Source organism: Achromobacter sp. UMC46, assembly GCF_014170335.1.
Classification (GTDB): domain Bacteria; phylum Pseudomonadota; class Gammaproteobacteria; order Burkholderiales; family Burkholderiaceae_B; genus Achromobacter.
Genome location: NZ_LZZS01000023.1, coordinates 1 through 96,035, shown reverse-complemented (window position 1 = coordinate 96,035; position 96,035 = coordinate 1). Strand labels below are relative to the sequence as shown.

The window sequence follows — 96,035 nt, the reverse complement described above, 5'->3', positions numbered from 1 at the left end:
TTTGCTGGGCCAGTTCCTGCAGGTCGTCAGGCAGGGTCAAGTCGGGTGCGCCCCGTTGCAGTTCGCGCAGCGCCTGGACGGCTTCGTCCTGCTGGTCGTCCTGCACCAGCGTGCGGATGTGGGCCACGCGCGCCTCGATGTCCTGTTCGGTGAACGCCACGACTTCGGCGCAGCAAGGCGAGGCCGCCGCGACCGAAGTCGTGGCGTTCACCGAACAGGACATCGAGGCGCGCGTGGCCCACATCCGCACGCTGGTGCAGGACGACCAGCAGGACGAAGCCGTCCAGGCGCTGCGCGAACTGCAACGGGGCGCACCCGACTTGACCCTGCCTGACGACCTGCAGGAACTGGCCCAGCAAAACCCGGCCTGATCCCCCCGCCTCCCGCCAGTCGGCCCCGCGCCGACGGCGGTGTGGCGCGCAAGACGCACGCAAATAATTGGTCAAAAAAAGGGATGGCTTCTTGCTAACATAGCCGCCATGAGTCCGAGCTTCCACCACCGCAATCTTCCCCACCTGCTGCTTTACGCGCGCGAAACCCTGATGGCGCATTTCCGTCCCGTGCTGCATGCGGCGGGCGTCACCGAACAACAATGGCGGGTGTTGCGCACCCTGAGCGAAATCGGCTCGATGGAACCCAACCAGATCGCCCGCAGTTGCCAGATCCTCAGCCCCAGCCTGACCCGCATGCTGGCCGGCATGGAAGAGCAAGGCCTGATCAAGCGCGTGCGCTCCAGCGCCGACCAGCGGCGCCAGGAAATATCGCTGACCCCCAAAAGCAACAAGCTCATCGACCGCATGCGCCCGCAGGTGGATGCGAAGTATCAAGAGATCGAAAGCAAGATCGGCAAGGAATTGCTGGAACGCCTGTACCGCGATGTCGACGCGATGGTCGACCTGATCAAGCGCGACGCGCCGGCATCGCGCGAACCCGGCGAACCGTGATTCAGTCCGGCACCGGGAAGATCGCATTGATCTGCCCCGTGCCGGAACTGGTGAAGTAATCGGTGACGACTTCCACTGGCTTGTCGTAGCCCTCCCACCCCAGCAGCCCCAGCAGCATGGCCGTGTCGTGCATGCCGCCTTCGCCCACGCAACGTTCGGCGTACTCGGGCAGCATTGCACAGAACGTCTTCCAGTCCCCCTGACGCCACAGCTCGACCACACGCAGATCCACCTGACGATAGAACTCGCGGCTGATCTGATGCATGGCGGCCTCCGGACTGCCGTTGTCGTTGAAGCGGTGCGACAGCGACCCGCTGGCCAGCACGGCGACGCGACTGTCGCTGGCCTCGATGGCCTGGCGCAGCGCGGCGCCGAAACGACGGCTGTCATCCAGCGCATGCCAAGCGCACCAGGCGGCCACCGACACCACGCTGAAGCGGCCGTCGCCGTTCATGTAGCGCATCGGCACCAGCGTGCCGTATTCAAGTTCCAAGCTATCGATCTCGTGCGACCGCGTGCCCACACCCGCCGCATTGGCGGACTCGGCGATGCGCCGCCCCAACTCGGAATTGCCGCGGTACGCGTAGTCCATGTCCTTGATGAAATGCGGCAGTTCATTGCTGGTGTAGCGCCCCTTGAAGCGCCCGTTGGCGTTCACGTGATAGCCGCCGTTGACCAGCCAATGCACGTCCAGCACCACGATCGTGTCCACCTCCAGGTCACGGCAACGCTGGCCGATGATGCGATGCCCTTCGATGGCGGCCTCGCGGCAGCCATGGTGCTTGCCGGGAAGTTCCGACAGGTACATCGACGGCACATGCGTCACCTTGGCCGCCAGTGCTAGCTTGCCCATGATGGTTGTCTCCTGGTTCCTTGAGGCTCAGACGCCCCATTTAGGGATGTGGTGGCTGCCCATCGACACGCACACGTTCTTGATTTCGGCGAACACCTCATAGCTGTATTCGCCGCCTTCCCGCCCCGTGCCCGATTCCTTGGTGCCGCCGAACGGCTGGCGCAGGTCGCGCACGTTCTGGCTGTTGATGAACACCATGCCCGCTTCGATCCCGCGCGCCAGACGGTGCGCGCGGCCGATATCGCTTGTCCAGACATAAGAGGCCAGCCCGTACTTCACGTCGTTCGCCAGCGCCAGGCCCTCGGCCTCGTCCTTGAACGGGATCAGGCAGGCCACCGGGCCGAAAATCTCTTCCTGCGCGCAACGCATGCGGTTGTCGACGTCGGCCAGCACGGTCGGGCGCACGAAATTGCCGCCGGCCAGATGCGCAGGCAAGCCCGCCGGCTTGCCTGCGCCGCCGGCCAGGATGCGCGCGCCCTCCTGTTCGGCCAACTGGATGTAGCCCGTCACCTTGTCCCAGTGCTGGCGCGTGATCATCGCGCCCACATGCGTGGCCTCGTCGCCCGGGTCGCCCACCGCCAGCCGATCGGCGCGCGCCGCGAACTTGCGCACGAAATCGTCGTAGATGCCTTGCTGGACGAAGATGCGCGAGCCCGCCGTGCAGCGCTCTCCATTCAATGAAAAGATGGTGAACAACGCGGCATCGAGCGCACGCTCCACATCCGCGTCCTCGAAGATCAAGACCGGCGATTTGCCGCCCAGCTCCATCGAGAACTTCTTGATGCCGCCCGCGCTGGCCAGGATCTTCTTGCCGGTCACCGTGCCCCCCGTGAACGAGATGGCGCGCACGCCCGGGTGGCGCACCAGCGCGTCGCCCGCTGTCGCGCCGTAGCCCTGCACCACGTTCAGCACGCCCGCCGGAATGCCGGCCTCAAGCGCCAGCCTGCCCAGCTGGTCGGCCGTCAACGGCGACAGTTCCGACATCTTCAGCACCGCGGTATTGCCCAGCGCCAGGCACGGCGCCGTCTTCCAGGTGGCGGTCATGAACGGCACGTTCCACGGCGACACCAGCGCGCACACGCCGACCGGCTGGTACAGCGTGTAATTCAGCATCTGATCGTCCACCGGATAGGTGTGGCCGTTCATGCGCGTGCAGACCTCGGCGAAGAAATTGAAATTCTCCGAGGCGCGCGGGATCAGCTGCTTGCGGGTCTGCGAGATCGGCAGGCCGGTATCCCGGGTTTCCAGGTCGGCCAACTGCGGCACGTTCTGGTCGATCAGTTCGCCCAGGCGGCGCATCAGGCGGGCCCGCTCCTTGGCGGGCGTACCTGCCCACTTGGGAAAGGCCTCAGCCGCGGCCGACACGGCGGCGTCGATCTCGGCCGGGCCGCCCGCGGCGACTTCTTCAATGGCGTCGCCGGTGGCCGGGTTATAGGTGACGAAGCGATCCGGGCTATCGACCTGCTTGCCATTGATCCAATGTTTGATGCTCACGCGCGCTCCTCGTGCATGGCCAAGGCGTGAAAATCCGCCTTGGCTATTTAATTAACACGTTAACATTATGCCGACAGAGCAACGCTGTCAACGGCGGGAAATCCCGGTCCGCCCGGCCCCGCCAGACGCGCGTCGCGCGTTGCCGCGCACCGGCTTTTTCACTATGATAATTAACATGCTAACGATATGCCGAGCGAGACGACATGCCCCACATCTGGATTGAGTACTCCGGCAACCTGACGCTGGACACGCGTGCGCTGATGCACACCGTGCAGCACGCCGCCGTCGGCGACGGCAGCCTGTTCCCGCTGGCGGGCGCACGCACGCGGGCGCTGCGCGTGGACGATTGCCTGATTGTCGATGGCCATCCGGACAATGCCTTTGTCCACGTCGTCCTGCGCATCGGACACGGGCGCAGTGATGCGCAAAAAGCCGCACTGGGCGAACGTGTCTTTCAGGCCCTGACGGCCGCGCTGGCGCCGCATATGGCCGTGCGTCCGCTGGGCATCTCGATGCAGATCGACGAAGCCGACGCCGTGCTGAACTACAAGGTGAACAACTACCGCGACTACCTGGCCGCACGCGCGGCCGACGCCGCCGCCGCATTGGCCGCGCCCCCACGCACCGTGGTCGGCGCCGCGCTGAACACGCGCCAATCGCTGGAAGCGTTGAACGGCGCCATGGACGCGCCGCCGTACAAGGCACCGCCCAACGCCCCGGTGCTCTATATCAAGCCCGCCAACACGTATGCGCAGGATGGCGACGTCATCACGCTGCCGGCCGACGTCGCCGAGGTGGAAGTGGGCGCCTGCCTGGGCGTGGTGTTCTCTCGCCGCGCCTCGCGGGTCAACGAGGCTGACGCGCTGAACTACGTGGCGGGCTACCGCGTCGTGGCCGACCTTTCCGTGCCGCATGCCAGCTATTTCCGGCCCGCCCTCAAGCAGAAATGCCGCGACGGCTTCTGCCCCGTCGGCCGCGATCTGGCGCCCGCCGCCGCCGTCGCCGACCCCGACGCGCTGGATATCGAGGTCCATGTCGATGGCGTGTTGGCGCAACGTGCCAGCACAGCCGACCTGGTCCGCCCGGTCGCACGGCTGATCGCGGACGTCACCCAGTTCATGAGCTTCGAGGCAGGCGACATGCTGCTGGTCGGCGCGCCCTACGACCCGCCGCGCCTTGGCGCCGGCCAGCGCTATGACATCCGCATCCACCAGGTCGGCACGCTGGGCAACCGCCTGGCCGCCTCCACCGATTGAGGAAGCCCCCATGAAACACGCACGCATCATCTACGAGGGCGCCACCCATGCGGCGACCGAAGCGGGGCCGGGCCAGGTTCGTCTGGCGGACGGCCGCATTCTGGCCGAAGACGCCGTGGCCTGGCTGCCCCCCATCGCCCCCCGCACCACATTCACGCTGGCCATCAACTATGCGGACCATGCCCGCGAACTGGCCTTCAAGGCACCCGACGAGCCGCTGGGTTTCCTGAAGGCGGCCAACACGTTCGTCGGACACCGCGCGCAGACCATGCGCCCCGCCGACGTGGCCTTCATGCACTATGAATGCGAACTGGCCGTCGTCATCGGCAAGACTGCCAGCCGCGTCAAGCGTGGCCAGGCCAACGACTATGTCGCGGGCTACACCGTCGCCAACGACTACGCGCTGCGCGACTACCTGGAAAACTGGTATCGACCCAACCTGCGCGTGAAGAGCCGCGACACCTGCACGCCGCTGGGCCCCTGGCTGGTGGACCGCGACGACGTGCCCGACCCGATGAACCTGAACCTGCGCACCACCGTCAACGGCGTCGAGACCCAGCGCGGCAACACGCGCGACATGGTGTTCGACGTGCCCGCGCTGATCGAATACTTCAGCAGCTTCATGACGCTGTCGCCCGGCGACCTGATCCTGACCGGCACGCCCGACGGCATCGTGAACGTCGTGCCCGGCGACGAAGTCGTGACCGAAATCGAAGGCGTGGGACGGCTCGTCAACACCCTCATCCCTTTTCCCCACCTGATCCCCACCTGATCCCCATTGGATTCCCGATGCTAGACATTCAGACCGTACGCGCCATTGCCGCTCGCCTGCACGACGCGGAACGCACCCGCGTGCAGATCCGCCAGATCTCGCTGGAACACCCCGATATCGGCATCGCCGACGCCTATGCCATCCAGCGCGCGTGGATGGACCTGAAACTGGCGGAAGGCCGCGTCAAGCGCGGACACAAGATCGGCCTGACGTCCCGCGCCATGCAGCAGGCGTCCCAGATCGACGAACCCGACTTCGGCATGCTGCTGGACGACATGTTCTTCGAGGACGGCAGCGACATCCCGGCCGGCCGCTTCATCCTGCCGCGCCTGGAAGTCGAACTGGCCTTCGTGCTGGGCAAGCGCCTGCAGGGCCCCGATGTGACGCTGTTCCAGGTCTATGACGCCGTCGACTACGTGATCCCCGCGCTGGAGATCATCGACGCGCGCTCGCACGGCATCGACCCCGGCACCCAGCGCCCGCGCAAGGTGTTCGACACCATCGCGGACAACGCCGCCAACGCCGGCGTGGTGATGGGCGGACGCCCCGTGAAGATCGGCGACATGGACTTGCGCTGGATCGGCGCCATCCTGTCGCGCAACGCCGTCATCGAAGAAACCGGCGTCGCCGCGGGCGTCTTGAATCACCCCGCCAATGGCGTAGTATGGCTGGCTAACAAGCTGGCCGCCCACGATGTCGCGCTGGAGGCCGGAGAGATCATCCTGTCGGGTTCCTTCACCCGGCCGGTAGCCGCCCGGCCCGGCGACACGTTCAATGTCGATTACGGCGTGCTGGGTTCCGTCAACTGTCATTTCATCTAACACGGCATGCAGTCCATGGACATCCTCGCGAATACCTTCAAACAAGCCTTGCGCGACCGCCAGCCCCAGATCGGCCTGTGGGCCGGATTGGCCAGCGCGTACACCTCGGAAATCGTTGCAGGCGCCGGCTTCGACTGGCTGCTGATCGACGGCGAACACGCCCCCAACACGCTGCAGACGATGCTGTCGCAGCTGCAATCGGTGGCTGCCTACCCGGTAGCCACTGTGGTGCGTCCGGCCTGGAACGATCCGGTGCAGATCAAGCAGATACTGGACACGGGTGCGCAAAGCCTGCTGGTGCCCATGATCCAGTCCGCGCAAGAAGCGGCGGCCGCCGTGGCCGCCGTACGCTACCCGCCGGCCGGCATCCGGGGCGTAGGCAGCGCGCTGGCGCGCTCGTCGCGCTGGAACCGCATCCCCGACTACCTGGAACGCGCCAACGACCAGATGTGCGTGCTGGTGCAGATCGAAACGCCGCGCGGCATCGACGCGCTGGACGAGATCCTGGCGGTGGACGGCGTGGACGGCGCCTTCATCGGCCCCGCCGACCTCTCGGCCGGCATGGGCTATCTGGGCCAACCGGACCATCCGGAAGTGCTGAAGACCATCGACGACGCCATCACGCGCATCGTGCGCGCCGGCAAAGCCGCAGGCATCCTGCACAGCGGCGTGGCGCAGGCCAAGCACTATCTGGCGCTGGGTGCGACCTTCGTGGCCGTGGGCGTTGACGCCGTGCTGCTTGCGCGAGCGGCGGAAAGGCTGGCGGGAGAGTTCAAAGACGTGAAGACGGTGGCGGCGGGCAAAGGCCCGTACTAAGCCGGCCTTCGGAGAGGCCCCGAGGGCTTACGCGCCCTCGGGGTCCGGCACGCCGATCAGCGCATTGCGCTTGGCGAATTCCGCCAGCTCCAGCACCGACTCCATCCCCAGCTTCTGCAGCAAGCGCGTCTTGTAGGTGCTGACCGTCTTGTTGCTAAGCAAGAGCAGCTCGCCGATTTCCTTGTTCGACCGGCCCTGCGCCAGATATTGCAGCACCACCATCTCGCGGTCGGACAAGCGCCTGACCATGTCCGAGTCCGACAGGCGTCCATGCTCCGACGCCACCGCCATCGACGGAAACACGCTATAGCCCGCCATCACGGCCTTGATGGCGTTGACCAGCTTGTTCAGGTCTTCGTCCTTGCTGATGAATCCCTTGGCCCCCGCTTGCATGCAACGGTGGCAGAACGCTTCCGACGACTGGGAAGTCAGCACCAGCACATGGCAGTCGGGGTTGATGGCCAGCATGCGCGAAATGACGCTCAGGCCGTCTAGCTTGGGGATCCCGATATCCAGAATCACCACGTCGGGAGACAAATCACGCAAGGCCTGCACGGCATCGATGCCGTTGCCGACCTCGCCAACGACATTAAAGCCGTTCGTCTCAAGCAGCATGCGCACCGCGAGCCGTACCAGGGGATGGTCATCGACAATCAGAATTGTGTTCATGGCCGGCTACCGCACTTCCTTTCAGTAAGCATCCGCAGTCGCGCCCCAGGCCACAACCTGCCAGCGCCACAAAACGGGATTTTCCAATTCTAGTCGCAGAGCCTGTTCCGGCAAAAACACAATGCCGTCGTCGGGCGGATTAGGAAATTTCCTACAAATGACTGCTACGGATCCTATTTTCGCTATTCGCCACGGTTCTTACACTGATTTCAGCTAAAAGACAGCGGCAAAAAAAAGGCTAATGTGGCGGCAATTCAGAGCATCACCGCGCCACATGATCGCTGTCCTGAAGGCTGAAACCCCTCCTACATGGACACCGTGATGAAACTCAATAAACTGGCCCTGCTCCTCGCAACGATCGCTCTGGGCGCCGCTTCCTCGGCAAGCTTTGCCGCCAATGATGGCGGTGATATCACCTTCAAGGGTTCAATCATCGAAGCCCCTTGCTCGATCGCTGCCGAAAGCGCGAACCAGACCGTGCAAATGGACAAGGTCACCAGCTCCGTGCTGAAGAACGGCGGCAAATCCTCCCCGAAGGCCTTCCAGATCCGCCTGACCGACTGCGATCTGACCGACGCGAAAAAGACCGTCACCGCCACGTTCAAGGGCCAAACCTCGATCCCGCAGCCTGACTTGCTGGCCTTCACCACGGGCGTCGCCTCCGGCGCCAGCCTGGCCATCGCGGATGCCCGCGGCAACCTGATCAAGGCAAATACCGCGTCGCTGGCCACGAAGCTGATCAGCAGCGACAACGTGCTGCAATTCCAGGCCTATCTGCAAGGCGACATGGACGGCCAAACCGGCGCCACCATCGTCCCGGGCGAATTCACCACGTCCGCGACTTTCGCCCTGACCTACCAGTAATTCTCTACTGATCGAACTGCCCGAAGCGCGCGGCGTCTGCGCGCTTCGGGCACCTTTTCGGAAGATCTTTGGGGAACGGTGGATGCGTCGATTCAAGTCTGCTTCACACCCTGGCCCGCTGATTCTACTCATCGCCCTGAACGCCTGCATCGCAGACACGGCAGGTGCGCATGCACTGACAGCGAAGGTCAGCATGAACGGTGCCATTGTGACATCGGCGTGCTCCCTCCGGGTGGAATCCAAGGATCAAACCGTCAACATGGCGCCTGCCGCCATCAGCGGCCTGATCAATGGCGAGGCCACCCTGCAACAGCCATTCAAAGTCCAGCTGCTCAATTGCAGCCCCCAGCGAACCGATTCCGACACCCCCGGCAACAGTGCGTTCACGCTGATGTTCGAAGGCACCGGCGACCGCCAAGGGTTCCTGGCCCGAGGTTCGGCCAAAGGCATTGCGATTCGAATCAAAGACAGCCGCGGCAAACAAGTCGTGCCCGGCGTCCCCATGCAACAGCTCCTGCCGTCATCCGGCGACTTGGCGTTGAACTACGCGCTTAGCTTGACTGGCACCGGCGCCGCGCTCGAAGCGGGCGATTACCAGATCACCATCCGGCTCCGGATGAACTACTTCTGAGCCGCCACATTGTTGTTGAAACGCTAAAGGAAGCCGTTCAAGTGACTCGCCTCAGGGTGCTGAACATAGTTGTTTTGATGCTGGTTGCTTGCGCCGCTGAAGCTGCTGAGGAGCTTGAATTCAACACGGACGTCCTGGACATCAAGGACAGGCAGAACTTCGACTTGAGTGTCTTCTCGCGGGCGAACTACATCATGCCCGGCACGTACAGCCTGACGCTTCACGTCAATCAGAATCAACTGAACGACAACGATGTCGCGTTCCTGCCGCCCGACGGCGACCCCAAGGGCAGCGCGGCCTGCCTGTCTCCGGACGTCGTGGCCCAACTTGGGCTGCGCGCAAGCGCGGAGCGGGGGCTGACGTGGTGGAACGACGGCGAATGCCTGGATACGGGCAGCGTCGCCGGCATGACGGTACGCGCCGATCTCGGCACCTCGGGGCTGTACGTGGTCATCCCGCAAGCGGAACTCGAATACACCGCGCCCAACTGGGATCCACCATCGCGCTGGGACGAAGGCGTCTCGGGCGTATTGCTGGACTACAACCTGAATGCGCTTTCAACGCGACGCGCTCGCGGCGAAGGCAACTCCACCCATCTTAACGGCTTTGGCACGCTGGGCATGAACCTGGGCGCCTGGCGCATGCGTGCAGACTGGCAGGCGCAAGCCGACCGCACCACGGGGCAATCGCGCCGCCAGAATTTCGACTGGAGCCGCTTCTATGCCATGCGGGCCATCCCTTCGATGCGTTCAAGCCTGGTCGTAGGCGAAGACTATCTGAACTCGAACCTGTTCGGCAGCTTCCGCTACACGGGCGCCAGCCTGACCAGCGACGACAGCATGCTGCCGCCGAACCTGCGTGGCTACGCGCCCGAAATTTCGGGCGTGGCCCGCAGCAACGCCCGCGTCGTCGTGCGGCAGCTGGGCCGCGTGCTCTACGACACGCAGGTGCCGCCGGGCCCTTTCCGCATCCAGGACTTGAACGACGCGGTCAGCGGCAAGCTGGACGTGCGCGTGGAAGAACAAGACGGCACCACCCAGCAGTTCCAGGTCGATACGGCCAATATCCCCTACCTGACCCGCCCGGGCACGGTGCGGTTTCAATTTGCGGGGGGCAAGCCTTCCGAATGGAACCACCGCATGAACGGGCCGGCTTTCGGCTCCGGCGAATTCTCGTGGGGCATCAGCAACGGCTGGTCGCTGTACGGCGGCGGCTTGGGCGCGAAGGACTATGCCGCGGTGGCGGTCGGCGTCGGCCGGGACCTGATGGCGTTCGGCGCGCTTTCCGTCGATGTCACGCAATCGCGCGCGGTGTTGCCGGGACGCCGCATTCTTTCCGGGAAGTCCTACCGCGCAAGCTACTCAAAGCGCTTCGAGGAATTCGACAGCCAGGTCACGTTCGCCGGCTACCGGTTTTCGCAACGCGACTTCATGAGCATGAACGAGTTCATCGACGCCCGCCAAGGCGGCACGCCGGTGAATCAAAGCAAGGCCATGTATACCGCCACGGTCAGCAAGCAGTTCCGGGGCGCCAATACCAGCGTCTATGCCAACTACAACCACCAGACCTACTGGAATAGCCGGTCAAGCGACCGCTACAGCCTGTCGGCATCCCGGTACTTCGACCTGGGCAGCCTGAAGAACCTGAGCGTGTCGGTCACCGGCTACCAGACCAAATCGGACGGCGCGTCGGATCGCGGCGCGTACCTGTCGCTGAGCATACCGTTGGGCAACAGCGCATCCGTCAGCTACAGCGCGTCGGTGGACCGCAGCAATACCACGCACAGCGTGAACTACTACGACCGCCTGGACGAGCGCAACAACTACATGATCAGCGCAGGCGCGGGCGGCGGCGGCGCAAAGGCCAGCGGCTACCTGACGCACGAAGGTCCGCTGGCGCAGGTCGTGGCCAGCGTCAGCCATGAATCCGGCGCCTACAGTTCTGGCGGCCTGTCCATGCAAGGCGGCGCCACCCTGACCGCCAAGGGCGCGGCGCTGCACCGGACAACCGTCCCGGGCGGCACCCGTCTGATGATCGACACCAACGGCGTCGCCGGCGTGCCGGTGCGCGGCTACGGCATGACGACGACATCGAACCTGCTCGGCACCGCCGTGATCACCGACGTCAATAGCTACTACCGCAACCAGGCCAGCATCGATCTCGACGCGCTTGCCGATGATGTCGAAGCGACGCAATCGGTGGTGCAGGCGACGCTGACCGAAGGCGCCATCGGCTATCGCTCGCTGGACTTGATTTCCGGCGAAAAAGCCATGACGACGATCCAGCTGAGCGACGGCGCCCATCCTCCGTTTGGTGTCACCGTGCGCAACAGCAGGAACCAGGCCACGGGCATCGTCGGCGACGACGGGTCCACCTACCTGAGCGGCATGAAGCCCGGCGAAACCATGACCCTGCAATGGAACGGCAAGCCGCAATGCTCGTTCGACATCCCCAAGGCAGATGCCGCCGCCGGACCGCCGGCACGGTTCGTCTGCCGCCCAACGCCGTAAAACCTGGCGTTCGAACCCACCCTAAACGAAACACACGACACCCAATGAGTCCCCGCACACCATGAATCGTCTTATCTTGAAGAATTTCGCATACGCCGCCCTGCTCTGCCTGTTCGCGTCGCAGCCTGCCTTGGCGGCCGTGTCCCTGGACCGGACGCGCATCGTATTTTCCGGCCAGGACAAATCCGTCAGCCTGAATATCAGCAACCAGAACGAACAACTGCCCTATCTGGCGCAAGCGTGGATCGAGAACGACAAGGACGAAAAGATCACCGGTCCGCTGGTCGTGCTTCCCCCGCTGCAGCGGCTTGAGCCCAGCGCCAGAAGCCAGGTGAAGATCCAGGCGTTGCCGGCCGCCAATCAATTGCCTCAAGACCGGGAAACCCTCTTCTATTTCAACCTGCGCGAAGTCCCGCCCCGCAGCGATCAGGCCAACAGCTTGCAGATCGCGCTGCAGACGCGCGTCAAGCTTTTCTACCGGCCCCAGGCGTTGAGCATCCCGTCCGGCTCGTCGACGGCCCCCTGGCAAGAGCGCATCCGCCTGATGCGCCAGGGAGACCAGTACACCGTGGACAACCCCACCCCTTACTACGTGACGCTGATCGACGCCGCCAAGAGCGCGGGCGGTTCATCGATCGCGAACTTTGAACCGCTGATGATCCCGCCGCACTCCCAAGCGCCCCTGAACATCGACGCTGGCAGCCTGGGCAACACCCCCGTGCTGACCTACATCAACGACTATGGCGGCCGGCCCAAGCTGGAGTTCCGTTGCTCCGGGCAGGAGTGCACCGCCAAGCAGATCAGCAACTGATCGCGCCCCTAACGCTGCCAGGCCATCCCATGACCACAGACTCCCGCCGCAAAAAGCGTGTCCGCGCCGGCGTGTACGCCGCGCTGATCTGCGCCGCCGCCGCCTTCCCAGGTGCAGCCGCCGCCACGGATTTCGGCGACACCGACGACTTCACCGCCCAATTCCATGTCATAGGCTCCCTCCTGGAAAGCGCGTGCCATCTGGACATGAGTTCGTCCTACCAGGAGGTCAGGCTTGGTGAAGTCGGCACCGCGGACCTGCCGCAGCCGGGAGACCAAGGCGTTCCCGTTGCGGTGGAGTTGACGCTGCGCGGCTGTGTCCGAACCCAGGGCGGCAGGCGCGAGGCAAACGGCGGGGCGCTGGCCTGGAGCGGGGCAGAGCCGGTGGTCGGCGTCACATTCCGGGCACAGGCGGATCCCGACACACCCGAACTGGTCAGTGTGCGCGGCGCAAGCGGCTTCGGCCTGCGTTTGAGCGACGCCCATCGGCGGCGCATTACGCCGGGCCAGCAGACACGCGCCTGGTTCGTGGCGCCTGGGGATGCGGTTCTGACCTACTACGTCACGCCGGAACGCACTTCCGCTCCGCTGCGACCCGGGCGCTTTCAAGCCTATATCAATCTGTTCCTGACTTATGACTAAGCGCCTGCTTCATTGGCCCGCGTCTCTGCGGCTGGCCGGTTTGGCTGCCGCCTTGGCGTTTGCCGCACCCGTGCCGGCCCAGACCCGCATATCCATCACGGGAAAGATCTTCGCGCCGATTCCCTGCGTCATCAGCGGCAATCAAGGCAGCCTGATCAACGTGGCGTTTGGCGAGGTCCTGACCACACGGGTCGACGGCGTCTACCTGACCAAGAATGTCCCCTACGGCCTGGATTGCCGCAATGCTTCCACGAATTCATTGCGCATGCAGATCATCGGCAACGTGGCCGGCTTCGGAGAGGGGCTGCTGGGTATCCCTTCCAATCCCCATCTGGCCATCGCCTTGAAAAACGGCAATACGCCCATCGCCCTGAAAAAATGGTTCGACTTCGACAGCAACCTGCCTCCGGCATTGAAGGCGGTATTGATGAAAGGCCCCGGAGGCGACATCGAGGCCGGCCACTTCAGCGTCGGAGCCACCCTTGTGGTGGAGTATCGATGACCCCATCCCGCAACCGGCACCTGTTCACCGCGCTAACGCTGCTTGCCCTGCTGGCGGCTTGCCCGTTGCCGGCCGCCGCCGAAGAGAACATGCGATTCACCGGAACCCTCATCACGCCGGGATGCACCGTCAGCGACAAGGGCGGGCGCATCAACGTGACGTTCAAGACCAATATCGGCATTGAAAAGATCGATGGCGAGAACTACCGGCAAACCGTTCCTTATCAGATCGAATGCCCGGGCAGCGCTCCGTGGCGGATGAAGATGACCCTTGTCGCGACCGAAACGAAATTCGCGCCCCCCGCCGTGCAGACGTCCATCGATGACCTGGGCATTCAGATACGGCTGAACGGCAAGACGTTCAAGCCGAATGAACCCACGCAGATCGAGATGACTGACCGGAACAGCCCTCCCACTCTGGAGGCGGTGCCCGTGAAGAGAAAGGGATCGCGCTTGCCTGAAGACAAATTCGAGGCCACGGCGCTGCTGATCGCCGAACTTTACTAGGAGCCACGAATGCGGATCATCACAATGGCGGCGGCTTTCCTGACGGCACTGGCCGCGATGGCGGCAGACACGGCGTCAGCCCAATCCCCGGGGCCGGGCAACATGTCTTTTTCGGGACGGCTGGTGGCCGAACCTTGCATGTTGGACCCGGCGGACAGGACGCGAGAACTGGATTTCCGCGGCGTCGCAACCAGCCAAATCTATGCGAGCGGCCGCAGCGCCAGCCGCCCGATCACGCTGCATCTGCAGAATTGCGATATCACCGAAGGCCGGACCCGGATCAAGGTGACCTTGATCGGGAACCCCAGCCCCCTCTTGCCCGGGCATCTGAACCTGAACGCCGGCGGCGCCACCGGCGTGGCGATCGGCTTGGAAACCAAGGGCGGCATCGCGCTCCCTTTGAATCAGGCCACTGCCGTCGGGACGCTATCGTCGGGCGCCAACGATATCGTCATCAATGCGTTCTTGCGAGGTGAACCCGATGCGCTGAGCCACAGGACGATCAACCAAGGCGACATCAACGCCACCGTCACGTTCGCGTTCAGCTATGACTGATCGGCAGGCCCGCGTTCGGGAGGCGCTCAATGAAGAACCTTAGCGTACTGGTTTTGGAAGATCATCCGTTTCAGCGGCTGATGGTGGTCACGGCCTTGAGGTCCGCGATTGCGGGCAGGATCTACGAAGCCTCGGAAGGCGGCGAAGCCTTGGCCGTGCTCAAGGCGTGCGGTGGCGTGGATATCGCTATCTGCGACTTGCAGATGGCAGGCAAGGACGGGCTGGAGTTTCTGCGGGAAGCCGGCAACGCCCGGCTGGTGCATTCCGTCATTCTCAACAGCGCGCTGGATCCGGCGCTGTGCCAGGCTTCCGCGGCCATGATCGAATGCCTGGGCCTGGCGTTCCTGGGCGAACTTGCCAGGCCGTTGGATGTCAGCGGTCTGGCCGCTTTGCTGGCGAAGTTCCAGCGCAGCCGTCGGCGTGCGGATTCCGCCCTGGTCGAGCCGCCTCCCGTGAACGAGGTGCGGCAAGGTTTGGATCGAGGGGAATTCAAGGCGTACTACCAACCCAAGGTCAGCATCAATGGCGAATCGCTGGTGGAAGCCGAGGTCCTGGCGCGCTGGCATCACCCGCAGCACGGCGTGCTTTCCCCCGCGCACTTCCTTCCCGCGATGCAGACCCACGGCCTGATGGAGACGCTGTTCTGGCGCATGCTGGATCAGGGGCTGGAACTGCAGGAACAGCAGAAGCGAACCCATCCTCCCGCCTCGCTGGCCTTCAACCTGCACCCGTCGCAGCTGGCCTCGCCGCATTTGACGGACGGCATCGACCGCGCATTGGCCCGGCGCGAGCTATCCGCGAGCGACATTACCCTGGAAATCACTGAAGACGGCCTGGAGAGCACGCCCGCAGCCATTCTCGAAAACCTGGTGCGGTTGCGCGTCATGGGTTGCGGCCTGGCCATGGACGACTTCGGCGCCGGCTATTCGTCCCTGGATCGCCTCTGCGCCTTTCCTTTCAGCCAGATCAAGCTGGACGCCAGCTTCGTGCGCCGGCTGAAAATCCAGCCGCGCACTGCCGCGGTCATCCGCGGCGTCGCCAGCATGGCCGAAGCCTTGGGGTTGGCCATGGTCGTGGAAGGCGTGGAAACGCTGGAACAGCGCAAACAACTGCAGCAGCTGGGATGCAAGATCGCCCAAGGCTATCTGTATGCCCGCCCGATGGACCAGACACAATTCCTGGGATATTGCCAGACCCATCGCCCCGGCACGTTGCACTAGGCCCAGCCGACGTTGAAAAGAGCCTGGCACAGGCCGCTAGCTACGCTGACTGTCCCGCAGCCTGAGCAACGCTTGCTCCAATTGCCGCAACGACGATTGCAGGCGTTCGACGGCAGACGCCAACGCCCCGTCATCGGCCCGTCCTGCGCCGCATGCGCGTTCGAGCTCGCTACACGCCTGAACCACGCCTTCAGCACGGATCACGTTCGCCGCCCCCTTGATCCGGTGAGCGATTTCCGCCATCTGGCCCGTACGCCCCGTCGAGGCATATGCCTCCAGCCGTTGCGCGTCTTCTCGGTTGGCCCGCAACAACTCGTCGAGCAGCAGCCACTGCTGATCGAAATTGCCGCCCGATACCTCTTGCAAGGGCCCCAAGTCGAACAAGGGCGCGTCGCCCCCGGCCTCAAGGGGATCACGGCTTTCCGGGGCGATGCCGGCAAGGCGCGCCGCCAGTGCGTCCAGACCGACGGGTTTGATCAGGCATTCGTCCATGCCCGCCTGGACGCAGCGCGCGATCTCATCTGGCTGGGCGTCCGCCGTCACGCCGATGATCAGGGCACGGACTTCGCCGCGTTCCTGTTCGCCCTGCCTGATGGCCCTTGCCAGTTCCGCGCCGCTCATGCCCGGCATGCGGAAATCGGTGAAAACCACATCGAAAGGATGCGTCGCGCATCGGGCAAGCGCCGCCATCCCGTCCGGCGCCTCTTGCACCTCGTGGCCCAGAAAAGCCAACTGCTGCATCAAGATGCGCCGGCTGACGGCATGGTCGTCCACCACCAGGATCTGCAAGACGCGTTGGCTTCCCGGCAGCGGCTGGGCCGGCTTTGCCGCCGCGACGGGATCGAGGATCTGCAAGCGCAACTCCGCCGAAACCGTGGTGCCGCGCCCCGGGACGCTGGACAGGGTCAACCGTCCGCCCATCATTTCGCATAAAGAACGGCTGATGACGAGGCCCAGCCCCGTCCCCCCCGCGCCCCGGTCGCCGCCGTCGACCTGGACGAACGGCCGGAACAGGCGCTGCTGGTCTTCCTCGGAGATCCCAACTCCGGTGTCCTCGACCGCGACGCTCACTTGCAGGACCGACGTTTCCGACTCCACCGCCTGCACGCGGACCCTGACAAAACCCGTGTCCGTGTAGTTGATCGCATTGCCAATCAGGTTGGACAGGATCTGCTTGAACCGCAACGCGTCCATCAGCACGTCGGCCTGCGCCTCGGCATCGATCTCCAACAGCAAGCTAAGGCCCTTCTGGCGGGCAAGCCCTTCAAATACCCGCGCAACGGATTCCACCTGCTCGCGCAGATTTGCGCGGCCGGGCGTCAGGCTCAGGCGTCCGGATTCGATCCGGACGATATCCAGGATGTCGCCGATCAACGCGAGCAGGCTTTGCGCCGAGGCGAAGGCGATCTCGATGCTGTGGCGGTCGATGGGCTTGGTGTCGGCGCGCTTGAGCGCCAGCTCCAGCGTGCCGATGATGGCGTTCATCGGCGTGCGTATCTCATGGCTCATCGTCGCCAGGAAGGTCGTCTTGGCGCGGCTGGCCGCCAGCGCCTGGTCCTTTGCGGCTTCGATCTCCTGGATCAGGTTGCGATGCTCGGTAATGTCGATCCAGCCGCAGATCACGCCCCCATTCACGCCGGCGGAATCCTGGAAAGGCTGAATCCAGTGCTGCATCCAGATCTCTTTGCCATGCAGCCGCACGGCATGCACGCCCGTGGCGCTTCGGCCGGTCTTCAACGCCTCCAGGTAGCTGGCGTGAAAACGTTCGGCGGCTTCGAACGTGTCGCTGGGCATCTCCAGCGCCGTCTTGCCCAGTACATCTTCGGACTCCAGCCCGACGCTGTCGAGATAGCTGCGGTTGAATGCCAGCATGCGCCCTGCGGTGTCGCGCACATAAATCGGCGGCGGCATGCTGTCCATCAGCGTCCTGACGAACTGCAGCTGGTCTTTCAGCAGCTTCTTGGCGTGATCCTTGGCGCGGACGGTGCGCCTGAGCGAGACCGCCCATGCCAATGCGATCAGCAAGAGCAAGGCGGCGGCCGCGACGACCTCGGCGATGATGACGGCATAGTCGCGCCAGGTCTCGCCCGCCATCGCCGGTATCGCCTTCCAGCGATTGTTGAACGCGCTGATCTGATAAGGCGTCAGCACGGCAAGCGTCTTGTCCAGGATCGACTGCAGTTCCGGGTCGCTGCGGCGCACGGCGAAGCTGATGCCGACGGGAGCGATGTCCAGCATATCGCTCACGACCAGGCGGTCGCCGAACAAGCGGCCGTTGTAGTAGCGCGCTGACGGCAACGCCATGACGGCCGTGTCCGCATCGTTGATGTCGACCTTGTGCAAGGCATCCAACGAGGAGCCGACGCTGGAGATGGCCGCCTGGGGATAGCGTTGGCGAATGAATTCGGTTGCGAAATGCCCTTCGGCAATGGCGATGCTGCGCGGATTCGCCGGCGCGCCCGTGTCGCGCGCCCCGCCCCGCATGACCAGCACGAGCGGATCCAGGGAGATGGGTTTGGTGAACCGCAGGGACTTTTCGCGCTCGGCCGTGACGGTCATGATGCCGACGTCGGCGCCAGTTTGCTGGATCAGGTCGATCTGGGCGGGAAAACTGCCCCGGCGGCTGACCACATCGAACGTCAGTCCGGTCTGGAAGGACACCATCTCCAGCAAGTCCGACGCCAGGCCCGAGAAATGCCCGTTGACGTTGAAGAATGCGATCGGCGCCAGATCGTCGTTGATGACCAGGCGCAAGCGGGGATGCAGCGCGATCCAGCGCAATTCGTCCGGCGTGAAGGGAATGTTCCGGGTATCGGGGATAAAGCCGCTGCCCGCCCAACTGCGGGTGATCTCCGGCAACGCGCCGCCGATCGCCGCGATGGCCTCGTCGATGATCTGCCGCAAGCGCGTGTCGGAAGCGTTCAGCGCGTAGCGGTACTGCGTCGACATGCCCGTGAAACGGTCGAACTGGACATAGCCGTGGAACGCTCCATTGATCCGGTGGTAGGCCGTCAGCACCCCGCCAAGGTAGGCGTCGCTGTGGCCGAAGCCCAATGCCGCGATGGCCTGATCGTCCGTGCCGTACTCCACCACCTTGGCATCAGGATAGCGCCTGGAGGCTTCGGCGGCCGTTGCGCCACCCGCGACGGCAACTGTGATCCCGCGCAGATCCGGCCGAAATTTCCGGGTTTCGCTGGTACGGCGGAACAATGCGATCTTGTCGGTCACATAGGGCAAGCTGGGCACCAGGCCGGTCGCGGCGGCGGGATCCAGGTCGCCGGCGAGCAGGTCGATCTTCTTGTCAGCCAGAGCGGCCAGCGCAGCCTTGTCGTCCCGGAAAGCCACCAGGCGCACGCTCAAGCCCAGCAGTTGCGCAACCAGCGAGGTCACGTCGGCGTTGATACCCTTGTACGTGCCGTCGCGATAGACCATTTCGAATGGCGCCTGCGCCTTGTCGACGACGCCCAGCACCAGCTCGCGCTTTTCGCGCAGCCAAACCCAGTCGCTTTCGGAAATTGCAGGCGCGGCATGCTGCCAATGTTCCTGGCTTTGCAACGTCAGCAGAAAGGGGGCTGACGGCTCGACGGCCTTTGCCGGCGACAAGGCGGCCGCGAGCCATAGCAGGCTCGCGGCGAGGAGCCGCCGCAAGGCCCAGTCCCGGATGACAAACGACCTCATGGGCAATCCCGTCCGTGGAATTGCGGTGCGCAAGGCGAAGGCGCCGCCGTCCCCGTGCCCGCTTACGAGCGTCCGCCCAGACTGCCGCCGCCGTCCACGCCGAGCACTTGGCCGGTGATAAAGCCGGCATCGTCCGACAGCAGGAAGGCGATGGCGGCGGCGACTTCGGCCGGCGTGCCCAGGCGTTTCATGGGCACCGAGGCCAGCGCGCGCTTTTCACCGTCGCTGCCCGCCGGACGCGTGGCGCGGAACATTTCGGTTTCGATCGGGCCAGGCGCGACCGCGTTGGCGGTGACGCCGTATTCGGCCAGTTCCAGCGCCCAGGTGCGGGTGCAGCCGACCAGCGCGTTCTTGGCGGCCGAATAGGCCGTGCGGTCCAGGCCGCCATAGATGGCGCGGCTGACCACGTTGACGATGCGGCCGGCGCGGCGCACTTTCATGGATTCGACGAAAGCCTGCGTCACCTGCACCGCGACCCGCACGTTCAAGTCCAGCACGTTATAGAGCGTGGCCAGATCGATTTCGCCCAGCGGCTGGGGCGACGCGATGCCCACGTTGTTGACCACGGCGTCCACGGGGAATTTGTCGCGGATTTCGCGCAGGACCTCTTCCGTGCGCCCGGCGTCGGCCAGGTCACAGGCGTAGAGGTAGCCCGGGAAGTCCACATCCGTCGTGTTGCGGGCGATGCCGACCACATGACAACCCATGTCGGACAGCCGCTGCGTGAGCGCCCAGCCTATGCCTTTCGTGGCGCCCGTGATGAGCACGCATTTGTCCTTCATGGGTGGAAACCTCGTAGTCTGTGTTCTGGGTCAAAAACGGGCGCTTGAGCGCCCGGTTTTTGTAAGTAGACACCATCCGGCGTCGGCTGTCTTGTAAATTGCGTAGCAATTCTTGCACGCCGGACACTCCGGAACGGACCCCGCCTGGCGATGCCGGACGGGAGGGGAATCAGTGCTTTCAGGCGTCCCGGGTGACAGGGACGCGAGGCGCCAGGGCGCAGAGGAGCTCGTAGCCGATGGTGCCGGCGGCCTGGGCCACTTCGTCGACCGAGGGGCCCTCTTCGCCCCAGAGCGTCACGGGCGCACCGACGCCGGCCGCCGGGATGGGGTCCAGGTCGACGATCAGCATGTCCATGGAGACGCGGCCGACCAATTGGGTACGGATGCCCGCCACGACGACCGGCGTGCCGGTCGCAGCATGGCGCGGGTAGCCGTCGGCATAGCCGCAGGCGACGATGCCGACGCGCATGGCGCGTTCGGCGCGGAAGATGGCGCCGTAGCCGACCGAGTCGCCCGCCTTGAGCTCTTGCACCGCGATGATCTCGGAAGCGAGCGACATGGCCGGCTTCAGGCCGAACGTGGCGGCGTCGGCATCGGCGAACGGCGAGGCGCCATACAGGCAGATGCCGGGGCGCACCCAATGCGTCTGCGTGGGCGAACCGATGGCGATGTCGGCGAAACGCAGCGTGGCCGCCGAGTTGCAGACGCTGATCGTGCCCGGCATCTTATGCGTCACCGAATTAAATACCGCCAATTGCTCGTTCACGCCCTGGGGGCCGTCGGCGCAGGCGAAGTGCGTCATCTTGCCGATCGAGCCCACCGTGCCCTGCTGCTGCAGCAGCAAGGCGCGTTCGTGCGCGGCGGGATAGGCGGCCGGGCTGAAGCCCAGGCGGTTCATGCCGCTGTTCAGCTTCAGCATGATGTCCACGCGGCGGGCGAAGCGGGCGCGGGCCAGCATGTCCAGCTGTTCGCGGTTGTGGACCGTGATGCTGAGGTGGTAGCGGTCGACCAGATCGAGATCCGACGGGTTGAAGAAGCCTTCAAGCAGCAGGATCGGGCCGCCCCAGCCGGCCTCGCGGCAGCGCACGGCTTCGTCCAGGTCCAGCATCGCCAAGCCCTGCGCCTTGGAAAACCCCGTTACCGCTTGTTCGATGCCGTGCCCGTAGGCGTTGGCCTTGATGACGGCCCAGATGGAAGGCGGCAGGCCGGAAGCGGCTGCGGCGGTCTGTTCAAGGTGGCGGCGCACGGCGGCAAGATTGTGCGCAAGGGCGGAAACGGAGACAGTGGCGGAAATTGGGCGCGGCATGATGTGAGATCCTGTGGCGCTTAAGTCTAACTGATCGCCGACCCCGCCGGGACGGCAGCGTGCCTTCACGAAACGACTACTCTAAAATGATGCGGACAGGGTCCCCGGGGACCCGACCCGAGCTGCTAATCATGTCTATCGATCACTACGAGAACTTTCCCGTCGCCTCGGTGCTGCTGCCGCGCCGGCTGCGTGGCGCCGTGACCGATATCTACCGGTTCGCCCGCGCCGCGGACGATATCGCCGATGAAGGCAGCGCCACCGACAGCGAGCGCCTGGCCCAGCTGGCGGCGTTCCGCACCGAGCTGCATCGCATCGGCGCGGAGCCTGGCGCCACGCCTCCGCCCGGCCTGCCGCCGCTGGCCGACATCTTCACGCCGCTGGCCCGGACCATCGCCCGGCACCAGTTGCCGATCACGCCGTTCTACGACCTGTTGTCCGCCTTCGAGCAGGACATCACCGTCAAACGCTACGAGGACTACGCCGCGCTGGCCGACTACTGCGCGCGCTCGGCCAACCCCGTCGGCCGGCTGATGCTGCATCTGTTCGACGCCACCACCCCGCAGGACACGGCAGAGAGCGACGCGATCTGCTCGGGCCTGCAGTTGGTGAACTTCTGGCAGGATGTGCGGGTGGATTGGCACAAGCACCGCGTCTATCTGCCGCAGGAAGACCTGCGCCGCCACGGCGTCACCGAAGACGACCTGGCCGCCTGCCGCCTGACCCCCGCCTGGCGCGAACTGATGGCCTTCCAGGTCGAACGCACGCGGGCGCTGCTACACTTCGGCGCTCCGCTGGCACGCCGCCTGCCGGGCCGCATCGGCCTGGAGCTGCGTCTGGTGGTGCAAGGCGGGCTGCGCGTGCTGGAGCGTATCGAGGCGAGCAGCTACGATGTATTCATGAATCGCCCCGAATTGGGCGCCAAAGACTGGGCCATCATGCTGTGGCGCTCTATCAAGTAACAGGCCCTGCCTATCTATGACCCCTGACGAATATTGCCAGGAGAAAGCCGCCAAGAGCGGTTCCAGCTTCTACTACTCTTTCCTGTTCCTGCCGCCCGAACGCCGCCGCGCGATCACCGCGCTGTATGCGTACTGCCGCGAAGTGGACGACGTGGTCGACGAATGCACCGACCCGTCGCTGGCCCGCGTCAAGCTGGCCTGGTGGCGCACGCAGGTCGACCAGATGTTCGACGGCAAGCCGGACCACCCCGTGACGCGGGCGCTGCAGCCGCATCTGGAAAGCTGTTCGATCACCCGCGAGCGCCTGCTGGCCGTCGTCGACGGCATGGAAATGGACCTGGACCAGACCCGCTACCTGGATTGGCCGGGCCTGCGCAAATACTGCTGGCATGCCGCCGGCGTGGTGGGCGAACTGTCCGCCGGCGTCTTCGGCTACAGCGATCCCAAGACGCTGGTCTATGCCGAAAAGCTGGGCCTGGCGTTCCAGATGACCAACATCATCCGGGACGTGGGCGACGACGCGCGCCGCGGCCGCATCTACATCCCGGTCAACGAGATGCAGCAGTTCGAGGTCAAGGCTTCGGACATCCTGAACGGCGAATACTCGGAGCGTTTCAGCGCCCTGATGAAGTTCCAGGCTGACCGCGCCCGCGAGCTCTACCGCGAAGCGATGCGCAATCTGCCTGAAACCGACCGCCGCTCGCAGCGCCCCGGGCTGATGATGGCCGCGATCTACCACGCGTTGCTCGACGAGATCGAGCGCGACAACTGGCAGGTGCTGCACCAGCGCATTTCGCTGACGCCGGTGCGCAAGCTGTGGCTGGCATGGAAGACCTGGGTAGGCGGCGGACGCGGACTGGTCCGCCGGTTGGCACGGTGAAGGCGGCGGTAATCGGCGCCGGTTGGGCGGGGCTGGCGGCAAGCGTCGCCCTGCGTGAAGCCGGCGCCAAGGTCACCGTATTCGAAGCTGGCCACACGCCCGGCGGCCGCGCCCGCCGCGTGTTCCACGGCGATTTCGACGCACCGCTGGACAACGGCCAGCATCTGCTGTCGGGCGCCTACAAGCACACCCTGGCGCTGATGCGCCGGATGGGCCGCAACCCCGATGCCCTGCTGATGCGCAGGCCGTTGCGCCTGGCCTCCCTGGACGGCCGTTTCCGCCTGTCGGCCCCGCACCTGCCCGCCCCGCTGCACATGGCGATCGCGATCCTGCGCGCACGCGGCCTGTCGTGGGCCGACCGCTTCGCGACCTTGCGCCTGATGCGTGGCCTGAAAACCATGTCCTGGATGCCGCCGCGCGACTGGACGGTGCTGCATCTGCTGCACTACCACGCGCAGTCCGACGCGCTGATCCGCCAGGTCTGGGAACCCCTTTGCCTGGCGGCGCTGAACACGCCGGCCGCCTCGGCCAGCGCGGCGCTGTTTGCCCGCGTGCTGCGCGACAGCCTGGCCGGCACCCGCGAAGACAGCGACCTGCTGCTGCCCTGCACCGACTTGTCCGCCCTGTGGCCCGATGCCGCGGCGCGCCAGGTCACGATGCGCTACGGCAGTACCGTGCGCCAGCTGGACCCGTCCGGCGACGGCATCGTCGTCAATCAGGAACGTTTCGACGCCGCCGTGCTGGCGGTGCCGCCCGCATTCGCGGCGCGCTTGCTGGACGCGCCCTTGCGGCAGGCCGGCGCCACGGGGCTGCTCGATGCCCTGAAGGCATTCACCTACCTGCCCATCGCGACGCTGAACCTGCGGCTGGCGGAGCCGTGGCGCCTGCCCGAACCCATGATGATGCTGCGCGAGGAAGCCGCGCGCGGCCACGTCGGGCAATGGCTGTTCGACCGCGCGCAATTGGCGGGCGACACCAAGGCGGGCGAACTGGCCGTGGTGGCCAGCGCCGCCACCAGCATCGCGGAACGCAACCGCCATCAGGTGGTGGAGGCGTTGATCGACCAGGTGGCCGAACAGGCCGCTCGCCATCCCGCGCGCTTGCCCGCCATGCCGGAAGTGACCGCGTCCGAACTGCTGATTGAAAAGCGCGCCACCTTCGCGGCGGTGCCGGGGCTGACGCGCCCGTTGAATTCCACCCCCTGGCCCACGCTGGCGCTGGCCGGCGACTGGACCGACACGGGCTACCCTGGCGTATTGGAAGGCGCGGTGCAAAGCGGCCTGCAGGCCGCTCGCGTGCTGAATCCCCGCGCGGACCTGGACGCAGGCGCCTAGCGCAGCAGATGCGCCGTGGCGATGCCCGCGGCCGTCAGCACCAACGACCCCGCCAGGCTAAGGCCCGCGTAGCCCAACGCGCTGGCGTAGGCGCCGCGTTCAAGCATGCCCACGGTTTCGGCCGAGAAGGTCGAAAACGTGGTCAGGCCGCCCATGAAGCCCGTGATGACGCCCAGGCGCACCCAGGCCGGCCATTCGGGGTGCCCCGCCACCATCGCCAGCGCCAGCCCCACCAGATAGCCGCCCGCAAGATTCACGGCGAACGTGCCCCAAGGCCAGGATTCGACATTCAGCCACAGGCTGACCAGCCAGCGGGTCCAGGCGCCCAGGATGGCACCCAGGCCCACGGCCAGGAAATTCAGGGGGATCAGGGTCTGGTAGGCGGACATGGTCGAGGGGCGGGGTACTGAGGCACGCGGTACTGAGGGACGCGGTACTACGGGGCGCGGTGCTGTTTGAGCCGCAGGGAAAAGATCAGCAGCAGTATGCCAAAGAACACGGCATAGATGCCGATGACCCACACCAGCGCCAAGGCGCCTGCGCCGGGCTGCACGACCAGCATGGCGCCGAACAGGATCGAGACCACGCCGGACAGGCCCAGCAGCCATTCATTGCGGATTTCCTTGCGGAAACGGATGGCCGCGATGACCTGGAACACACCGGCCGCAAGCGCCCAGAACGCGATGATGTAGAGCAGCAGCAAGGCGGTCAGCCCGGGCCACAGAAAGGTCACGATGCCGGCGGCCACGCCCAGCAGGCCAACGATGATCAGCGCCCACAGCGGTTTGCCGTTGTCGCGGATGCGCACGCCCGCGATCAGGGCCAGCACGCCGTCGACCAGCGCGAACGCGCCCCAGACCAGCACCAGCGCCGACAAGGTGATGGCCGGCATGAACAAGGCCATCAATCCGAACAGGATGGCGACGACGCCGCGCAAGGCGACCCACCCCCAATGACGACCAATATCCCCCCATTGCGGTTCCAGCATGACGCACCTCCGGTGTTGGTAACGGGTGGCCCATCTTATCGCCGCTGTACCGTCGGCGCCACGCCTCTGGAATCGGAACCCAGGCCATGCGTCGAAACGGATTGAAATTTCCATCTTCGCCAATCAAGGTGTTTTATAAGAGTAATTCTCATTAAATGTTAGAATCCGCCCCTTCAAATCGAATCCCGCATGGACAGTCAACCCGCTCCGCGGCGCCGGGCCTATTGGCTCAAGACGCTGCATCAATGGCACTGGATCAGCTCGGCGCTATGCCTGCTGGGGATGCTGCTGTTCGCCGTCACCGGCTTGACGCTGAACAACGCGTCGCATATCGAATCCAAAGCCGTGGTGACCAGCCGGCAGGCGCAACTGCCCGAGCCCGTGCTGAAGCAGTTGTCCGCGCCCCCTGGCCAGAAGAAGGCCCCCTTGCCCGCCCCCGTGGCGCAATGGCTGGACGAATCGCTGGATGCCGCCACCGCCGGCAAGACCGCCGAATGGTCAGCCGACGAGGTGTATTTGTCGTTGCCGCGCGCCGGCGGCGACGCCTGGCTGTCCATCGACCTTGCCAGCGGCGACGTGGAATACGAACGCACCGACCGCGGCTGGATCTCGTACCTGAACGATTTGCACAAAGGCCGCAACACCGGCCTGGCCTGGAGCTGGTTCCTGGACATTTTCGCCGTCGCCTGTCTGGTCTTTTCGCTGACCGGGCTGGTGCTGCTGAAGATGCACGCCGGCAACCGCAGCGCGACCTGGCCCATGGTGGGGCTGGGCGTCGTGATCCCGGTGGTCCTGGCCCTGCTCTTCATCCATTGATTCCATCGATCCGCCCCTGGAGAATTCCATGCGCAAACTGCTCTTGCCGGCCCTGTTGGCCGGCCTGATCGCCCGAACGGCCAACGCCGCCGACATCGGCTTGAACATCGAGGTGCCGCGCCTGGACGTGGCCGAGTACCACCGCCCCTACGTGGCGATCTGGATCGAAAACCCCGACCAGAGCGTCGCCACCGACCTGGCCGTCTGGTACGACGTGGCCAAGAAGAACAACGAAGGCACCGAGTGGTTGAAGGACATGCGCCAATGGTGGCGCCGCAGCGGCCGCAACCAGCAGTTCCCGGTGGACGGCGTCAGCGGCGCGACCAAGCCCGTAGGCAAGCATGCGTTGAGCTTCGACGCGGCCAGCAAGCCCTTGTCCAGCCTCAAGCCCGGCCAGTATGCCGTGGTGGTTGAAGCCGCCCGTGAAGTCGGCGGCCGCGAACTGCTGCGCATTCCTTTCCAGTGGCCGCCGCAGAAAGCCGAGCAATTGACGGTGCGCGGCGAACACGAACTGGGCGCCATCGCGCTCGACCTCAAACCCTGATGCCCATCGAATCGCCTTTAAGGAGCGCAACCATGAAATACGCCGCCAAACTGGCCGCCACCCTGGCGCTGTGCCTGCCCTTTGCCTCGCACGCGCATGACATCTGGATCGTGCCGTCCTCCACCGTGCTGTCGGGCACCGACAGCTGGATCACGGTCGACGCGGCCGTGGGCAACGACAAGTTCTATTTCAACCACGCGCCGCTGCGCCTGGACGGCCTGGCCGTCGTCGCGCCGGACGGCAGTGCCGCCGAAGCCGAAAATCTGAACCGCGGCAAGCTGCGCAGCACCTTCGACCTGCAGTTGAAGCAAAGCGGCACCTACCGCGTGGCGGTCGTCAATGACGGCGTGTTCGCCCGCTGGAAGGAAGACGGCAAGAACAAGCGCTACTTTGGCAAGGTGGAAGGCATGGCCCAGGCCGTGCCCGCCAACGCCCAAGAGCTGGAAGTCTCGCAAAGCCTGGGCCGCGTCGAAACCTTCGTGACCGCGGGCAAGCCGACCGCCGTCAAGCCGGTGGGCCGTGGCCTGGAGCTGGCGCCCGTCACGCACCCGAACGACCTGTTCACTGGCGAAGAAGCCACCTTCCAGATGCTTCTGGACGGCAAGCCCGCCGCGGAACTGGAAGTGAACGTGGTGCCCGGCGGCAGCCGCTATCGCGACAAAGTCGGCGAAATCAAGCTGAAGACGGACAAGGACGGCAAGTTCTCGGTGAAATGGGCGCAACCCGGCCTGTACTGGATCGAAGCCGGCATGGAAGACGCCAAGGTGACGGTGCCGCAAGCCAAGAAGCGCCGCTTGTCGTACGCCGGCACGGTTGAAGTGCTGCAGCCTTAAACGGCGGCAGGCGCGTGGCCTCCACTCCTTCCTATGCGCCGCGCGGCGCGGCGGCCCCTGCCGTCCGCGTCGCCTACGGCGCCATGCCGGCCGCGCTGGCGGCGCCGGCTGCACTGGCAGGCAGCACCATGGGCACCACCTGGTCGGCGCGCCTGGCGCTGCCCGCCGGTTGCAGCGACCAGGCGGCGCGGCTGGCGATCCAGGCCGCGCTGGACGAAGTCGTGGCCCAGATGAGCACATGGGAAGCGGATTCCGACATCAGCCTGTTCAACCAGGCCGACCCCGGCTGGCGAGACGTGCCCGACGCGTTCTTCCATGTGCTGCGCCACGCGATGGCGCTGGCGGAAGACACCGCCGGAGCCTATGACCCGACGGTGGGCCCGCTGGTGAACACCTGGGGCTTCGGTCCGCATCAACGCGCCTTTGAACCGCCCTCGCCCGCCGCCATCGATGCGGCGCGCCTGCGTTGCGGCTGGCGGCGCGTGGCGCTGGACGCCACCCGGCAGGCCGCCTATCAGCCGGGCGGCGCGTATCTGGACTTGTCGTCCATCGCCAAGGGCTACGGCGTGGACCGCGCCGCGATGGCGCTGGACGCGCTGGGCATCACGCAATACCTGGTGGAAGTCGGCGGCGAACTGCGCGCGCGCGGCAAACGGCCCGACGGCCAGCTTTGGCGCGTGGCTGTCGAAGTGCCGGACGCCAGCGACGACCACGCGCTGGCCTTGCCGCTGGAAGACGCAAGCATCGCCACGTCTGGCGACTACCGCCGCCACGCCGGCAGCGGCGACGTGCGCTACGCCCACACCATCGACCCGCGCACCGGCCGGCCCGTGCGCAACAACGTGGCTTCGGTTTCCGTGCTGCACCCCCTCTGCATGCAGGCTGACGCGTTGGCCACGGTGTTGACGGTGCTGGGCGAGGCGGACGGTCTGGCCTATGCCCGTCGGCATGACCTGGCGGCCCTTTTCATCCTGCGCGACGCCGGCGCCTATCGCGTCATCGCCACCCCGGCGTTCCAGGCGCGGACATCGCCCCGCTGACCCCATGAGCCTGACCCGGTTGATCGCTGCGGCATGCGTGGTGGGGCTTTGGCTGTTGCTCTGCCTGTGGGCATGGCGCCGCGCCCGGCGGCACGAGGCGCAGCAGGCGCAGGCCCTGCACGCCCTGAACGCGCCCACGCCCGAAGACACGCTGCTGGTCGCCTTCGCGACCCAGACCGGCTACGCCGAAGCGCTGGCCGGACAGACCGCCGACTCCTTGCGCGCCGGCGGCCTGACCGTGCGCGTTGCGGCGCTGGACCAGCTGGACCTGACGCGCTTGTCCGCCTATCGCCGCATCCTGTTCGTGGCCAGCACCTACGGCGAAGGCGACCCGCCCGATGCCGCCGCAGCCTTTGCCGGCCAGATGCAGGCCAGGTCCGTCACTGCCGCCTCCCCCAGCGCCACCACTCGCACAGCGCCGGCGCTGGCCGGCACGCAGTACGCGGTGCTGGCGCTGGGCGACAGCGAATACGCCCGGTTCTGCGGATTCGGCCACCGGCTTGACGACTGGCTGCATGCGCAAGGCGCGACGCCGCTGTTCGATCTTGTCGAAGTGGACAATGGCGACCCGGCCGCGCTGCGCCATTGGCAGCATCACCTGGGCCTGCTGGCCGGCCGCAGCGACCTGCCTGACTGGCAGGCGCCCGTGTACGACACCTGGCGCCTGGCGGACCGCCACTTGATGAACCCCCAGAGCCAGGGCGGCCCTTGCTATCTGCTGACCCTGACCCCGCCTGCGGGCGATATGCCGCAATGGGCGGCGGGCGACATCGCCGAGATCGGGCCCCGGCACGAACGCGGCGGCCCCGTGCAGGCGCACCGGGAATACTCCATTGCGTCCTTGCCGCAAGACGGCGCGATCCAGTTGCTGGTGCGGCAGATGCGCGGCGCCGACGGCGGGTTGGGACTGGGCAGCGGGTGGCTGACCCATATCGCCCAGGCGGGCGACGATATCGAACTGCGCGTGCGCGCAAACCGCAATTTCCACGTGCCGGAAGACGGACGGCCGTTGATCCTGGTGGGCAACGGCACCGGGCTGGCTGGCCTGCGCGCCCTGATCAAAGCCCGGCGCGCCGCCGGCCACCGGCGCAATTGGCTGGTGTTCGGCGAACGCAACGCCGCGCACGACAGCTTCTGCCAGGAGGATATCGACGCCTGGCGGCAGGACGGCACGCTGGAACGCGTGGACGCCGTCTATTCGCGCGACCAGCCCCAGCGCCGGTACGTGCAGCACCTGTTGCGCGAACAGGCCGGCGCGGTGCGGTCCTGGGTGGACGCGGGCGCCGCGATCTATGTCTGCGGCAGCCTGCAAGGCATGGCAGGCGGCGTGGATGCCGCCCTGCAAGACATCCTGGGCGACGACCGGCTGCAAGCCATGCAGCACGGCGGCCGCTACCGCCGCGATGTCTACTGACAGCCCTTACTGCAGCTTGATTTGCGCGCGGTCGATCACCGTCTTCCAGCGGTCGCGTTCGCTGCGGATCTGCTCAGAAAATTCCGCCGGCGTGTTGCCCAGCGGGAACGCGCCCGTCTCTTCCATCTTCGCCGCGGTCGCCGGATCGCGCACGGCCTGGGCAAACGCCTGGGCCAGCTTGTCGCGCACGTCGGCCGGCATTCCGGCCGGCCCCACGACGCCGTACCAGGCGGTCACGTCGTAGTCCTTGTAGCCTTGTTCGGCGAACGTCGGCACGTCGGGCAGGCGCGGGTTGCGTTCGGTGCCCGTGATGGCCAGCGCACGCAGGTGGCCGCTTTTCAGGTATGGCAACGACGACGGGAAGTTGTCGAAGATCACTGGAACCACGCCGCCCACGGTATCGGTCAGCGCGGGCGCCGAGCCCCGGTACGAAATGCTGTTCATCTTGCCGCCGATGATCTGCAGGAACCAGATCATACCCAGGTCGTTCACGCCGCCCGCGCCCGCGTTGGCGTAGCCGTCCTTGTTCGGATTGGCGCGCACGTGGGTCACGAAATCGGCCAGCGTCTGCGCGGAGAACTTGGGATTCACGCTAAGGATATTGGGGCTGGTGACCAGGTTGCTGATGGGCGTGAAGTCCTTCACGGGGTCGTAGGCCAGGTTCGGGAACAGGTGCGGCGCGGTGCCGTGCGTGCTGACGGTGGCCAGGCCCACCGTGTAGCCGTCCGGCTTGGCGCGCGCCGTGGCCGCCATGCCGATGGTGCCCGACGCGCCGGTGCGGTTTTCCACGACGATCTGCTGGCCCAGGATCTCGCCCGCCTTCGCCGCCGCCACGCGGCCGACGATATCGGTGGGGCCGCCGGCCGGGAACGGCACGATCAGCGTGATGGGATGGTCGGGAAAAGCGGCGTGGGCGGCGGGCAGCGCGGCGGCAAGCAGCAGGGCCGCGCAAGTCTTCTGCAACATCATGATGGGGGAGTCTCCTGAAGGATAGTTGCTGTTGTTATTCGGTTTCTTGGCTGCGCGCGGCGGTTTCCCGCCGCAGTATCTTCCCGGGGCGCGCCATGCCATCGGCCGCCGGAAACACCGGCTGGCCGTTGACCAGCACGTGTTCGACGCCGGCGGAGGCCAACGTGGGGAATTCCCAGGTGGCGCGGTCCAAGACCGTGTCCGCATCGAACACCGTGATGTCCGCCCACGCCCCCACGCTGAGCTGGCCGCGCCCGGCCAGGCCGAACACGCGCGCCGGCAGCGCCGTCATCTTGGCGACCGCGGCTTCCAGGGTCAGCAGCTCGGCCTCGCGCACATAGCGACCCAACACGCGCGTGAAGCTGCCCCACAGGCGCGGATGCGGATGCGCGTCATTGGGCAGGCCGTCGGACCCCACCATGCAGCAGTCGTGCAGGAAGATGCGCCGCACTTCGGCCTCGTCCATGGCGAAATAGATGGCGCCCGCCGGGCACAGCCTTTGGGCCGCGGTCGTCTTGTCGCAACCCCAGCGCGCGGCGATGTCGGCCAGCGATTCGCCGCTGCACTCGGGGTGCGGCGTGGACCAGGTGATGCGGATATCGTCGATAGTCTCGGCGCGCTCCGGGATCAGGATGGTGGAGCTGCCCGGATAGGGATAGATGTCCAGCGCCACGTCCACGCCCTCGGCGCGCGCGCGGTCGATGTTGGCCAGCGTGGCGCGGCTTTTGCCCCAGTTGCGCGGCATCATGCACTTGTGGTGCGACAGCACGGTAGCGCAGCCCGTATTGCGGCCCACGGCCAGCACTTCGTCGACGGCGGCCTCGACCTCGTCGCCTTCATTGCGGATATGGCTGGTGTGCAGCGCGCCGTGCGCCGCCGCCACGGTGGCCAGCCCCTCCAGTTCGGCGGATTCCGCCACGCCGCCCGGCTGGTACGCCAGGCCGGTGCTGAACCCCACGGCGCCCGCGGCCAGCGCGTCGGCCAGCATCCGCTGCATGGCCGCCTGCTCGTCCGCGGTGGGCGCGGCCGCCGGGTCGCGCATGGCGGCCAGGCGCAGGTTCGCATGGCCCACCAGCGCCGCCACATTGATCATCGGGCATTGCGCGCGCACTTCGTCGAAGTACGCCCGCATGTCGGTGAACAACGGCGTTTCACCCAGCAAGGCCAAGGCCGCGGCGGTGTTGCCCGGCAATGGCGCGGGCGCGCCGCTGACGCCGCAATTGCCGACCACGACGGACGTGATGCCCTGGCTGGTCTTCCATTCCAGGCCCGGCTTTTCGACGAACATCAGGTCGTCGTGGCCATGCACGTCGATAAAGCCCGGCGCCACGATCTTGCCGCGGGCGTCCAACCGGCGGGCGGCGGCCGCGCCGGACAAGTCGCCGATGGCCGCGATGCGTTCGCCCGCCACGCCGACGTCGGCGCGCCGCCGGGGCGCGCCCAGGCCGTCGATGACCCAGCCGCCTTCAATGATCAGATCCAATGTTTCCTGCCGCATGATCGTCCCGCCTGGATGAAGCCCCTAGTATCGTTCGCGCGATCAATCTGGAAAAATTGTTTTTATTGATCCATCTATCGTCGTTTGAAATGAATCGCCTGCCCAAGCACGTCACCCTGAAGCACCTGACCGCCTTCGTGGCGGTGGCGCAGGAATCCAGCTTCACCCATGCGGCCAAGCGGCTGTTCCAGACGCAATCGTCGGTGACCAGCCTGGTGCGCCAACTAGAGGATGCGTTGGCCACGCAGCTATTCGCGCGCACCAGCCGGCGCGTGCTGCTGACCGCCGCGGGCGAAGAATTCCTGCCCCGCGTGATGCGGCTGCTGGCGGATTTCGACGGCGTGATCGAAGACGTGGTGCGCTACGGGGCGCTTGAGCGCGGGCGCGTGGGCGTGGCCGCCGCGCCATCGGCCATCACGCAGATCATCGCGCCGGCTGCGGCCGGTTTTTCGGCCCAGTATCCCGCCGTGCGCCTGTACCTGAGCGACGACAATTCCGGCCGCATCCAGCGCAAGGTCGCCACGCGCGAGGTGGATTTCGGGCTGACCAGCCGCTGGGCCGACGCGCCGGGGCTGCGCTTCGACCCCGTGCTGGAAGACCGGTTCGGCGTGCTGTACCGCGCCGACGACGACAGCCTGCGGCCGGCACGCGACGGCACCATGCGCTGGTCGGACCTGGCGCAACGCAAGCTGGTGGGCGTGGTGGACGAAACGGGGATCATGGCGCTGCTGCGCGCCCGCGCGGACTTGCCCATCGAGGCGGGCGCGCCATTCTATGAAGCGTCCAGCACCACGTCGCAGGCCGCCTTGGTGAAAGCCGGGCTGGGCGTGGCGCTGCTGCCGGCCCTGGCCGCCGAACGCGTGCTGGAGCCGGGGCTGGCCTACGCGCTGCTGGCGCGGCCGACCGTCGTGCGCACGGTCTGCATCATCCGGCACAAGGAGTATCCGCTTAGCCCGGCCGCGCAGGCGCTGATCCGCGCCATTCACGACTACCTGGCGGATGCGCCGCTGCCGGCCGGCTGCAAGCGCGTGCCGGCCGGAAAAAAAGCGGCGGCCTAGCCGGCGCGCAGTTTCACGTCCAGCGCCGCCAGGCCCGTCGCGAACACGCCCTGGCCCACGGCTTTCGCCACATCGGCGAGCGGCGCGCCTTCCACGCGGAAGTCGGCCCACCATTCGACCAGGGTATGGCCGCTTTCCGTGATCGGGCGCAGGGAAACGCCCGCGACATAGTCGCGCATCGGCAGATCCGTCTCGATGATCGAATAGCGCAGCGCGGTGCCGGGATCATCCAGCATCAGCAACTGTTCGCGCACGAAGCCCGACGGCGCAAGCGTCAGATACCGCACGCTGCCCACCGCGTCATGGCGGCCGCCGTCTTCCAGCCGGCTCTGCGCCACGCCGGGATGCCAGCCCGCCAGTCCGTCGAAATCGCGGAACAGCGGCCAGACTTTATCCAGCGGCGCATGGATGATGGCACTGATGTGGACGGTATGCGGCATGGGACCCTCTTAGAAAGTCAGGTTTTTGAACTCACGCGTCGCTGCGGTCAGCGCTTGTTCAGTAGGCAGGCGCTCCATCGAGCTGGCGCCGTAGAAACCATGGCAATGCTTGCAGGCGCGCAACACGTGCGCGGCGTCGTCTGGCGTGGCGATGGGGCCGCCATGGCACAGCACAATGATATCCGGACGCACGGCCAGCGCCGCTTCGGCGATGCGGTCGATGGCGGCCACGCAGCCGTCCAGCGTCTGCGCGGTCTCGGCGCCGATGGCGCCGCCCGTCGTCAGGCCCATATGCGCGACGATGATGTCCGCGCCGGCATTCGCCATCGCCACCGCGTCGCCTTCGTTGAAAACGTAGGGCGTGGTCAGCATGCCTTTGTCGTGCGCCAGGCGGATCATGTCCACTTCCAGCGCGTAGCCCATGCCGGTCTCTTCCAGGTTGGCGCGGAAGGTGCCGTCGATCAGGCCCACCGTCGGGAAGTTCTGCACGCCAGAAAAGCCCTGGCGCTTCAGGTCGTCCAGGAACACGTCGAAGTCGCAGAACGGATCGGTGCCGTTCACGCCAGCCAAGACCGGGGTCTTCTTCACCACGGGCAGCACTTCGCGGCCCATGTCGACCACGATCTCGTTGGCGTTGCCATAGGCCAGCAGACCCGCCAGCGAGCCCCGGCCCGCCATGCGGTAGCGGCCCGAGTTATAGATCACGATCAGGTCAATGCCGCCCGCCTCTTCGCATTTGGCAGACAAGCCCGTGCCCGCGCCGCCGCCCACGATGGGCGTGCGTGCGCGCACCATGGCGCGAAACTTGTCCAGCAATTCGTTGCGTTCGAAACGGGGCATGGCGGCAATCCTTAATGGGTAGCGATTTCAAGAAAATGGTCGACCGCCGTCTGCGCGAACAGCGGGTCGTTGATGTGGCAGGGCACGCGCACCAGCCGGCGCTGCGGCGTCTGCACCACGTTGGCATCCAGCGCGGCGAACAGGGCTGCGTCGGCCTCGGGGTCCCAGAATGCCTGGCCCGGCGCGTCCAGCGCGGACACGCCGCCCTCGGGGATCAGGAAGCGGACCGGCCCGTCGCATTGGTTCAGCTTGGCGGCGATCCATTCGCCTTGGGCGGCGTTCTCTTCGACGGTGGTGCGCATCAGCGTCACCTGCGGATTGTGGGGATAGAACTTGCGGCCCTGATAGCGTTCGGGAATGGTCTCCATTCCGCCGAAATTCACCATATCCAGCGCGCCGCAGGACCCCACATAGGGTGCGCGAGTGCGGGCCACGGCGCCAAAGCGGTCCTCGGTGCAGGCCAGTACGCCGCCGAACAGGAAATCGCACACTTCGGTGGTGGTCAGGTCCAGCACGCCGCCCAGCAAATGGCTGTCCAGCAGCTTTTCCATCGACTGCCCGCCCGTTCCCGTGGCGTGGAACACCAGGCAGTCGTATCGGGATTCCAGCAGCGGCGTCACCTGCTGCACGCAGGCGGTGGTCACGCCGAACATCGTGATGCCCACGGCGGGCCGCCCGTCGTCTTCGATGGCGACGCCCGCCTGGCGGAATGCGCCGCCGATCGCGCCGGCGGCATTGGCCAGCACGCGGCGGGAAATGCGGTTCAGCCCGGCGACGTCGGTCACCGAATACATCATGGCGATGTCCGAGGGACCGACATAAGGCGCGACATTGCCGGAGGCCATCGTCGACACCATCAGCTTGGGCGTGCCGATGGGCAGCGCGCGCATGGCCGGCGTGATCAACGCCGTGCCGCCGGAACCGCCCAGGCCCAGCAAGGCGCCGATGGCGCGGTTGCCGGCCGCATAGCGTTCAAAGGCCAGCGCCATGGCGGCGATCGCCGTGCCGCGGTCGCCGGTGAATACCGCTTGCGGGCCGCCGGGATGGCTGCGGGCCACTTCCTGCGCCTGTACCTGCGCGGCGCTGGCGGCGCCTGACGTGGACACGTCCACCGATACCACGTCCAGGCCCTCGCGCTTGAGCAGATCTACCACGTATTCCGCTTCGTGGCCCTTGGTGTCGTAGGTGGCGGCGACAAACACCCGCCGGTTCGATTGCGTCATGGCTCCTCCGCGGGCGGCTACACTCGGTGCGCGCCTCGATATGTGAGGCCGCAAGGCCTGTAGAATCAAGAAATGAGACGAAAGAATCATACTGAGACACCTGTCTCACGTCAAACCTCCCGCTCCGCCAAGCCCCCTGCCCCCGCAGGCGGCACTGCGCGGTTGATCGCACCCGCCAGCCGGCAGGCCGCCGCCAGTGGAGAACCGCCGCACGGACCGCGCGCCCGCATGCGCAAGACGCTGCTGGACGCCGCGCAGCACTTGATGGCGCAGGGGATCATTCCGTCCGTCGCCGAGCTGGCCGAACACGCCCAGGTCTCGCGGGCCACCGCCTACCGCTACTTCCCCAGCCAAAGCGCGCTGATCGCCGCCGTGGTGGATGAAAGCCTGGGGCCCATCCTGGCCTGGAACTCCATGTCGACCGACGCCGCCACGCGCGTCGACGAACTGCTGCGCTTCGCCTTTCCCCGGCTGGAGGCCCACGAAGCCCCGTTACGCGCGGCCATCATGGTGTCGCTGCAGCAGCATGCCGAAGCCAGCGCAGGCAAAGCCGGCCTTGAGCCGCGTCTGGTGCGCGGGCATCGCGTCGACATCCTGAAGCGCGCCATCGCGCCGTTGGCCTCGGACCTGACGCCGGCGCAGCAAGACCGCGTCGCGCAGGCGCTGTCGCTGGTGTATGGATCCGAGGTGTTCCTGGTATTGAAGGACATCTGGAAATTGGAGCTGCCGGAGATCACGGACGTGGTGCGCTGGACGGCGCAGGCGATCATCCGGCAAGCCCAGGCCGACGCGGACGACAAACCCTAGCGCCCGCCCATCCCTGCAGAGATGGCTTGCGCGGCGCAGCGCAGCGGGTCCAGGCATTGCTCCACCATCTGGTCCACCGAACGCACGCCCTGGATCCAGACCACGTTCACGCAGCCGTAGACACGCCCTGACGGCGCCACGATCGGCACGGCCAGCGCCTCCAGCCTGTCGTTCTGATCGCGGCGCGGCTTGTCGTAGTCACCGCCAAAGCGCTGATCCCGTAACCCGTATCCCAGCCGACGGGTGCGCTCCAGCATCGCGGCCACCGCACGGCTGTCATGGGCCAGCGCATCGCCCTCGCGGCGGCTGCGGCGCAATGCCGCCAGCACCGATTCGCGCTCTTTTTCCGCGCAAAAAGCCAAATACGCCCGCCCCACCGCCGAGTGGAGCATGTTGATCCGGAACCCGATGTTGTCGCGCCGGATCGTGAAGTAGGACTGGTTGCGATTGGTCTCGCGGACGATCATGGCGCTTGCGCGCCGCACCGCCAAGTCCGACGGCCACAGGACTTCGGCTTGCAGGCGGTCGAGCGCCGGCGCGGCGCACTGGCCCAGCCGGTCCAGCGCCTGGGACTGGCGGCCGCGCGCGTCGGGCGCCCCCGCCGGACAGAAGTAGTCGTCGGCGAGACGCCGCCAAATGAGGCCCCGCGACTGCAATGTGGCGAGGATGCGCAGCAAGGTGGCCTTGGCGAAGCCGGTGCTGACATGCAGTTCATGCAGGCTTGCGCCCTGCGTGGCGCGCACCTCGTCAAGCACGGCCAGGCCACGCGCCAACGCATCGATCGTCTTGACTTTCGGGGCCCACCGGCTCATTGCGCATCCTTATTCCTGCATATTTCCGGATTTCACCTAGTGAAACTCTAGCAGATCGCGCTTGAGTCGCCCAGCACCGCGAAATATCGTTGCAGCCATGGAAAGCCGCAACGGCGGACACATCGGGACAAGGGGCGGGAATGAGCGGACACGCTGTACGCAATGTGCTGTGGATCATGTGCGACCAGCTGCGATGGGACTATCTTTCCTGCTATGGTCACCCGCGGCTGCACACGCCCAACATCGATCGGCTGGCCGCCGAAGGCATGCGCTTCACGAACGCGTTCGTGCAGGGACCGGTCTGCGGGCCTTCGCGCATGTCCTACTACACCGGCCGCTACGTCACCAGCCACGGCGCCGTCTGGAACTTCGTGCCGATGCCGGTCAGCCAATTGACGTTGGGCGACCATCTGCGGCCGCGCGGCGTGCGTGTCGCGGTGGCGGGCAAGACCCATGTCGAGGCGGACATCGCCGGCCTGCGGCGGCTGGGCGTCGACCTGGACAGCCCCGCAGCCCGCCTGGCCATGCAGGGCGGCTTCGAACCCTACGACCGGGACGACGGCATCTGGCCGCCGGGCTTCGCCGACGACTCGCACCAGTACACCGCCTATCTGCGCCAGCGCGGCTACGACGGTCCCAACCCCTGGCACGACCATGCCAATTCCGCCCGAGGATCCGCCGGCGAGATTCTGTCCGGCTGGCAGATGCGATCGGCCGGGCTGCCGGCACGCGTCCGCGAAGAAGATTCCGAAACGCCTTACATGACCCGGCGCGCCATCGCGTTCATGGAGGAAAGCCGAGACACGCCCTGGGTGCTGCACCTGTCCTACATCAAGCCGCATTGGCCTTACGTGGCGCCCGCGCCGTACCACGCGATCTATACGCGGGACGACGTGCTGCCGGTCAAGCAGGACGCCCGTGAATTGCAGTACGCGCACCCCGTGCTGCACGGGTTCCGCCAGGCGGAGGTCAGCAGGAATTTCTCGCGGCGGCAGGTGCGCGATACGGTCGTCCCCACCTACATGGGCCTGATCAAACAGGTGGACGACCAATTGGGCCTGCTGTTGGACTATCTGCGCAACAGCGGCCGCGACCAGGACACCATGATCGTGTTCTGCAGCGACCACGGCGACTACCTGGGCGACCATTTTCTGGGCGAGAAAGAGCTGTTCCATGACTGCGTGGCCAAGGTGCCCCTGATCATTCGCCTGCCGGGCGCCGACGGCGACGCGCGGCGCGGTGCGGTGGAGTCCCGGCTGGTGGAGGCCATCGACGTGGTTCCCACGATCCTCGACGCCTATGGCGCCGACGTCCCCGACCATATCGTCGAGGGACGTTCGCTGATGCCGCTGCTTCACGGCAAGGCGCCCGCCGAATGGCGCAACGCGGTGTTTTCCGAGAACGACTACGCGTTCCGGGATTTCGTGCGCGAACCGCTCGGCCGTCCCGCGGACGGCTGCCACACGATCATGGTGCGCGACCACGACTGGAAGTATGTCCATTTCGACGGGCTGGCGCCGCAACTGTTCAATCTGCGCGCCGATCCGGACGAGTTCGTGGATTTGGGCACGGACCCCGCCCACGCGCCGATCCGTGAGCGCTATCAGGCCGCGCTGTTCGACTGGCTGCGAAAGCGCAAGATCCATCCCACCATCAGCCACCGCGCCATGACGCAGTGGACACGCAAGGAGGAAGAGGCCGGCATCCATATCGGCAGGTGGTAGCAAGCGGCACGCGACACAGCGAAAACAATAGCCCTTCAGGAGACAACCCATGAAACCCCGACTTCTTGCGCTGGCGGCCTGTCTGGCCGCCGGCCCGGCCTCCTGCGCCTTCGCGCAGGACAACTGGCCCAGCCGCCCGATCCGCGTCGTGGTCGCTTTTCCCGCCGGATCGCCCGGCGACACCGCGACCCGCATCGTCGCAGACGCGGTCGGACAAACGCTCAAACAGGCGCTGATCGTCGAAAACCGCCCCGGGGCGGGCGGCAACATCGGCGCGGAAGCGGTCGCCCGTTCGCCCGCCGACGGCTACACCTTTCTGGAAGCGCCGGACACTGTCGTCACGATCAACCCCGCGATCTACCGCTCGTTGACCTTCGCACCCTCCGACCTGACGCCGGTCGTGGCGCTGGCGAACTTCAATCAGATGCTGGTGTGCACGCCCGCATCCGGCCTGCGCACCCTGGACCAGTTGGATGCCGCGGCCAAAAAGGCGCCCGGATCGCTCAGCTATGCCTCCGGGGGCCAAGGCGTTCCCGGCCACCTGGCGATGGAGCTCTACCTGGCCGAGGCCGGCCTCAATGTCCTCCACGTCCCATACAAAGGCCCCTCGCCCGCCGCCCAGGACGTGCTGGCCGGCCAGGTGCCTTGCGGCTACCTGGCCTCACCCGTGGTGGCGCCCTACGTGGCAGCGGGCAAGCTCTACGGGCTGGCGGTATCGGGGTCCACGCGGTCCACCTTGGCCCCGGACGTCCCCACGATGTCGCAAGCCGGCGTCGCGGGATATGACGCCACGTTCCGGGAAATGCTGTTCGCCCCGAAGGGCACGCCAGAGGCCATCGTGCTGCGCATGAACGAAGCCGTGGCGCAGGCGCTGTCCCGGCCCGACGTCAAGCACAAGCTCCAGGCCAACGACCTGGACCCTTTGCCCCAAGCGCCCGGCGATACCGCCCGGCAACTGCACGAGGACGCCGCCAAATGGTCCGCCGTCGTCCGCAAGATCAACCTGCGGGTGGATTGACAGCCCGTCCCACCAAGGAGACACCATGAACACCGCCGCCCCCCCCACCGCCTTCGGTTCGCTCGCGCACTACCGCAAAGGCGCCATCGAGATCACGCACGGCTCTGCCCGCCACTACGTCTTCTCCAACATCTTCGAAGTAGCCTCGCAGTCGGCACCCTACGAGAAAGTCGTGGTGGGAAAGAACCTGGAGTACGTCATCGAAACGCTGCGCATCGAAGGGCAATCTCCCTGGTATGCGTGCAGTCATGACGAGTTCGCCATCTTGATGGACGGCGAGGCTCAGGTCGAATTCCTGGCGTTGGACACACCGCCCAAGCCGGGCGAGGGTACCGTGCTGGCCGGCCCGGCGCCGGCGGGCCGGCCGATGGGGCGCGTCGCGCTGGGCCGCGGACACCAATGCCTGCTGCCCGCTGGCTGCGCCTACCGCTTCACGGCGCATCGACCCGGCGTCTTGCTGATTCAGACCCGCCAGGGCAGCTTGTCGGTCGAAAAGTGGGCCGATATCTGCGCCCGCTGAACACCGCGAATCCACGCCCCTTACCCTCAGGAGAGCCGCCATGGCCATGCTAGACACCTCCCCGCCTTCCCCCGCCTTCGCTGCGGACAAAGTCGTCTCGACCGCCCCCGATGCCGCCACCGGCTACAAGGGCTTCCGCCTGGGCGCCTTCGAATTCATCCGCGACGAATATTTCGCAAAGGTGCACTGGCCCGCCAAAGGCCAGACCCGCACGCACGCCATCCCGGCCGACGCATTCCTGCGCGCGTTGATGCGCGACGTGGCCTGGGGCTTCTTCTACGGCTGGGTGAACTTCGACCAGGTGTTCGGCACGCGCAACCACTACGGCAAAGTGGACGTGTATGCGGGTTCGTTCAACGGGGTCATGAAAGCGGCCGGCGTGGACTACACCGAGACCTTCGACACGCCGACCATCATTGCCACGTTCAAGGCCATGCTGCACGACTGGACCAACGCAGGCTTCGACCCTTTCGCGGCGCCCGAAGAAACGGGGTCGGCCTATGGCCGCAAGCACGGCGACAACGCCGCCGCGATCGAACGGTCACGGATCGCCACGCGGCGCATGCCTGGCCTGCCTGACGATTCCCCGCTGCGCAACGACCTGCCCGTGAACCGCGCTTTCGCGGACGTCGCCCAGGACGAACCGCAGGTCCTGCCCGAACCGGGCTACGAAGGGCAGCTTCACGCCTTCAACCTGTTCAAATACCTGTCCCGTTCCGACGTGACCTGGAACCCGTCGGTCACCTCCGTCTGCGGCGCAAGCCTGTTCTGCCCCACTACGGAGGAATTCATCCTGCCGGTTTTCCACGGCAACGACCGGGTGGAATGGTTTCTGCAGCTTTCCGATGAAATCGTCTGGGACGTGGCCGACAAGGACACCGGCGCGCCACGCGCGCGCATCACGATGCGGGCGGGAGACATCTGCGCCATGCCCGCCGATATCCGGCATCAGGGTTATTCGACCAAGCGGTCCATGCTGCTGGTCTGGGAGAACGCCACGCCCGACCTGCCGGGGCGCTACGAAAGCGGCGAGCTCCCGCCCTATCCGGTGGCGTTCTGAGCGTCCCGTTTCCTTCCCTCTCTCAGCGAACCTCAGCCATGCAGAACCAACTTTTTATCGGCGGCCGCTTTACCAATGCGGCAGCCGGCGGCACCATCGATGTCCTGAACCCCCATGACGGCGGGCTCATCACCGCCATCGCCGCCGCCGACGCGGCGGATGTAGACCTGGCGGTGCAGGCCGCGCAGCGCGCCTTTCCCGCCTGGTCACGCATGGCGGCGGCCGACCGCGGCCGGCTGCTGCTGAAACTGGCCGATCTGATCGACGCCAATGCGGAAGAACTGGCGCAGCTGGAAACATTGGATACCGGGCATCCCATCCGCGACACGCGCGGGCTGGACGTGCCCCGCACCGCCGCCTGCTTCCGCTACTTCGGCGGCATGGCCGACAAGCTGCTGGGCAGCGTCGTGCCGGTCGAGGCCGGCTTCCTGAACTACGTCCGGCGTGCCCCCATCGGCGTGGTGGGGCAGATCGTGCCCTGGAACTTCCCGCTGATGTTCACCAGCTGGAAGCTGGGCCCCGCCCTCGCCGCCGGCAACACCGTGGTGCTCAAGCCGTCCGAGCTGACGCCCTTGTCGACGCTGCGCATCGCGGAGCTGATCGCCGCCGCGGGCTTTCCCGACGGCGTCGTGAACGTGGTGCCGGGCTATGGCCATACGGCGGGCCAGCGGCTGGCGGAACACCCGGAGGTAGGGAAGATCGCGTTCACCGGTTCGACCGCCACCGGCCGCCGCATCGTCGAAGCCTCCAAGGGCAACCTCAAGCGCGTGCAGCTGGAGCTGGGCGGCAAAGGCGCGAACATCGTGTTCGAAGACGCCGATCTGGATGCCGCCATCAATGGCGCGGCGTGGGCCATCTTCCACAACCAGGGCCAGGCCTGCATCGCCGGGTCCCGGTTGATGCTGCATGACAAGATCGCCGATGCGTTCCTTGAACGCTTCACCGCGCTGGCCGCGTCCATCCGGCTGGGCGACCCACGCCTGCCCGACACCGAGATGGGGCCGCTGACCTCTGCCCAGCACCGCGACAAAGTCCTGTCGTACACGCAGATCGCCCGCGACCAGGGCGCCCGCGTGCTGACTGGCGGCCATGCGCCGGGCGGGGAGCTGTCCACCGGCTACTACGTCGCGCCGACGATCGTGGAAGCCAAGCCCGGGGACCGCGTGGCGCAAGAGGAAGTCTTCGGGCCCTTCGTCACCGTGCTGCGCTTCGGCGATGACGAGGAAGCCCTGTCCATCGCCAACGCGACGGACTACGGGTTGGGTAGCGGACTATGGACACGCGACCTTGCCCGCGCCCACAAGATGGCCGGCGCCATCCAGGCGGGCATGTGCTGGGTCAACTGCTACAAGCGGGTCAACCCGGGCAGCCCGTTCGGCGGCGTGGGCCAGTCCGGCTATGGACGCGAAATGGGCTTCGAAGCGATGCACGACTATACCGAGGCACGCTCGGTCTGGGTTAATGTCGATGCAACTGTCCCGGCGCATTTCAAGCGCTAAGGAGGCGTCATGTTGGATTTCGTCTATCAGGCCCTGCCGGCGCGGGTGATCTTCCAGGCCGGCGCGCTATCCCGGCTGCCCGAAGAAGTGCAGCGGCTGGGGGTCCGCCGCGTGCTGGTCCTGACCACCCCGGGCCAGCGGAAGCTGGGCGAACAGGCGGCGCGCGCCCTGGGCGCATTGGCGGTGGGCGTCTGTAGCGAAGCCGTCATGCATGTGCCCCGCGAAGCGGCGCAGGCCGCCCGCGCGCAAGCCGAACAGCTGTCGGCGGACGGTTGCGTCGCCATCGGCGGCGGGTCCACCATCGGGCTGGGCAAGGCGATCGCGCTGACATCGTCCCTGCCCATCCTGGCCGTGCCGACTACCTATGCGGGCTCGGAAATGACACCGATCCACGGCATGACGGAAAACGGCTTGAAAACCACTGGCCGCGACCTGCGCGTGTTGCCCAAGACCGTGATCTACGACCCGTTGCTGACGCTGGACCTGCCCCCAGCCCTGTCGGCGGCGTCCGGCATGAACGCGATGGCGCACGCGGTCGAGGCGCTATACGCGCAAGATGCGAATCCTATCGTCAGCCTGATGGCGCAAGAAGCCATCCGCAGCCTGGCGCGCGCCTTGCCGGCCGTGGTCGCCAAGCCGCGCGACGAATCCGCGCGGGCCGGCGCGCTGTATGGCGCCTGGCTCGCGGGCACCTGCCTGGGCGCGGTCGGCATGGCGCTGCACCACAAGATCTGCCACACACTGGGGGGCAGCTTCAACCTGCCCCACGCCCAGACTCACGCCATCATGCTGCCCTACACCGCCCACTACAACCACACGGCGGCGCCCGAGGCGCTGCAACGCGTGGCGCGCGCGCTGGGTGGCGATACCGCTGCAGAAGCCGGCCCCTTGCTGATGGCGCTGAACCGCAGCCTGGGCCTGCCCGCGTCCCTGGCGCAGATCGGCATGCCCGAAAACGGCATCCTGCAAGCAGCGGAAACCGCCAGCCGCAACCCCTACTACAACCCGCGGCCCGTGTTGCACGACGACATCCTGGCGATGCTGCAACGCGCGTGGCGCGGCGATTCCGCCGCATGACGGCGCGCCGCGAGCCAACCGCCAAACGGGGAAACGCCATGAGAGGAGACACCATGAGGGAAACACCATGACCACAGACAATCGCAATGCCGAATCCGCGCTGACCGAACAAGTCGTCGCCGCCTTCGCCGATACTCCCGACCCCCGGCTGCGGCAGGTGATGCAGTCCCTGGTGCGGCACTTGCACGCCTTCGTCGCCGATGTCGAACCCGACGAAGCGGAATGGCTGGCGGCCATCCGGTATCTGACACAGACGGGCCAGATGTGCGATGACGTCGTGCGGCAGGAATTCATCTTGCTGTCCGACACCCTGGGCGTTTCCATGCTGGTGGATGCGATCAATCACCGCAAGCCGGGCAACGCCACGGCAAGCACGGTGTTCGGTCCTTTCTACATGGCCGGCATGCCCGATCGCGCGCCGGGCGAAGACATGGCGCTGACGCCCGGCCTGCCCGCGCTGGTGCATGGATACGTGCGGGACACCGACGGCCGGCCGGTGGCGGGCGCCGTGCTCGACGTCTGGCAGACGGCGGCCAACGGCATGTATTCCGGCCAGGACAAGCAGCAGCCTCACGGCAACCTGCGTGGCCGCTACCGCAGCGACGATTCCGGCTACTACGCCATCCGCACCATTCTGCCCGTGTCGTACCCGATCCCGGACGATGGCCCGGTGGGCCGCATGATGGCGGCGACAGGCCGCCACGTGTACCGGCCGGCGCACCTGCACTTCATGATCGAAGCGCCCGGCTACCGCACGCTGGTCACGCACGTTTTCAATGCCGGCGATCCCTATCTGGCTTCCGACGCGGTGTTCGGCGTAAAGCCGGCGCTGGTACTGGCGTACTCGCCGCGCGCATCCGGTACGCCGCTGGCGGCCCGCTTCGGATTCGGCACGGACTTCCATGAGGGCGCCTATGACTTCGTCCTGCCCCGTGCGCCGGAATGAGGGCGCCGCGCCCCAGCGCAGGCTGTGCCGCGTCGCTGACATTCCGGATGGCGGCGCCCTTTCCCTGCCGGGCGCCGGGCGGCCGCTGGTGCTGGTGCGGCGCGGCGATGCGGTCTGGGGCTACGCCGACCGTTGCCCGCACTTCTCGGTGCCGCTTGCGGCCACGCCCGGCGTCGTCTTGACCTACGAAAGCCAGGTGATCATGTGCGCGCATCATTCCGCGCTGTTCCGTTTCGAAGACGGGCACTGCATTGAAGGCCCCTGCCAGGGTGCCGCGCTGGACCGCCAGGCCCTGCGCATTGAAGACGGCTGCGTGTACGCGGCCTGATACGTCCCCGCGAAATCCCGCGCCGCTGTCATTCCCCCGTCACCCGCCGCCTGCATAGTTCCGCCCTTTGCGGCCATGCCCTTCGCATGCCGCCAGACGTTGGAGTGTGTCCATGCAGTTCGAAGTATCCCGCTTGCGGCGGGCCATCATGCCCCTGTCGCTGGTTTGCGTCACCTTGTTGAGCGCCTGCGGCGGCAGCGACGACGAAGATGACGAAGCCGGCACGCCCACCCCGCCGGTGGTGACGGATCCCACCCCGGTCGATCCCAAGCCGGTCGAGACCGGCGCCTGGACCGCGGGCGACCTGCACGTGCACACGTACCAGTCGGACGATGCGCAAGTCAGCCTGGAAAGCGCGCTGGACCAGGCGTTCGACCGCTACAAGCTGGATTGGGCAGCGATTTCGAACCACCTGCGCCTGTCCGGCCGCGACCACACCGGCACGGCGCTTGCCGGCGGCTCCGTCCCGTTCTCCACCGGCATGGCGCAGTACGAAGTGCCGTTCATCAAGACGGCGCAGGCCGCCGGCCGCTATGCGGGCAAGATCATCTTTTCGTCGTTCGAATGGGACATGCCCACGCATGATCACGTGAACATCGGCATCGGCTTGAATGACCCGCTGTCGGCCAAGTCGCTGCAGGCGGTGGCGGAATTCGAATACCTCTTCACCAACCGCGACCCCGCCCTGTTCGACCCGCTGCTGGTGTCGCGCCTGGCGGGCGAAACCCGTGCGTTCACGACGCACGCCGATTCGCTGGCCGCGCTGAAATGGCTGCGCGACAAACATCCCGACAGCTATATGCTGTTGAACCATCCGTCGCGCTATGCGGGCAAGTACACCGTCGCGCAACTGCGCGAGATGAACGACCTGGCGCCGGACGTCTTCTTCGCCATCGAAGGCATGGTGGGCAACCAGATGGAACCGGACCGCGGCGGTTACGCCACGGCCTACACCAATGCCTTCCTGCCCAACCGCACCTACGGCGGCGTGGACTATCTGGTGGCGCATCTGGGTGGCACCTGGGACGCGTTGCTGGGCGAAGGCCGCCGCATCTGGACAGTGGCGGACTCCGACTTCCACTTCCGCACCGCATCGGGCCTCTACAGTTCGGGCTACGCGCCCGGCGAATACGCCAAGACGCATGTGTGGAAAGACGGCAAGGACATGGCTTCGGTCATGGCGGGCCTGAAGAGCGGCCGCGTGTTCGGCGTGTTCGGCGACCTGATCGACGCCCTGGACTTCCAGGCGAAGGGCACGGGCGGCGCCGTGCACATGGGCGGGGAATTGAAGGCCGCCAAGGGCGAACGCGTGGAAGTCACCATCCGCTTCCGCAGCCCGGCCAGCAACAACTATGAATACCCCATCGAAAGCGGTAACCCCACCTACGTCAAACCCACCGTCAACCACGTGGACCTGATCGTGGGCGAGGTCGGTGCGCGCGCCGCAGCCGGCACGCCAGGCTATGACGCCGACACCAACCCCACGACCCGCGTGCTGGGCCGCTTCACGCGCGCCGACTGGACGGTGGACGCCGATGGCAACAACGTCATCAAGACCACGGTGACGGCCGACAAGAGCCAGTACCTGCGCCTGCGCGGCACCAACCTGGGCGTGGACGTCGCCGGCGAAACCGCTGCCGGCGAACCGTTGCCGGACGCCAAGGTGGACCTGGCCGACGACGTGGCGCGCTTCAACGCCGTCAATGCGCGCAACTACAACGACCTGTGGTTCTATTCGAACCCGGTGTTCGTGACGGTCGCGCCGTAAGGCGCCGCGGCGGGCACGCAGGCCGCGCAACACCGGCTTCGCGTGGCCCGTGAAACGCGCCAGGGCGCGTTCGGCCAGCGCGCGGCGCGCCGGGTCGCCGATATGCGCCAGCAAGGCGCGACCTAGACGACTGTCATGGTTTGCCGCTGCCCCTTGGTTTTTCGCCCGCCGCGCCATGTTGCGAGACGAACAGGTTGCGGACGTGCTCCCAGGCATCGTCCAGGTGAACCTTCATGCAGGCCTGCGCGGCCTGCACATCGCGCCGCGCCAATGCGTCCAGGATGGGCTGGTGCGTGGCCGCGACCATTTCTGGATCCTGATAGACGTTGTCGATCAGCGAAATGATCATGCGCATCTCAGTCTGCGTGCTGGAGAACAGGCGCAGCAGATACGCGTTGCCCGACAGTTCGCAGATCAGCGTGTGAAAGCTAAGGTCGAGTTCGATGCGGCGGTGCTGGGGGGCGTCGGCGGCTTCGGCGATCATCAGGTCTAGCAGCTGCGACAAGCGCGCCATGCCGGCCGCGTCCGCCTGCTCGCAGGCCGCCGCCACGGCGGTCATCTCAAGGCTCAGGCGAACCTGGAACAGGTCGTCGATCTCGCGCACGGACATCTCGCGCACGAAGAACCCGCGACGCGGCTTGGACACGAGGATGCCCTGGCGTTCCAGGCGGCGCGAAGCCTCGCGCACCGGCGCCCGGCTGATCGCCATCTGCCGCGCGATCTCGGCTTCGACCACGCGGCTGCCCGGCGGCAGCCTGCCCTGCACGATCGCCTGGGTGAGCCTGTCCTCCACCACGCCGACCAGGTCGGGGACATTGACGGATTCGAACGTACTGGAAGCGGCCGGGTTCTCGGTCATGGAATTCTCTATCAGGGTGATGAAAGGCGGACTGCGCGTGAGCGGTATAACACCCCGTTTTTTTCCAGCATATCAGTGTTACTGCTAACTGTCGACAGTTGACGATAAGCACATAATGCCTCGCATCCGGCCGCTTCTGAAAGCCGATCTCAACGAGGACGCATCAATGGTCAATTCCCAGGAAACCGCGCCGGAAACGATGAGCGCGGCCGAGCAGAAAGTCCGCCACGACCTGGCGGCGTGCTACCGGCTGATCGCCCATTTCGGCATGGACGACAGCATCTACACGCACATTTCGGCCCACGTGCCCGGCGAGCCGGGGGTATTCCTGATCAATCCCTACGGCCACCTGTTCCGTGACATCACCCCGGAATCGCTGGTCAAGGTCGGGATGGACGGCCGGCCGGTGGCCCCCACGCCCTACGACGTCAATCCCGCCGGGTTCACCATCCACAGCGCCGTGCACGGCGGGCGCCCCGAAGTCGGTTGCGTGCTGCACACCCATACGGTCGCGGGCGTTGCCGTGTCGTCCCTGGCCTGCGGCCTGCAGCCGGTGAACCAATGGGCGCTGCAGTTCTACAACCGCGTGGCCTATCACGACTACGAGGGCATCGCCCTGGACCTGGAAGAACGCGAACGGCTGGTGGCGGACCTGGGGCCGCACAAGGTCATGATCCTGCGCAACCACGGCCTGCTGACCACGGGCGCCACGGTCGCCGAAGCCTTCATCCTGATGCTCAACCTGGACCGCGCATGCCGGGTGCAGCTGGCCATCCAGTCGACCGGCCAGGCGACCTACCCGGTCAGTCCGCAAGTCAGCGAGCGCACCGCGCGCCAGTACGCCAGCGGCGACACCAACCGCCTGCCCGGCGCACCCGACCCCAGCGAACGCGAATGGCGCGCGCTGCTCAAGCTGGTCGAGCGCCCGTCCGTCGCCTGACCGGCCCCACCGCCTTCCCCGCTTTTCCCGCCCCCCGATTTTTTCCGCCGCTGCGGCCCGTCACCAGGAGAACCCCATGAATCGACGCGACTTTCTGATCGCCAGCGCCGCCACGGCCGGATGGTGGAGCGGCAGCGCCGCCCTGCCCGCCTGGGCCGCGGCCGCCCGCAACGGCGTGCTGAACATCGCCGTGCAGCCTGAGCCGCCCGGGCTCATGCTGGGCATCATCCAGAACGGCCCCACCCAGATGATCGGGGGCAACATCTACGAAAGCCTGCTGCGCTACGACGAAAAGCTGGCGCCCATGCCGGGCCTGGCCACGTCCTGGACCGTCAACGACACGGCCACCGTCTACACCTTCAAGCTGAAGGAAGGCGTGCTGTGGCACGACGGCAAGCCCTTCAACGCGCATGACGTGGTGTTCAGCGTGGACCAGTTCCTGCGCAAGACCCATGCGCGGCTACGCGCCGGCCTGGCCTTCGTGGACAGCATCAAGGCGCTGGACGACCACACCGTCGAATTCCGTCTGCCGCGCCCCTTCGGCCCGTTCCTGGGCCTGTTCGAAGTCGGCACGATGCCCATGGTGCCGCGCCACATCTATGAAGGCACCGACTACCTGAGCAATCCGGCGAACAACACGCCCATCGGCACTGGCCCCTACAAGTTCAAAGAATGGCGCCGCGGCTCGTTCATCCAGCTGGTCCGCAACGAGCAGTACCACGAGGCCGGCCTGCCCAGCGTGGAAACGGTCTACTTCCACGTCATTCCCGACGCCGCGTCGCGCGCCGCCGCCTTCGAATCCGGAAAGCTGGATATCCTGCCCGGCGGCACGGTCGAATACTTCGACATCGCGCGCTTGAAGAGCCTGCCCAACGTTGAAATCACCACTAAGGGCTGGGAGTTCTTCGGCCCCCACTCGTTCATGTGGCTGAACAACCGCCACCCCCTGCTGGGCGACGTGCGCGTGCGCCGCGCCATCATGTATGCGCTGGACCGCGAAGCCATGCGCAATGTGGCCTGGTACGGCTTCGGCAAGGTCGCGACCGGCCCCTTCAACAGCACCGTCCGCTACCACACCGACGAGGTCACCCGCTATCCGCGCGACGTGGCGCGCGCCAAGCAATTGCTGAAAGAAGCCGGCTACAAGGGCCAGACCCTGCGCCTCTTGCCGTTGCCCTATGGCGAGACTTGGCAGCGCTTTGCCGAAATCGCCCGGCAGAACCTGGCCGAGGCCGGCATCAAGTTGGAAATGACCGCTACCGACGTGGCCGGCTGGAGCGAAAAGACCGCCAACTGGGACTACGACATCGCCTTCTGCTACCTGTACCAGTATGGCGACGCGGCGCTCGGCGTCAGCCGCAACTACCTCAGTTCCACGATCGCCAAGGGCTCGCCCTGGAACAACGTCGAGGGCTACAGCAACCCGAAGGTCGACGACCTGTTCGAACGCGGTTCGCGCGAGGCCGACCCGGAAGCCCGCCGCAAACTGTACGAAGAAGCGCAGCGCATCCTGGTCGACGACGTGCCGGTGGCCTGGCTGCTTGAACTGCAATTCCCCACGCTGTACCGCAACAACATCAAGAACCTGATCAATTCGGGCATCGGCATGAACGATAGCCTGGCGCGCGCCACGCTGGCCTGAGCCGCGACGACCCAGACAGGGGGAATGCTTCATGAAGAAACTTGCTTATCTGATGCGCCGGATCGTCCAGGGCCTGCTGGTGCTGGCCCTGATCGCGGTCATCAATTTCCTGCTGATACGCGCCGCGCCCGGCGACCCGGCCGCCGTCATGGCCGGGGAAGCTGGCGCCACCGACGAAGTCTTCATGGCGCAGTTGCGGGAACGCTTCGGGCTGGACAAGCCCTTGCCCCAGCAGTTGGCGAACTACCTGTCGCACGCCGCCCGGCTGGACCTGGGCGACTCCTACCGCCAGCAGCGGCCGGTGATGAGCCTGATCGCCGAACGGCTGCCCGCCACGCTGCTGCTGACGATGACGGCATTCGTGGTCTCGTTGACGATGGGGGTGGCGCTGGGCGCCTGGACCAGCGCCCGCGCGGGGACATGGGTGGACAGCCTGGTCAGCACCCTGTCCATGCTGTTCTACGCCACCCCGCTCTTCTGGCTGGCGCTGATGGGGGTGCTGCTGTTCTCCGTCAAGCTTGAATGGCTGCCGGGCTTCGGCTTCGAGACGGTGGGCGCCGGGCACGCGGGGCTTGCGCGCGCCGCCGACATCGCCAGCCACCTGGTGTTGCCTGCCGCCACGCTGGCGCTCTTCTACATGGCGGTCTATGCCCGGATGACGCGTACCGCCATGCTTGAGGTCGCGCAGATGGACTTCGTGAAGACCGCCCGCGCCAAGGGTTTGTCTCCGCGGCGCATCCAGCGGCGCCACATCCTGCGCAATGCGCTGCTGCCGGTCATCACCCTGGCCGGCATCCAGGCCGGGTCCATGGTGGGCGGCACCGTGCTTATCGAAACCGTCTTCGCATGGCCCGGCATCGGCCGCCTGATGTTCGACGCCCTGGTGCAGCGCGACTACAACCTGCTGCTGGGCACGTTCCTGATCACCGCCGCGCTTGCGGTGGCGTTCAACATCATCACCGACCTGCTCTACACGTTGGCCGACCCGAGGATCGAACTGCAATGAACAACGGATTCTGGCGGCGCTTCCGCCGCAACAAAGGGGCCGTGGCCGGCCTGGCCGTCATGGCGGCGGTGCTGCTGCTTGCCCTGAGCGCCCCGCTGATCGCCGCGCACGACCCCTGGGCCATGGTGCAGCGCCCGTTCCTGCCCCCGCTGGACATCGCGGGCCTGCCGTTCGGCACCGACACGCTTGGCCGCGACATCGGTTCGGGGCTGGCCTACGGCGCGCGCATCTCGCTACTGATCGGGCTGATCTCCACGCTGGCCGGCCTGCTGATCGGCGTCTCGATCGGCGCATTGGCGGGCTACTACGGCGGCTGGATCGACAACAGTCTGATGCGCTTCACCGAGCTGTTCCAGGCGATCCCCAGCTTTGCGCTGGCCATCGTGCTGGTGGCGATCTTCCAGCCGTCGGTGGGGTCCATCGTGACCGCCATCGCGCTGGTGTCGTGGCCGCCCGTGGCCCGCCTGGTGCGCAGCGAATTCCTGACGCTGCGCCACCGCGACTTCGTCCATGCCGCGCACCTGGCGGGCGAGTCGAACCTGCGCATCATCATCACGCAGATCCTGCCCAACGCCGCCGCCCCCATCGTCGTCATGGGCTCGCTGATGGTGGCCACCGCGATCCTGCTGGAATCCAGCCTGAGCTTCATGGGCCTGGGCGATCCCAACGTCATGAGCTGGGGCTACATGATCGGCGCCGCGCGCACCGCGCTCCGGCAGGCCTGGTGGATCAGCCTGTTCCCCGGCATCGCCATCCTGCTGACCGTGCTGGCGCTGAACCTGATCGGGGAAGGCCTGAGCGACGGGCTGAACACCCGCCTGGACGCAAGGAGCCGCGCATGACCGACTCCACTTCCCTTCTGGACATCCGGGGCTTGAGCATCCAGCTGCCGGCCGGCGCCGACCGCGCCCTGGCCGTCAAGGAAGCCAGCCTTTCCATCGCCAGCGGCGAAACGCTGTGCATCGTGGGCGAAAGCGGCTCGGGAAAATCCATGATCGCCAACGCGGTCATGGGCCTGTTGCCCCAGCCCCTGGTGCGCCCGGTCGCGGGCAGCATCGTCTTCCAGGGCCATGACCTGCTGGCCCTGCCCGATCCGCAGTGGCGCGCGCTGCGCGGCAACCGCATCGGCATGATCTTCCAGGACCCGATGTCGGCCCTGAACCCCGTCATGCGCATCGGCGACCAGCTGGAAGAAGCGCTGGACGCGCACGTCAAGCTGTCTTCCGCCGAAAAGCGCGCGCGCATCATCGCGGCGTTGACCGACGTGCGCTTGCCGGACCCGGCGGGCATCGCCGCCAGCTATCCGGGCCGGCTGTCCGGCGGGCAGCGCCAACGCGTCATGATCGCCTGCGCGCTGATGCTGGAGCCCGCGCTGCTGATCGCGGACGAACCCACCACCGCCCTGGACGTGACCACCCAGGCGCAGATCCTGGACCTGATCCGCGACCTGCAGGCCAAGCGCGGCACCGCCGTGCTGTTCATCACGCACGACTTCGGCGTGGTGTCGCAGATCGCCGACCGCGTGGCGGTCATGCAACTGGGCCAGATCGTCGAGGCCGGCACCGCGGACCAGGTGCTGGGCCATCCGCGGCATGACTACACGCGCAAGCTCATCGCCGCCATTCCCCATGGAATGCCCGCCGTTGGCGCCGCCGCCGCGCAGCACCCGGTGCTGCTGGACGTGCGCGACGTAAGCAAGACCTACGTTTCCGGCGGCGGCCTGTTCCGGCGCGGCCGGGAAACCCCCGCCATGCGCGGCATCAGCTTCAGCCTGCGGCGCGGCGAAGTGCTGGGGCTGGTCGGTGAATCCGGGTCCGGCAAATCCACATTGGGCCGGTGCATTGCAGGACTGCTGGCCCAGGACAGCGGCCAGATCCTGTTCAACGGCAAAGTCCGCGGCGCACAGGGCGGCGCGCGGCCCGAACCCGGCCGTATCCAGATGGTGTTCCAGGACCCGCAGGCGTCGTTGAATCCGCGGCATACCGTGGGCCGTTCGATCATGGCCGGCCCCCTGGCCCAAGGCATGGCGCCCGCCCACGCTCAGGCGCGCGCGGCCGAACTGCTGCGGCTGGTCGGGCTTAGCCCGGACGCGGTCAAACGCTACCCGCATGAATTCTCCGGCGGACAGCGCCAGCGCATCGGCATCGCCCGCGCGCTGGCGTCCGACCCCGAGTTGATCGTGGCCGACGAACCCGTCTCGGCGTTGGACGTCTCGGTGCAGGCACAGGTCCTGGCGCTGTTCGCCAGCGTGCGGGAACAGTTCAAGCTCAGCATGCTGTTCGTCACCCACGACCTGCGCGTCGCGGCGCAGATGTGCGACCGCATTGCCGTCATGCAGCAAGGCCGCATCATCGAATGCGGCCCCGCCGCGCAGATCATCCAGGAACCCGAGCAGGCCTACACGCGCGAACTCGTGCAGGCGGTGCCTGATTTCACCCGCATCGTCTCCGGACGCCACAGGCGAGAGGCGGCCGTCGCATGAACGCCCCGCACCTCTCCTCCGTGCGGCCGCCCTGCATCGCCCTGCTCAGCCGCGTGCTTGACATGCGGTACCTGGTGCCCGCCTTCCAGGCGCTGCGCCCCGATATCGCCTGGCGCACCGCCGACGACCTGGGTGCGCCCGAAGACATCGACGCGGCCGTCTGTTGGCTGCCGCCCGCCGGCCTGCTGCGCACGCTGCCCAACCTGCGCCTGATCCAATCAATCGGCGCGGGCGTGGACCACATCTACGCCGACCCCGCCATCCCGACCGATGTGCCGGTCTGCCGCATCGCCGAAACCGGGATGGCGGACGGCATGACCACCTACGTGACCTGGGCGGTCATCAACCACCACCGCCATTTTCCCGACTACGTCCGCAACCATGCGCAAGGCCTGTGGCGCGAAAGCCCCATCGTGCCGCCCTCCGCGCACCGCGTGGCCATCGCCGGGCTGGGCCGGCTGGGCATGAAGGCGGCAAGCGCGCTGGCCGCACTGGGCTATGCCGTTTCTGGCTGGAGCCGCACCCCCAAACCCGATCTTCCTGCGGGCATCACGGGCTACCACGGGGCGGACGGGCTGCCCGCGCTGCTGGCCCACGCCGACACGCTGGTGTGCTTGCTGCCGCTGACAGGCGAAACGCGCGGGTTCCTGAACGCCGCGACGTTCGCCCAACTGCCCAAGGGCGCCCATGTCGTCAACGCGGGGCGCGGCGAACACCTGGACGCGCAGGCCCTGCTGGATGCATTGGACGCGGGCCAGCTTTCCTACGCGACGCTGGACGCTACCCCCGAAGAACCGCTCCCCGCCGACCACGCGCTGTGGCGCCACCCGCGCGTACTCGTCACCCCGCACATCGCCACCCGCACGCCGGCCGCCGCCATCGCCGCGCAAACCTTGGAAAACCTGAATCTTGTGCAATCCGGCAAACGCCCGGACACTTGCGCGGACGCTACGCTGGGGTATTGATGCCCGCGCCTGGCGCGGGCTCATTGCCCCATAGGCGGCTGGAAACGGCGCAGGCGCAGCGCATTGCCAAGCACGAACACGCTCGACATCGCCATGGCGCCGGCCGCGAAGACCGGCGACAGCAGTACGCCCCAGGTGGGATACAACGCCCCGGCCGCCACGGGGATCAGCGCCGTGTTGTAGGCAAAGGCCCAGAACAGGTTCTGCCGGATATTGCCGATGGTGGCTTTCGACAGCGCGATGGCGTTGGGCACGTCCAGCAGGTTGCCGGACATCAGCACGACGTCGGCGGACTCGACCGCCACGTCGGTGCCGGTGCCGATGGCCAGGCCCACGTCCGCCTCTGCCAGCGCCGGCGCATCGTTGATGCCGTCGCCCACGAACGCGATCTGGCCATACGCTGCCTTCAACCGGCGCACAGCGTCCACCTTGCCTTCCGGCAACACTTCGGCCACCACCTCATCGATGCCCAATTGCTTGGCGATGGCCTGGGCCGTACGGGCGTTGTCGCCGGTGATCATCGCAACCTTCAGGCCAAGCTGGTGCAACGCGGCGATGGCCGCGGGCGTGCTGGGCTTGATCGGGTCGGCGACGGCAATGATGGCGGCCAGGCGGCCATCGATCGCGGCATACAGCGGCGACTTGCCCTCGTCGCCCAGGCGCTCGGCGGTTTGCGCAAAGCCGCCCACGTCCAGGCCCAGTTCACGCATGTAGCGGTCGGCGCCCACTTCCACCCGCGCGCCGCCCACCGTGGCGCGCACGCCCATGCCCGTGACCGATTCGAAATCCGTCATCACCGGCAGCGCGATGCCGTCTTGCTCGGCGGCCTCGACGATGGCGCGGGCGATCGGGTGCTCTGACCGCGATTCCACGGCCGCCACCTTCGCCAGCACGTCGTTGCGGTCGACGCCCGCAGCGATCTCCAGATCGGTCAGGACCGGGCGGCCTTCCGTCAGCGTGCCGGTCTTGTCCACGGCCACCACCCGGGCATCCTTCAACAGTTGCAGCGCCTCGCCCTTGCGGAACAGCACGCCCATCTCGGCGCCCCGGCCGGTGCCGACCATGATGGAGGTCGGCGTCGCCAGACCCATGGCGCAGGGGCAAGCGATGATCAGCACCGCCACGGCATTGACCAGCGCGAAAGTCAGCGCCGGCGACGGCCCGAACACGAGCCAGACCAGGAAGGTCAGCACGGCGGCGACCATCACCGCCGGCACGAACCACAGCGTCACCTTGTCGACCACCGCCTGGATCGGCAGCTTGGAACCTTGGGCCTGTTCGACCAGGCGGATGATCTGCGCCAGCATGGTCTGCCCGCCCACGGCGGTGGCGCGCAGCGTCAGCGCGCCCTTCTGGTTAACGGTGCCGCCGACGACGGCGCTGCCTGCCTGCTTCTCGACGGGGATGGGTTCGCCGGTGATCATCGACTCGTCCACGAAGCTGCGGCCTTCGGTCACTTCACCATCGACTGGAACGCGCTCGCCGGGCCGCACTTCCACGATGTCGCCCAGGGCGACGTCGCTGATCGGAATGTCCACGACACGGCCATCACGCGAGACGTGCGCGACCTTGGCCTGCAGGCCGACCAGACGCTTGATGGCCTCGGAGGTGCGTCCCTTGGCGCGGGCCTCCAAATATCGGCCCAGCAGGATCAGCGCCACGATGACGGCGGCCGCCTCGTAATAGACGTTCACGGTCCCAGCCGGCAGCAGCCCCGGGGCAAAAGTTGCCACCAGCGAATAGCCGAACGCCGCCGCGGTACCGACCGCGACCAGCGAATTCATGTCCGGGGCCAGGCGCGCCAGCGCCGGAAAGCCCTTCAGGTAGAAACGCCTGCCCGGTACGGCCAGCACCAGCAGCGTCAGCGCGAACTGTAAATACCAGCTCTCCTGGATGCCGATGGTGTTCATGACCCATTCGTGCATGCCGGGGATGATGTGCGACCCCATTTCCAGCACGAACACCGGCAAGGCCAGCACGCTGGCCAGGATCAGGTCACGCTTGAGTTCCGCTCGTTCGGCGTCCTTCTTTTCCGCGGCAGCTTCTTCGGCTTGCGCGCCGGTATCGACGGGACGCGCCTCGTAGCCGGCCTTTTCGATGGCCGCGATCAGGTCTTGCGGGGCTGCCAAGCCGTGCACAGTGGCGCGCTCGGTCGCCAGGTTCACCGTCGCCTGCGTGACGCCGGGCACCGCCTTCAGCGCTTTCTCGACGCGGCCCACGCATGACGCGCAGGTCATGCCTCCGACCGCCAGTTCGACGGCGCCGGCGGGAACGTCGTAGCCCACCTTTTCGACCGCCTGGATCAACGCCATGCGATCGACCGGGCCGACGGCGACGATATCCGCGCGTTCGGTGGCCAGGTTCACGGACACCTTGCCGACGCCCTCGACTTTGGTCAGGGCGGCCTCGACCCGGCCAACGCAGCTTGCGCAGGTCATGCCCTCGATAGGCAGGCTTATCGTGGCTGCGAAGGCGCGAGCGTCACGGGTACTTGGCATGCTCATGGCGTGCTCCCATAGTTCAAAGTAGGCATGAGGGATACGTTAAAGCTTCCAAGCTTGGGAAGGTCAAGCGCATGATTCCACCCCGCCGCTCCGGACGCGGCTTGCGCCTATGGCGTGAAAAACACGTCGGCGTGCAAGAATGAGGCCACCGGCCTTCTCCGCATCCGTCAATCCACGTCGGCATCGCCCGTCGCGTCGATCACCATGTCCGCGTGCATGCGGTCATTGATGGCGCGGTAGGCCTCAGAGGAAGCGCTGTCACTAAGTGAAGAAATCGTGGTGTGCGCGTGGGAATGAGAATTTTCGCCGGGTTTTTTCTGCATGATGGTTCCAATGGTTTCAAGGGGATTGGACGGCGCGATACGTGCCGGCCTTCAAACGACAGCGCCAATCTATTGCCTCCAGCGGTTGTAAAGTCAACATGCCACACGAGCGCATACGAACGCCTTGACCTTCCAACGGTTGCAGTCCCTAACCTTCCGAAAAAATGCGGCAGAGACGCTTCGGAAGGGCCGAAGCCCTGCTGCACGGAAGGGGCTTGTACATGCGTCGAAAATTCAAGATTGCCATGCTGGCGGGACTCATCGCGGCGTCCGGAGCCACCGCATTCATCCCTGGGGAGGTCTCGGGAGACGAAGGTAAACGGGTAGCGCCTACCGGGCCTCAAGTGCCCGTGGCGGAGGTCATCGTTCGCACCATCGCGCCGTCGACTGATTTCACGGGATTCCTGGCGGCGCCGAAGACCGTCGAACTGCGCTCACGCGTCGGCGGGGCCGTGGACGCGGTCAGCGTTCCCGAAGGTGGCCTGGTCCGCAAGGGACAACAACTGTTCCAGATCGATCCGCGCCCGTTTCAGGTCGCGCTCGATACCGCCACGGCGCAATGGCGCCAGGCGGAAGTGCTGGCCGGCCAGGCCCAGGCCGACTTCGACCGCTCCCATCGCCTGGTGTCCACCGGCGCGGTATCGCGCAAAAGCTACGACGATGCCGTGTCGGCGCGCAACGCCCGGCAAGCCCAGGTGCAGGTGGCCAAGGCGGCCGTTGCCGCTGCGCGACTCGACCTATCCTACGCGCGGATCACCGCGCCGATCTCCGGGCGCGTCGACCGGGTGCTGGTGACCGAAGGCAATCTGGTCAGCGGCGGCGCGGCGGGCGCCGCCACGCTGCTGACCACGATCGTGTCGATCGACCCCGTGCACGTTTACTTCGACATAGACGAGGCGACCTACCTCAACACCGTAAGGCACGCCCGGCCCGATGCCGGCGGCGGCCATGCGCCGCTGCCGGTCGCCGTGGGGCTGACCACGGACAAGGGCTTTCCCTACACAGGCACGCTCGACTTCGTGGCCAACCAGATCGATCGCAGCACCGGCACCATCCGCGCCCGCGCCGTGATACCAAACCCCGATGGCCAACTGGCGCCGGGCTTGTTCGCCCGGGCCAGGCTGGCCACCGGCGACGAACGGCCCGCCATCCTGGTGGACGATCAGGCCGTTGGCACGGACCAAGGGAAAAACTATGTACTGGTCGTCGGGCAAGACAACCTGGCCCAGTACCGCGCGGTCGAGCTGGGTCAAATGAAGGAAGGGCTGCGCGTCATCAATACCGGTTTGCAACGCGGCGACAGGATTGTCATCAAGGGCCTGGTGCGCCCCGGCATGGCGGTCACGCCTCGCCCGGTGCCCATGCAGCAGACCGCCGTCCCGGGCTCGCCCCAGACGCCCACCGCGGCAGTCGCCCAGGCAGACGGCGCCGATCCGGCGGAGGCGCGCCAATGAAGTTCCCTCACTTCTTCATCGCACGGCCGATCTTCGCCATCGTCCTGTCCCTGCTCATGCTGCTGGCCGGCGCTATCGCCTTCTGGCAATTGCCGCTGAGCGAATACCCCGCCGTCACGCCGCCCACGGTGCAGGTTACGGCGAGCTACCCCGGCGCCAATCCCGAGGTGATCGCCGACACCGTCGCCGCCCCCCTTGAACAAGTGATCAATGGCGTCGAGGGAATGCTCTACATGAATTCCCAGATGGCGACCGACGGCCGGATGGTGCTCACCATTGCGTTCAAGCAGGGAACGGATCCCGACATGGCGCAGATCCAGGTGCAGAACCGGGTCTCGCGCGCCTTGCCGCGTCTGCCCGAGGAAGTGCAGCGCATCGGCGTCGTCACGCAGAAGACGTCTCCGGACGTACTGATGGTTGTGCACATCGTCTCCCCGGAAAAGCGATACGACCCGCTCTATCTGTCCAACTTCGCCATCCGGCAGGTGCGCGACGAACTCTCGCGCCTGCCCGGCGTGGGCGATGTCCTGGTTTGGGGCGCCGGCGAATACTCCATGCGCGTCTGGCTGGATCCTTCCAAGGTCGCCACGCGCGGGTTGACGGCCAGCGATGTCGTCGCGGCCCTCCGGGAACAGAACGTGCAGGTCGCCGCGGGATCCGTGGGGCAGCAGCCGGATACGTCGGCCGCGTTCCAAGTGACCGTCAATACCCTCGGACGCCTGGCCAGCGTGGAACAGTTCGGCGAAATCGTCGTGAAGACGGGCGCCGATGGCCAGGTCACCCGCCTTCGCGACGTCGCCCGCGTGTCCCTGGGCGCCGATGCCTATACCCTGCGCAGCCTGATCGATGGCGAGTCGGCGCCTGCCCTGCAGATCATCCAGAGCCCTGGCGCCAACGCCATCGACGTATCCAATGCCGTCCGCGCCAAGATGCAGGACCTTCAACGGGGCTTCCCGCAGGACATCGCGTACCGGATCGCCTATGACCCCACGGTCTTCGTGCGCGCCTCGCTGCAATCCGTGGCCGTCACGCTGCTGGAGGCCATCGCCCTGGTCGTCATCGTGGTGGTGCTCTTCCTGCAGACCTGGCGCGCCTCGATCATTCCGCTGGTGGCCGTGCCGGTGTCGCTGGTGGGCACCTTCGCCGTGATGCACATGTTCGGCTTCTCGCTGAACACGCTGTCCCTGTTCGGCCTCGTGCTATCGATAGGCATCGTGGTGGACGACGCCATCGTGGTGGTCGAGAACGTGGAACGCCATATGGCGTTGGGCGAGCCCCCCAGGGAGGCCGCCCGGAAAGCCATGGACGAGGTGACCGGGCCGATTCTGGCCATTACGTCAGTGCTGGCGGCGGTGTTCATCCCCTCGGCGTTCCTCTCGGGCCTGCAAGGCGAGTTCTATCGCCAGTTCGCCCTGACCATCGCCATCTCGACCGTCCTGTCGGCCATCAATTCGCTCACGCTGTCCCCGGCGCTCGCCGCCATCCTGCTCAAACCCCATCACGAGGCGGCCAAATCCGATTGGCTCACGCGCCTGATGGGAAGCATGCTCGGCGGGTTCTTCCGGCGCTTCAATCGCTTCTTCGACAAGGCTTCGAACGGCTACGTCGGCGCCGTGCGCCGAGCGGTGCGCGGCAGCGCCATCGTATTGCTGCTGTATGCCGGCTTCGTGGGCCTGACCTGGCTGGGCTTCAATCAGGTGCCCAATGGATTCGTGCCGGCCCAGGACAAGTACTTCCTGGTGGGCATCGCCCAGTTGCCGAGCGGCACTTCGCTCGACCGCACGGAGGCCGTCGTCAAGGAGATGTCACGGATCGCGCTGGCCGAGCCCGGGGTGGAAAGCGTCGTGGCCTTCCCGGGACTCTCAGTGAATGGCCCGGTGAATGTGCCGAACTCGGCACTGATGTTCGCCATGCTCAAACCGTTCGACGAGCGCAGGGATCCCTCGCTGACGGCCAACGCCATCGCGGGAAAACTGATGGGCAAGTTCAGCCAGATCCCGGACGGCTTCGTCGGTATCTTCCCGCCGCCGCCCGTGCCGGGACTGGGCGCCATGGGCGGCTTCAAGCTGCAGATAGAGGACCGGGCCGGACTGGGCTTCGAAGCGTTGGCGCAGGCGCAGAGCGAAATCATGGGCAAGGCCATGCAGGTTCCCGAGCTGGCGAACATGCTTGCCAGCTTCCAGACCAACGCCCCGCAATTGGGGGTCGACGTCGACCGCGTGAAGGCCAAGTCCTTGGGCGTGTCGCTGACCGACGTGTTCGAGACGCTGCAAATCAACCTGGGGTCGCTCTACGTCAACGACTTCAATCGCTTCGGGCGCACCTATCGGGTCATGGCCCAGGCTGACGCGCCGTTTCGCATGCAAGCCGAGGACATCGGCCTGCTCAAAGTGCGCAACGCGGCCGGCGACATGATTCCGCTCAGCGCATTCGTGACCATTACGCGCGGATCAGGCCCCGACCGTATCGTCCACTACAACGGCTTTCCCTCCGCAGACATCAGTGGAGGTCCCGCGCCGGGCTATTCATCGGGCCAAGCCACGGACGCGATCGAGAAGATCGTTCGCGAGACATTGCCGGAGGGGATGACGCACGAGTGGACGGACCTGGTCTTCCAGGAAAAGCAGGCCGGCAATTCGGCGCTGTACATCTTTCCGCTTGCGGTGCTTCTGGCCTTCCTGATCCTGGCGGCCCAATACAACAGCTGGTCGCTGCCGTTCTCGGTGCTGCTGATTGCCCCAATGGCGCTGCTTTCGGCAATCGCCGGCGTCTGGGTTTCCGGTGGCGATAACAACATCTTCACGCAAATCGGCTTCGTTGTGCTGGTCGGCCTGGCAGCCAAGAACGCGATCTTGATCGTCGAATTCGCCCGCGCCAAGGAAATCGAAGGCGCTGACCCGCTGGCGGCAGTGCTGGAAGCGGCGCGTTTGCGCCTGCGCCCCATCCTGATGACCTCGTTCGCCTTCATCGCCGGCGTGGTGCCGCTGGTGCTGGCCACCGGCGCCGGCGCCGAGATGCGCCATGCCATGGGCATCGCGGTGTTCGCCGGCATGCTGGGCGTGACGCTGTTCGGCCTGCTGCTGACGCCTGTGTTCTATGTCGTCGTGCGCAAGCTCGCCCTGCGTCGCGCCGCCCCTGAAACCCGCCCCGGCGCAAGCGACCAGCACGCCTGACGGCTAGGAAAATACTGGACATGAAGACATTTTTCGCACGCTCCCGCCAAGCGCAGCCGCTGGCGCCGCTCGCCCTCGCGGCCGCCCTGGCCGGATGCTCACTGGCGCCGACGCATGAGCGCCCTGCGGCGCCGATCGAAGCCGCCTATCCATCGGGCGCCGCCTATGGGCCCGCCGCCACCGCAGCCCCCGGCGAAGCGGCCGCCGCCGACATCGGGTGGCGGGATTTCTTCCGTGACCCGATGTTGCTGCAATTGATCGACATCGCATTGAGCAACAACCAGGATCTGCGCAAAGCCGCGCTCAACGTCGAAGCGGCCCAGGCGATGTACCGCATCCAGCGCGCCGAGATGCTGCCGAACCTGGGCGTTGCCGCCAGCGCCGCGGCCGAGCGCGTGCCGGCCGACCTTGACGCCACGGGCGCTTCCCGTATCGCCCGGCGCTACGAGGTGGCAGGCGTGACGGCCGCCTGGGAGGTGGACCTCTGGGGCCGCATCCGCAGCCTCAGCGACCAGGCCCTGGCCTCGTATCTGGCGCTGGCCGAAATCCGCATCGCCACGCAGATGAGCCTGGTGTCCGAAGTCGCCAATGCGTACCTCACGCTACGCGCCGACCAGGAGTTGCTGCGCCTGACGGACGACACCCTGGCCACGCAGAAGCGTTCGTACGAACTGACCGCCCGGCTTGTGGAAGCCGGCCACTCCACGCAGCTCGACCTGCGCCTTGCGGAGATCACGCTACGCAATGCCGAGACCCATCATGCGGCGTACACGCGGCAGGCGGCCAAGGACCGCAACGCCCTCGTGCTGCTGACGGGCCAGCCGCTGACGCCTGAGCTGTCGCGGCTGCTGGACGAGGCCACCACCCTGCCCGACGACATCGTCCCGACCGACCTGCCGAGCGGATTGCCGTCGGAACTGCTTGCGCGCCGCCCCGACATTCGCGCGGCCGAGCAGACCTTGCGCGGCGCGAACGCCAATATCGGCGCCGCGCGCGCCGCTTTCTTCCCGACAATCAGCCTGACTGGGTCGGCGGGGACGGCCAGCGCGTCATTGGACGGGCTCTTCGGGGCCGGCTCGGGATCCTGGAGCTTCTTGCCCCGGATCACCGTGCCCATCTTCCGAGGCGGCGCATTGGAGGCCAATCTGGACGTGGCGCACGTACAAAAGCGCATCGAGATCGCCAACTATGAAAAGACCGTCCAGGAAGCCTTCCGCGACGTGGCCGACGGGCTGGCGGGCAAACGCACGCTCGACCGCCAGATTCGCGCTGAGCTGCTATCGGTGGCGGCCAGCCGCAGCGCCTACGAACTGGCCGAGCAGCGCTTCAAGGAAGGCGAAGACGACTACCTCACCCTGCTCGACGCCCACCGCATGTTGTATGGCACGCAGCAGGTTCTGGTGCGGACGCGCCTGGCACGGTTGAACAACCTTATCGATCTGTACAAGGCGCTGGGGGGAGGCTGGACGGAACGCACGGTGCAATAAGAGGCCGGCAACGGCCCATCAGGTGGAGGCAACTACGACATGCCCTGCTTCCACCGCCGCAACTTCGACAGTGCGTCAGCGTAGGCCATGCATGTGAAGCACTGGATCTTTCCGCCCAGGGTCTTGATCGCTCCAAGCGAGGGGTCGAAGAGCGACGATTCCGAATGACGCGCCACGCTATCGACAATCCGAGCCTGTCCGACCGTTGTCAGCGCTTCCAATTCGTGAAGACTGCTGGCGGCGAAGCGACGTTGGAATGACGACGACAGGCGATCGACCCTGCTCAACATGGCGTCCGCCCGGTAGTAGGAGGCAAATGGCCCCGACGACAGGTCGTTGGCGAACTGCAGGATCATCGTGTTCCAAAGGATCACGTCGATCAGCACCATCGCTGCGTCGGCGTGCAGGCCATGGTCCTGCCACAGGCAGACTGTCCGGCGAAAATGGCTAGCCGGAATGGTGGCGATTTCCACGCGAAACCGCCGGTGCCTGGCGTGAATATTGTGAAGGAGCTCTTGCCTTGAAGCAGCGGGTTTCATCGAGGTCGCCGTACCCATTCGTCGCAGGATTATTCACCAGCGCGCCTATCAGCGCTACGCCTGGTCCACGGCGGGAATCCTGGGGGCTGCCATCGTTGGAGTGTCAAGGATCCGGAAGCGCCATTCGACGATATACTTTCCGCCTGCGAAGTGGCGGTCTTCTGGCCGCACCCAGGCACGGTAAGCCTTCACGCCGCCGGACACTGACTTCATGCCGTTTCGAGAGATTGGGAATATGGTACGCAAGTGCAAGGCGCTGGCGAATGTGAAAGCGAAAGCCGGCCTGGCCGCCGCATTGGCCGTTGCAGGCTTATTGAGCGGATGTTCCGTGTCCTCCGGGCTGTGCGACGCTTTCGGGCCCAGCAAGCATGCATCACTGGAGATTCCCCAAGACGCCTCGGTAGAAGAGGTTTTCGCATGCATCGATCAGGAGATCACTGCAGACGCCGATCCCCGCTCCCTTTTTGAAAAGGGCTACGCGGTCCGGGATCCTGACGCGGGCGTGCTCGAGACCAAGCACTACAGCACGCCCAACGTCTCCGGTTTTCACCTGAGGGCGGAGGTGTCGAAGAAGACATTCCGGCTGGATCTCTCGTTGCGAGGCGCGGGCGCCTACTGCACGGATCTCGGCGTCGACAACGAAATGTCCAAGCTGAAGGCAGGCGTGTCCCGTTGCCTTCAGCCTTGAGGATGACGCCAGACCTTCAGAGGCAGCGCTCCGTCGGCAACGCGTAGCCGATCGTAATGGCGTTGACGGGAACGTCCTTGAAGGCGGCCGTGGCAACGCTGTCGAAGCGGGTCTCGCAGTTGAACTTCCTGTTGAGCACGTAATCCTGACCTGCGGCTTTCTTCATCTGCGCCTCCCACTGGTCTGCGGCGTCGAGCGCCTTGTCGCCCGCCAGCACCATCTCCATCAAGACCTCCATGCCGCCCGCCGAACGCGGCGCCACGTAGAGCGCATAGGCCGAAGGATCCACGGCATTGCCGCATTCCGACAGGCAGCTTGCCGTGTAGCGCAGGCCGCCGCCGAACGCGCCGGGCGTGACGGGTTGCCCGGCCTTGGGCGCATCCTCGCCGATGAAGCTCTGCAAGTCGGCCTCGCAGCCGTTGGCCAGCTCCATCCGCAGCGCCGACACCTTGCCATTGCCGATCGTGGCCGTGATCTGGCATTGCTGGACGCGGAACACATGGTCGTTGCCGTTGGATTCGCGCGGCACGCCGGCAATCGATTCGAAATAGCGCTGATTCGTGCCCAGCATGTCGGCGTTGAAGACTTCCTTCACCGTCGCAGCCTGCGAAGCGCCCGCGCCGACCATCAGGACACCCAGGGTCAAGGCCTTGAATTTCATACGAAGTGACACTCCATTGTTAGTTTGCTTATGCGTCCCGCGCACTGCGCCGATCGGCGGCAATTCCCAGGCGTGAAAATTCTACCGCGGACCGGCATTGTTGCCATTGCGGCAACACCATGGTCCCTTGGCCGGGGCTTCTGCCGATCTCCGTGCGGACCTACGATTTGGGCGTTGTCCAAGCATGCGCCACGCCCGGTTCCCACCGCGGGACACGCTCACCCACATCGAGGAAGTCACCATGAGTCAACGTCTGAACGCCTTTGCCCAATCGCCCGAGCTTTTCAAGAAATTCGTCGAATTCGGCATGCTCTTGAGGTCCGGCGCGATCGAGCAGCCGATCCTGGATCTGATCGAGATCCGCGCCTCGCAAATCAACGGCTGCGGGTTTTGCCTGGACATGCACGTGAAGGAAGCCAAGATCCACGGCGAACGCGAACTGCGCCTGCATCACGTCGCGATCTGGCGCGAATCCACCGAGTTCTCGCCGCGCGAACGCGCCTGCCTGGCCTGGACCGAAGCCCTGACCACGCTGGGCGCGCACGGGGTGCCCGACGAAACCTATGAGCGCGTACGGGCTGAACTGTCCGAAAAGGAAATCTCGGACCTCAGCTTCGCCGTCATGGCGATCAATGGCTGGAACCGCCTGAATCTGGGATTACTGACCGGGTCCGCCGCTTGACGGCAGCGTTCTGTCGGAAATTCGTAGCCGATCGTGACGGCGTTGACCGGCACGGGCTTGGAAATTGACCTTCTTACCCGCCATTGGTACATATAGACGCGCAACTGCACTTGGTTCCTGACTATTCTCACTGGAGGATTTTTATGAGCAAGCGAATTGTTGTCGTAGGTGGCGGGGTTGGCGGCACCATGCTGGCCAACCAGCTGGTCTCCAAGCTATACCCCGAGGTGTCGCGAGGCGAGGTCAGCGTCACGTTGTTGTCGGACTCCCCTGACCATTACTACAAGCCCGCCTTCATGTATGTGGCCTTCAATCTCTTCTTCCAGGAAGAGTTGAAGCGCCCGGAGCGTTCCCTGCTGCGCCCCGAGATCCAATTCCACGTCGATAAAGTCACGCGGTTTGAATTCAACAGCCAGGAATTGCTGACGCAACAGGGCAAGCGCTACGGCTATGACTACCTGGTCATCGCCACGGGCTGCATCCCCGCGCCCGAGCGCATAGAAGGCCTGAAAGAAGCCGGCGATCATTTCTACCAGTACGCGCCGGCGCGCCAGTTGGCCAACCGGCTGTCCAAGATCGAAAAAGGCCGGATCTTCGTCAGCGTCACCTTCCCGAAGACGCCGAACGTCCCCCACCAATGCGGCATCGCGCCGATTGAAACCACCCTGATGCTGGACGACTACTTGCGCCGTCGCGGCGTGCGCGACAAAGTCGAAATCGTCTACACCTACCCCACCACATCGCAACTCTTGCGCAACTGCCTGTTCCTGCAACAGCCCACTTGCGAAGTGCTGCCCGCCATCTTCGAGCAACGCGGCATCAAGTTCCAGCGGGGTTTCACGCTGGCACGCGTGGACCCGGAGGCACGCGTCGCGTATTCCGCGGAAGGCGGCGAGCAGCCGTTCGACATCCTGATGGCGACGCCACCCATACGCGCCGTCGACGCCGTGCTGGAGTCCGGCGTATCCCAGGCGGAGGACAACGAAGGCTGGCTGCCGACAGACCACGAGACGATGCAGGTCTACGGGTTGCAGAATGTCTACGTCATCGGCGATACGGTGGACCTGCCGGTCAGCAAGGCGGGCGGCTCTTGCCATAACCAGGCGCCCGTCATCGCCAACAACATCGCGGGCGAAATCCGCCTGGGCTACCCATGCAGCGCCTACGAAGGCCGTGTGCAGGCCGTTGCCCAGATGGGTCTGAACGCGGGCATGCCCCTCTGGTACGACTACACCCATGACGTGCAGCCCACCCCTCCCACCAAACTGGGCGGGCTGCTTCGGCATGGATTCAACCGAGGGCTGTACTGGGCGGTCGCAAGGGGAATGCTATGAACATGAATACCCATGATGAAACGCTGCAGGCGCTGGCCGGCAAGCTGCGTCCGCTTGTCGACAGCCAACGGCTGGACAACATCGTCGACCTGATCTCGCTGACTTCCGACCTGGTGGACCTGCTGGACCAGCCCATGGTGGAAAAACTGGGACTGCTGTCCGAGCAAGCGGCGGGCGCCGCATGGACGGCCGCCAACAGCGTGCGCGCCGCCCATGCGCAAACGCTGGCAGAAACGCATCCCCCCAGCCTGATGGGTTTGCTGGCGCTGCTGCGTGACGAGGACACGCGACGCGGGTTGGCGCTGGTGCTGCGCTCGCTGCAAAGCGTGGGGCGGCAGATGGGCGCGCAGCGGGCGGATTACGCCAACCCCTGACGTAGCGCACGACTGACGAAAAAAAGCCCGGCATTGCTGCCGGGCTTTTTCATGCTGCCACCGCTTACTGCAAGGTTCGGGTGAAGACGAATTCGCCGTCCTGCCAATCCACCGGCACGACGTCGCGCGGGCCGAACTTGCCTTCCAGGATCAGGCGGGCGACCGGGTTCTCGATCTGCTGCTGGATCGCGCGCTTCAAGGGGCGCGCGCCGAACACCGGATCGAAACCGGAACGGGCCAGTTCCGCCAAGGCGGCCTCGGTGACTTCCAGCCGCATTTCTTGCTTCTCCAACCGGGCGCCAAGGCGGCGCAGCTGGATGCGAGCGATGGACTCGATGTGCTGAGCCTCCAGTCCGTGGAACACGACCACTTCGTCGATGCGGTTCAGGAATTCAGGCCGCAGGGTCTGCTTGAGCTCGCCCCACACCACTTCCTTGATCACGTCGTACGGCTGGCCGGCCAGGCTCTGGATGTGATGCGAACCCAGGTTCGACGTCATCACGATCACCGTGTTGCGGAAGTCCACCGTGCGGCCCTGGCCATCGGTCAGGCGGCCGTCGTCCAACACTTGCAGCAGCACGTTGAACACGTCCGGATGGGCCTTTTCCACTTCATCCAGCAGGATCACGCTGTACGGCTTGCGGCGCACGGCCTCGGTCAGGTAGCCGCCCTCTTCGTAGCCCACGTATCCCGGGGGCGCGCCGATCAGCCGCGCCACCGAATGCTTCTCCATGAATTCGCTCATATCGATGCGGATCAGATGCTCTTCGGAGTCGAACATGAATTCGGCCAACGCACGCGTCAACTCGGTCTTGCCCACGCCGGTCGGCCCCAGGAACAGGAACGAACCATAAGGCCGCGCGGGGTCGGCCAGGCCTGCACGCGAACGCCGGATGGCGTCCGAGACCAGGCGCACGGCTTCGTCCTGGCCCACCACGCGCTTGTGCAGGAATTCCTCCATGTGCAGCAGCTTCTCGCGTTCGCCCTGCATCATCTTGGATACCGGAATACCCGTCGCGCGCGACACGACTTCGGCGATTTCCTCGGCGCCGACGCGGGTGCGCAGCAGGCGCGGTCGCGTTTCGTCGCCCTCGGCGTTTTCAGCGGCCTGCGCGGCGCCGATTTCGGCGGCCTTCAGACGCGACTCCAGGTCGGGCAGCTTGCCGTATTGCAGTTCGGCCAACTTGTCGAACTGGCCCTTGCGCTGCAGCTCGGCCATTTCGGCGCGCACGCTGTCGATCTCTTCCTTGATGGCCTGCGTGCCTTGCACCGCGGCTTTCTCGGCCTTCCAGATTTCTTCGAAGTCGTTGTACTCGCGCTGCAGCTTTTCCAGTTCGTCTTCAATGACGCCCAGGCGGCGCTTGGACGCGTCGTCGGTTTCCTTCTTGACGGCCTCGCGTTCGATCTTCAGCTGGATGATGCGGCGGTCCAGCTTGTCCATCACTTCCGGCTTGGAATCGATTTCCATGCGGATGCGCGCGCCGGCCTCGTCGATCAGGTCGATGGCCTTGTCGGGCAGGAAGCGGTCGGTGATGTAGCGGTGCGAGAGCTCGGCCGCGGCGACGATGGCCGGGTCCGTGATTTCGACGCCGTGGTGGATCTCATAGCGTTCCTGCAAGCCGCGCAGGATGGCGATGGTGGATTCCACATCGGGTTCGTTGACCAGCACCTTCTGGAAGCGCCGCTCCAGCGCCGCGTCCTTTTCGATGTATTTGCGGTATTCGTCCAGCGTGGTCGCGCCGATGCAATGCAGCTCGCCGCGCGCCAGCGCCGGCTTGAGCATGTTGCCCGCGTCCATCGCGCCTTCGGCCTTGCCCGCGCCGACCATGGTGTGCAGCTCGTCGATGAAGACGATGTTGCTGCCGTCGTCCTGGCCCAGCTCTTTCAGCACGGCCTTCAGGCGTTCTTCGAATTCGCCGCGGAACTTGGCGCCCGCCAGCAACGCGGCCAGGTCCAGCGACAACACGCGCTTGCCGCGCAGGCTCTCGGGCACTTCGTCGTTGACGATGCGCTGCGCCAGGCCTTCGACGATGGCGGTCTTGCCCACGCCGGGTTCGCCGATCAGGACGGGGTTGTTCTTCGTGCGGCGCTGCAGGATCTGGATGGTGCGGCGGATTTCGTCGTCGCGCCCGATCACCGGATCCAGCTTGCCCTGACGGGCGCGCTCGGTCAGGTCCATGGTGTACTTGGACAGGGCTTCGCGGTTGGATTCGCCTTCGGCGCCAGACACGTTTTCACCGCCGCGCACGGCATCGATCGCAGCTTCGAGGGCTTTTTTCTGCAGGCCCGCTTCACGCAGGATGCGGCCGGCCTCGCCCTTGTCGTCGGCCAGCGCCAGCAGGAACAGTTCGCTGGCGATGTAGGTGTCGCCGCGGCGGGCGGCTTCCTTGTCGGTGCGGGTCAGCACCGCGTTCAAGTCGCGGCCGACCTGCACGTTGTCGTCGCCCTGCACTTGCGGCAGCGACTTCATCGCGCTTTCCAACGCGGGTTGCAGACGGTTGACCGACACACCGGCGCGCGCCAGCAGGCTGCCCGCGCCGCTGTCCGAATCGGACAACAAGGCGGAGAGCACATGGACGGGCTCGATGTAGGGGTGGTCGTTGCGGGCGGCCAGACTTTGGGCGTCGGCCAGGGCTTGCTGGAACTTGGTAGTCAGTTTGTCGAATCGCATAATGGTCGTTTGGCTGGTTGGGGAGCCTGACCGATACGTGCCGGCTGGCTCGATATCCTGAATATGCGGCCGGATGAGAAAATTTCAACACCGTCCGGCCACTTGTTTTGCTACGACGCGCAGCAACAATCCGACCTATGAGCATATACGTTTTTGTCTACGGCACCCTACGCGCCGGCGAAATCAATGACCTGGCGCAAGCCGCCGCCAAGCGGGGCCTGCCTGCGGCACGGTGGGTGGGCGCGGCGTCCGTGCCCGGCATGCTGGTGGACTTCGGCGACTGGCCGGGGCTGATCCCCGTGGCGGACGGCCGCCGCGTGCGCGGCGAGGTCTACAAGGTGCAGCCGGCGCTCATCGCGCTGATGGACGAGATCGAGGAATACGTGCCCGGCCAGCCCTGCTGCTTCGTGCGCCGCGAAGTCGCCGCACGCCTGGATGTGGCGCCGAAAAGCAGCCCGGACATCCCCTGCCAGTACTACCCGATCGACCCGGCGTTGCGGGGCGCCGCCATCGACATCGCCGGCGAGGACTGGATCGCCCACCGGCACGGCCGGACAAGGCGCGGCGCCCCGTAAGACGCCCGTAGTAACAACGGACTACAATAGGCACTGTTTTCACGCTTTACCCCCGTTTCGCGCTCTTGGCGCGCAGCGGGCACTATAGAGGTCATCGTATGCAAAAACGGGTTCCCGTTGCCCCTGATGGCGCCCACTGTTCCACATGCATGTTGGGACACGTGTGCGTGCCCGTTGGAATGGCCGCCGCCGAAGTGGAAAAACTGGACGAGCTGGTGAAAGAACGCGTCCGCCTGGAAAAGGGCAAGACGCTGTATTCGCTCGATCACCCGCTTGACGCCGTGTACAGCGTGCGTTTCGGCAGCATCAAGACCCAGTTGGAAGACGCGACCGGCCAGATCCAGGTCACGGGCTTTCACCTGCCCGGCGAAATCGTCGGTATGGACGGCATGCTGGACGGCAAGCACGTGTCGGCCGCCGTCGCGCTGGAAGACTCGGAAGTCTGTGTCATCCGCTTGGCCGACGTCGACCGCGTGGCCACTCACCTGCCGTCGCTGCAGCAGCAGTTCCGGCGCCTGATGAGCCGCGAAATCACGCGTTCGCACCAGATGCTGGCGTCGCTGGGTTCCATGCGCTCCGAACAGCGCCTGGCAGCCTTCCTGCTGAACCTGTCGCAGCGTTATGCCTCGCTGGGGTATTCGTCGACCGAGTTCGTGCTGCGCATGAGCCGCGAGGAAATCGGCAACTACCTGGGGCTGACGCTGGAAACAGTCAGCCGGCTGTTCTCGCGTTTCGCGCGCGAAGGCCTGATCAAGATCAACCAGCGCGAAGTCCGCATCCTGGACCTGCCCGCGCTCAAGCAGCTGCTGGGCCTGGAAACCTGCTGACGCCTCGCCGCGCCATGCGCCGCGCCCCCGCCCCTTGCGTGCCCGATCAACCGCCGCCCGTCCGCGCACGCCGGTTTTCCGGGCGTCGTCTGGGCGCCGCGCTGGCCCTGGCCGGCACGCTTGTCCCTTGGGTCCTGCACGCCCAAACGCCACTGCCCGACCCCTACGACTACGACGAGACCGTGCCCGCGCCAAAGCGCGCGACGCCGCTACGCTGGCAGACCGTGGAACTGGGCAAGCCCGGCCATCGGTACAAAATGCCGGTCTATGCTAACCGCGACCTGGCCCGGGACGACCTGCGCGATATCAAGCAGGTGCTGATCGTCATCCATGGCGTGAAGCGCGACGCCGACCGCTACTACGACACGGCCGCCGGCTTGCTGGCACACAACCCGGACCGGGCACGCGACACGCTGATCCTGGCGCCCCGCTATCCCGGGTCCATCGATTCCGGTTTCAGCGGCATGGCCGCATGGCGCAAAGCCAGCTGGGAAGAAGGCGAAGAGAGCATCCAGGCTGCGGGACGGCCGGTCCCGGTCACCTCGTTCCAGGTGCTGGACGACCTGTTGCGCAGCCTGGACGACCGCAAGCGCCTGCCAGCCCTGGCCAGCATCGTGCTGGCCGGCCACTCCGCCGGCGGGCAACTGGTGCAGCGCTATGCCGTGCTGAACAACGTCGACGGCCCGCTGCGCCGCGACGGGCTGGCGTTGCGCTACGTAGTGGCGAACCCCTCGTCCTACCTGTACCTGACGAACGAGCGGCCTCGCGCCGACGGCAAGGGTTACGCGCCTTACGAGCGCGGCATCTGCCCCACCTACAACCAGTACAAGTACGGCACGGACAAGCTGCCGCCCTATGCGCGGGAAACCGACGATACGCGGCTGTTCGTCCGCTATGCCGCCCGCGACGTGACCTACCTGCTGGGCGGGGCGGACAACAACCCCGAACACCGCCTGCTGGACAAGACCTGCGGCGCCGAGGCGCAGGGCGCCACGCGCCTGGCCCGCGGCACCGCCTACGTGCAGTACGAGTACGAACTGGCGGCCCGCGGCCCCAAGCCCGTGCCGCTGCACCGCAACAGCTTCGAGGTCGGTGGCGTCGGGCACGACAACAAGGGCATGTTCGGCTCCGTGTGCGGCGCCCAGGCCTTGTTGGGCAACGATGCCCAGGCGGGCGACCGGGCCGCCGCTTGCGACATCATCAAGCCGCGCGCGAAGTAGCGCCGCCGTCGCGTCCAGGCGGCACGCCGGCGTGCCGCCCATCCTGACAAATTCCTGAATAAAAACTGTTTGCAAGTGCGTGCATTTCCGCGTGGGCAGGCGCAAGATACCGCGATGCGTGTTCCATTTCGCGGCTGGCCTTGCGATCTTGACGGGCGAGGACAAGGCGCGGTCGCGTGTCCGGCGACTCCCGACAAGCTCACCCTGAGAACAGTCATGACGCAACCGTATCTTGCCCTGCCTGACGCCAAGCGCCGCATCAAGGCCATCTTCGTCGGCTCCATGGGCAACCTGGTCGAGTGGTACGACTTCTACGCCTATACCGCCTTCGCCCTGTACTTCGCCCCCGCCTTCTTTCCCTCGCATGACCCCGTCGTCCAGCAATTGAATGCCGCCACCCTGTTTGCGGCCGGCTTCATCGTGCGCCCGCTGGGCGGTTGGCTGTTCGGCCATATCGCCGACCGGCACGGGCGGCGGATATCGCTGATGGTGTCGGTGGTGATGATGTGCGTGGGGTCGCTGATCATCGCCGTGACGCCCACCTACGCGACCATCGGCTTCGCCGCGCCCGCACTGCTGGCGCTGGCCCGCGTGATCGAAGGCCTGAGCCTGGGCGGCGAGTACGGCGCCAGCGCCACCTACCTGACCGAGATCTCGGACCCCGAACACCGCGGTTTCTATTCCAGCTTCCAGTACGTCACCCTGATCGGCGGCCAGCTTTGCGCCATCCTTGTCCTGCTGCTGTTGCAGAACGTGTTCCTGACGCACGAGCAACTGGTGGAATGGGGCTGGCGCATCCCCTTCGTGATCGGCGCCATGCTGGCCATCGTGACCGCGCTGATGCGGCGCGACATGCCCGAGACGGATTCGTACAAAGAAGCCCAGAAAACGAAGCCGAAGACCAGTTCGCTACGGGGCTTGATGAAGTATCCGCGCGAAGTGGCCATCGTGGTCGGGCTGACCGCCGGCGGCACCGCGGCCTTCTACACCTTCACGACCTACATGCAGACGTTCGTGCGGCAGACGTCAGGCTTCTCGGACATCACCACCACCTACATCATCGCGGCCTCGCTGATCTTCGCGCTGATCCTGCAGCCGCTGTACGGCGCGCTGTCGGACAAGATCGGGCGCAAGCCGCTGCTGATCTTCTTTGGCGTGGCGGGCGCGGCGTTGACGGTACCGATCCTGATGACCCTGTCGCACACGCGCTCGCCCTTCATCGCGTTCCTGCTGATCTGCGGCGCGTGGGTGTTCACGGCCGGCTACACGTCGATCAATGCCGTGGTGAAGGCCGAACTGTTCCCCACCAACATCCGCGCGACCGGCGTGGCCGTGCCGTATGCGGTCACCGTATCGATCTTCGGGGGCACGGCGCCGGCCATCGCCCTGTTCTTCAAGCAGCAAGGGCACGAAGAATGGTTCTACTACTACCTGGCGGGCGTGATCTTCCTGTCCCTGCTGGTGTACGCCACGATGCGCGACACCAAGCACCAGTCGGCCATGCACCGGCACGACTGACCTAGGGAAATTCCTGACGCTGCCGGCTTGACGCCGGCAGTTTTTCGGGCAGATACTTAACCTTATGGTTAACTTAAACGACAACGCGCTGGACACCCTCTTTTCCGCCCTGGCTGACGGCACCCGGCGCCGGGTGCTGGCGGACCTGGAGCGGGGCACGGCGTCGGTCAGCGAACTGGCACGCCCCCACGCGATGTCCCTTCCTGCCTTCATGAAGCATCTGCGGGTGCTGGAAGACGCCGGGCTGATCGCCCGCGCGAAAGACGGCCGCGTGGTCAGCTGCACGCTGTCGCCCGAACCGATGCGGGCCGCGTCCGACTGGCTGGCGCGCTACGAGAAATTCTGGAACGGCCAACTGGATTCGCTGGCCCGGTACCTGTACCACGACGAGGAGATCCACCCATGCCCACCCGAACCGCCTCTGGCGACACCCCCATTGAACTCCGCCTCACCCGGCGTTTCGCCGCCCCCGTCGACCGCGTCTGGCGCGCCTGGACGGACCCGCAAGCGCTGATGCGCTGGTTCGGTCCCGCCGGCACGCGGCAAGTGCTGGTGGCCGACACCGACGTGCGCGTGGGCGGCGCCTACCTGGTGGGCTTCGTCACGGAAGACGGGCAGTCGCACTACGCCAGCGGCGAGTACCACGAGGTGCAGCCCCACCGCCGCCTGGTCTTCACCTGGGCCTGGCGCGACACCCCAGAAGAAGGGTCGCTGATCACCCTTGAATTCGCTCCCGCGCAGGGCGGCACCGAACTGGCCTTCCTGCAAACCCCGTTTGTCGACCAGGCAACCCGCGACAGCCATGAAAACGGCTGGGCAGGCGCGATGGACCGGCTGGCGGACCATCTGGCAAGCGGGGCCTGACCGGCCGCTTGCCCTGCCCGGGCCCCGCGGGCCCGCCAAGCAAAGGAGTAGCACGATGCAAACCCGACATCCTGTCGTATCTCGCCCGCAATGGGACGCTGCCCGCCAGGCCCTGCTTGACCGGGAAAAGGCCATGACCCGCGCCCAGGACGCCCTCGCCCGCGACCGGCTCGACCTGCCTTGGGTACCGGTGGACAAACCCTATCAATTCCAAGGCGCAAGCGGTCCGCTGCGGCTGGCCGACCTGTTCGGCGGAAAGCGCCAACTGATTCTCTACCACTTCATGTACGGCCCGGACTGGGACGAAGGCTGCGTGGGCTGTTCGTTCCTGGCCGACCACCTGGACAGCGCCCTGACGCACTTGCGTCATCACGACGTGTCGGTGGTGGCGGTGTCGCGCGCGCCGCTGGCCAAGCTGGACGCCTTCAGGCGGCGCATGGGCTGGCGTTTCGATTGGTTCTCGTCCGAGGGCTGCGACTTCAACTTCGACTTCCACGCCTCGGTGCCGCAGGCCGATGGCAGCGTCGAAGAGCGCTCGGGCGCCAGCGCCTTCTTCCACGATCCCGACGGCGAGGTCTTCCATACCTATTCCGCCTTCGAACGCGGCGTGGAGCGCCTGGTCGGCGCGTACAACTATCTGGATTTCGCGCCCTTCGGACGTAACGAAACGGGTCCGCACTTCAATCTGGGCGACTGGGTCCGCCACCATGACCGGTACGACGACGCCCCCAAGGCGTGCCACGCTTGCGCCTAGCCGCCCGCGCGCCATGGCGGCGCTGTGGCTGACCTGCCTGGCGGCCATGGCGCTAGGGCTGTGGATCGACACGCGCATCACGCCCGCGGCGTTGCTGGCCAGCGAATGCGGCGCGCCGGGCGGGCTGTTGGACATGGCATGGCGGCACGCCACGCTGATGCCGGCCAGCAGCGCCGCGATGGCGGTGGCCGCGCTGGCGCCTTGGCCGGCGGAGCGCACGCCCGCGCCGCCGTTTGCAGAACGCCTGCTCTGCGCGCTTGCGATGACGGCCGGGATGGTGGTGGGCGCGCGGCTGGGCGTGATGGCGGCGCTTTCTCTCAGCGCGGCGCCCTTTGGCGGCATGGCGCTGGGCATGGCGGCCGGCATGGCCGTGGGGCTGCTGCCAGTCTTCGCCGTCAGCGCCGGGCGCCGGTAAGCGGCCGGGCCACGACAGGCGCGGTTTCAATCGGCGCCGCCAGCGGCGCCTGGATCTCCAGCGCCGACGTGGCGTGCGCCACGCAAGGCAGGATCCAGCCCTCTTCTTTCTCGTCGCGCGACAAGCCAGGCCATTCAATGCCGTAGGCCACCGAGCCCTCAAGCATCAGGCACATGCAGGCGCGGCACGTGCCGTTGCGGCAAGAACTGGGCAGCTTGAGGCCTGCGGCCTGCGCCGCAAGCAAAACGGGAGTGCCCGCGTCGGCGTCGAAACGCAGGCCGGCGGGTTGGACCAGGACCGGAAACGCGGGCATGTCAGCCGGCGTTGTCCTGCCAGTCCAGCTGCCAGGCGCCGGACAGCACGTTCTGCATCCACAGCACGCAGGTCAGCGTCTTGGCGTCGGTGACTTCGCCTTTGCTGCACGCCGCCAGCAATTCGGCGGGGTCGGCGCTGATCACGTCCAGGAACTCGTCCTGGTCCAGCTGGCGCGGGCCGGCGCGCAAGCCGCGGGCGAAGAAAATGTGGATGATCTCGGTGGAATAGGCGATGGCCAGATGCAAGGCGCCCGCGTGCGCCCATTGGTCGGCCGTATAGCCGGTTTCTTCCAGCAATTCGCGCTTGCCGCAGACCAGCGGGTCTTCGCCCGGGTCCAGCTTGCCGGCGGGAAACTCGGTCATGACGCGCCCGATCGGGTAGCGGAACTGGCGTTCCAGCAAGACGCGCCCGTCATCCAGCAAGGGGATCACCACCACCGCGCCAGGATGCACGACGTATTCGCGCGTGGCCGTATTGCCGTTGGGCAGGCTGACGGTGTCGCGGCGAATCTTCAGGAAACTGCCTTCATAAGGCGCTTCGCTGGTCACCAGCGTTTCAACAAGATGGGTATCGGTCGGACGGGTCATGAGGGCGCGTGGGGATCTCTGGGGCTCTTGGGACAGGCAGGCGCCGGAGCGCCTTCGGCAAGCAGAGCAGCTTACCACCGCCGTCCGCGCGCCCCGTCCTTCGTCGCCTTGCCTCAGCCTACCGGGCGACCCGGATGACGACCTTGCCGAAATGGCCGCCGGATGCCAGGTGTTCAAAAGCGGCGGGGGCTTCGTCGAAGCCGAAGACCCGGTCGATGACCGGCACGATGCCCGCCACCTCCACAAAGCGCGCCACGTCCTCCAGCATTTTGCGGCTGCCCACGAAAATGCCTTGCAGGCGCTTGCTGCCGGCGATCAGCGCCAAGGGCGCCACGGGCACGGCCGCGAACCCGCTGACGCCGCCGATCACCGCGACGGTCCCGCCCATGCGCGCCGCCGTCACGGAGCGCGCCAGCGTGCCTTCACCGCCCACTTCCAGCACCACATGCGCGCCCTCGCCGCCGGTCAGGCGCAAGACTTCGTCCTGCCATTCCGGCGTATCGCGGTAGTTGATCAGGCCGTCGGCCCCCATGGCCCGCGCGCGCTCCAACTTGCCCGCGCCGGAGGACGTGACGATGGCGCGCAGCCCCGCCGCCTTGGCCAGTTGCAGGCCCCAGACCGACACGCCGCCCGTGCCCAGGAACAATGCCGTCTGCCCCGCTTTGGCGCCGCCCGCCACGAACAGCGCGTTCCAGGCGGTGACCGCCGCGCAAGGCAGGGTCGAGGCCTGTTCATCGCTCAACGACGGCGGCGTGGCCACCAACGCGGCTTCGGCGAAGACGCGCTCGGTGGACAGCACGCCATCCGTCGCCGCGCCCGGGGCGATGCGGGTCGAGGCCGGGGTGGCCTCGCCGTCGATCCAATCCGGGAAGAACGAGCCTATCACGCGGTCGCCCGCGGCGAAGCGCGTCACGTCCTTGCCCACCTCGATCACTTCGCCCGCGGCGTCCGAGCCCGGGATGACGGGGTCCGACGCGCCCTGCAGATAATCCCCGCGCGCCACCATCAGGTCGCGGAAGTTCAGCGACACCGCATTGATGCGCACGCGCACGTCGTGCGGCCCCAGCGCCTGGGGTTCACGGGTAATGCGTGTGAGGGATGCGATGTCTTTGCCGCTGATGACGGTGTAGGCCTGCATGGTGGACTCCTGTTCGGTTCGAGACGGGCCGCTACGGGCTGCCAGATGACAGCGCGGCCGGGTACCGATAAGATATGCGGAATTCTGTTCAACAATGTCAACCTTGATTCCTTTCAATGGTTCCCGCAAAGCGCCAATACAGGCAAGGAAGGCAGCATGGCCACATCGCTCACCCATGACAGGCTGGGCGGCGTCGAAGTCTTTGTGCAGGCCGTCGAGGCCGGCAGCTTCGCGCTGGCCGCCGGACGCTTGAACCTCACGCGTTCAGCCGTCGGCAAGTCGGTTGCGCGGCTGGAGGCGCGGCTGGGCGTCCGGCTGTTCCACCGCACCACGCGCCAGCAAAGCCTGACCGAGGACGGCCAGGCCTACTACGACCGCTGCATCCGCGCCCTGGCCGAATTGCAGCTTGGCGAAGCCGAACTCGACAGCGGGCGCCGCGAACCCCAAGGGCGGTTGCGGGTCAGCGCGCCGCTGGTGTTCGGCCGGCACTGCGTTGCCCCGGTCCTGCGCGAACTGGCCATGCGCTACCCGCAACTTCAACTGGACATCTCGTTCAACGACCGCGTGGTCGACCTGATCGAAGAAGGTTACGACCTGGGCATCCGCGTGGGCGCCCTGCCCGACAGCGCCAGCCTGGCGGCGCGCAGGCTGGGCATGCAGACCATGGGAATCGGCGCGTCTCCCGCGTATATCCGGGCGCACGGGCGCCCGACGAGCATCGACGAATTGAAGCAACACGCGGGCATCGTCTACTCGCACGGCGGGACGGAGCGGGGATGGGCAGTGAAGGATGCGGAGGGCCAGGTCATCCAGCTGCGCGTGCAGCCAAGGCTGCGGCTGGACGACCTGCAAGCCATCGCGGATGCCGCGATCGCGGGTGCCGGCATCGCCTGGCTGCCTTGCTGGATGCTGACCCACTACGTGCGCAGGGGCGAATTGGATGTGCTGATGCATGGCGACCGGATGGCCGCCCAGGAAGTGCACGCGGTCTGGCCGCAGGCGCGCTACCTGCCGTCCAAAACGCGCACCGCCATCGATGCGCTGGCGGCGCGGGTGCCCGCGATGCTGGCAGCCTGAGGGGCAGGCCGCGCAGGCGCGGTCAGTCGAACTTGCGGCGGGCGTCCAGCGCCAGGCCGGCCCCGATGCTGCCGAACAGGTCGCCTTCCACGCTGCGCGCGCCGGGCACCAGCGCCGACACGGTTTCGCGCAGGCGCGGCACACGGCTGGAGCCGCCGGTGAAGAACACCGTGTCCACATCGGCCGTGGCCACGCCGGCGTCGCGCAGCAGCGCGCCGACGGTGGTTTCGACCTTTTCGATCAAGCGGCCTACGCAGGCGTCGAACGACGGGCGCGTCACGTCGACCCCCAGCTCCGGCGCGATGCGCGACAGGTCGATGCGGGCCAACGGCGTTTCCGACAGCGCGATCTTGGCTTCTTCGACCTGCACCGCTACCCAATGGCCCGCGCGCTGCTTGACCAGGTTCAACAGCAGGTCGATCTTCTCGCGGTCGCCGGCTTCGGCGCGGATGTAGGCAAAGTGTTCCGCGGCCTTGCGCGTGTAGGCCTGGTTGATGGTGTGCCAGCAGGCCAGGTTGCCGTACTGCGTCGACGGCACGTCCTTGCCGCTGCGCAACTGGCTGCCCAGCCCCAAGAGAGGCATGACGTGTGCCAGGCTCAGTTGCTTGTCGAAATCCACCCCGCCGATATGCACGCCGCCATAGGCCAGGATGTCTTCGCGGCGGTCGGCCTTGGCGGCACGGTCCGGCCCCAGGCGGATCAGCGAGAAGTCGGACGTGCCGCCGCCGATGTCGATGACCAGCACCAGCTCTTCACGGTCGATCTGCGATTCGTAATCGAACGCGGCGGCCAGCGGCTCGAACTGGAATTCGATGTCGGTGAACCCGACGCTGCGCGCGATTTCACCCAGGGTGTCCTGAGCGGTCTGGTCGGCGGCGGAATTGTCGTCCACGAAGAAGACCGGCCGCCCCAGCACGGCGCGCGTGAAGTCGCGCCCCGCAGCCGTTTCGGCGCGCCGCTTCAATTCCGCGATGAAACGCGTCAGCAGCACGCGGAACGGGATCGAACGCCCCTGTACTTCCGTCGACCCGTCGATCAGCGAACTGCCCAGCAGGCTTTTCATCGAGCGCATCAGGCGCCCGTCGTAGCCCGCCAGGTAGTCGGAAATGGCGGCGCGGCCAAAGCTGACTTCGGCGTCTTCATCATGGAAAAAAATGGCCGACGGCAAGGTGGTCTTGCCGTCTTCCAGGGCGAGGAGCGCGCGTTGGTCGGGGCGGCTCCAGCCTACGGTGGAGTTGGACGTACCGAAGTCGACGCCGCATGCGGAGGAAATCATGGAGAATTCTGGGGCTTATAGCAAAACGGCGGACAAGTGTACTCGCTTCGCGCCGATCAAGCCGGCGCCACGCCCGCCCCGCCCCGCCGCGGCGCTGCCCTTACTGCTGACGGCGCTGCTCCAGTTCTTTCAGGCATTGCGTCACGCCAGCCTGCATCTGCGCGTTCGACACCGCGGCACGGTCCGAGACCGTACGGCAACGCTCATACTGGGCCTGGCTTTCCGCCGAATCCCGGATGACGGCGGGCGCGTCGCCCGGCGCCGGCGTGACCGTCATGCGCAAGGTGGACGGCGGCGACTGGCTGCCGTCCTTGGAAGGCAAACTGGGATATTGGTATTCCCGCGTCGTCGGCACGCCGTCCTGCGCCTGCGCGGCGCCGGCCGCGCACAAGGCGGCGAACAGGAAGGCGGAAAGGGTGTTTTTTTTCATCGCGACCTCTCTTCGATAAGCAATCGCCCTGGCGCGCAACGGCAGCGGCCCGCTCCGGGCGAATCGCCTTATCGTAGCGCCCCCCGCCAGCCGGCGGCGTGCCAAGACGCTACAGCGGCAAGCAGAGATGTTTCCCGCCGTTTCGCACGCCGGCGCTATGCCTTGGGCGCGGCGGGCCGGGATTTGCGCAACGGCGCCAGCAACGACGACAAGCCGTTGTGGTCCAGTTCATGCATCAAGGCCAGCAAGCGCCCCAGTTCACCGGAAGGAAACCCCTCGCGCGCGAACCAGGCCAGATACGGCCCGGGCAGGTCGGCGATCAGCCGCCCCTTGTACTTGCCGAAAGGCATCTCGCGGGTGACCAGCAGTTGAAGGAGTTCAGGATCCATCGAAGGGGAAGCGCCGCCTTAGCGGGGCGCGGCTGCGGTAAAGACGATGTCGGCGGCCGGCACGGCCGCGATCTTCACGCCGAAGCTGGATATCGCGGACAGCGTGGCGTTGTGGTGCGCGCGGATCTGCGCGCCCGGCGCGTGCGCCTTGTCTTGCGTGGTGTGGGCATCGGCGGCCAGCGTGACCGGCAAGCCCAGTCCTGCCGCGCGACGCACGGTGGTATCCACGCAGAACTCCGAGGCGTAGCCGCACACGACCAGTTCCGTCACGCCCGCAGCAGCCAGCGTCTGGCCCAAAGTCGTGCCCTGGAACGAATCGGGCGTTGTCTTGCGCACACGGGCGTCTTCGGGCGACGGCGTCAGGCGCGTGTCCAGCTCCCAGCCGGGCTGGCCGGGCGAAAGCGGACTACCGGGGCTTTCGTGCTGCACATAGATCACCGGCACGCCGGCCGCGTGCGCACGGCCGGTCAGGTCGTTGATGCGGCCCAGCACCTGCTCGGCGTCGGCAGGCGGTGGCGACGTTTCAAACAAGGCGCGCTGCACGTCGATCACGATCAAAGCGGTTGTCATGGCTATCCACGTTCAAAGGGTGCGGGGAAGTCTACCCTACTGCGTCCATCAGAATTCCAGCCGTCCCCGCAATTCGCCGAACGGCAGCATCACATGTTGACGATACGCAGGCCGTGCCTGCAACCGTTCATACCAGGCGCGCACGTGCGGCAGGGGTGGATGCGGGATGTCCAACTCGTAATAGCGGTACAGCGCCGTCGCGGCAGGCACATCCGCCAGGCTTAGCGCCTGCCCGTTCAGATAAGGCTGATCGGCCAGCGCCTCGTCCAGCTTGCTCAGGCAGGCATGCGTGGCGTCGAGGCTGCGCGCGATGGCGGCCGCATCGCGTTGCGCCTCGGGCGTGCGGTAGTAGCCCCAGAACACACCTGCCAGGAAGGCGGGCTGCAACATGGTCTGCGCCCAATCCATCCAGCCGTCGGCACGGACGCGCGCCGCAGGCTGGCCGGGCCAGAACGCGGGGCCGCCGTGGCGCGCCGCCAGATACCGCAGGATCGCGTGCGACTCCCAGACGGTCGCGTCTTCGTCGCGTAGCACCGGCACCTTGCCGTGCGGATTCATGCGCAGGAATTCCGGCGATTCCAACAGGCCGAACTGCCCGCCTGCGGGCACGTGCTCATAGTCCAGGCCCAACTCATCCGCCAGCCACAGCACCTTCTGCACATTGAAGGAACTGCGCCGCCCCCAGATCGTCGTCTTGCCGGCAGCGGCACTCATCGGAGGCACGCGATGCGAGGGTCGGTGTAGCGGAGTTCACCTTTTGGTTTCGTCATGATGGCTCGGTTGCGTGCGCGGGTCGGGCGGGAGATGAGGGCTAGCGTAGCGCAGATTCCCCCGCACTTTACATCCCGTTTCAGCATGCCCCGGACACTGTCCGTATCGTGGACCCGTTTTCCCACCAGGAGCTCGCCATGATGAGAACCACTCTGACCTGCACCCTGAGCCTTGCCCTGCTTGCCGGCTGCGCCCCCTTCAACGCTAACAACGCCCGCGACACGCCGGCCGACGGCCACACTGCGCGCAATGCGCTGGATTGGCCCGGCAGCTACGACGGCACCCTGCCCTGCGCCGATTGCCCCGGCATCAAGACCCGGTTGACCTTGCTGAAGGACGACCGCTACGAACGCCAGACCCAGTACCTGGACCGCGAACCGCAGCCCGAAATCGTCACCGGCACCTTCAGCTGGGAATCCGACGGCAGCACCATCCGGCTGGACGCCTCCGGCGACAGCCAGCGCTACTTCGTCGGTGAAAACCAGGTGACCATGCTGTACCGCGACGGCACGCGCCCGACCGGCCCGCTGGCTCCTCACTACGTGCTGCGGCGCGCGCAATAGGCAACGCCCCTGCCCCCACAAGGGCATCGCGCAAGCCCGGCGCTTCCGGCTATTCTTCTGGAATCGCCAGCGGCCCGCCGCGCGGCCCCCACCCCAAGGAAGCCATGAAGACCGACCACGAGCTGCTCTCCGCCTTCGCCCCCAACGGAACGCTGCGCGCGTCCATCAACCTGGGCAATCCCATCCTTGCCAACGCCGACCCCGCCACCGGTTTGCCCGGCGGCGTGTCGGTGGACCTGGCCACGGAACTGGCGCGGCGCCTGGACGTGAAACTGGAGCTGGTGGTATTCAAGTCTGCCGGCGAATCCGTCAACGCGGTGGCCGCCGAACAGGCTGACGTCGGCTTCTTCGCCATCGACCCGCTGCGTGGCGAACAGATCGCGTTCACCGCACCCTATGTGGTGATCGAAGGCGCCTATCTGGTGCGCCAGGATTCCCCCATCACCGCGATGGACCAGGTCGACAGCAAGGGCCTGCGCGTAGTGGTCGGCAAAGGCAGTGCCTATGACCTGTACCTGACCCGCGAATTGAAGCAGGCCGAGATCTTCCGCGCGCCCACGTCCCCGGCCGTCGTCGACACGTTCCTGAAAGAAAACATGGAAGTGGCCGCGGGCGTGAAGCAACAGCTGGAAGGCGACGCGCAGCGCTTGGGCGGACTGCGCCTGCTGGACGGCCACTTCATGCTGATCCGCCAGGCGATGGGCGTGCCCAAGAGCCGTGGCGACAAGGCCAGCGCCTATCTGGCCGCCTTTGTCGAAGCCATGAAGAAGTCGGGATTCGTCGCCGACGCGTTGGCGCGGCACAAGATCCAGGGCGCCGCGGTCGCGCCGCTTGAGGCTTGACGGGTCGCGCCTCCACCACGAAAAAGGGCCGGACAATCCGGCCCTTTGCTTGACGGCTGCCTCGCCTGTCTAGTGGCTGATCATCCAAGGCCTGGCGCCCGCGAATGATTTCGCCCCGTCCGGCGCGGTGCGCGTCTTGCCGGACGCGCGCCCGCCGGAACAACATCCGCAATTCATGCCGTGGCCCGACCGCGAACTGCGCGGCTCGTTCGCGCTGCGCTCATTGGCGGCGCGTGCCCGGTTCACGGCGGAAGATAACGCCGATATCGCAGGCGCCCCGCCGATGATGCGGCCAGACATCGCGCCGCATTGCGGGCAGCCCGCCGGATCGCGCCATTGCGCCAGCGGCCGCAAGGCGGCGAATTCGCCGCAATCGCCGCAGGCATAGTCGTACATGGGCATCGTCGTCTCCTAGCGGTCGCGCGACAGCGGCATGTCCACCCCGCCCTTGATGTGCTTGATCGGGCCGGACGCCGACGGCTGGATGTCGAAATCGAAGATCTCGGTCGGCAGCCAAAGCGTGGCGCAAGAGTTGGGGATATCGACCACCCCGCTGATATGCCCCTGCACCGGCGCGCAACCCAGCAGCGAATAGGCCTGTGCGCCCGAATAGCCGAACTTCTTCAGGTATTCGATGGCGTTCAGGCAAGCCTGCCGGTACGCCACGTTCACGTCCAGGTAATGCTGCTTGCCCGTCTCGTCCACCGAGATGCCTTCGAAGATCAGGTAGTCCTTGTAGGCGGGCGTGATCGGGCTGGGCTTGAAAATGGGGTTCTTGATGGCGTACTTCTCCATGCCGCCCTTGATCAGCGTCACGCGCATATGCACCCAGCCCGCCATTTCGATGGCACCGCAGAAGGTGATCTCGCCATCGCCTTGCGAGAAGTGCAGATCGCCCACGGACAGCCCGCCGCCCTTCACGTAGACCGGGAAGAAAACGCGCGCGCCGCGCGACAAATCCTTGATGTCGCAGTTGCCGCCGTGTTCGCGCGGCGGCACGGTGCGTGCGCCTTCGCCTGCGGCCTTATCGCGTTCGGCGCCTTGCAACGCGCCCATGTGCGCCGTCTTGGGCGCCGGCGGATTCGCCAGCGGCGGCACGCGGTTGGGATTGGTGTCGATCAGCGCCTGCTCGCGCCGGTTCCACGTGTCCAGCAACTTCTTGTCGGGCAGGCAGCCGATCAGGCCGGGGTGGATCAGGCCCGCGAAATTCACGCCCGGAATATGGCGCGACGAGGTGAACATGCCATGGAAATCCCAAATGGATTTCTGCGCATGCGGAAAATGTTCGGTCAGGAAACCGCCGCCGTTGTTGCGGCTGAAGAAACCGTTGAACCCCCACAGGCTGTCGGGTTTGGCGCCGATGTCCAGCAAGTCCACGACGAGCAGGTCGCCGGGTTCGGCGCCTTCCACGCCCACGGGGCCCGACAGGAAGTGCACCGTGGACAGGTCCACGTCGCGCACGTCGTCGGCGCTGTCGTCGTTCTTGATCGCGCCGCCGGTCCAGTCATAGGTTTCCAGCACGAAATCGTCGCCGGGCTTGACCCACACCGCCATCGGGATGTCGGGATGCCATCGGTTATGGATCTGCTTGTTCTCGTACGGGGACTGGTCCAGATCGACTTGGATGAGCGTATTCGCCATTCTCTTTCATCTCCAACGTAACGTGTTGATAAAACAGAACTTCAGCCGGATGCGTGTCCAATTCTCTTGCCGGATTGGATCTTCGGGATCATTGACCTGTTAGCGATGGTAGACGTGTTCAGGCGATTTGCCATACTGGTTTTCCATGCAGTGGCGACACCCGCGCCGCAACATGGGAAGGGGGTTTCGCAGCAGTTATGATGCGAACCATCTTCAGCGCAACACCAAGGTTCACCGCATGGCAGCATTGCACCGCCGGCCCCTGGCCGCCTTCCTGATCATCGCCGCATGCGCGGGCGCATCCGCGCAGGCCGCAGACGACTGCGTGGCCCGGATCGACGCCGGGCTGGCCAGCGTCAAGCGCGCGCAAGACATCCAGCGCACGCGGGAAGCGTCCAACGATCTGCAACTGAATCGCGACCTGTGCCAAGGCCGCCTGGACTTGCTGGATGCCCGCTTTGCGCTCAGCGACGATTTCGAAGCCTGCCGCCGCCAGGGCGTGGCGTTCTCGGATCAGGTCGTCAAGACGCTGACCCGCGCGTCCGACGACCTGGCTGACATGAAAGCGGCCTGGATCCGCGCCTGCGGCGCGCAGATGAAAGACTGATCAGGCCGCTGCGGCCAGTTCAGCGCTTTTCGGATAGAAGATGGCGCGGCTGGGATCGAAGCCATAGAGCTCTTCGAAATCTGCGGCGTCCGCGGCCAGCGCTAGCACCGATTCCAGAATGAAACCGGCCTTGGCGTCGGACAGCAACGCGCTGAAATTCAACCTGACAAAACCGGGCTTTTCGATCTCGCGGCCGTCGAGGATGGCCTGGCGCATCTGCTGCGACTCGGCCTCGCCGATGTCGAGCAGGCGATGGACATAAGGGCCGGCGCACGCGCAGCCGCCGCGGGCCTGGATGCCGAACCGGTCACTCAGCATGCGGGTGACCAACTGCTGGTGCACGAAGCCGCCCTTGCCGTTGCGCACGCGGAACGAGAAGATCGGCAGGCGGTTCGCCGTCAGCGAACCCAGCAGTTCCAGATGCTCCGCACCGCGCCAGGCGGCAAGCGCCTGCTGCACGAAGTGGGCGTTGCGTTGTTGCATGAAATCGGCGCCCAGCGCTTCCTTCACCAGCAGGACCAACGCCGCGCGAATATCTCCCACCACGTTGGGCGTGCCCGCTTCTTCACGGGATTCCAGGCTGGCGCTGTAATCATGGCCGGCGGGCGACACGAACTTGACGGTGCCGCCGCCCGGCCACGTCGGCGTAGTTTCGACCACGGCGTCGCGCCGCACGATCAGCACGCCGGAAGCGCCCGGGCCGCCGATGAACTTGTGCGGCGAGAACACGATGGCGTCGATCTGCGCATCGGCCGCCGGCGACATCTGGATGGACAGGTACGGCGCACCGCCTGCGTAGTCCCACAGCATTTTTGCGCCCGACCCCTTGACCAGCCGCGTGATGGCGGGGACGTCCGCGACAATGCCGGTCACGTTCGAGGCGGCCGACAACGCGCAGACAACGAGCGTGCCGCTGGGGGCTTGCAAGGCGGCGGCCAATTCGGCCAGGTCCGGTCCGCCTTCGGGGCTTTCAGGTAGTTCGATGATGTCGGCGCCGCATTCGCGCCAGGGCAGGATGTTCGAGTGGTGTTCGTACGGGCCGATGATCACGCGGACCTTGCGGCCCGCTGCGATTGCCGCGCGCACGCCGAACAGGTGCACCAGCCTGTTGATGCCCGCCGTGGCGCCAGAGCCGGCAAAAATCACCGCATGCGCATCGTTCGCGCCGCAACTCCGGCCGACAACGGCGCGCGCCTCGCGGCGCAGTCGCGTAATGAACCCGCCGCAGTAAGAAGCTTCGGTATGCGAATTGGCGTAATACGGAAGCACTTGCTCAAGGACGAAGCGCTCGACCTGCATCAGCGCGCGGCCCGACGCGACATAGTCGGCGTAGACCAGCGGTTTGACGCCGAACGGGCCTTCAATGACGGCGTCCTTGCCGATGAGCCCTTCGGCGAGCGCCGCCGCGACGTCGCCGGCTTTCAGGCTGTCTTGGAACTGCTGCAGGAGGCTGGGCTTGGCGGGGCTTGTCGCGACGGGCATATTCATGATGGTGCGGGTTCCGGTAAGTACCGAAATATCATACGATGGAACAGCATAAGGAAACATCACCGATATTTTGCGTAAATCCACCCAAAACAGATCAAATGATCGAACAAATGGAAAAAATAGATAAACTTGATCTTAGTATCATCAGCTGCCTGCAAAAAGACGGCGCGCTGTCCCAGCGCGAGCTGGCGGATCGGGTGGGTTTATCGCAGAACGCCTGCTGGCGCCGGCTGCAGCGCTTGAATGCCTGCGGCATCATCCGCGGCACGCGCGCCGAGGTCAGCCTGGTGGCGCTGGGCCTGGACTTGACGGTGTTCGTCATGATCCGCACCAGCCACCACGCCAAGGCTTGGGCCGACGGCTTCCGCCAGCACGTCGAACGCCTGCCGGAGGTCACCGAGTTCTATCGCATCGGCGGGGATTGGGATTACCTGATCAAGGTAGTCTGCCGCGGCATGGCGGGCTACGACCGCTTCTACCAGAAGCTGATCACGGATTTCGAGTTGTCGACGGTAACCGGATTCTTCGCCATGGAAGCAATCATCGAGAACCGGCCGCCAGACCTCAGAATGCTGGAGGGCTGATGCCCTCCCCCCCCATCGTGGCCTGCCTGCGTCGGATCACAAGCCAGGCCATAATGGGAACTTTCCCGAGCCCTCCGGCTCGAACTCTCAATTCATCCCCATCGCGGAGCCCCGACCGGCCATGATTCTTTAAGCCCTCCTCCTGATCCTCCTTGCCGCATCACGCGGAAAAGGCGTCTCACCGACCCGGAGAGCTTTCCATGGCCCAGTCCTCGTTCGCGCCAGCCCAGGCGCAATCTCAGCCGTCCGCGGCTACCTCTTTCATCAACCTGCACCACCTCAGCTACGCGCTGCCCGATGGCCGCGTCCTGCTGGACGCCGTCAGCCATGACTTTGCCGTGGCGCGCCACGGGTTGATCGGGCGCAACGGCACAGGCAAGTCCGTGCTGTTGCGCATACTGCAAGGCAGCCTGTCAGCGCAGTCTGGCCGTGTCGCGCGCCACGGGCGTATTGCCTACGTGGCGCAGACCCATACCCCTGAGCCCGGCGCCACGTTGGCCGAGGCGGCTGGCATAGGCGACATTCTGCTCGCCTTGTCCAACATCGAAGCCGGAAGCACCAACCCAGCGGATTTCGATTTAGCCGATGGTCATTGGCGGATTCAAGACGACTGGGCCCGAATGCTTGACGACGCGGGCCTGCCGGCCTGGGCGCCAGACCATCCCGCCCGTGCCGCAAGCGGCGGCGAATTGACCCGTGTCGCACTTGCAGGCGCCCTGCTGCAAGGTGCAGACGGTCTGCTGTTGGACGAACCCAGCAACCATTTGGATGCGCGGGCGCGCGGCTGGCTCATGGACAAAATCAGCACGTGGCGCGGCGGCCTGATTGTCGTCAGCCACGACCGCACCTTGCTGAACGCCATGCAACACATCGTCGAATTGGACCGTGGCACGCTCACCGGCCATGCCGGCAATTACAGTGCCTATCGCACCCAACGTGAGCTGCAAGCCGCTGCCGCCGACGCGGCGCTGGCGCATGCCCGCAACGAACGCGCAGCCGGCCTGCGCACGTTGCGGCAACAACACGACGCCCAACTGCAACGCAGTGCGCGTAACGCCCGCCAAGCACGCGCCTCCAACCAGGCGCCCATCCTGCTGGGCATGAAAAAGGCGAACGCCGAAGGCCATGCCGGCCGCGAACGCCTGCGTCGACAGCAGACGAGCGCTGCGCTTGACGATGCGGTAACGCAAGCCGCGTCGCGCGTGCTGGCGACACCGGGCGTGGCACTGGCGCTTCCAGAAACCGTCGTACCCAAGGGACGGCGCGTCCTGCATCTGGAAAATGCCGTACCTCCTTATCCCGCAAACGCGCAGGCATTGACGCTTAGCCTGAGCGGCCCTTTTCGCCTGGCCGTCCACGGACCGAATGGGTGCGGCAAGAGCACCCTGTTGTCGATGCTGGCTGGCGAGATCGACGCCAAACAAGGAACGTGCGACGTGCGAGTACCCACCGCAATGCTGGATCAGCGTGCCGCGGGTTTGCCGTTGGGTCGGTCGTTGTTGGCGACGCTGGAAACGCTGGGCGCATCCCTGCCAGAAGGCGAACTACGCAGCCGCCTGGCGTTGCTGGGGTTGGGCCCTGCCTTGATCGATGCCCCTGCGGAAACATTGAGTGGCGGCGAACGCGTCAAGGCTACTCTGGCTTGCGCATTGTGGCGCAAGCAGCCCGCACAATTACTGCTGCTGGATGAACCCACGAACCATCTGGATATCACGTCAGCGCAGGCGCTGGAAGAAGCGCTAAGACAGTATCCCGGTGCGATGGTGGCGGTGTCGCACGATACGGCGTTTTTAAAAGCGATTGCACCGACCCATCGCTTGATTTGGAATGATTGTGCTGGATGGGATTTGCAGGCGTGCGCAATGTAGTTGCGGCGGTCCGTCCCTTGCTCAAAGGCGTCAGGAATTTCCTCCCATCGGCAGCGGCGTCCTGTCAATTTTGAAATTCTTGCAGTTTTCGAATTTCTTGACGGCGACGGGCTTGGTGCGTACTTCCCCATCCACCACGACAAGTTCACGCACGACCGTATTCGGATGCCGATAAAGCGTCTCGTAGTCCTTTCCCGGCTCAAGCACTGCGGTAATCGCCTGGCCGAAAACCTGGCTATACATGGACATGCCAATCGAATTTGGATGGTTCCATCCTCCACCTCGCGAGTAGATGTCAATGGGGATCCCCGCCGTCACGACATACGCGGAATAGTACTTTTCGTCCTATTGCCTATTTTCTTTACTCGGGATATTTCGCCAGTAACTCTATGAATGGCGATTTCTGGAGGTTCTGGCGGTGTTCCTCGCGGACATCCGCTTTGGATTTGCCGATCAAGGAACGTACCTTGTCGATGTCGGCCCGCGCCAGCTCCGGCCGCTCCATCCGATCGTAGGTCAGACTACATTTTCGAGTTCAGAAATGTAGTCTGAGCTAGCCCGGGTTTTCCGGACACCCGAAGAAGTAGACAATACTTGAAGGAGGTGTCCCATGGATAAATCCAAGCCCGATAGCAGTGCGACCGGCGCCAAGCGCCAGCACCATAGCCGCGAGTTCAAGGTCGAGGCGGTTCGCCAGTTGGAGCAAGGCCAGGTTACTGGCACCCAACTGGCTTTGATGCTGGGTGTGAAGCGCTCGATTATTTACCGATGGAAGAAGGAGCTCGCCACACACGGGCCTGACATTTCTTTCCCCGGTAAAGGCCGAACTCGCAGCGACGAACAGACCGAGATCCAGCGCCTCAAGCGCGAGTTGGAGCAGGTTAAGGAAGAGCGCGACATCTTAAAAAAAGCGGCAGCGTACTTTGCGCGGGAACTGCCGTGAGGTACGCCTTTGTGCAAGCTCATCAGCAGCAGTTCCGCGTAGCGCGGCTATGCAAAGCACTGCACGTCAGTCGCAGTGGTTATTACGATTGGGTGCGGCGATCGCCATGCGAGCATGCACGAGAGGATGCCAGATTGCTTGCCGCCATTGAGCGCACGCATCACGCCAACCGGCAAGCCTATGGGGCCGACAAAACTTGGCGTGTACTCAATGCCAATGGGATAGCTTGCGGCAAGCACCGCGTTGCGCGATTAAGGCGCCAAGCGGGGATCGAAGCACTGCGCAAGCAACGGTTCCGTCGGCTGGAGAAACACTCGCTACTCGGGCCCGCACCCAATCGGCTGCAGCGCCAGTTCACCGTGCAATGCCCAAACAAAGTGTGGGTGGGTGATATCACGGTCGTTCCGACGCGGGCAGGCTGGCTATATCTGGCAGTGCTGCTTGATCTTTACTCACGCTCGGTTGTCGGTTGGAGCATGACGGAAAAGGCTGATCGAAATCTGCTGATCAGTGCTCTGCAAATGGCTCTTGCCAGGCGCAATCCCGGCCAGGGCTTGATGCACCACAGTGACCGCGGCGCGCAGTACAGTTCATCAGAGTATCGAGGATTGCTGACCAAGCACGGCATCGCCATCAGCATGAGCGCCAAGCGATCCCTATGACAACGCGGTCGCCGAGAGCTTCTTTAGCAACCTGAAGAACGAATTAACGCACCATCAGGTCTTCCATAGCCGCGAGCACGCCCGTATGGCAATCTTTAACTATATTGAGGTGTTCTATAACCGTCAGAGAATCCACCAAGGTTTAGGCTACAAAACCCCTGCTGAGGTTGAAGCCGCTGCCCCGTAACCAACCTGTCCGAGAAACCCGGGGTAGCCCAGACTGCAATTTCAACGCGACAGATTCGAAATTGCAGTCTGACACCTGATTTTAAGAGCAGGTGCGCGCCAACTCACATCGGCAGAGCCTGAAGGATCTATGCCATGAGCTCGACGCCATTCGCGAGGCCGGCGTAGCGGTTAGCGATTCCGAGATCACCCCTGGCACCATAGGCATCGCTGCGCCCATCTTCATGGAAAAGAAGGTGGTGGCCGGACTGAGCCTGATCGTGCGTACCGAGCACTGCCGCCTGGAGCCATTCCGGGCGTCGGTTATCGACACCGCGGCCCAGATCAGCCGGCAGTTGGCGGATGTGGACGGCGCCTGGGTCGCTCGCGCCTGAGTGTTGGTGCGCGCCGTTGGGCGGATACGCAGCCTGGGCAGGACGGATCGCAGGCAATGAAAAAAGCCGTTAACTCGCAGAGAGTTAACGGCTTTTTTCGAATCTGGTGCCCGGGGCCGGAATCGAACCGGCACGCCTTGCGGCGGGGGATTTTGAGTCCCCTGCGTCTACCAATTTCACCACCCGGGCAAGGGGGTCGCGAACACGTCCAGATGACGGCTGCGGGAGAACGAAGACAGCGATTATATGCGGACTTTCGCAAATTGTCAGGCGACCCCGTGGCGAGGCCTTCTGACAGGTGCCGATCCGGGCCCCGCCGCAGGCGGAAACCCCGACCAGCCCTTCAAACCATCACTTCTTTTCAGGCAGGAACCAGTTCATCACCAGGGCACAAATGCCGCCGGTGGCGACACCCGATTCCAGCACGCTCTTCACCGCATGCGGCAGGTGCGACAGGATTTCCGGCACTTGCGACACGCCCAGGCCCAGGGCCAGGGACACGGCGATGATCAGCAGGGCGCGGCGGTCCAGATGGATGCCGGCCAGGATGTTGATGCCGGATGCGGCTACGGCGCCGAACATGACCATGGCGGCGCCGCCCAGGACGGGTTCGGGCACGGCTTGCAGCACGCCCGCCACGCCCGGGAACAGGCCCAGCACGATCAGCATGCCGGCGATCCACACGCCGACGTGGCGGCTGGCGATGCCGGTCAGCTGGATCACGCCGTTGTTCTGCGCGAAGACCGAGCTGGGGAAGGTGTTGAAGACACCGGCCAGGAGCGAGTTCGCGCCGTTGACCAGGACGCCGCCCTTGATGCGCTGCATCCACAGCGGGCCTTCGACGGGCTGCTTGGACACCTTGCTGGTGGCGGTGACGTCGCCGATGGCTTCCAGGGATGTCACGAGATAGATGATCAGCATCGGCACGAACAGCGCCCACGAGAAGCCCAGGCCGAAGTGCAGCGGCACGGGGATCTGGAATAGCGCGGCCTCGCGGGCGCCGGTGAAGTCCAGGCGGCCCATGGCGGCGGCGGCGATGTAGCCGACGGCCAGCGCCAGCACCAGGGCGGTACTGCGGATCCAGACGACCGGCACGCGGTTCAGCAGGATGATCGTGCCCAGCACCAGGCCGGACAGGGTCAGGTTTTCGGCGCTGGCGAAGGTGCCGTTGGCCATGGCGCCGAAGCCGCCGCCCATGCTGATCAGGCCGACCTTGATCAGCGTCAGGCCGATCAGCAGCACGACGATGCCGGTGACCAGCGGGGTGATCAGGCGTTTGACGAAGGGCAGGATGCGGCTGATGCCCATCTCGACGAACGAGCCGGCGATGACGACGCCGAAGATCGCGGCCATGACGGCTTCGACCGGCGTGCCTTGCTTGACCATGACCGAGCCGCCCGCGATCAGCGGTCCGACGAAGTTGAAGCTGGTGCCCTGCACGATGAGCAGCCCCGCGCCCAGGGGACCGAAGCGCTTGCACTGCACGTAGGTGGCGATGCCGGAGATGACCAGCGACATGGACACGATCAGCGTGGTGTCGCGGCTGCTGACGCCAAGCGCCTGGCAGATCAAGAGGCCAGGGGTGACGATAGGGACCAGGATGGCCAGCAAGTGCTGTAGCGCGGCGACGAAGGCGACGGGAGGCGCGGGGCGATCGTCGGGGCCGTAGACCAGGTCATGGCTGGGCGCGTCGTCGGCGGCGCGATGGGGGGCGGGTTGGGAGAGGGAGGCGGGTTGC

Annotated in this window: 97 protein-coding genes, 1 tRNA gene and 1 pseudogene; 65 read left to right on the top strand and 34 right to left on the bottom strand. The window is 65.9% G+C overall.

Going from position 1 to position 96,035, the window contains the following annotated elements; genetic code table 11:
- Positions 1 to 149 precede the first annotated feature (149 nt).
- Together A9973_RS17395 and hpaR are read left to right on the top strand one after the other, a co-directional pair.
- Entirely contained in the window at positions 150 to 371 is a 222-nt protein-coding gene (locus A9973_RS17395) for a hypothetical protein (protein ID WP_255469201.1), read from the top strand.
- A gap of 108 nt (positions 372 to 479) precedes the next feature.
- Positions 480 to 944 (top strand): homoprotocatechuate degradation operon regulator HpaR, encoded by a 465-nt coding sequence (hpaR, locus tag A9973_RS17390; protein WP_183014970.1) that lies wholly within the window; start codon positions 480 to 482, stop codon positions 942 to 944.
- A 1-nt stretch (position 945) separates the two neighbouring features.
- Here hpaR and hpaD read toward each other — a convergent pair whose 3' ends face one another.
- Both hpaD and hpaE read right to left on the bottom strand, forming a co-directional pair.
- The gene (hpaD, locus tag A9973_RS17385; RefSeq protein ID WP_183014969.1) at positions 946 to 1,797 is read right to left on the bottom strand and encodes a 3,4-dihydroxyphenylacetate 2,3-dioxygenase; all 852 of its coding nucleotides are present in this window, start codon (positions 1,795 to 1,797) and stop codon (positions 946 to 948) included.
- A 27-nt stretch (positions 1,798 to 1,824) separates the two neighbouring features.
- A complete protein-coding gene (hpaE, locus tag A9973_RS17380) occupies positions 1,825 to 3,291 on the bottom strand; it encodes a 5-carboxymethyl-2-hydroxymuconate semialdehyde dehydrogenase (RefSeq protein ID WP_183014968.1) in 1,467 nt (488 codons plus the stop codon).
- Positions 3,292 to 3,494: 203 nt separating this feature from the next.
- Between hpaE and A9973_RS17375 the strand changes: the two genes are divergently transcribed.
- Genes A9973_RS17375 through hpaI form a run of 4 tightly spaced genes read left to right on the top strand, consistent with a single transcriptional unit; the run spans position 3,495 to position 6,956 of the window.
- Entirely contained in the window at positions 3,495 to 4,547 is a 1,053-nt protein-coding gene (locus tag A9973_RS17375) for a fumarylacetoacetate hydrolase family protein (protein WP_183014967.1), read from the top strand.
- Between the two features lie 10 nt (positions 4,548 to 4,557).
- Complete coding sequence (locus A9973_RS17370; protein ID WP_183014966.1) at positions 4,558 to 5,319, top strand: fumarylacetoacetate hydrolase family protein; 762 nt, start codon at positions 4,558 to 4,560, stop codon at positions 5,317 to 5,319.
- A 17-nt stretch (positions 5,320 to 5,336) separates the two neighbouring features.
- A complete protein-coding gene (gene hpaH, locus A9973_RS17365; RefSeq protein ID WP_183014965.1) occupies positions 5,337 to 6,140 on the top strand; it encodes a 2-oxo-hept-4-ene-1,7-dioate hydratase in 804 nt (267 codons plus the stop codon).
- A gap of 15 nt (positions 6,141 to 6,155) precedes the next feature.
- On the top strand, positions 6,156 to 6,956 hold the full coding sequence (gene hpaI, locus A9973_RS17360) for a 4-hydroxy-2-oxoheptanedioate aldolase (protein WP_183014964.1): 801 nt from the start codon (positions 6,156 to 6,158) through the stop codon (positions 6,954 to 6,956).
- A 27-nt stretch (positions 6,957 to 6,983) separates the two neighbouring features.
- Here hpaI and A9973_RS17355 read toward each other — a convergent pair whose 3' ends face one another.
- On the bottom strand, positions 6,984 to 7,625 hold the full coding sequence (locus A9973_RS17355; RefSeq protein ID WP_183014963.1) for a response regulator transcription factor: 642 nt from the start codon (positions 7,623 to 7,625) through the stop codon (positions 6,984 to 6,986).
- 321 nt (positions 7,626 to 7,946) lie between these two features.
- Between A9973_RS17355 and A9973_RS17350 the strand changes: the two genes are divergently transcribed.
- From A9973_RS17350 to A9973_RS17310, 9 genes are all read left to right on the top strand, one after another.
- Positions 7,947 to 8,489, top strand: a complete 543-nt coding sequence (locus A9973_RS17350) for a fimbrial protein (RefSeq protein ID WP_183014962.1) — start codon at positions 7,947 to 7,949, stop codon at positions 8,487 to 8,489.
- A gap of 82 nt (positions 8,490 to 8,571) precedes the next feature.
- Positions 8,572 to 9,120, top strand: coding sequence for a fimbrial protein (locus A9973_RS17345; RefSeq protein WP_183014961.1), 549 nt, complete (start codon positions 8,572 to 8,574; stop codon positions 9,118 to 9,120).
- A gap of 41 nt (positions 9,121 to 9,161) precedes the next feature.
- A complete protein-coding gene (locus tag A9973_RS17340) occupies positions 9,162 to 11,630 on the top strand; it encodes an outer membrane usher protein (RefSeq protein WP_370539501.1) in 2,469 nt (822 codons plus the stop codon).
- Positions 11,631 to 11,691: 61 nt separating this feature from the next.
- Positions 11,692 to 12,441 carry a fimbria/pilus periplasmic chaperone gene (locus A9973_RS17335; RefSeq protein ID WP_183014960.1) on the top strand — a complete coding sequence of 250 codons (750 nt, stop codon included), beginning with the start codon at positions 11,692 to 11,694 and terminating at the stop codon, positions 12,439 to 12,441.
- A gap of 29 nt (positions 12,442 to 12,470) precedes the next feature.
- Entirely contained in the window at positions 12,471 to 13,082 is a 612-nt protein-coding gene (locus tag A9973_RS17330) for a fimbrial protein (RefSeq protein ID WP_183014959.1), read from the top strand.
- Positions 13,075 to 13,584, top strand: a complete 510-nt coding sequence (locus A9973_RS17325; RefSeq protein WP_183014958.1) for a fimbrial protein — start codon at positions 13,075 to 13,077, stop codon at positions 13,582 to 13,584. The genes A9973_RS17330 and A9973_RS17325 overlap by 8 nt, the downstream gene beginning before the upstream one ends.
- Positions 13,581 to 14,090, top strand: a complete 510-nt coding sequence (locus tag A9973_RS17320; RefSeq protein WP_183014957.1) for a fimbrial protein — start codon at positions 13,581 to 13,583, stop codon at positions 14,088 to 14,090. The genes A9973_RS17325 and A9973_RS17320 overlap by 4 nt, the downstream gene beginning before the upstream one ends.
- A gap of 9 nt (positions 14,091 to 14,099) precedes the next feature.
- Complete coding sequence (locus A9973_RS17315) at positions 14,100 to 14,645, top strand: fimbrial protein (RefSeq protein ID WP_183014956.1); 546 nt, start codon at positions 14,100 to 14,102, stop codon at positions 14,643 to 14,645.
- Between the two features lie 29 nt (positions 14,646 to 14,674).
- Complete coding sequence (locus tag A9973_RS17310; RefSeq protein ID WP_183014955.1) at positions 14,675 to 15,865, top strand: EAL domain-containing protein; 1,191 nt, start codon at positions 14,675 to 14,677, stop codon at positions 15,863 to 15,865.
- Between the two features lie 36 nt (positions 15,866 to 15,901).
- Here the strand turns inward: A9973_RS17310 and A9973_RS17305 are convergent, their stop codons facing one another.
- The 3 genes from A9973_RS17305 to alr form a co-directional block, all read right to left on the bottom strand.
- Positions 15,902 to 19,543 carry a transporter substrate-binding domain-containing protein gene (locus A9973_RS17305; RefSeq protein ID WP_183014954.1) on the bottom strand — a complete coding sequence of 1,214 codons (3,642 nt, stop codon included), beginning with the start codon at positions 19,541 to 19,543 and terminating at the stop codon, positions 15,902 to 15,904.
- Positions 19,544 to 19,605: 62 nt separating this feature from the next.
- Positions 19,606 to 20,325: an SDR family oxidoreductase gene (locus A9973_RS17300; RefSeq protein ID WP_006225417.1), complete on the bottom strand. Its 720-nt coding sequence runs from the start codon at positions 20,323 to 20,325 to the stop codon at positions 19,606 to 19,608.
- Between the two features lie 178 nt (positions 20,326 to 20,503).
- Positions 20,504 to 21,631, bottom strand: a complete 1,128-nt coding sequence (alr, locus tag A9973_RS17295) for an alanine racemase (protein WP_183014953.1) — start codon at positions 21,629 to 21,631, stop codon at positions 20,504 to 20,506.
- Between the two features lie 131 nt (positions 21,632 to 21,762).
- On the opposite strand from alr, the gene hpnC reads away from it, so the two are divergent.
- The 3 genes from hpnC to hpnE are packed head-to-tail and all read left to right on the top strand — an operon-like array spanning position 21,763 to position 24,807.
- Positions 21,763 to 22,593, top strand: coding sequence for a squalene synthase HpnC (gene hpnC, locus A9973_RS17290; RefSeq protein WP_183014952.1), 831 nt, complete (start codon positions 21,763 to 21,765; stop codon positions 22,591 to 22,593).
- A 16-nt stretch (positions 22,594 to 22,609) separates the two neighbouring features.
- The gene (gene hpnD / locus A9973_RS17285) at positions 22,610 to 23,473 is read left to right on the top strand and encodes a presqualene diphosphate synthase HpnD (RefSeq protein ID WP_183014951.1); all 864 of its coding nucleotides are present in this window, start codon (positions 22,610 to 22,612) and stop codon (positions 23,471 to 23,473) included.
- Complete coding sequence (gene hpnE, locus A9973_RS17280; protein ID WP_183014950.1) at positions 23,470 to 24,807, top strand: hydroxysqualene dehydroxylase HpnE; 1,338 nt, start codon at positions 23,470 to 23,472, stop codon at positions 24,805 to 24,807. The genes hpnD and hpnE overlap by 4 nt, the downstream gene beginning before the upstream one ends.
- Here hpnE and crcB read toward each other — a convergent pair.
- Both crcB and A9973_RS17270 read right to left on the bottom strand, forming a co-directional pair.
- Entirely contained in the window at positions 24,804 to 25,196 is a 393-nt protein-coding gene (gene crcB / locus A9973_RS17275; protein ID WP_183014949.1) for a fluoride efflux transporter CrcB, read from the bottom strand. The two genes, hpnE and crcB, sit on opposite strands and share 4 nt — an antisense overlap.
- 47 nt (positions 25,197 to 25,243) lie before the next feature.
- On the bottom strand, positions 25,244 to 25,795 hold the full coding sequence (locus A9973_RS17270; RefSeq protein WP_183014948.1) for an HdeD family acid-resistance protein: 552 nt from the start codon (positions 25,793 to 25,795) through the stop codon (positions 25,244 to 25,246).
- Positions 25,796 to 25,984: 189 nt separating this feature from the next.
- Between A9973_RS17270 and A9973_RS17265 the strand changes: the two genes are divergently transcribed.
- From A9973_RS17265 to A9973_RS17245, 5 genes are read left to right on the top strand one after another with little or no spacing between them, the layout of a single operon-like run.
- Positions 25,985 to 26,611 (top strand): PepSY-associated TM helix domain-containing protein, encoded by a 627-nt coding sequence (locus A9973_RS17265; RefSeq protein WP_183014947.1) that lies wholly within the window; start codon positions 25,985 to 25,987, stop codon positions 26,609 to 26,611.
- 28 nt (positions 26,612 to 26,639) lie between these two features.
- On the top strand, positions 26,640 to 27,155 hold the full coding sequence (locus A9973_RS17260) for a DUF2271 domain-containing protein (RefSeq protein ID WP_183014946.1): 516 nt from the start codon (positions 26,640 to 26,642) through the stop codon (positions 27,153 to 27,155).
- Positions 27,156 to 27,187: 32 nt separating this feature from the next.
- Positions 27,188 to 27,988, top strand: a complete 801-nt coding sequence (locus A9973_RS17255) for a DUF4198 domain-containing protein (RefSeq protein WP_183014945.1) — start codon at positions 27,188 to 27,190, stop codon at positions 27,986 to 27,988.
- A 14-nt stretch (positions 27,989 to 28,002) separates the two neighbouring features.
- Positions 28,003 to 29,028: an FAD:protein FMN transferase gene (locus A9973_RS17250; protein ID WP_183014944.1), complete on the top strand. Its 1,026-nt coding sequence runs from the start codon at positions 28,003 to 28,005 to the stop codon at positions 29,026 to 29,028.
- Between the two features lie 4 nt (positions 29,029 to 29,032).
- Complete coding sequence (locus A9973_RS17245; RefSeq protein WP_183014943.1) at positions 29,033 to 30,442, top strand: sulfite reductase subunit alpha; 1,410 nt, start codon at positions 29,033 to 29,035, stop codon at positions 30,440 to 30,442.
- 6 nt (positions 30,443 to 30,448) lie between these two features.
- Here the strand turns inward: A9973_RS17245 and A9973_RS17240 are convergent, their stop codons facing one another.
- The gene (locus A9973_RS17240) at positions 30,449 to 31,408 is read right to left on the bottom strand and encodes a tripartite tricarboxylate transporter substrate binding protein BugE (RefSeq protein WP_183014976.1); all 960 of its coding nucleotides are present in this window, start codon (positions 31,406 to 31,408) and stop codon (positions 30,449 to 30,451) included.
- Positions 31,409 to 31,445: 37 nt separating this feature from the next.
- On the bottom strand, positions 31,446 to 32,909 hold the full coding sequence (locus tag A9973_RS17235) for an N-acyl-D-glutamate deacylase (protein ID WP_183014942.1): 1,464 nt from the start codon (positions 32,907 to 32,909) through the stop codon (positions 31,446 to 31,448).
- 89 nt (positions 32,910 to 32,998) lie between these two features.
- Between A9973_RS17235 and A9973_RS17230 the strand changes: the two genes are divergently transcribed.
- A complete protein-coding gene (locus tag A9973_RS17230; protein ID WP_183014941.1) occupies positions 32,999 to 33,967 on the top strand; it encodes a LysR family transcriptional regulator in 969 nt (322 codons plus the stop codon).
- Here A9973_RS17230 and A9973_RS17225 read toward each other — a convergent pair.
- From A9973_RS17225 to A9973_RS17215, 3 genes are read right to left on the bottom strand one after another with little or no spacing between them, the layout of a single operon-like run.
- A complete protein-coding gene (locus A9973_RS17225) occupies positions 33,964 to 34,407 on the bottom strand; it encodes an SRPBCC family protein (protein WP_183014940.1) in 444 nt (147 codons plus the stop codon). The two genes, A9973_RS17230 and A9973_RS17225, sit on opposite strands and share 4 nt — an antisense overlap.
- A gap of 9 nt (positions 34,408 to 34,416) precedes the next feature.
- A complete protein-coding gene (locus A9973_RS17220; protein WP_183014939.1) occupies positions 34,417 to 35,247 on the bottom strand; it encodes a phosphoenolpyruvate hydrolase family protein in 831 nt (276 codons plus the stop codon).
- Between the two features lie 11 nt (positions 35,248 to 35,258).
- A complete protein-coding gene (locus A9973_RS17215) occupies positions 35,259 to 36,470 on the bottom strand; it encodes a Tm-1-like ATP-binding domain-containing protein (protein WP_183014938.1) in 1,212 nt (403 codons plus the stop codon).
- Positions 36,471 to 36,632: 162 nt separating this feature from the next.
- Between A9973_RS17215 and A9973_RS17210 the strand changes: the two genes are divergently transcribed.
- Positions 36,633 to 37,277 carry a TetR/AcrR family transcriptional regulator gene (locus tag A9973_RS17210; RefSeq protein ID WP_183014937.1) on the top strand — a complete coding sequence of 215 codons (645 nt, stop codon included), beginning with the start codon at positions 36,633 to 36,635 and terminating at the stop codon, positions 37,275 to 37,277.
- Here the strand turns inward: A9973_RS17210 and A9973_RS17205 are convergent.
- Positions 37,274 to 38,089 (bottom strand): IclR family transcriptional regulator C-terminal domain-containing protein, encoded by an 816-nt coding sequence (locus A9973_RS17205; RefSeq protein WP_183014936.1) that lies wholly within the window; start codon positions 38,087 to 38,089, stop codon positions 37,274 to 37,276. The genes A9973_RS17210 and A9973_RS17205 overlap by 4 nt on opposite strands.
- Positions 38,090 to 38,229: 140 nt before the next feature.
- On the opposite strand from A9973_RS17205, the gene A9973_RS17200 reads away from it, so the two are divergent.
- The 9 genes from A9973_RS17200 to A9973_RS17160 all read left to right on the top strand — a co-directional run bounded on the left by A9973_RS17200 (position 38,230) and on the right by A9973_RS17160 (position 48,029).
- A complete protein-coding gene (locus tag A9973_RS17200) occupies positions 38,230 to 39,813 on the top strand; it encodes a sulfatase-like hydrolase/transferase (RefSeq protein ID WP_183014935.1) in 1,584 nt (527 codons plus the stop codon).
- Positions 39,814 to 39,862: 49 nt separating this feature from the next.
- Positions 39,863 to 40,831 (top strand): tripartite tricarboxylate transporter substrate binding protein, encoded by a 969-nt coding sequence (locus A9973_RS17195; RefSeq protein WP_183014934.1) that lies wholly within the window; start codon positions 39,863 to 39,865, stop codon positions 40,829 to 40,831.
- 25 nt (positions 40,832 to 40,856) lie between these two features.
- Positions 40,857 to 41,351: a hydroxyquinol 1,2-dioxygenase gene (locus tag A9973_RS17190; RefSeq protein ID WP_183014933.1), complete on the top strand. Its 495-nt coding sequence runs from the start codon at positions 40,857 to 40,859 to the stop codon at positions 41,349 to 41,351.
- A gap of 40 nt (positions 41,352 to 41,391) precedes the next feature.
- Positions 41,392 to 42,411, top strand: coding sequence for a hydroxyquinol 1,2-dioxygenase (locus A9973_RS17185; protein WP_183014932.1), 1,020 nt, complete (start codon positions 41,392 to 41,394; stop codon positions 42,409 to 42,411).
- Positions 42,412 to 42,449: 38 nt separating this feature from the next.
- On the top strand, positions 42,450 to 43,910 hold the full coding sequence (locus A9973_RS17180; RefSeq protein WP_183014931.1) for an aldehyde dehydrogenase family protein: 1,461 nt from the start codon (positions 42,450 to 42,452) through the stop codon (positions 43,908 to 43,910).
- Between the two features lie 9 nt (positions 43,911 to 43,919).
- Positions 43,920 to 44,987: a maleylacetate reductase gene (locus A9973_RS17175; RefSeq protein WP_183014930.1), complete on the top strand. Its 1,068-nt coding sequence runs from the start codon at positions 43,920 to 43,922 to the stop codon at positions 44,985 to 44,987.
- A gap of 67 nt (positions 44,988 to 45,054) precedes the next feature.
- A complete protein-coding gene (locus A9973_RS17170; protein WP_183014929.1) occupies positions 45,055 to 45,933 on the top strand; it encodes an intradiol ring-cleavage dioxygenase in 879 nt (292 codons plus the stop codon).
- Positions 45,902 to 46,261, top strand: coding sequence for a Rieske 2Fe-2S domain-containing protein (locus A9973_RS17165; protein ID WP_183014928.1), 360 nt, complete (start codon positions 45,902 to 45,904; stop codon positions 46,259 to 46,261). The genes A9973_RS17170 and A9973_RS17165 overlap by 32 nt, the downstream gene beginning before the upstream one ends.
- Positions 46,262 to 46,373: 112 nt before the next feature.
- The gene (locus tag A9973_RS17160) at positions 46,374 to 48,029 is read left to right on the top strand and encodes an S-layer protein (RefSeq protein WP_183014927.1); all 1,656 of its coding nucleotides are present in this window, start codon (positions 46,374 to 46,376) and stop codon (positions 48,027 to 48,029) included.
- 133 nt (positions 48,030 to 48,162) lie between these two features.
- On the opposite strand, the gene A9973_RS17155 is transcribed toward A9973_RS17160, so the two are convergent.
- A complete protein-coding gene (locus A9973_RS17155; protein ID WP_169272973.1) occupies positions 48,163 to 48,888 on the bottom strand; it encodes a GntR family transcriptional regulator in 726 nt (241 codons plus the stop codon).
- Positions 48,889 to 49,054: 166 nt separating this feature from the next.
- On the opposite strand from A9973_RS17155, the gene A9973_RS17150 reads away from it, so the two are divergent.
- The 6 genes from A9973_RS17150 (at position 49,055) to A9973_RS17125 (ending at position 55,923) form a co-directional block, all read left to right on the top strand.
- Positions 49,055 to 49,828, top strand: a complete 774-nt coding sequence (locus tag A9973_RS17150; RefSeq protein WP_183014926.1) for a class II aldolase/adducin family protein — start codon at positions 49,055 to 49,057, stop codon at positions 49,826 to 49,828.
- A 76-nt stretch (positions 49,829 to 49,904) separates the two neighbouring features.
- Positions 49,905 to 51,470 (top strand): ABC transporter substrate-binding protein, encoded by a 1,566-nt coding sequence (locus A9973_RS17145; protein WP_183014925.1) that lies wholly within the window; start codon positions 49,905 to 49,907, stop codon positions 51,468 to 51,470.
- 31 nt (positions 51,471 to 51,501) lie between these two features.
- A complete protein-coding gene (locus A9973_RS17140; RefSeq protein ID WP_183014924.1) occupies positions 51,502 to 52,476 on the top strand; it encodes an ABC transporter permease in 975 nt (324 codons plus the stop codon).
- A complete protein-coding gene (locus A9973_RS17135; RefSeq protein WP_183014923.1) occupies positions 52,473 to 53,318 on the top strand; it encodes an ABC transporter permease in 846 nt (281 codons plus the stop codon). Before A9973_RS17140 ends, A9973_RS17135 begins: the two co-directional genes overlap by 4 nt.
- Entirely contained in the window at positions 53,315 to 54,958 is a 1,644-nt protein-coding gene (locus A9973_RS17130; RefSeq protein WP_183014922.1) for an ABC transporter ATP-binding protein, read from the top strand. Before A9973_RS17135 ends, A9973_RS17130 begins: the two co-directional genes overlap by 4 nt.
- On the top strand, positions 54,955 to 55,923 hold the full coding sequence (locus tag A9973_RS17125; protein WP_183014921.1) for a glyoxylate/hydroxypyruvate reductase A: 969 nt from the start codon (positions 54,955 to 54,957) through the stop codon (positions 55,921 to 55,923). Before A9973_RS17130 ends, A9973_RS17125 begins: the two co-directional genes overlap by 4 nt.
- 20 nt (positions 55,924 to 55,943) lie before the next feature.
- Here the strand turns inward: A9973_RS17125 and A9973_RS17120 are convergent, their stop codons facing one another.
- The gene (locus A9973_RS17120) at positions 55,944 to 58,427 is read right to left on the bottom strand and encodes a heavy metal translocating P-type ATPase (protein WP_183014920.1); all 2,484 of its coding nucleotides are present in this window, start codon (positions 58,425 to 58,427) and stop codon (positions 55,944 to 55,946) included.
- A 167-nt stretch (positions 58,428 to 58,594) separates the two neighbouring features.
- The gene (locus A9973_RS17115) at positions 58,595 to 58,750 is read right to left on the bottom strand and encodes a hypothetical protein (protein WP_183014919.1); all 156 of its coding nucleotides are present in this window, start codon (positions 58,748 to 58,750) and stop codon (positions 58,595 to 58,597) included.
- Between the two features lie 221 nt (positions 58,751 to 58,971).
- Between A9973_RS17115 and A9973_RS17110 the strand changes: the two genes are divergently transcribed.
- The 3 genes from A9973_RS17110 to A9973_RS17100 are packed head-to-tail and all read left to right on the top strand — an operon-like array spanning position 58,972 to position 64,864.
- A complete protein-coding gene (locus A9973_RS17110; RefSeq protein WP_183014918.1) occupies positions 58,972 to 60,204 on the top strand; it encodes an efflux RND transporter periplasmic adaptor subunit in 1,233 nt (410 codons plus the stop codon).
- Positions 60,201 to 63,377, top strand: coding sequence for an efflux RND transporter permease subunit (locus tag A9973_RS17105; protein WP_183014917.1), 3,177 nt, complete (start codon positions 60,201 to 60,203; stop codon positions 63,375 to 63,377). The genes A9973_RS17110 and A9973_RS17105 overlap by 4 nt, the downstream gene beginning before the upstream one ends.
- Before the next feature lie 20 nt (positions 63,378 to 63,397).
- Positions 63,398 to 64,864 carry an efflux transporter outer membrane subunit gene (locus A9973_RS17100; protein WP_183014916.1) on the top strand — a complete coding sequence of 489 codons (1,467 nt, stop codon included), beginning with the start codon at positions 63,398 to 63,400 and terminating at the stop codon, positions 64,862 to 64,864.
- Between the two features lie 32 nt (positions 64,865 to 64,896).
- On the opposite strand, the gene A9973_RS17095 is transcribed toward A9973_RS17100, so the two are convergent.
- Positions 64,897 to 65,403: a ClbS/DfsB family four-helix bundle protein gene (locus tag A9973_RS17095; RefSeq protein ID WP_183014915.1), complete on the bottom strand. Its 507-nt coding sequence runs from the start codon at positions 65,401 to 65,403 to the stop codon at positions 64,897 to 64,899.
- A 211-nt stretch (positions 65,404 to 65,614) separates the two neighbouring features.
- On the opposite strand from A9973_RS17095, the gene A9973_RS17090 reads away from it, so the two are divergent.
- Positions 65,615 to 66,091, top strand: a complete 477-nt coding sequence (locus A9973_RS17090; protein ID WP_255469200.1) for a hypothetical protein — start codon at positions 65,615 to 65,617, stop codon at positions 66,089 to 66,091.
- 16 nt (positions 66,092 to 66,107) lie between these two features.
- Here the strand turns inward: A9973_RS17090 and A9973_RS17085 are convergent, their stop codons facing one another.
- Positions 66,108 to 66,752 (bottom strand): hypothetical protein, encoded by a 645-nt coding sequence (locus A9973_RS17085; RefSeq protein WP_183014914.1) that lies wholly within the window; start codon positions 66,750 to 66,752, stop codon positions 66,108 to 66,110.
- Between the two features lie 241 nt (positions 66,753 to 66,993).
- On the opposite strand from A9973_RS17085, the gene A9973_RS17080 reads away from it, so the two are divergent.
- The 3 genes from A9973_RS17080 (at position 66,994) to A9973_RS17070 (ending at position 69,142) form a co-directional block, all read left to right on the top strand.
- Positions 66,994 to 67,434: a carboxymuconolactone decarboxylase family protein gene (locus A9973_RS17080; protein ID WP_183014913.1), complete on the top strand. Its 441-nt coding sequence runs from the start codon at positions 66,994 to 66,996 to the stop codon at positions 67,432 to 67,434.
- Positions 67,435 to 67,577: 143 nt separating this feature from the next.
- Positions 67,578 to 68,768, top strand: coding sequence for an FAD/NAD(P)-binding oxidoreductase (locus A9973_RS17075; protein ID WP_183014912.1), 1,191 nt, complete (start codon positions 67,578 to 67,580; stop codon positions 68,766 to 68,768).
- 2 nt (positions 68,769 to 68,770) lie between these two features.
- The gene (locus A9973_RS17070) at positions 68,771 to 69,142 is read left to right on the top strand and encodes a DUF1641 domain-containing protein (RefSeq protein ID WP_255469199.1); all 372 of its coding nucleotides are present in this window, start codon (positions 68,771 to 68,773) and stop codon (positions 69,140 to 69,142) included.
- Positions 69,143 to 69,206: 64 nt separating this feature from the next.
- Here A9973_RS17070 and clpB read toward each other — a convergent pair whose 3' ends face one another.
- Positions 69,207 to 71,813 (bottom strand): ATP-dependent chaperone ClpB, encoded by a 2,607-nt coding sequence (gene clpB, locus A9973_RS17065; RefSeq protein WP_183014910.1) that lies wholly within the window; start codon positions 71,811 to 71,813, stop codon positions 69,207 to 69,209.
- Positions 71,814 to 71,950: 137 nt separating this feature from the next.
- Between clpB and A9973_RS17060 the strand changes: the two genes are divergently transcribed.
- The 8 genes from A9973_RS17060 to A9973_RS17025 all read left to right on the top strand — a co-directional run bounded on the left by A9973_RS17060 (position 71,951) and on the right by A9973_RS17025 (position 77,986).
- Positions 71,951 to 72,388: a gamma-glutamylcyclotransferase gene (locus A9973_RS17060; RefSeq protein WP_183014909.1), complete on the top strand. Its 438-nt coding sequence runs from the start codon at positions 71,951 to 71,953 to the stop codon at positions 72,386 to 72,388.
- A 98-nt stretch (positions 72,389 to 72,486) separates the two neighbouring features.
- A complete protein-coding gene (locus A9973_RS17055) occupies positions 72,487 to 73,215 on the top strand; it encodes a helix-turn-helix domain-containing protein (RefSeq protein ID WP_183014908.1) in 729 nt (242 codons plus the stop codon).
- 14 nt (positions 73,216 to 73,229) lie between these two features.
- Entirely contained in the window at positions 73,230 to 74,435 is a 1,206-nt protein-coding gene (locus A9973_RS17050; protein ID WP_255469198.1) for a hypothetical protein, read from the top strand.
- 216 nt (positions 74,436 to 74,651) lie between these two features.
- Positions 74,652 to 75,953: an MFS transporter gene (locus tag A9973_RS17045; RefSeq protein ID WP_183014907.1), complete on the top strand. Its 1,302-nt coding sequence runs from the start codon at positions 74,652 to 74,654 to the stop codon at positions 75,951 to 75,953.
- A gap of 64 nt (positions 75,954 to 76,017) precedes the next feature.
- Entirely contained in the window at positions 76,018 to 76,467 is a 450-nt protein-coding gene (locus tag A9973_RS17040) for a metalloregulator ArsR/SmtB family transcription factor (RefSeq protein WP_183014906.1), read from the top strand.
- Positions 76,356 to 76,817 (top strand): SRPBCC domain-containing protein, encoded by a 462-nt coding sequence (locus A9973_RS17035; protein ID WP_183014905.1) that lies wholly within the window; start codon positions 76,356 to 76,358, stop codon positions 76,815 to 76,817. Before A9973_RS17040 ends, A9973_RS17035 begins: the two co-directional genes overlap by 112 nt.
- Positions 76,818 to 76,872: 55 nt before the next feature.
- Positions 76,873 to 77,571, top strand: a complete 699-nt coding sequence (locus A9973_RS17030) for a thioredoxin family protein (RefSeq protein ID WP_183014904.1) — start codon at positions 76,873 to 76,875, stop codon at positions 77,569 to 77,571.
- Positions 77,525 to 77,986 carry a hypothetical protein gene (locus A9973_RS17025; protein WP_255469197.1) on the top strand — a complete coding sequence of 154 codons (462 nt, stop codon included), beginning with the start codon at positions 77,525 to 77,527 and terminating at the stop codon, positions 77,984 to 77,986. The genes A9973_RS17030 and A9973_RS17025 overlap by 47 nt, the downstream gene beginning before the upstream one ends.
- Here the strand turns inward: A9973_RS17025 and A9973_RS17020 are convergent.
- The 3 genes from A9973_RS17020 to A9973_RS17010 all read right to left on the bottom strand — a co-directional run bounded on the left by A9973_RS17020 (position 77,967) and on the right by A9973_RS17010 (position 80,026).
- The gene (locus A9973_RS17020) at positions 77,967 to 78,299 is read right to left on the bottom strand and encodes a 2Fe-2S iron-sulfur cluster-binding protein (protein ID WP_183014903.1); all 333 of its coding nucleotides are present in this window, start codon (positions 78,297 to 78,299) and stop codon (positions 77,967 to 77,969) included. The genes A9973_RS17025 and A9973_RS17020 overlap by 20 nt on opposite strands.
- 1 nt (position 78,300) lies before the next feature.
- Positions 78,301 to 78,888, bottom strand: a complete 588-nt coding sequence (locus tag A9973_RS17015; protein WP_006225374.1) for an NUDIX domain-containing protein — start codon at positions 78,886 to 78,888, stop codon at positions 78,301 to 78,303.
- A gap of 118 nt (positions 78,889 to 79,006) precedes the next feature.
- A complete protein-coding gene (locus tag A9973_RS17010) occupies positions 79,007 to 80,026 on the bottom strand; it encodes an NAD(P)-dependent alcohol dehydrogenase (RefSeq protein ID WP_183014902.1) in 1,020 nt (339 codons plus the stop codon).
- A 156-nt stretch (positions 80,027 to 80,182) separates the two neighbouring features.
- Between A9973_RS17010 and A9973_RS17005 the strand changes: the two genes are divergently transcribed.
- Entirely contained in the window at positions 80,183 to 81,103 is a 921-nt protein-coding gene (locus tag A9973_RS17005) for a LysR family transcriptional regulator (RefSeq protein ID WP_183014901.1), read from the top strand.
- Between the two features lie 22 nt (positions 81,104 to 81,125).
- Here A9973_RS17005 and A9973_RS17000 read toward each other — a convergent pair whose 3' ends face one another.
- The 5 genes from A9973_RS17000 to A9973_RS16980 all read right to left on the bottom strand — a co-directional run bounded on the left by A9973_RS17000 (position 81,126) and on the right by A9973_RS16980 (position 84,482).
- The gene (locus tag A9973_RS17000; protein WP_183014900.1) at positions 81,126 to 82,379 is read right to left on the bottom strand and encodes an Hsp70 family protein; all 1,254 of its coding nucleotides are present in this window, start codon (positions 82,377 to 82,379) and stop codon (positions 81,126 to 81,128) included.
- 100 nt (positions 82,380 to 82,479) lie between these two features.
- Positions 82,480 to 82,809 carry a hypothetical protein gene (locus A9973_RS16995; protein ID WP_183014899.1) on the bottom strand — a complete coding sequence of 110 codons (330 nt, stop codon included), beginning with the start codon at positions 82,807 to 82,809 and terminating at the stop codon, positions 82,480 to 82,482.
- Positions 82,810 to 82,964: 155 nt separating this feature from the next.
- Positions 82,965 to 83,198, bottom strand: a complete 234-nt coding sequence (locus A9973_RS16990; protein ID WP_183014898.1) for a DUF3820 family protein — start codon at positions 83,196 to 83,198, stop codon at positions 82,965 to 82,967.
- An 18-nt stretch (positions 83,199 to 83,216) separates the two neighbouring features.
- Positions 83,217 to 83,768: a cysteine hydrolase family protein gene (locus tag A9973_RS16985; protein ID WP_183014897.1), complete on the bottom strand. Its 552-nt coding sequence runs from the start codon at positions 83,766 to 83,768 to the stop codon at positions 83,217 to 83,219.
- A gap of 48 nt (positions 83,769 to 83,816) precedes the next feature.
- Entirely contained in the window at positions 83,817 to 84,482 is a 666-nt protein-coding gene (locus A9973_RS16980; protein WP_183014896.1) for a glutathione S-transferase family protein, read from the bottom strand.
- 194 nt (positions 84,483 to 84,676) lie between these two features.
- On the opposite strand from A9973_RS16980, the gene A9973_RS16975 reads away from it, so the two are divergent.
- Entirely contained in the window at positions 84,677 to 85,102 is a 426-nt protein-coding gene (locus A9973_RS16975) for a copper resistance protein NlpE (RefSeq protein WP_183014895.1), read from the top strand.
- 104 nt (positions 85,103 to 85,206) lie between these two features.
- A complete protein-coding gene (locus tag A9973_RS16970; protein ID WP_183014894.1) occupies positions 85,207 to 85,944 on the top strand; it encodes an ABC transporter substrate-binding protein in 738 nt (245 codons plus the stop codon).
- Positions 85,945 to 86,013: 69 nt separating this feature from the next.
- Here the strand turns inward: A9973_RS16970 and A9973_RS16965 are convergent, their stop codons facing one another.
- Both A9973_RS16965 and fmdA read right to left on the bottom strand, forming a co-directional pair.
- The gene (locus tag A9973_RS16965) at positions 86,014 to 86,346 is read right to left on the bottom strand and encodes an FmdB family zinc ribbon protein (protein ID WP_183014893.1); all 333 of its coding nucleotides are present in this window, start codon (positions 86,344 to 86,346) and stop codon (positions 86,014 to 86,016) included.
- A gap of 9 nt (positions 86,347 to 86,355) precedes the next feature.
- Positions 86,356 to 87,585: a formamidase gene (fmdA, locus tag A9973_RS16960; RefSeq protein ID WP_183014892.1), complete on the bottom strand. Its 1,230-nt coding sequence runs from the start codon at positions 87,583 to 87,585 to the stop codon at positions 86,356 to 86,358.
- Positions 87,586 to 87,823: 238 nt separating this feature from the next.
- Here fmdA and A9973_RS16955 point away from each other — a divergent pair, with 238 nt between their 5' ends.
- Positions 87,824 to 88,192, top strand: a complete 369-nt coding sequence (locus tag A9973_RS16955) for a hypothetical protein (protein WP_183014891.1) — start codon at positions 87,824 to 87,826, stop codon at positions 88,190 to 88,192.
- Here the strand turns inward: A9973_RS16955 and A9973_RS16950 are convergent, their stop codons facing one another.
- On the bottom strand, positions 88,193 to 89,680 hold the full coding sequence (locus A9973_RS16950) for an aminotransferase class V-fold PLP-dependent enzyme (RefSeq protein WP_183014890.1): 1,488 nt from the start codon (positions 89,678 to 89,680) through the stop codon (positions 88,193 to 88,195).
- Positions 89,681 to 89,778: 98 nt separating this feature from the next.
- Between A9973_RS16950 and A9973_RS16945 the strand changes: the two genes are divergently transcribed.
- The gene (locus A9973_RS16945) at positions 89,779 to 90,264 is read left to right on the top strand and encodes an Lrp/AsnC family transcriptional regulator (RefSeq protein ID WP_006225785.1); all 486 of its coding nucleotides are present in this window, start codon (positions 89,779 to 89,781) and stop codon (positions 90,262 to 90,264) included.
- Between the two features lie 200 nt (positions 90,265 to 90,464).
- A complete protein-coding gene (locus tag A9973_RS16940; RefSeq protein WP_183014889.1) occupies positions 90,465 to 92,132 on the top strand; it encodes an ABC-F family ATP-binding cassette domain-containing protein in 1,668 nt (555 codons plus the stop codon).
- A 30-nt stretch (positions 92,133 to 92,162) separates the two neighbouring features.
- Here the strand turns inward: A9973_RS16940 and A9973_RS16935 are convergent, their stop codons facing one another.
- The gene (locus tag A9973_RS16935) at positions 92,163 to 92,375 is read right to left on the bottom strand and encodes a hypothetical protein (protein ID WP_183014888.1); all 213 of its coding nucleotides are present in this window, start codon (positions 92,373 to 92,375) and stop codon (positions 92,163 to 92,165) included.
- Between the two features lie 367 nt (positions 92,376 to 92,742).
- Here A9973_RS16935 and A9973_RS16930 point away from each other — a divergent pair, with 367 nt between their 5' ends.
- From A9973_RS16930 to A9973_RS16915, 4 genes and pseudogenes are all read left to right on the top strand, one after another.
- Positions 92,743 to 93,075: a transposase gene (locus A9973_RS16930; protein WP_183014887.1), complete on the top strand. Its 333-nt coding sequence runs from the start codon at positions 92,743 to 92,745 to the stop codon at positions 93,073 to 93,075.
- On the top strand, positions 93,072 to 93,737 hold the full coding sequence (locus A9973_RS16925; RefSeq protein WP_183014972.1) for an IS3 family transposase: 666 nt from the start codon (positions 93,072 to 93,074) through the stop codon (positions 93,735 to 93,737). The genes A9973_RS16930 and A9973_RS16925 overlap by 4 nt, the downstream gene beginning before the upstream one ends.
- Before the next feature lie 25 nt (positions 93,738 to 93,762).
- Positions 93,763 to 93,924: pseudogene (locus A9973_RS31380) on the top strand (IS3 family transposase); the annotation flags it as partial.
- A gap of 91 nt (positions 93,925 to 94,015) precedes the next feature.
- A complete protein-coding gene (locus A9973_RS16915; protein ID WP_183014886.1) occupies positions 94,016 to 94,297 on the top strand; it encodes an IclR family transcriptional regulator C-terminal domain-containing protein in 282 nt (93 codons plus the stop codon).
- Positions 94,298 to 94,401: 104 nt separating this feature from the next.
- Here the strand turns inward: A9973_RS16915 and A9973_RS16910 are convergent.
- Together A9973_RS16910 and A9973_RS16905 are read right to left on the bottom strand one after the other, a co-directional pair.
- Positions 94,402 to 94,486, bottom strand: a tRNA-Leu gene (locus tag A9973_RS16910).
- 162 nt (positions 94,487 to 94,648) lie between these two features.
- Positions 94,649 to 96,035, bottom strand: a 1,387-nt coding sequence (locus A9973_RS16905; protein WP_255469195.1) for a uracil-xanthine permease family protein, incomplete at its 5' end; no start/stop codon positions are given.

What these genes read in the sequence shown, in the direction of transcription:
- A9973_RS17305 (WP_183014954.1), bottom strand. Translation starts at nt 19,543, where the DNA reads ATGAGGTCGTTTGTCATCCGGGACTGGGCCTTGCGGCGGCTCCTCGCC.
- A9973_RS17035 (WP_183014905.1), top strand. Translation starts at nt 76,356, where the DNA reads ATGCCCACCCGAACCGCCTCTGGCGACACCCCCATTGAACTCCGCCTC.
- A9973_RS16980 (WP_183014896.1), bottom strand. Translation starts at nt 84,482, where the DNA reads ATGAGTGCCGCTGCCGGCAAGACGACGATCTGGGGGCGGCGCAGTTCC.
- A9973_RS17005 (WP_183014901.1), top strand. Translation starts at nt 80,183, where the DNA reads ATGGCCACATCGCTCACCCATGACAGGCTGGGCGGCGTCGAAGTCTTT.
- fmdA (WP_183014892.1), bottom strand. Translation starts at nt 87,585, where the DNA reads ATGGCGAATACGCTCATCCAAGTCGATCTGGACCAGTCCCCGTACGAG.
- A9973_RS17195 (WP_183014934.1), top strand. Translation starts at nt 39,863, where the DNA reads ATGAAACCCCGACTTCTTGCGCTGGCGGCCTGTCTGGCCGCCGGCCCG.
- A9973_RS17000 (WP_183014900.1), bottom strand. Translation starts at nt 82,379, where the DNA reads ATGATTTCCTCCGCATGCGGCGTCGACTTCGGTACGTCCAACTCCACC.
- A9973_RS16985 (WP_183014897.1), bottom strand. Translation starts at nt 83,768, where the DNA reads ATGACAACCGCTTTGATCGTGATCGACGTGCAGCGCGCCTTGTTTGAA.
- hpaI (WP_183014964.1), top strand. Translation starts at nt 6,156, where the DNA reads ATGGACATCCTCGCGAATACCTTCAAACAAGCCTTGCGCGACCGCCAG.
- A9973_RS17060 (WP_183014909.1), top strand. Translation starts at nt 71,951, where the DNA reads ATGAGCATATACGTTTTTGTCTACGGCACCCTACGCGCCGGCGAAATC.
- A9973_RS17375 (WP_183014967.1), top strand. Translation starts at nt 3,495, where the DNA reads ATGCCCCACATCTGGATTGAGTACTCCGGCAACCTGACGCTGGACACG.
- A9973_RS17165 (WP_183014928.1), top strand. Translation starts at nt 45,902, where the DNA reads ATGACTTCGTCCTGCCCCGTGCGCCGGAATGAGGGCGCCGCGCCCCAG.
- A9973_RS16950 (WP_183014890.1), bottom strand. Translation starts at nt 89,680, where the DNA reads ATGAATATGCCCGTCGCGACAAGCCCCGCCAAGCCCAGCCTCCTGCAG.
- A9973_RS16945 (WP_006225785.1), top strand. Translation starts at nt 89,779, where the DNA reads ATGATCGAACAAATGGAAAAAATAGATAAACTTGATCTTAGTATCATC.
- A9973_RS16965 (WP_183014893.1), bottom strand. Translation starts at nt 86,346, where the DNA reads ATGCCCATGTACGACTATGCCTGCGGCGATTGCGGCGAATTCGCCGCC.
- A9973_RS17200 (WP_183014935.1), top strand. Translation starts at nt 38,230, where the DNA reads ATGAGCGGACACGCTGTACGCAATGTGCTGTGGATCATGTGCGACCAG.
- alr (WP_183014953.1), bottom strand. Translation starts at nt 21,631, where the DNA reads ATGCCGCGCCCAATTTCCGCCACTGTCTCCGTTTCCGCCCTTGCGCAC.
- A9973_RS17100 (WP_183014916.1), top strand. Translation starts at nt 63,398, where the DNA reads ATGAAGACATTTTTCGCACGCTCCCGCCAAGCGCAGCCGCTGGCGCCG.
- A9973_RS17240 (WP_183014976.1), bottom strand. Translation starts at nt 31,408, where the DNA reads ATGTTGCAGAAGACTTGCGCGGCCCTGCTGCTTGCCGCCGCGCTGCCC.
- A9973_RS17020 (WP_183014903.1), bottom strand. Translation starts at nt 78,299, where the DNA reads ATGCCCGCGTTTCCGGTCCTGGTCCAACCCGCCGGCCTGCGTTTCGAC.
- A9973_RS16995 (WP_183014899.1), bottom strand. Translation starts at nt 82,809, where the DNA reads ATGAAAAAAAACACCCTTTCCGCCTTCCTGTTCGCCGCCTTGTGCGCG.
- A9973_RS17120 (WP_183014920.1), bottom strand. Translation starts at nt 58,427, where the DNA reads ATGAGCATGCCAAGTACCCGTGACGCTCGCGCCTTCGCAGCCACGATA.
- A9973_RS17075 (WP_183014912.1), top strand. Translation starts at nt 67,578, where the DNA reads ATGAGCAAGCGAATTGTTGTCGTAGGTGGCGGGGTTGGCGGCACCATG.
- A9973_RS16975 (WP_183014895.1), top strand. Translation starts at nt 84,677, where the DNA reads ATGATGAGAACCACTCTGACCTGCACCCTGAGCCTTGCCCTGCTTGCC.
- A9973_RS17145 (WP_183014925.1), top strand. Translation starts at nt 49,905, where the DNA reads ATGAATCGACGCGACTTTCTGATCGCCAGCGCCGCCACGGCCGGATGG.
- A9973_RS17190 (WP_183014933.1), top strand. Translation starts at nt 40,857, where the DNA reads ATGAACACCGCCGCCCCCCCCACCGCCTTCGGTTCGCTCGCGCACTAC.
- hpaD (WP_183014969.1), bottom strand. Translation starts at nt 1,797, where the DNA reads ATGGGCAAGCTAGCACTGGCGGCCAAGGTGACGCATGTGCCGTCGATG.
- A9973_RS17225 (WP_183014940.1), bottom strand. Translation starts at nt 34,407, where the DNA reads ATGCCGCATACCGTCCACATCAGTGCCATCATCCATGCGCCGCTGGAT.
- A9973_RS17110 (WP_183014918.1), top strand. Translation starts at nt 58,972, where the DNA reads ATGCGTCGAAAATTCAAGATTGCCATGCTGGCGGGACTCATCGCGGCG.
- A9973_RS17260 (WP_183014946.1), top strand. Translation starts at nt 26,640, where the DNA reads ATGCGCAAACTGCTCTTGCCGGCCCTGTTGGCCGGCCTGATCGCCCGA.
- A9973_RS16940 (WP_183014889.1), top strand. Translation starts at nt 90,465, where the DNA reads ATGGCCCAGTCCTCGTTCGCGCCAGCCCAGGCGCAATCTCAGCCGTCC.
- clpB (WP_183014910.1), bottom strand. Translation starts at nt 71,813, where the DNA reads ATGCGATTCGACAAACTGACTACCAAGTTCCAGCAAGCCCTGGCCGAC.
- A9973_RS17215 (WP_183014938.1), bottom strand. Translation starts at nt 36,470, where the DNA reads ATGACGCAATCGAACCGGCGGGTGTTTGTCGCCGCCACCTACGACACC.
- A9973_RS17015 (WP_006225374.1), bottom strand. Translation starts at nt 78,888, where the DNA reads ATGACCCGTCCGACCGATACCCATCTTGTTGAAACGCTGGTGACCAGC.
- A9973_RS16935 (WP_183014888.1), bottom strand. Translation starts at nt 92,375, where the DNA reads ATGTATAGCCAGGTTTTCGGCCAGGCGATTACCGCAGTGCTTGAGCCG.
- A9973_RS16930 (WP_183014887.1), top strand. Translation starts at nt 92,743, where the DNA reads ATGGATAAATCCAAGCCCGATAGCAGTGCGACCGGCGCCAAGCGCCAG.
- A9973_RS17370 (WP_183014966.1), top strand. Translation starts at nt 4,558, where the DNA reads ATGAAACACGCACGCATCATCTACGAGGGCGCCACCCATGCGGCGACC.
- A9973_RS17085 (WP_183014914.1), bottom strand. Translation starts at nt 66,752, where the DNA reads ATGAAATTCAAGGCCTTGACCCTGGGTGTCCTGATGGTCGGCGCGGGC.
- A9973_RS17330 (WP_183014959.1), top strand. Translation starts at nt 12,471, where the DNA reads ATGACCACAGACTCCCGCCGCAAAAAGCGTGTCCGCGCCGGCGTGTAC.
- A9973_RS17150 (WP_183014926.1), top strand. Translation starts at nt 49,055, where the DNA reads ATGGTCAATTCCCAGGAAACCGCGCCGGAAACGATGAGCGCGGCCGAG.
- A9973_RS17155 (WP_169272973.1), bottom strand. Translation starts at nt 48,888, where the DNA reads ATGACCGAGAACCCGGCCGCTTCCAGTACGTTCGAATCCGTCAATGTC.
- A9973_RS17235 (WP_183014942.1), bottom strand. Translation starts at nt 32,909, where the DNA reads ATGCGGCAGGAAACATTGGATCTGATCATTGAAGGCGGCTGGGTCATC.
- A9973_RS17270 (WP_183014948.1), bottom strand. Translation starts at nt 25,795, where the DNA reads ATGCTGGAACCGCAATGGGGGGATATTGGTCGTCATTGGGGGTGGGTC.
- A9973_RS17180 (WP_183014931.1), top strand. Translation starts at nt 42,450, where the DNA reads ATGCAGAACCAACTTTTTATCGGCGGCCGCTTTACCAATGCGGCAGCC.
- A9973_RS17130 (WP_183014922.1), top strand. Translation starts at nt 53,315, where the DNA reads ATGACCGACTCCACTTCCCTTCTGGACATCCGGGGCTTGAGCATCCAG.
- A9973_RS17255 (WP_183014945.1), top strand. Translation starts at nt 27,188, where the DNA reads ATGAAATACGCCGCCAAACTGGCCGCCACCCTGGCGCTGTGCCTGCCC.
- hpnD (WP_183014951.1), top strand. Translation starts at nt 22,610, where the DNA reads ATGACCCCTGACGAATATTGCCAGGAGAAAGCCGCCAAGAGCGGTTCC.
- A9973_RS17230 (WP_183014941.1), top strand. Translation starts at nt 32,999, where the DNA reads ATGAATCGCCTGCCCAAGCACGTCACCCTGAAGCACCTGACCGCCTTC.
- A9973_RS17055 (WP_183014908.1), top strand. Translation starts at nt 72,487, where the DNA reads ATGCAAAAACGGGTTCCCGTTGCCCCTGATGGCGCCCACTGTTCCACA.
- A9973_RS17185 (WP_183014932.1), top strand. Translation starts at nt 41,392, where the DNA reads ATGGCCATGCTAGACACCTCCCCGCCTTCCCCCGCCTTCGCTGCGGAC.
- A9973_RS17355 (WP_183014963.1), bottom strand. Translation starts at nt 7,625, where the DNA reads ATGAACACAATTCTGATTGTCGATGACCATCCCCTGGTACGGCTCGCG.
- A9973_RS17345 (WP_183014961.1), top strand. Translation starts at nt 8,572, where the DNA reads ATGCGTCGATTCAAGTCTGCTTCACACCCTGGCCCGCTGATTCTACTC.
- A9973_RS17010 (WP_183014902.1), bottom strand. Translation starts at nt 80,026, where the DNA reads ATGCAGGCCTACACCGTCATCAGCGGCAAAGACATCGCATCCCTCACA.
- A9973_RS17315 (WP_183014956.1), top strand. Translation starts at nt 14,100, where the DNA reads ATGCGGATCATCACAATGGCGGCGGCTTTCCTGACGGCACTGGCCGCG.
- A9973_RS16970 (WP_183014894.1), top strand. Translation starts at nt 85,207, where the DNA reads ATGAAGACCGACCACGAGCTGCTCTCCGCCTTCGCCCCCAACGGAACG.
- A9973_RS17300 (WP_006225417.1), bottom strand. Translation starts at nt 20,325, where the DNA reads ATGAAGGACAAATGCGTGCTCATCACGGGCGCCACGAAAGGCATAGGC.
- A9973_RS17030 (WP_183014904.1), top strand. Translation starts at nt 76,873, where the DNA reads ATGCAAACCCGACATCCTGTCGTATCTCGCCCGCAATGGGACGCTGCC.
- A9973_RS16990 (WP_183014898.1), bottom strand. Translation starts at nt 83,198, where the DNA reads ATGGATCCTGAACTCCTTCAACTGCTGGTCACCCGCGAGATGCCTTTC.
- A9973_RS17170 (WP_183014929.1), top strand. Translation starts at nt 45,055, where the DNA reads ATGACCACAGACAATCGCAATGCCGAATCCGCGCTGACCGAACAAGTC.
- A9973_RS17220 (WP_183014939.1), bottom strand. Translation starts at nt 35,247, where the DNA reads ATGCCCCGTTTCGAACGCAACGAATTGCTGGACAAGTTTCGCGCCATG.
- A9973_RS17025 (WP_255469197.1), top strand. Translation starts at nt 77,525, where the DNA reads ATGACCGGTACGACGACGCCCCCAAGGCGTGCCACGCTTGCGCCTAGC.
- A9973_RS17040 (WP_183014906.1), top strand. Translation starts at nt 76,018, where the DNA reads ATGGTTAACTTAAACGACAACGCGCTGGACACCCTCTTTTCCGCCCTG.
- A9973_RS17325 (WP_183014958.1), top strand. Translation starts at nt 13,075, where the DNA reads ATGACTAAGCGCCTGCTTCATTGGCCCGCGTCTCTGCGGCTGGCCGGT.
- hpaR (WP_183014970.1), top strand. Translation starts at nt 480, where the DNA reads ATGAGTCCGAGCTTCCACCACCGCAATCTTCCCCACCTGCTGCTTTAC.
- A9973_RS17140 (WP_183014924.1), top strand. Translation starts at nt 51,502, where the DNA reads ATGAAGAAACTTGCTTATCTGATGCGCCGGATCGTCCAGGGCCTGCTG.
- A9973_RS17050 (WP_255469198.1), top strand. Translation starts at nt 73,230, where the DNA reads ATGCGCCGCGCCCCCGCCCCTTGCGTGCCCGATCAACCGCCGCCCGTC.
- A9973_RS17205 (WP_183014936.1), bottom strand. Translation starts at nt 38,089, where the DNA reads ATGAGCCGGTGGGCCCCGAAAGTCAAGACGATCGATGCGTTGGCGCGT.
- hpaH (WP_183014965.1), top strand. Translation starts at nt 5,337, where the DNA reads ATGCTAGACATTCAGACCGTACGCGCCATTGCCGCTCGCCTGCACGAC.
- A9973_RS17310 (WP_183014955.1), top strand. Translation starts at nt 14,675, where the DNA reads ATGAAGAACCTTAGCGTACTGGTTTTGGAAGATCATCCGTTTCAGCGG.
- A9973_RS17070 (WP_255469199.1), top strand. Translation starts at nt 68,771, where the DNA reads ATGAATACCCATGATGAAACGCTGCAGGCGCTGGCCGGCAAGCTGCGT.
- A9973_RS16955 (WP_183014891.1), top strand. Translation starts at nt 87,824, where the DNA reads ATGGCAGCATTGCACCGCCGGCCCCTGGCCGCCTTCCTGATCATCGCC.
- A9973_RS17115 (WP_183014919.1), bottom strand. Translation starts at nt 58,750, where the DNA reads ATGCAGAAAAAACCCGGCGAAAATTCTCATTCCCACGCGCACACCACG.
- A9973_RS17105 (WP_183014917.1), top strand. Translation starts at nt 60,201, where the DNA reads ATGAAGTTCCCTCACTTCTTCATCGCACGGCCGATCTTCGCCATCGTC.
- A9973_RS17045 (WP_183014907.1), top strand. Translation starts at nt 74,652, where the DNA reads ATGACGCAACCGTATCTTGCCCTGCCTGACGCCAAGCGCCGCATCAAG.
- A9973_RS17160 (WP_183014927.1), top strand. Translation starts at nt 46,374, where the DNA reads ATGCAGTTCGAAGTATCCCGCTTGCGGCGGGCCATCATGCCCCTGTCG.
- A9973_RS17080 (WP_183014913.1), top strand. Translation starts at nt 66,994, where the DNA reads ATGAGTCAACGTCTGAACGCCTTTGCCCAATCGCCCGAGCTTTTCAAG.
- A9973_RS17320 (WP_183014957.1), top strand. Translation starts at nt 13,581, where the DNA reads ATGACCCCATCCCGCAACCGGCACCTGTTCACCGCGCTAACGCTGCTT.
- A9973_RS17095 (WP_183014915.1), bottom strand. Translation starts at nt 65,403, where the DNA reads ATGAAACCCGCTGCTTCAAGGCAAGAGCTCCTTCACAATATTCACGCC.
- hpnC (WP_183014952.1), top strand. Translation starts at nt 21,763, where the DNA reads ATGTCTATCGATCACTACGAGAACTTTCCCGTCGCCTCGGTGCTGCTG.
- crcB (WP_183014949.1), bottom strand. Translation starts at nt 25,196, where the DNA reads ATGTCCGCCTACCAGACCCTGATCCCCCTGAATTTCCTGGCCGTGGGC.
- A9973_RS17350 (WP_183014962.1), top strand. Translation starts at nt 7,947, where the DNA reads ATGAAACTCAATAAACTGGCCCTGCTCCTCGCAACGATCGCTCTGGGC.
- A9973_RS17135 (WP_183014923.1), top strand. Translation starts at nt 52,473, where the DNA reads ATGAACAACGGATTCTGGCGGCGCTTCCGCCGCAACAAAGGGGCCGTG.
- A9973_RS17265 (WP_183014947.1), top strand. Translation starts at nt 25,985, where the DNA reads ATGGACAGTCAACCCGCTCCGCGGCGCCGGGCCTATTGGCTCAAGACG.
- A9973_RS17090 (WP_255469200.1), top strand. Translation starts at nt 65,615, where the DNA reads ATGCCGTTTCGAGAGATTGGGAATATGGTACGCAAGTGCAAGGCGCTG.
- A9973_RS17125 (WP_183014921.1), top strand. Translation starts at nt 54,955, where the DNA reads ATGAACGCCCCGCACCTCTCCTCCGTGCGGCCGCCCTGCATCGCCCTG.
- A9973_RS17335 (WP_183014960.1), top strand. Translation starts at nt 11,692, where the DNA reads ATGAATCGTCTTATCTTGAAGAATTTCGCATACGCCGCCCTGCTCTGC.
- A9973_RS17175 (WP_183014930.1), top strand. Translation starts at nt 43,920, where the DNA reads ATGTTGGATTTCGTCTATCAGGCCCTGCCGGCGCGGGTGATCTTCCAG.
- A9973_RS17245 (WP_183014943.1), top strand. Translation starts at nt 29,033, where the DNA reads ATGAGCCTGACCCGGTTGATCGCTGCGGCATGCGTGGTGGGGCTTTGG.